Raw genomic sequence first — 112,896 nt, forward strand, 5'->3', positions numbered from 1 at the left:
CCCGACCACACGACCCAGCCACGTGACCCATCCCGTAATTCCGGGTCTCGTCAGCCACTTTCGATACGGGAGAGGACTTCATCGGCCTTCAGGCCTCGGTCGACCCCGTGCGGCACCACCTGCCTGCCGGGTCGAGGTCCAGGCGCTCATCGTCGAGGTAGACCTCCGCCTTGTCGGGCTCGAAGGGGACCAGGTCGTCGACCCGCCCGACCTCGGTGTAAGCCCTCGTGGTAGAACCATGCTGCCTTCCTGGACTCGCCGCTGTCGTAGTAGCCGGTCAGCGCTTTGTGGGGGCAGAACGTCTGGCCCCCTACCGGCGTCAGTACCTTCTCCTGGATGTCCTCACGCGGCACGTACCACCGCGGTGCGCACGCGGACTCGTAGAGCACCGCCGACCGCGTGATCCGCGCGATCACCGTGTCCCCGAATGGGGCCGGCCGGCCACAGACCTGAAACCGTGACCCGCGACGTCCGGGGCTAGGTTGCCGCCGCGAAAGCGTCGACGCCCGTGAGGTCGGCCGACAGCGCCCACAGGCGCGCGGCCTGCTCGGGGTCGGTCGCATGTGCGTGCACGCCGCCTTCCGAGCTGTCGCCGGCTGGCTCGGCTATGTCGCAGTCCTCGCAGTACACGCCGCCCATGCCTGCCAGCTGGGGGGAGGTCGCCGCCCATACCTGCGTCGCCGCGCCCTGCGCGGGCGTCTTGAAGGTGGGATCGGTCGGGTTGCCGGTCTCGTCGATCCAGCCCGCGTCGACCATCTCCGCCTTCGCGAGGTGGCGCTGCAGCGGGGTGAGGATGCTGCCCGGATGCAGCGCGAACGCTCTGACTCCGGCGTCGCGGCAGAGCGCATCGAGCTGCATGGCGAACAACACGTTCGCCGTCTTCGCCTGTCCGTACGCCTGCCATCTGTCGTAGCCACGCTCGAACTGCACATCGTCCCAGCGCACGCCGGTGATGCCGTGGGCGCCGGACGACACGGCGACCACGCGGGCGCCACCGCGGGCGATCGCCGGCCAGAGATGGTTGATCAGCGCGTAGTGACCGAGGTGGTTGGTGGCGAACTGCGCCTCCCACCCCGGGCCGACCCGCGTCTCGGGGCAGGCCATGACCCCAGCGTTGTTGATCACGATGTCGACCTTGCGACCCGAGGCCAGGAACCGCTCGGCGAAACCGCGGACGCTTTCGAGGTCGGACAAGTCGAGGTCGTCGGTCTCGACGCCGGCGATGCCCTCGACCGCCTCCTGGGCGGCCGCCCGTCGCCGGGCGGGGACCACGACGCGCGCCCCGGCACCCGCCAGGGCGCGGGTTGTCTCCAGACCAAGTCCCGAGTAGCCACCGGTGACGATCGCGGTGCTGCCGGACAGGTCGATCCCGCGCAGGACGTCGTCCACGGTGCTCCGGGCGCCGAAGCCCGATCCGATCTTGTGCTGAGGTGTCGTCATGACGGAGACGCTAGATGCTGGACCGCGCTCTAGGTGTACTGACCCGTGAGGTTGGGGACGCGGCTGGCGGGTGGTTGGCCCTTGAGCGCGGTGTGTCCGCGGTGGTGATTGTAGGTGTGCAGCCAGGCGGGGTAGGCCTCGCGTCGTTCGCTCTCGGTGCGGTAGAGCTTTGCGTAGGCCCATTCGTCGAGGAGAGTGCGGTTGAACCGCTCCACCTTCCCGTTGGTCTGGGGCCTGTAGGGCCGAGTGCGCTTGTGTGAAATGCCTTGTTCGGCAAGGGAGTTGCGCCAAAGGTGTGACCTGTAGCAGGACCCGTTGTCAGTGAGAACCCGCTGGACGGTGATGCCGGCAGCGGTGAAGAAGGTCTGGGCTCGCTGCCAGAATCCGACGGCGGTTTCCTTCTTCTCGTCGGTGAGGATCTCGCTGTAGGCGAGTCGGGAGTGGTCGTCGACGGCGTTGTGCAGGAAGCTCATGCCGGCGTTCGCCCGGTTCTTTCGGCCCTCGGCCCGGCCGAGGACCTTGTGGCCGCCGCCGTCGGGGATGTTGCCGAGTTTCTTGATGTCGACGTGCACGAGGTCGCCGGGAGCGACGTGTTCGTAGCGGCGGATCACCCGGCCGGTGGCGCGGTCCAGGTGGGCCAGGCGGGCGAGGCCGTACCGGGTGAGAACACGGTGCACGGTCGCGGGATTCAGCCGTAGCAGGTAGGCGATACGGGCCGGTCCCCAGCGGCGCAGAAGCCGGACTTTGATGATCCGCCGCTCGGTGCGGGTCGGGGTCCGACGCGGGCTGTGGTGCGGCCGTGAGGAGAGGTCGGCCATACCGGCCTCGCCGAGCTCGCGGTAACGGGCGGCCCACCGCTGGGCCGTCGTGGGCGAGACCTGGAAGCGTTCGGCGGCCCGCCGCAGCGGCCAGCCGTCCTCGACGACGCAGCGGGCCAGACGCAGACGTCCGGTCTCGGTCAAGGGTGCATTACGGTGGGGCATGAGGGCCTTCTGATCGTTCGGTGGAGATGTCGCAATCCACACCGAACCCGGAAGGCCCTCACTCGTTCAAGATCCCCAAGCCGTGGGATCCGTCACCAACCTCCGTGGTCAGAACATCTAGGGCAAGGGCCCGTGACGGCGAACGTCCGGGTCCAGCCGTTGCGTCTGTGCTGGATCACCACAATCACCGGCGGTGGCTATCCCGGTACCGAACCATTCAAGTACGGGCAGGGCCAATTGAGATGACGTCCGACTGGGCCTGTCCGGAGTCGTGATCACGCGGCGGGGAAAGGGATTGGACGGGACCGTGACGCCGCCCGAGGAGGTGAGACCCATGAACGCTGTATCGACGTGGGTGCCCCCCTTCCCGTCACGGCCGGCGATTGACGTAGGTGTCGCCGGGAGTGCCTCGACAACAAGGCACTCCCGAAAGGCAACACCTATGCACTCTCTTCAATTCACTGCCAAGTCGTCGTCGAACAGCATGATCGAACGCGACTTCATCGTGGGCGACGTCCCCGGTGTGCTCTGGTCGCCGGCCTCCGGCGCCGATCAGGCACCCCTGGTGCTGATGGGCCACGGTGGGGGCAACCACAAGAAGCATCTGGCGATGGCGGGCCGGGCACAGCGCCTCGTGACCGGCTGCGGCTTCCATGTCGCCGTCATCGACGCGCCCGGTCACGGCGACCGGCCGCGCACCGCGCACGACGAGCAGGAGATTGCCGAGCTGCGCAAGGCGCAGGCGGCGGGCGAGCCGGAAGGGCCGATCGTCGTCCGTTACAACGCCCGCCTGGCGGAGCTCGCCGTGCCCGAGTGGCAGGCGACCCTGGACGCCCTTCAGGAACTTCCAGAGATCGGCACCGATGGCCCGGTGGGCTACGTCGGCATCGGCATGGGCACCGCGATCGGGGTGCCGCTGGTGGCGACCGAGCCCAGGATCACGGCCGCGGTCTTCGGCCTGATGTGGCCCGATGCCCTGATCGAGAAGGCGAAGCAGATCACCATCCCCATCGAGTTCGCCATGCAGTGGGACAACGAGCGCATCCCGCGCGAGGCCAGCCTCGCGCTGTTCGACGCCTTCGCCTCGAAGGAGAAGACGTTGCACGCCAACGCGGGCAAGCACTTCGACTTCCCCAGGTTCGAGGCCGACAGCGCGGTCCGGTTCCTCGCCCGGCACTTCGGCCGAGCGGTCACCTCGCCGGCCTGACGTGCGCGGTTGCGGCGCCCGGCTTGCCGGCCGGGCGCCGTAACCGCGGCCCCGGGGCTGGCACGCCGCCCCACGCAAGGGGTTCCTGGCCAAGCTGACCGGCACCCGCGAGATCGTCCTCGACGCCTCCGCCGTTCTCTTCGCAGGCGGCTACCACGTCGACGTCGTCTTCCTCCAGCAGCTGACCAGTAAGGACGGATCCGTCCAGCACAGCGGCGACAATCTGGTGGGCGGCACCGGGCAGGACGACGAGTCGATCCTCGTCGACCTCCAGCGCGTGCCGGCGCAGGTGGACCAGATCGTCTTCACGGTGAACTCCTTCACCGGCCAGACCTTCGAGGAAGTCCAGAATGCGTACTGCCGTCTCATCGACGAGACCACCGGGCAGGAACTCGCCCGCTACACCCTTACCGGCGGCGGTCACCACACCGCGCAAGTCATGGCCAAGGTCTACCGATCCGGAGGCGGCCGGCAGTTGGCAGTCCTGGGCGAACTCGCCGCAGGACGCACCTGCCAGGACCTGCTTCCCGCCATCACTCGTCACCTGTGACCCGCGCGACGCTGTCACCGGTTCGGGCTTGCGCGGCTCGAGGCTGGTGATTACGGTGCCTCAGATGTTTCACAGCGACGCCACCCCCACATTTTTTGTAAGACGGCAGATGCTCAGCGTGGGTTCCATATGTTGTACGCGGGATCGCTCATGAGCGAAACGATGCGGCCCACACAGCAGCCGTCGAAGTCACTGCGTCCCCAGCGGCAGGCCCCGGCAAAGGGCGTGGACAGCGGGCGGGCCCCAGGGAAGGCGCCCGCCACACCACGCACGTCGGCGAAGAAGCGGGACGCGTTCTTCGACAACGCCAAGTACCTGGCGATCGTGCTGGTGGCGATGGGCCACGCGTGGGAGCCGCTGCGCGGGGACAGCCGGGCCGCGGCCGCGCTGTACATCACCGTCTACACCTTCCACATGCCGGCGTTCATCGTCATCTCCGGCTACTTCTCGCGTAGCTTCGACGCGAGCCCCGGCCGGATCAAACGCCTGGTGACCGGCGTCGCCGTTCCGTACGTGGTCTTCGAGGTCGCGTACACATTCTTCAAGCGGTGGACGGGCGGCGACCCGTCGTATCCGATCAGCCTGCTGGACCCCTGGTATTTGACCTGGTTCCTGGCTGCGCTCGTCATCTGGCGGCTCACGACCCCGCTGTGGAAGGTCGTGCGCTGGCCGCTGCCGCTGGCGCTCGCCATCGCGGTGCTCGCGTCGGTCTCGCCCGACATCGGTGACGACCTCGACCTGCAGCGCGTCCTGCAATTCCTGCCCTTCTTCGTACTCGGTCTCTGCCTGCAGCCGGCCCACTTCCAGCTGGTACGCCGCCGCGAGGTCCGCCTTCTGGCCGTCCCCGTCTTCGCCGGCGCCCTGGCCGTCGCGTACTGGGCGGCCCCGCAGATGAACGCGGCCTGGTACTACCGCCGCGACAGCGCCCAGGAACTGGCTGCGCCGGGCTGGACCGGCGCCGTCATGACGCTCGCCCTGTTCGGATGCTCGGTGATTCTGGTCGCCTGCTTCTTCGCCTGGGTACCCCGGCGCGAAGTGTGGTTCACCGCTCTCGGCGCCGGGACGCTGTACGGCTATCTGCTCCACGGCTTCCTCGCCAAGGGCTCCCGCTTCTGGCACTGGTACGACCAGGACTGGCTCCACCAGCCGTTCGGCCAGATCACCGCCACCCTCATCGCCGCAACGGTCATCACTGCACTGTGCACCCCGCCCGTGCAGCGGATCTTCCGTCCCGCGATGGAACCCAAGTTGGAGTGGGCCTTCAAACGGAACGCTACCGAGGTCCGGCGAACGAGGTGAGTGGTCCGGCGCGGCTACCGGTGGTCCACTTCGAACGCATCACCGCGGACACACCGGCGGGCCGCCAGGCCGTTCTCGTACGAGAGCACCGAGAGCGAGTGGTGGGGCAGCTGGAGTACCAGGTCTGCCACCCGTGCCGGCTCGGCTACATAGACCGCATCTCCATCGTTGGCTGCCGGCAGGGGCACGGTCTGGGACGTGAAGCACTGCATACCGCCCTGGCGCCGTGCCCAGACTATGCCTGGTCCACGTCCCGACAGTCCTCGGCGGGACGAAAGTTCTTCCTGGCCATGGCTGAGGAGACGGACATACCCTTCCCACCGCGTGCGGTGCGCTGCCCACACATGGTGTCCGCGACCTCACCAAGGGGCGCGGAACATTGATCCGGCTACACCCGTTGACCGACACACAGTGATACATGAGGAGTCAACGCTTTGTCCGCCAGACCGACGGACCCTCCGGGGCACAGTCCCCGACCATCCCGCCAGATTTCACCTGAGCACGGCACGCGGCGGGGTGGTGTTCGATGAGTGCCGCACTTGGCCTTCTGGCCGTCTTCATCCTGACCGCCGGCACCGGCTATTTCGTCGCGCAGGAATTCGCGTACGTCTCCGCCGACCGGCTCGCCCTCGCACGCGAAGCCGCGGCCGGCGACAAGAAGGCCGCCCGCGCCCTGAAGGTGCTGGAGCGGTTGTCCTTCATGTTGTCCGGCGCGCAGCTGGGCATCACCGTGACCGGCCTGGTCGTCGGCTTCATCGCCGAACCGTCCGTGTCCGCACTGCTCAATCCCGCCCTGACCGGCATCGGCATCCCGGACGGTGCCGTCACCGGAATCTCCGTGGTCCTCGCCTTCGTGTTGGCCACCGTCGTGCAGATGGTGCTGGGTGAGCTGGCGCCGAAGAACCTCGCGATCGCCGTGCCGGAGCGACTGGCCAAGTCCCTGGCCGCCTCCACGCTCGCGTATCTCAAGGTCGTCGGACCGGTCGTGCGGATTTTCGACGGCGCCGCCAACAAGCTGCTGCGCAAGGTTGGCATCGAGCCGGTCGAGGAGCTGCACCACGGCGCCACCCTGGAGGAGCTCGGCCACCTCATCGGCGAGTCCCATGAACAGGGTGAGCTGCCCAAGGACACCGCCGCGCTTCTCGACCACGCCCTGGAGTGCCTGCTATGGAGTGCTCCTTGTTACCGGACTTACTCGCGTCGAAGCGTTCGCCGTCCCCCGCGATCTCGCAGGTGCTGCGGCCGTCTTCTACGGCCTGAGCTGTCTCGGGCTCGCCGCTCCGTACATGCGTGCCGCGCTCAAGGGACCTGTACCGTCCGCGGATTCCATCCTCCTGGCTGCTCTCGGCGTGGTTCTCCTGATCTCCGCAACGGCATTCCGCCGTCACTGCCACGCAGTACGCGGCGAGGCCCTCCTGCACTCCGTGTCGCCCCGACGGCACAAGGCGATGCAACCCAACCGGGGTGCAGCACACGATCCCTGTCCTGAGCGCACCCACGCGCCTGCGGACAACCAGTCGATGAAAGGAACGTCATGCGTATCGCCATTGTCGGAGCCGGCGGGGTGGGCGGGTACTTCGGTACCCGGCTCGCCGCCGCCGGCAACGAAGTGACCTTCGTTGCCCGAGGCCGCCACCTCGAGGCGATCCGCCGCGACGGACTCGAAATCCGCAGCCCACTGGGCGCGTTCCGGGCTCCCGCCAACTCCGCCGTGGCGAGCATTTCCGAACTGGGGCCCGTCGACCTCGTCATTGTCGCCGTCAAACTGTGGGACACCGACGATGTTGCCGCGCAGCTGCGACCGGCTGTCGACCGCGGAGCACGCGTCCTTTCCCTGCAGAACGGCGTGCACAAGGACATGATCCTGCGCCGTCATCTGCCCGACGAGGCAGTCCTGGGCGGAGCCTGCTACATCTCGGCCTTCATCCAGGAACCCGGGGTCATCACCCACAACGGCACCCTGCAGAAAGTGGTGTTCGGCGACTACCAGCAGGAGCAGACTCCGCTGGCACGGGCGTTTCTCGACGCATGCCACGCCGCAGGGATCGAGGCCGAGATCAGCAGCGACATCGAGAGACTCATCTGGGAGAAGTTCGTCTTTCTGGTCGGTCTCTCGGCCACCACGACGGCCATCCGGCAGCCCATCGGTGCCGTCCGCGCCCATCCGCGCTCCCGCGCCCTGTTGCGCGATCTGATGGCCGAGGTCATCGCCGTCGGCCAGGCGTCAGGCGTCCAGCTGGACGAGAAGTTCGCCGATGACCGACTCGCGTTCTGCGACACACTTCCAGCCGGCATGACCTCGTCCATGCACAACGACCTCGAGCACGGAAACCGCCTGGAACTGCCCTGGCTCAGCGGCGGTGTGGCCGAGCTCGCCACTCGCATGGGAATCTCCGTGCCGCGCAATCAGGCCGTGGCGGACATTCTGGCTCCCTACGAACTCGGCGGGCCCGCCATGGACTGAAATCCGCGCAGCACGGGCCGACCAGAATCGGTACGAGTGGGTCCGTGAAGGTGCCAGGCGCCGGGAGGGGACCGTCGCCCTCCCGACCCGGCGCCTGGGGCGTGCGGGTCTTGTCTGCCCGGGGCAGTGGCAACCCGGGAACCGGTGAGAGGACGTCCCGTGCGTGACGCGGGCCTGGTTACGCTGCGCAAAGACGGGACGAAGCGGTTCTGGCGGGCGGACCGGGAGGTGCTTGCACCGGTGGCCGACTACCTCCCGAGCACGTGGAGCTCCAAGCTCGACACCCTGACCGGCTGACCGATGAGGTCGGACGGAGCGAGAACACCTCATCACGCCACCCGCGACCCCCACGGACACCGCCACACTGGGGCGCCGCGTCGCGGCCCGCCCGGGGAGCATCTTCAGCCTGTTCACCGACTGAGAGAAGTGACACCGAGAGAAGTGGCTGTCCTCGATGGGGGGCGATGGCGTGTTCTCCGCCGACCCGGGTGCTCGTATCGCACCCGGGGCAGTCACCTGTCCGATCGAGCCCGCACATGCCCGAGTCTGTTTACATCGTCGAACTATGGGCGTAACGTGACCGCGAATCCACACACTCGGGCATGGAACGGATCCAAAACAACATGTATGCACCGGAGCGGCAGCAGGCGATCCTCCGCCTTGCCCGCGAGAGCGGCCGGGTCGATGTGCTGTCCCTGGCCGAGGAGTTCCAGGTCACTGCTGAGACCGTGCGGCGTGATCTGAAGGCGCTGGATCGGGCCGGGCTGCTGCGGCGCGTCCATGGCGGTGCGATTCCGGCCGGGCGGCTCGACTTCGAGCCCGATCTCGCCGAGCGCGATGCAGTGGCCATTGATGAGAAGGAGCGCATCGCGGCCGCCGGGCTCGGCGAGCTCCCCACCGACGGCAGCGTGATCATCGATGCGGGCAGCACGGCCGTCCGGCTGGCTGCGGCCATCCCGCTCGACGCCCACCTCACCGTGGTCACCCATGCGCTGCCGGTCGCCGCACGGCTCGCCGACCACCCTGGCATCGCGCTGCATCTCGTCGGCGGCCGTGTCCGGCACCGTACCCGAGCAGCAGTCGATGCCTGGGCGTTGAACGCCTACAGCGAGATCAACGCCGATGTCGTCTTCCTCGCCACCAACGGTTTCTCACCGAAGGGAGGTCTGACCACGCCGGACCTGGCCGAGGCTGCTGTCAAGCGCGCCATGATCTCTGCCGCCCGGAGGGTCGTGCTCCTGGCCGACTCCGCCAAGTTCGGCCAGGAATACTTCGCGCGCTTCGGTGATCTCGCGCAGGTCGATGTGCTCATCACCGACACCGGACTCGGCTCGGACGACGCCCTTGCCATCGAGGGCCAGGGCACGGAAGTAGTACGCGCATGATCCTCACCGTCACCCCCAATCCCAGCCTGGACCGTACGTACGAGCTTCCCGGGCTGACCCGCGGAGCCGTGCTGCGGGCCACCCACGACCGAGTCGACCCCGGCGGCAAGGGCATCAACGTCTCACGCGCGGTTGCGGCAGCCGGCCACCGTACGATCGCTGTCGCACCGCTCGGCGGGCCTGAGGGCGCACTGCTCGCCCGGCTGCTCGGCGAGCACGGCATCGAGGCGGCCGGAGTGCCGATCGTCGGCAGCACGCGTATCAACGTCACACTGGTCGAACCCGATGGAACACTGACCAAGGTCAACGCGGTAGGCCCGGAGATCACTGTGGCCGAGGCAGAGGCCCTGCTGGATGCCGTAAGAACCCGGTCGGCGACCACGGACTGGATCGTCTGCTGTGGCAGTCTGCCGCGTGGGCTGTCCCCGCAGTGGTACGCCGAGTTGGTGGCACGCAGCCACCGTGCCGGGGCCCGGATCGCCCTCGACACCTCCGGCGCGGCGCTGATCGCGGCGCTGCGGGAGCGCCCCGATGTGATCAAGCCGAACGCGGAGGAGCTCGCCGAGGCCGTCGGTCGCCCACTGGAGACGGTGGGCGACGCCGTGAAAGCGGCGGAGGAGCTCCGCGAGCGCGGTGCCCGGTCCGTTCTGGCCAGCCTGGGGGCCGACGGACAGCTGCTGGTCGACGGTACGGGTACGTACTTCGGCAGCGCCCGGGTGGACGCAGTCCGCAGCAATGTCGGAGCGGGCGACGCCTCCCTCGCAGGCTTTCTCACTGCGGGTGGACGAGGCCCGGCTGCGCTCGCCGCGGCGGTCGCCCACGGCACGGCGGCCGTGCAGCTGCCGGGCAGCGTCATGCCGACCCCCGCAGAACTCGACCTGTCGGCGGTCACCACGACCACCGACATCGCCCTGGATCGACCCCTGACGGGACCGGCTTCATGACTGTCGTGCATCCGCTATCCAGCCCGCACCGCCCCGAGTCCCCCCGAGCCGCCCGCAGGACGGTTCACGAGCAAGGAGCCCCGCGTTGAGTGAACTGATCACCGCGGCACTGGTCGATCTCGATCTGTCTGCCGAGACGAAGTACGACGCCGCACGATCGCTCGCCGAGCGGATGGTCACCGAGGGCCGCGTCAGCGACCTCGACGGCTTCCTCGCCGACGTCGCCGCCCGTGAGGCACAGATGCCGACGGGTCTGGAAGGCGGCATCGGCATCCCGCACTGCCGCAGCGAGCATGTCACCGCGCCCACGCTCGCCTTCGGCCGCAGCGAGCGGGGCATCGACTTCGGTGCGGCGGACGGTCCCGCGGATCTGATCTTCCTGATAGCGGCGCCGTCCGGGGCCGACGACGACCACCTCACCATCCTTTCTGCCCTGGCACGACGGCTGATGGACCCCGACTTCACGAGCGCACTGCGCGCGGAGCGCGCCCCGAGCGTGGCCGCGGCCCTGATCCGCGGCGAGGAGGCCACGTCGGTCGCCTCCACTTCGGACGCCTCGCCCCCGGAGGGTGCAGCAGCGAACGGCCCTGCCGCGGACAGCACCGCACCGGCCGACAAACCCTTCCGGATCGTCGCCGTCACGTCATGTCCGACCGGCATCGCGCACACCTACATGGCCGCCGAGTCGCTGGCAGCCGCGGCCCGCGCCGAAGGCGTGGTGCTCGACGTCGAGACGCAGGGCTCTGCGGGGTTCGAAAGGCTGGATCCAGGGCTCATCGCCGCTGCCGACGCGATCATCTGGGCGCATGACGTCGAGGTACGCGAGAAGGCACGGTTCGACGGCAAGCCCATCGTCGACACCGGGGTCAAGGCAGGGATCAACCGTCCCGCCGCGCTGATCGCCGAAGCCAAGCGGAAGGCGGAGCGCGGCGAGAACAGCACCGTCACGGGTGGCGCCGCTCAGCAGGACGACGGGGTCACGAACGGCGGTGGCAACGCACACTTCGGGATCCGGTTGCGGACCTACCTGATGTCCGGCGTCAGTTACATGGTGCCGTTCGTCGCTGCAGGGGGCCTCCTCATCGCGCTGTCGTTCGCCATCGGCGGCTACGAAATCGCCAGTGCCAAATCCGTCGCGGACCACTTCGTCTGGGGAGAGGCCGACAGCTGGGCCGCTCTGCTCAACCAGATCGGCACCGCCGCATTCGCCTTCCTGGTGCCGGTACTGGCCGGTTATATCGCGTACGGCATGGCGGACCGGCCCGCGCTCGTCCCTGGGTTCGTCGGCGGTGCCATCGCCCTCACCATCAACGCGGGCTTCCTTGGCGGCCTCGCGGCAGGTCTGCTGGCCGGTGCGGTGGTGATGGCGATCCAACGGGTGAAGGTCCATCCCACGCTGCGCGGCATCATGCCGGTGCTGGTGATTCCCCTGATCGCCTCGGTGGTCGTCGGTTTCCTGATGTTCATCGTTGTCGGCAAGCCGATCGCTTCGCTCCAACGGGCCCTGACTGACGGCCTCAACGGGCTCTCCGGCTCGAACGCGATCATTCTCGGCATCGTCCTCGGCCTGATGATGTGCTTCGACATGGGCGGACCGCTCAACAAGGTGGCTTACGCCTTCGCGGTCGGCGGGCTGGCCGACCCGACGCCCGGCAGCCTCAAGGTGATGGCCGCAGTGATGGCGGCCGGCATGGTGCCGCCGCTGGCCATGGCACTCGCAACCACCGTGCGCGGCAGGCTGTTCACCAAGACCGAGCGGGAGAACGGCAGGGCGGCCTGGGTCCTGGGCGCATCCTTCATCAGTGAGGGCGCGATCCCGTTCGCGGCGGCCGACCCTCTCCGGGTGATCCCGTCGGTGATGGCCGGCGGCGCGGTGACCGGTGCGCTGTCGATGGCCTTCGGCTGCACACTGCGCGCCCCGCACGGTGGCATCTTCGTGGTACCACTCATCGGCGATCCGTTCCTCTACCTGTTGGCCATCGCGGCCGGTACGGCCGTCGCGACCGCACTCGTTGTCCTCCTCAAGGGGATGCACAGGACCGCGGAGGCGCCGGCTCCGGCGATCGAAGAGCCCAAGATCTCCGTCGCCGCCTGACGGTCTGCCCCGTAACTCCGTTCCTCCCATTACCAAACAGGAGAGTTCACCATGCATCAGCGCACTGTCGCCGTGGGTTCCCGCAGCGGTCTGCACGCACGCCCGGCCTCGTTGCTCGTCCAGGCAGCGACTCGGCAGCCGGTCAAGGTGACAATCAGCCGGGACGGTCAGAGCGGGGTCGACGCCCGGAGTCTGCTCTCCGTGCTCGCCCTCGCGGCCCAGTACGGCGACTCAGTGGTGCTGGCCGCGGAGGGCGACGGCGCGGAAGCCGCGGTCGAGGAGCTGGCTACGCTCCTCGCCCGCGACCTTGATGCCACGCCGTAACGTCAGTGGCTCCCGCCGTCCACCGGGCGCGCAACGGCTCAGGGGACGGCGGGCGTTCGAGCGGGACTCGCGACGGAGTCCTCGCAGCTCATTTGCTGTGGCCCAGCACCGTATTGATCGCAACACCTGTGGTGTGAGACATGTCAGCTGTTTGCCGGGGGTAGTGGTACCGGCGCCCGACCGGTGGCCGGACGCCGATAGACGTCAGGTCAGGCCGGTGACGTGACGGCCCGGCCGAGATGCCGGGCGAAGAACCGGACCGCATTGTCGGCCTCGAACCTGGGAAGCTCCTTGTGCCTGCCCGCGTTGGCGTACAACGTCTTTTCCTTCGAGGCGAAGGCGTCGAACAACGCGAGAGGTCATCACGTCCGACCTCCTTTTCTGCCGACCGATCATGGTTCCGACGCCCCGAAGGCGCTGCGGGACGGGTTCAAGGAACGCGTGGCTGCCGAGCACCGGACGCCGCCCGAGGCGCTCATCAAGGCGATACACGACAGAGCCAACACGAAACGTCGCGAGCGCCTGCCGTCGGCCGATGGCTCCGCCCCGGAGTGACCAGCTCAGCGCACCCGTCCGCGAGGTTTCAGGGGCATCTGCGTGAGTCTGGGAGCGGGCAACGGAGCACCGTCGTTGCACTTCACCTCGCCAGAGCGAGTGTCTTCATCAAGTCCGAACGAGTGTGGGCGACAAGCTCGTTGGACCGCCCCACGATGTTCCACCATATCTCAGGGCTTCCTCCACTTCCATCGGGTCAAAGTCCAGAAGGCCCGCGGCGGCTTCCTCCGGCGTGAGCGGATCGTTTGGGCGCCGGTGAGCACGGCTACCGCATTCCGGACCTCGCGGCGCGGACGGCGCCGGCCTTCGCCGCCACGACGGAGCCGGGGATTGTCGACGAATTCCTTCGCGACTCCTGAACGCCTCGCGCTCGTACCGGCCCGGGTTCCGGCGGCCGTTGCCCACCTCGCGCGCACGCGACAGATCATGCACGTTCGAGGCGGCCGAAAATCGATTGATCACCCCGCATGCTGTGCCTTCCGTACGGAAGACGGTCATGCCCGAATCGGAAGTGACCGGCCGACCGGACGGTCTGACTGCAACTTTGCATAACTCGCTTTATGTGGAGCTCGCTTGAGAGAATTCCGGCGGAGTTTCGGGCGAAGGTCAGCGGTACGATCCCCGTCACGGTGACCACGGCCGCAGGCACGAGCAACCCGCTCAACTTCTATTACATCGGCGCGCCGTTCAAGGCCTCGCTGAGTGCTGCTTCGGGGCCCTCCGCCGACGGCAACACCGTCACCATCAGCGGCACCGGTCTCGCAACCGCATCGTCCGTCGCCTTCGGAGGCAACAACGCAACCGCGACCATCACCTCCGACAGCCTGCTGAGCGTCACCGTTCCTGCCGGCACCATCGGTTCGGTCGGCGTGAGGCCGACGTCAGGTTCGACTTCCGGCGGTACCGCGGTCACGATCACCGGAACCGACCTGCCCACCACCGAGTCGGTCACCTTCGACGGCGTGATCGCGCCGTTCTCGGTGATCAACAGCACCACGGTGTCAGTGTTCACACCGCCCGGCAGCGCGGGCGCGGTCGATGTCGTCCTCATCGCAACCGGCGGGAGCGCCACCGCAGCCGCCGGGTTCACCTACGTGGCGGACCCCGGTATCTGATCGACTCGCTCTTCCCGGCACGTGTCGGGCGAGCAGGCGGCCCGGGCACCCCGGAAGGCGCCCGGGCTGTCACCGTGCCCCACCCCTATGGTCGCATCCGTCCACCGCTGCGAACAGGCACCATGACGACACCTGCCCTGACGGGCCTTTCTCCCAATCAAGGACCCACCGCGGGCGGCACCACGGTGACACTCACCGGGACCAACCTCGGCGACGTGACAACAGTCCGCTTCGGCACCACAGCCACCGCGTTCACGATCGTGTCTCCCACTCAGATCACCGCCACCGCCCCTCCCGGATCCGAGGGATCCGTCCAGGTCACCGCCATCAGCCCGGGCGGCACCAGCGGAGGGGTTGCCTACTACTACGTCGCGCTGCCGACCTTGACAGCCGTGTCTCCCGGTCAAGGACCGATGGCGGGCGGCACCGCTGTGACACTCACCGGAACCAACCTCAGCCAAGCGACGACAGTCCGCTTCGGCACCGTAACGGCTGCGTTCTCGGTCCTGTCCACCACGCAGATCAACTCCGTCACCCCATCGGCCCCTGCCGGATCCCCGGGACCTGCTCAAGTCACCGTCACCAGCCCCGGCGGTACCAGCGGAGGGGTTGCCTACTACTACGTCGCGCTGCCGACCCTGACAGCCGTGTCTCCTGGTCAAGGACCCACCGCAGGCGGCACCGCTGTGACACTCACCGGAACCAACCTGCTCAACGCCACGACTGTCCGTTTCGGTGCCACGGCAGCAGCATTTTCGGTCGTGTCGGCCACACAGATCACTGCCACCTCCCCTCCCGGATCCACGGGGTTCGCCCAGATCACGGTCATCACCCCAGGCGGCACCGGCGGAGGGGTGGCCTTCCAATACGTCGCGCTGCCCACGCTGACGGACCTGTCTCCCGATCAAGGACCACCCACGGGCGGCACCACGGTGACACTCACCGGAACCAACCTCGGCGACGTGACAGCTCTCCGCTTCGGTACCACAGCAGCTGCGTTCACGATCGTGTCCGCTACGCAGATCACCGCCACCGCCCCCACCGGATCGGCTGGAGCCGTCCAGGTCACCGTCACCAGCCCCGGCGGCACCAGCGCGGGACTGACCTACACCCGGATCGCGCTCCCCGGTATCTGAGCGGCCGTCGGCGCCTGCTGAGTCCCGGGACAGGACCGCGAGGGGACGCGTTGAAGACGGCGGCGTCAGAGCAGCGGTGGCCGGGTGGCCTCCCGGCTGCGTCCCCTCGGATACGGGCGCACCGCGCTGCAGGTGCAGACGGACGAGGCTTTCGGGCTGGTGACTGAACATCGCGCCGGCCCGAGAGCCTCGTCCGTCAGGCACTACCGACCACCACCTGCTCGGTGGCGAACGTGAGGAAGCTCAGCCAGTACGAGCCGCACCGCCATACAGCGCGCAAACCGCGTAGACGGTCACGAAGATGCCGCCGTCTTGGGCATCGGCGTTGACGAATTGCCATCCGCTGGAAGGCCCTCCCACTCAGGCTTCCGTTTCACGCAGAGCTGTCCCACCGGTCGCTGGCCGGTATCCGGTGCACCACTTCCTGATGCACACCGACCAGGACACGGTGGTGGAGCGCATCGAGACCGACACGAAACCGGAAAGCGTCACTGCCCACCGGTGGCGCCTTGACCATCTCGCCGACAGTCGGCAGTCCCTGTCCTGGCTCCGCGGGGCAGCGGGACGCTTCCACGGGGAACCAGAAGTCAGCCGCCGCGCTTCAGGCGTACGACGACGGGGGCGCCGAAGGGGTCGCCGGACTGGTTGACCTGGACGTGTCCGGCGCCCAGCCACTCGTCGGTGCCGGGCACCCGATGGATCTCCTTGAGCCACAGCGACTGGTTCGACCCCTTGCGGGCACCGGTCGACAGGGGCAGGCGGTGGCGCTTGATCTTCACGCACCGGCCGTCATCGGTCAGGTACCAGTTGCCGTCGAGGAACAGGCCCTCATCGTCCTGATCCACCGGGGTACGCAGAGCGCACCCACCGGGTGCGGGCTCCTGTTCGACCCACTTGGAGCCGTCCCAGCGCAGCCGGATGAACTCGTCCGCGGGTTCGTTCTCGACCTCGCCGTGGTTGAAGGAGTTGTTGCCGTACGCGCGCACCTCACCGCTGTCCAGCGCGAAGACCTGGCCGAGCCCGGCGCTGGGCTCCGGCGGGAGCGGCTCCTGGAAGCGGGCCTGTGGAGTCTCCACCGACTTCCAGGACGTGCCGTCCCAGTGCATCGAGACGGGCTGGCTGTACCGCTCGCCGTAACCCAGCTCGGTGCCCGGCCCGGTCGAGCGGCTGCCGACCGCCCAGACGTCGTCCGGTCCCACCACCGCGAGGTCGGAGGTGCCGTACGGCAGCCGGGTCGTGTTCCAGCGGGTGCCGTCCCACCTCGCCCAGCGGGTCACGCCGGCGCCCACTTCATAGGTCTGGGGCCGCAGCCACAGGACTTCCTCGCCGACCTCTTCGAGCACGGGCGGGTAGTCGGTGGTGCCGAGAGCTTCGGGAACGGGCTCGCGCTTCCACTGCGTACCGTCGTAGTGCAGCAGGTGAGCGTTGGCCTCGCCGTTGTTCTCGGTCCCGACCGCCCAGATGTCGTCCTCGGACAGAACGGCGACATCGGTGAGGTCTCCGCTGAAGTCCGCGATGTGCTCGAACTCCCAAGTGAGGGAGTTCGCCGGGGCCTTTGGCGGGGCGTCCTTGCCGCCGGTGTCTGCCGTGTCGGCGGAGCCCGTGGTCCGGGAGCCCGTCGGCTCGTCGTCCGTGCCGCACCCCGCAGCCGTGAGCACTGTGGCCAGCACGGCGACGGCCACTATGCCTCTCTGCGTGATTCCCGAAGCTCTGCGCATGATCACACCCCCCTTGTTGCTCCTCCTCGGAGCGGTTTTCAGCGAGCGGGCAGCCTACCCGTGGTCAGCGGCCCCCTTTTGGGGCACGGACGCTGACCGGATCGATCGTGCACCGCGACCGGTCCAGCGCACCGCGGGCGCCGAGCTCGTCGAGCATGACGCGGTGGAGCCGGTCCCGGACCCGGTCCCGGCTCCACCGAGAGAAGCGCCGGTGGACGGGTTGCACCTCGCGGCAACTCCCACCGGTCTTCGGGCCGTACTGACAGACGGGCCGACGCCTGCCATAGGAAACGACCTCTTCAGGGATCTGCCAGGCGCTCTTCAGGTTTCCCGGGGTCCTTCGGCGTGTGCCGCCACGGTTCGCGGCAGGGCCGTCGGTGAACCGCGGCCGGCCTTCGGACGGGTTCGGTGGCCGTCACTGGCTGCTGAGGTACCTGCCGTATGCGAGCGCGCTCGACGGGGAGGGCAGACCCAGCTTGGCGGGTGTGAAGGCGAAGGAGCCGTTGACGCTCGCCCGAGGCAGCAGCCACACGCCGCCCGAGCCGGCGTTCTCACCCGGGGAGCCGACCGCCACGTCCGCCCTGCCGTCGTGGTTGTAGTCGCCGGTCGCGACGGCGGCACCAAAGGCGTCGGCAGCTTCCGCGACGCCCGGCACGCGCGGAGTGTCCTGCTGGAACCCGACCGAGTGGCCCTCGCCCCACGCGTCGACGAGGCCGGTCGGGCCGCCGAACAGGAGGGTTGCGGCGCCCGCGCCCGAGCGGGTGCCGATCGCCTCACCGGGGGCGCCGGCTATCAGGTCGTCCCGGCCGTCGCTGTTGATGTCGGCGACGGCGAGAGCGGCGCCGAAGCGGTCACCGGCCTCCGCGATGCCCGCCACGCCGACCGTGTCCTGGTTGAGGGTCTGCCGTCGGAACCCGAAGCTGCCGGGTGTGGCGTTGCCGTAGTGGACGTGGATGCCGCCGCCCTTGGCGATCTCCTCGGGGCCGCACGGGTCGTCCACGTTCTCGTCGGCGATCTCCCGGCACTCGCCGAGGGCCAGGTCGTCGTGGCCGTCGCCGTCGAAGTCGCCTGCGGCGAGGGCGGAGACTCCGGCGTTGTCGGTGTTCCAGGTGTTGGCCATGGACTGCTCGGTTGCGTCCCAGGCCCACAGGCGTACGTGCGACTGGGTGAACGGGGTGTTCGTCCAGTACCCGACGGCCAGGTCCGCTGTGCCGTCCTCGGTGAAGTCGCCGCTGGTGAGGATGGGGGCGCGGCCGCCCATCGGGGCGGTGAGAACGGTGGTGTAGATGCCGTCGGCGGTGCGCAGGACGACCTTGTCCTTGCCACCGATCACGATGTCCCTGCTGCCGTCGCCGGTCAGGTCGGCCGAGGCGACCGCCAGGCCGAAGGCCGCCGATGCGGACGGGCCGTTGAGGACCACGGAGCCCGGGCCCGGACCGCCCTTGGCGCCGCCCACCGCGGTGACCGAGCCGGCGTCCGTGCCGCGGCCGGTGACGTCCTCGCCGGGGGCGCCGACGAGGAGTTCCGCGACGCCGTCCCCGCTGGTGTCCACCAGTGCCACGGAGGCGCCGAAGCGGTCGCCCGTCTCGGGGGTGCCGGGGACCTCGGCGGTGGCCTGGCTGATGCGGATGCTGCCGTGGGCGCCGATTCCCTTCGGGCCGCCCCAGACGATGTTGACGTAGCCGGCTCTCGCCTTGCCGCCGACCGCGCCGTTCGGTACTCCGACGGCGAGGTCCGCGTACCCGTCGGCGTTGAAGTCGCTGGCGGTCTGCGGGGGAGCGGCGGCCGAGGCCGGGAGGGTCAGCCCGGCGGTGGCCGCAGCGACGACGGTGGCTGCTGTGGCGTACATCCGTATCCGTGTGCGCACGGGGGCTCCAAGAGTGTCCGAGGTGTGGAATTCACCTGTGGGACATCCGGAGGGCGCCGAGGGTTGTGCTGGTGCGGGACATTACGTGCCTGGCGCAGGTCGTGCTCGGGCGGTCGGCCGATGTCCGGGCCCCTGCCTCTTCGTTCGGCCCGCCAGGTGGTGAGCGTGGGCCCGATCCGTTCCCAGCGTGCACCGGAGAGGGTGCTGGGATTCGGGCGGTGTCGCGTCATGTCTCGGCAGTACCGTCGAGCTGGCTGCGTTCCCAGGGCGCAAACGAGGTCGAGCGGGGGCGCCTTGGGATCAGACAGGAGCAAACTGACTCACTGACCAGCTTGGGCTTGACGAATCTGATTCCACAGAAGGATCAAAATGTTCAAGCGCCAGATGTTCGGCGCGCAGGCTTTCAACGACTCCGCAAGTGGACTCTCCTCGCCCCGCAATCGATGCCCGTCAGTACCGGACTGGGTACGGACATTAGGATCGGGACGTGACGATCAAGTACGAGTGGCGGGGTGACTTCGACAATGCGTCTCTCAACGCGCTGCACGCCGACGGCTTCGGTACCCCGGTCGCTCAGACCGACTGGCGAGCACGACTTGAGGACCACAGCCTCGGCTGGGTCTGCGCGTGGGAAGACGGCGCTCTGAGTGGCTTCGTCAACGTTGTCTGGGACGGCGGAGCTCACGCCTTCATCCTGGATACGGTGGTCGCCCGGCATCGCCGGTCGCGAGGGATTGGCGCCGCGCTTGTCGCAGTTGCGGCCAAGGAAGCCCGTGCCGCGAAGTGCGAGTGGCTTCACGTCGACTTCGAGGAACATCTGCGTTCGTTCTATTTCGATGCCTGTGGCTTCAGGGAGACACCGGCCGGTCTGATCGCCCTCTGACGCCATGGGCCCACTCCAGTGCCTGTCCGCATCGAGCCGGACGTCAGCTCGGACTTGTCCGGGCGATCACAGTGGAGGTTGGTCGGGGCAGTCAGGCATCATGCCGCGGTGAGTATCGTGGTCAAGTTCTTCGTGGCACCGGATGACACGTCAGCGGCTCTGGCGCTTCACGCCGGGCCCGTACGCGCATTCGAGTCCCGCTCGTTCGGCAACTTCGATCCTGAGTTGGCCGTGGTCGAGTGGGAATGCCTCCTTGCCGACAGCAGCTTCGAGGAACTTGTCCAAGCCGGCGAGCCACGTATCGTCGCTGGTCAGGATGATGGCGGGTGCGTCGTGTTCGCGATCTCGCCTCGTCTGCTCACCGCCCTCGCCGGGGCCGAGCGGTCCCGGTTGCGTGAAGTCGCCGCATCGTGGGTCAAACAGCGTTCGGAGGACGGCGAGGTAATCGAGGCTGAGATCGCCGATGAGATCGTGAGTGAACTGGCTGCCCTCGTCAGGAGTGCCAGAGGCCAGAGCCAAGGCGTCTACTGCTGGGTCGCGTAGTGATCACGAGCGTCCGCGCTGAATTGTCGTTCACCGCAATCCTGCACGCGCCTTCGGCGGCGGATGTAACCCCGGCCCTCGTCACTGTCCCACCCTCCAGTCGATGCACTCGCGCAACAGGTCGGCGTGCCCGCAGTGACGGGCATACTCCTCGATCCTGTGCACCATCAGCTCCCGGATTGTGATCTTGTCCTTACCCACACGCTCGCCCAGATCCGGGTGTTCGGCCAGCGCGGCGTCAGTCGCCGCCTGCTCACGCTCCAGATCGGAGTACGCGGCGTCGACCAGGGCCTGCTCAGCGACAGCTCCATCGAAGTCCGCGTCACGCCGGCCGTACAGCTTCGGCAGCGGATCACCGTCGCTGATCCAGTTGCGCCAGTCCCGTTCCACCTCGACGAGGTGCCGAAGCAGGCCGAGCAGCGACATCGTCGACGGGCGAACCGACCGACGGGCCAGTTGCTCGGCATCCGGATGTGCGCGGTCGTGTCATCAGTGATCGCCAGTCAAGGTACGGGAGTTCGACCGGCGATCACTTCCGTCGGTGTCGAATTCTGCACCAAGGGCCTACGTGTCGGCCCCGTAGGTCCCGTACTTCGGAAGCCCCGTCGATTCGAAGGTGTGCACCGAGAGGCCGCCCGGTGTCGTCTGATGGCTGACGAGCCGCAGGCCGGCCGGTGCTCCGCCGTCCGGGAACAGGCGTCGGCCCTGGCCCACCACGACCGGGGCGATGACGAGCCGCAATGTGTCGATCAGCCCGGCGGCCAGCAGGGACTGGGCCAGCTGAGCGCTGCCGTGGATCTGCAGTTCCCGGCCGGGCTGCCGCTTCAACTCGGCGACCTGGGTGGGGATGTCGCCGGACAGGATCGTGGTCGGGTTCCACTCGGCATTGGTCAAGCTGTGGGAGACCACGTACTTCGGCAGGCCGTTCAAGATGCCGGCGAAGGGATGGTCGGTCATCTTCGGCCAGTCCCGTGCGAAGTTCTGGTAGGTACGGCGGCCGAACAGGAATGCGTCCGCCTCGCCAAGCCAGGTGCCGACGAGCCGGTCGAACTCCTCGTCCAGGTGCGGCACGAACCAGCCACCCCGCGTGAACCCGTCGCTGGTGTCCTCGTCCGGGGACCCCGGCCCCTGGGAGACACCGTCGAGCGTCAGGAACTCCTGTACAACCAGCTTCATCGCGCACCGCTCTCTCTTCGACCTCGAGGCCGATTCAGCCGCTTCGACGGGGAGACGCGACCGTCTCCACTCCTTGGACGCCGTGGCGCACAGAAACTCATCGGTCCGAACGCTGATGACCGTGGGGGCCTGCACGAGCCCGCGCGGCTCCGTAGACAGACTCGCAGGTCGGATGACTGGCGAGAGCGCATGTGGCCTGCCCATCAGCCAGACGAGGGATGCGGGCCGGTAGACGCGGGTGTGGAGGACGCCACGATCGTTGCCGCGTCCCGTGGGCTGGAGAAATGCAGCAGCGTGGATTTCATCCGCGTCCTGTGTCTTGTCGTCTTGGCCCTTGACCTCGGCGCCGGTTCTGATGATCATCGGCCTCACCAGGCAGCTGCACGACCAATTCCGCCGCATCGTCGGAGGCGTCCGCGGCCACGCCGAACCGCTGGAAAGCAGCCTGCCGCGTCACATGCAGCATCTCGCCGCTCGCTGACCAGCTCAGGCCCGCGGTTGCGGACCTGGTGTACGAGGGCACGCTGGATGTCGTTGACGACGATGACCGGTGGTTTCGGTCTGCGAGGATGTGCCGCATGGACGTACGGAGCAGGAACCATGTGACGGTGACCGGGCGGTCCGGGGCGCCGGTGGTGATGCTGGCGCACGGGTTCGGGTGCGACCAGAACATGTGGCGCCTGGTAGTGCCGGCATTGGAGCGAGATTTCACCGTGGTTCTCTTCGACCACGTGGGCGCGGGGCGTTCGGACCTGTCGGCGTGGAGCCAGGAGCGCTATGCGACGCTCGACGGGTACGTCGACGATGTGCTGGAGATTTGCCACGAGTTGGCGCTCGGGCCGGTGATCTTCGTGGGGCATTCGGTGAGCGCAATGATGGGCGTGCTGGCCGCCGCGCGAGAGCCGGAGACGTTCGCCGGGCTGGTGCTGCTCGCCCCGTCACCGTGCTTCATCGACGATCCGGCCACTGGCTACCGGGGCGGGTTCAGTGCCGCGGACATCACTGAGCTGCTGGAATCGCTGGAGGCGAACTATCTGGGATGGTCGGGTGCGATGGCGCCGGTCATCATGGGCAACCCGGACCGGCCGGAGCTGGGGGAGGAGCTGACCAACAGTTTCTGCCGTACCGATCCGGACATCGCACGCATCTTTGCCCGGGTGACGTTCCTGTCCGACAACCGCGCGGACCTTGCCCAGGTGGGTGTTCCCACGCTGGTCGCTCAGTGCTCCAGTGACGCAATCGCGCCGCCGGAGGTGGGCGCGTTCGTCCACGCGCAGATACCCGGCAGCCGGCTCGTCACGTTGAACGCGACAGGGCACTGTCCCCAGCTTGCCGCGCCGGAGGAGACCGCTGCGGCGATCGCCGCGTTCGTGGGAGCCGTCAGGTGATGGGCAAGACCGGCGATGAGGAAGAGGGCCGGGGCCGGGAAGGGGACAGGAGGCCGGTTGGCGGGGAGGCGCAATTCTCCGCGCTGCTGGAGGACAGTGTCGAGGATCTGTACGAGCATGCCCCGTGCGGCTACCTGTCCACCCTGCTGGACGGCCAGATCGCCAAGGTCAACACCACATTGCTGGACTGGCTCGGCTACGAGCGTGGTGACCTGGTGGGTCGCAAGCACTTCTCCGACCTGCTGAGCGTCGGTGGGCGGCTCTATCACGAGACGCATTACGCGCCGCTGCTGCGCATGCAGGGTGAGATCAGCGGCATCGCCCTGGAGCTCAGGGCCGCCGACGGCTCCCGTCTTCCGGTCCTGGTCACCTCGACGGTCAAGACGGGCAGCGACGGGCAGCCGTTGCTGATCCGCACCACCGTCTTCGACGCCCGTGACCGCCGCGCTTACGAAACCGAGCTGCTGCGCGCCCGCCAGGAAGCCGAGCGGGAACGCGAACACCTCAAGCGCCTGAACGCCACCCTGCAGAAAACTCTGCTGCCGCCGGCCCTGGCGAACGTGCCCGGCTTGAACGTCGCCGCGCACTATCACATCGCTTCCGCCGATGAGGTCGGCGGCGACTTCTACGATCTCTTCCCGCTGGCCGCCGGCACCTGGGGGTTGTTCCTGGGCGACGTGTGCGGCAAAGGTGCCGCCGCCGCGGCCGTCACCTCCCTCGCCCGCTACACGCTGCGTGCCGCCGCCGTCTACGACCCGGACCCCGCAGCCGTGCTCGGCAACCTCAACACTGTCTTGAACCACGAGTACAGCGGGACTGACCCCCGGTTCTGCACCGTGATCTTCGGTCTGCTCACCCCCTACGGCGACCAGGGCGGTTTCCGCGTCACCCTGGCCAGCGGCGGACACCCCTCAGCCCTGCTGATGCGTGCCGACGGAACCGCCGACTACCTGCCCACCCCCGGCGGCCAGCTCATCGGCGTCCTGCCCGACGCTCACATCGCCACCACCACCGTCCGCCTGAACCCCGGCGACACCCTTCTGCTGCACACCGACGGCCTCACCGAAGCCCACACCGCGAGCACCGGAGCTACCGACCGCTACGGCGACGAGGCCCTCCTCGACTTCGCCCGCACCCTCGCACCCACCACCGCCACGGACACGATCGTCGCGATCCGCGACCTGCTCGACACCTTCGGCACCGGCGTGGACGACGACACCGCCGTCCTGGCCATCAACGTGCCCCGACCGACCAGTGAAGAGCAGCAGTGACCCAGCGACTGACCCTCCACACCCGCGCCACTCCCGCCGGACCTGTCATGGAACTGGTCGGGGAACTGGACCGACACACCGCCTCCGACGTCCGCACCGCGCTACTGGAGTTCGACCTACGAGCGGGGCAACAGCTCGTCCTCGATCTCGGACGCCTCACCTTCTGCGACTCCACCGGGATCACTGTCCTGCTGGCCGCCCGCAACCACGCCCTGGCCGCGAACGCGGCCATCGTCCTGGCGGCGGTCCCCGACCGCGTCAGCCGCATCTTCCGCATCGTGGGCCTGGAACAGGTTTTCCCCACGCACACCACCGCCCAGGCCGCCGAAGCCGCCTGGCGGCCGACACCGAGCTGACTCCGCACACCCAACGGCCCCCTCCCAGCCCAGGAACGACGAGACCCGCTGAGCAACCGCCGTACCTGCTGCGCGACGCCAAAGCCCGGACCAAAGACTGCCTGAGGCCCCCTCAAAGTCGCTGGAGAAGCGCACATGCAGCTCGGGGAGGACGAAGGAACGGCGCCGTGAGCGTAAGGGTTCGGCCAGTCGAAGCCTGAGCTCGGAGATGCGGAGGCCACGCGGATGCAGGTCAGGTAGCGGGTCGGCGGCTCCGTCGTGCTGTGGTGATTCGCGTCAGGCCGCGGAGCGGGGAAGGTCAATGGAACGGCTTTCCTCTATGACTCGGTAGCCGGCGCTCGTGTACAGGTTCATTGCCACCTCGTTACCGCCCCACACGGTGAACATCAGCGTCGAGTCGCCGGCTGCGAGCGTTGCCTGTTCGCCGGCTGTCATCGCGGCCCGACCGTACCCTTTGCCGCGGTGCTGCTCCTGGATGTGCAGCGAGTAGCCGTAGGTGACCCCCGGGAGGTATCCGTGCTTCAACCAGCCGGTGCCGATCTGCTCGCCCGCCGCCTCGAGCATCAGGAACGTGTTGTCGGGCGTCGCCAGGCCCTCGGGAATCAGGTTCGCGAAGTCGCGGTCGGACTTGCGCACGGCCTCCTCGGGGCTAAGGGCACCCGCCCGGACGATGTCGCCGACGTAGGCGACCTTCTCGGAGGCGAGCCACTCGGGATATTCGGCCTGTGTCATCGACCGTGCGGTGACGCCATCGAGTGATTCCGGCGGGGAACTGACGCGCCGCGCCCTTAGCTGGCCGCGGACGGAGTAACCGTCGAACAGCTCGCCGGCGGGCTCGGTGAGCCGTATGTCCACCCGGTGTGCGCCGCGCTCCGCACACCATCCCTCGGCCCAGTCTCGGGCGGCCTGCTCGTGCCCCCGGCCGGTGTGGAGCGCGTCGACGCGGAGGTCGCCGATACGGCCCGCGAGCGCGCCGTTGTCGTCAGCCACGACCACGGCGACGTACCCCACTCGGGTCCCGGCATCCGTTATCTTGGCGACGGTCCAGTCGTCGACGCCGGCGCGTACCTCATCGAGCATGCGCTCCGCCGCGGCCGCACCGAGCCCGGCCGCCGTGTACGAGGCGCGTAGCCGCCGCTCGAAGTCCTTCTGCCACTCAGTGTTGTTGCCAAGGATGCTGAATTCTGTCACTTGATCACACTAGCCACGTTGTCATGAACCTGTGCGGGTGATCTCGCGTCGATACGCTTCTGGGACTCGCGTAGTTCCCACAGTGATACCCGCAACTGGCTGACCCTTCGCCTCGACCGTCGGCCGTTCGGATCCGTCGATATCAAGCCGGGTGGACCCAACGTGGCTCCTGACCGGCCAAGATGAGCGCATGCCCAGCGAACCCCTGCAGATCCCCCTCGATCAACTCCGGCGTGCCTTCGAGCTGGCGCTGCGGCACATCGAAGCTTCAGCCGGCAGTACGGTGACACTCGAACACGACTACTTCTGGTCCGTTCCGGGAGATGAACTGTACGACGTCCACAACGAGCCGACAGCGATCACGATCGGGCAGCTCTCGGAGTCGTGGCAGCACCTTGAGGGCCTGCTCGCCCACGAGGACCGAGCCGTGGGCCACCACCTGGTCTGGCTTGCCGACGTCATGCGGGCGATCGGCCAGGACACTGCCTGCTGGCCACTACGACAGCATGTGACTGAGCGCTAAATTTGGCATCTCTGATGCCTCGCAGAAGTGGTGAGACGCCCCGGCCGCTCTCTCTCACGGGACAGTCGCGTGGGACGTTCTGGCGGAAAATTCGAATGCTTCGGTGGGCAGGACCGCGTTATGGTCATCCGCATGAACGTCACCGGCCCCAGCATCATCCCGACCGCGCGAGCGACCAGCTCGCCGGTTGCCGCCGCCTGACCTTCCCCTCCCCCGGCGACCGGAAACGGTCCGTCGGTAGTGCCGTGGCGCCCCTGGCCCCGGCCGGACGACTGAACGGTCCCGTTCTCCGGTGCCTCCCCGCTGTGACGCGAAGGAGTCACCCCATGAAGACAGAACAGCTGGTCAGTACGTTCATCGAGTACTTCGAAGAGCGCGCCCATCGCCGGATCGTCGGCTCGACGCTGCTGCCACCGCCCGGCGACCCCGTACTGTTCACCACCTCCGGCATGCACCCGCTCACTCCATACCTGGAGGGCCGCTCCCATCCGCTGGGCAGGCGGCTGGTCAACGTGCAGCGGTGTCTGCGCACCACGGACCTGGAGGAGGTCGGCGACACCACTCACCTGACAGTCTTCGAGATGCTCGGTACCTGGTCGCTGGGCGACTACGAAGGCCCGCTCAGTCTCGACTGGGGATACGGGTTGCTCACCGAGGGACTGGGTATCGATCCTGGCCTGCTGCATGCCACCGTCCATGCCGGTGACAGTCAGACCGGGCCCGACACCGCTTCCCTTCAGCTGTGGCAGGACCGCGGCGTCCCCGTTGAACTCACCGTGGAGGACAACTGGTGGTCCAACGGACCTGTCGGACCGTGTGGTCCTGACTCGGAGATCTTCCTGTGGAGCGGTGACTGCCCACCCCAGTCAACCCCCACCCGCGACGACCGCTGGGTGGAGGTGTGGAACCACGTGATGATGACCCACCGCCGGCTCGACGACGGTTCCTTCGTGCCTCTACCCCAGCGCAATGTCGACACCGGACTCGGCCTGGAGCGGCTGTCCTCACTGCTCCAGGGCAAGCCGTCCGTGTTCGAGTGCGACGTCTTCGACCCTTGGCGCCGCCTCGTGCCGCCCCTGTGGCCCCTGGAGGAGCCCTCACTGCGTCTGGTCTGCGACCACCTGCGCTCGGCCATCGTGGTGCTCGGCGACGGCGTGCGCCCGGCCAACACCGGACGGGGCTACGTGCTGCGCCGCCTGGTACGGCGGGTGCTGACCGTGCTCTGGCGGGACGAGCCCTCACGTGGTGTCGAAGACCTGCCGGAAGAACTGGTCCAGCACACCCTGGACCACTTCCGGCAGGACATGCGCCCAGGCGACGTACTACGGATGTTGCTCGAGGAGGAGCGCCGGTTCCGTCGGCTCCTGGAGCGCGGTCGGCAGGTGCTTGCCCGACCCCGGTTCCAAGGCCGGCTGACCGAGGAGGACTTCCACTACCTCCACGACACCCATGGTCTGCCACGTGAGCTGGTCACGAGCCTGCGGCAGGAGTGAGGCCTGCGGGGGCGACGCGCTTCGCCGGGTGGGCAACGACGACCTTACGGCCGTGCCTTCGCATCCGAGATCGTGGTCGGCGCCGACGACCACCGCAGGGTCGTGCGCCGTGCCGTCGCCCCCCGGCCACGCGGACGCCTCGTTCGCCGGGTACGTCATGTGGCTCGGCCTGGTCGAGGAAGCCGTCATCGCAGGACGATACCGCTGGCCGCGCGGCGTCGACAAATGGCCCTTCGCCCCGGGGCCTGCCAGATCGGCTTCGCCTGATATGACGCCAGCCGCAACGACCTCCGGCGCGAGGCGGGCTGCGTCGTCGTCGACGACGTCATCCGTCATACCCTCGCCGCCACCGACGTACCGGACGTCACACTCCGCGAACTCGCCGCCAGAGCAGGCGACTGGTGGCAGCATGCCTGGCGCCACGTCATCGTGGACTGTCTCGAACGGCGCGCTGTGCTCGGCACCCCGATTGCCGAGCACGTTCCCGACCGGCTCGTCAACCGATGCCTCGCCTTCGTCGGTGACGCCGCACACGTGCCTACCTTCGATGACCGGCTCCGGCTGCAGCATGTCTCTGGAGGACGCCGAGGCCATCGCTGGTGCTGGCGCGTCCGGTGTCCCCGAGCTGGAGATGGAGCGGGCACTCGAGCGGTACGACCGCATGCGACCGATCAGAGTCCGTTGATCCGTTCCCCAACTGGAAGATACGGATTGGGAATTGGCCAATCCGTATCTGCCGATCGGTGAGTTCAGCCTGTGCCCCGCACGGCTCCGACAGCAGTTCGAGGGCGTGATCTGGCGGGTCAGCGGGGCAGGGAGGACGGCGGCGGCCGTCGTGGTGACGGGCGCGGATCTTCTGGGCCTCGCGGGTCACCAGAGGCCGTGGTGGACCAGACCCAGAGCCAGGGCGGCCGCCGCGGTGGAGAGGAACACGATGCCGCCTACGATGTCGCGGGAGCCCACCCGCAGGTGGGCGATGATTGCGCCGATGAAGTACAGCACGAGGCCGGAGGCGGCCAGGGTCCCCAGGAGCGGCACGGCGAACCCGGCCAGCAGCCCCACGGTGCCCGCTGCCAGCAGCATGCCCAGCACCGGTACCCACTTGCGGGGGATGCCCTTCATGTCCGCCTGGGTCTTGGGGTATTCGTGGCCGATCAGGTAGGTGACGGCGGCGGCACCGTTGAAGACCGCGCCGATGATGGTGACCGTGACGTAGGCGGCGAACACGATTTCTCCGTTTCTGTGCGGAATTGCATTGCTGGGCACTCCGTCGCGGGATGCCGTTCTCCTGATGACGAGCCAGCGACTCGATTTGTGACATCAGTTGGCAGCCGGGCGTGCCAGTGGTCTCGAACGCCATCCAGGAGGGCGCGCAGGCCCTCAGCGTGCTCCGTGCGGCGGCAGAGGATGCAGTCGACGGCACGCCGGAGGAGAGGCGGTACTTCTTGGAGCACGGTCAGTACGAGATGACCGCCTGGCCTGCTGGGGGTGCGCGCGACAACCGGCGAAACCCGCCCGAGCCAGCGCGGGGAGAGATGTGGGCATGGAGACGCTGGTGGAAGAGGCTGTCATTGATTACGGCGCTCAGTCACATCCCCTGCGGCTGAGCACGCTGGTTGGCCTTACGTTCCTGGGACGGGACGGTCGAGCCCTTCGTGCGGTTGGGCCGCCCAGGGGTGCTGGGTGCGGCTTTCACCTGGCTGCCATCCGTGGCTGCCGTGGCTTGGCCGCCCGGCGCCCCACGAGGACGAGGCCGCCACATTGTTCACGAGCAGCAGCATGCTGTGGTTTGCACCTGGCGGGCAGACGCTTGACGTGGCGGGACTGAGCGTCCGCCCTGTTGGCAAGAAGTGCGGCTGGTTCGCGCGTGCTGGACCGTGCCGTGCATGGGGCCGGTCACGGCCCGGACAGGCCGAGCAGGTCTGCCGCATTGGTGTCGAGGATCATCGAGACCTCCTCCGGGGCGAGCCCTGAGTTAACGATGTAGTCCACGGCCCGCAGGAAGACCTCTCCGTCCTCGTACGGAAAATCCGTGCCGAGTACGAGGCGGTCTGCCCCGAATGATGCCGCGGCGGCGACGAGCGCCGGCGAATGCACGTGGCTGACCGTGTCGTACCACAGGCGGCCGACGGCGATCGATGGCAGCTCGGGCGTCTCAGGGGACTCGAACGCCGGATGGTCGTCAAGCCGGCGCGGCAGCAAAGGCAGCGCCCCGCCAAGGTGCGTAGGCCAGGATGCGCATAGCGTGACAGGCGAAGCGCTGGTCGTTCGCTCCGTGATTCCGAGGGTGGCTTGCCCACGGTGTCGGCGCCCTGGCCGGAGCCGAACGAACCCGCCCGCCGGTTGGTCGTTCTCCCGGCCCCGGTGCGCCGCGGATATGCCGGGGTGGGCCAGGAAATCCCTGGCCCACCCCGGCCTTGCGCTTGAGGGGCTCGTGTCAGAGGCGAGGGGCGTCGTAATATTCACCGACCGCTTCGTGATAGCCCGGGTCGCCGAGGTGCTTGTCCTTGTCGAACTCGGGTGAGTCCTTGATCTCTGCCTTGGTACGCGAGACGTGGATCTTCTTCTCCGAGGCGTCGATGAGGGTGATGGTTCCGGCAGGCAGCAGTACGTGCTTACCGAAGATCCAGACGCCGGTGTCGACCACGATGCAGGAGGAGCCAACCTCATCGGAGTGCTTGTCGACCTTGCCGATGCTTCCGTCGGTCGCCTCGACCTTGTAACCGGTCAGGTTCGTGCCGACGGTGTAGCCCGTGGTCGGCTGGTATCCCCAGATGTCGCTCATGCGTAGCTCCTTCATTGCGTGCAGGTTGAGAGAAATCTGTAATTCGCCGTCGATCAGACGCGGCGCTTCCCTCTCGAACATTCGCGTGCCCACCCTCGGAGATCTCACACGGTCGGATCCACCCGCCCACAGGCATCCCTTGCCGTGGCGGCAGCTGGCCAGTCCTTCGTCGCTGGTCAGCGCCTCGCGCTCCGTCGGTGCGGATCCCAGGAATTGGTTGGGGACGCTGGGGCGGAGGTCTGCGAGTCGGGGGTTCCGTACTGCTTCTGTGCTCAGTCACAACAAGTGGCTACCTGCGCCGAAGCGGGATCCGCTGCACGATCCCGGACAATGCCGATCACGTCCAGCTTCACGCCGGTGCAGATGGTGCTGAACCAACGCGGCCTCCACGTCTACTGACGGCTCGCTGTCTCCTGCCCCGCAACCGGTGAAACCTGTCCGGGGCCGGCCGCGTCGCAAGGGCAAGACAGCCTGCCACACCGTTCTTTCAGGAGGTCGAAATGCGTATAACGGCATCGCGCTCCATCAACCTGCTTGCTGTGGCGGCCTTGTTCGCCGTATGTCTGGGGACTGTCTCCGGTTGCGGTAGCGAGAAGGAAGCCGACAGCCGCGCGGATGTGGCGACAGACCGTGCCCGGCAGGTCGCCGCAGCCTGGGACGGTTCAACCGCAGCTGCCGCGTGGCGTGCTGGCTACTACCCCATGGGGGAGACGGTGCAGCTGCCGCGGGGCGGCCTGCGCAGCCAGGCCGATAAGCAGGCCTACGAAGACCAAAGTTTCGTTCTGCGAGGCAAGTTGCCCGACACCTGGCCGAAGGACGGCCAGGTGACTTGGGCCGGGAGTGGATCGGTCACACGGTCGCTGGTGGGGGCGGATAGGTCGTACAAGACCCTGGCTGGTGCCCGCGTCAACGGAAAATCACACCTGACTGTGACCGGGGCGAAGCTGGGTGAGATGAGCGTGGCCACCAGCCGTGGGCCGGCGACGGTCCCAGCCTGGTTCTTCACCTTGGATGGCTATGCCTCCCCCCTCAAGCGGGCCGCTGCCGTCCCGTCGAAACTTCCCCGGCCGCCTATCAGGCCGGCCCGTGGCATCCCCGGTTATCCGGTCAACCGGCCGGTCCAGATTGCCGCAGACGGGCGATCGGTGACCGTGGTCGCCCTGCATGGTGTCTGCGACGACGGCCCCGTGGTGGATGTGCTGGAGACACGCGGCAGCGTAGTGCTGTCTGCCTCTGTCAAGTACCTGAAGGACGACGGCGACTGCACCAAGCAGGCGAGGATGCAGCAGGTAACGGTGAAGCTGGAACGACCCGTGGGCGACCGCGTTCTGCTCGACGCGCCCACCGGCCAGCCGGTCCGCTACAAGGGACCGCACGGGACCTCGGCGACTTGGAGCTGAGTTTGTCCACTCCTGTTCCCCTCCCTCGCCGACTGGCTTGACGAACGCCACCGCTGCTGGCCGGCCGCGATCAACCCTCGCCCTTCGAGGAGTTGAAGCAGCGGCGGCGGGTTGTCTCGAGCAGTGGCGCGGGCGGCCGTGCGAACCGACGAACTCGCCATCGCCTACCAGGCCGCGCTCCACCTCGCAGCCGTCCTCATCCGGACTCGGCGGCTGAGCAATACGGGATCCCCGAAAGGCTCGTCAGGCCAACGCATGGATAACGAGCGGTTCTGCTCTTCGTCAAAGGTGTCGGCCAGGACCTGGGCCTCCTGGCGGTTCCCTTCGAAGAGCCCCCGCTGGTCGGCGTGCACGACCAGGACGTCGTGACTGTCGATCACCTCCGAAATGCCGCGGGTCTCGATAGTGTCCGACCACGCGTTGAGGTTCCGGCATTGCTTGTCGCGGGGAGCCTCCAGGCTCCTTCCCGGGACGCCGGGGCGGGCCCCTCGCAGGATGATCTTTCCGTCCTGCGAGGGGCCCGACCACGTTCGCGGCTCCTTCGGGTCACTGAGCGGTTCTTTTTGAGGCGCTTTCGATCAGGTGGGTGACGGCACCGGGGTTGGTGAGCTGAGCGCCGTGCGGCGCGTCGATCTCCACCGTGTGTGCGTGAGCGCGGTCGGCCATGAAGCGTTCTGCGGCGGTCGGGATGGCGTGGTCGTTCTTGGCGACGAGGTACCAGGACGGGATGGTCTTCCAGGCCGGCGCGCCGGAGGGCTCGCCCAGGGCCTGGGCGGCGATCGGTCGCTGCGTGGCGGCGAGTGCGGCGGCGTCACGCGTCGTGCCATGGCCGCTCAGGAAGACATCGCTGAACTTGTTGGGCTTCAGGTAGAGGTCGACACCGGGCGAGCCGTCGGCCTGGGCGAAGGGAACGGAGCTGAGGGCGGTGGGGACCGGGGCAGCGGGGTCGTCCGTGAGGTGGCTACCGGGGAACCTCGCGCTCAGGGCGCCGATGTTCTCGCCCTGGTCGGGGGCGAAGGCGGCGATGTAGACCAGGGACTTGACGTTGGGGTTGTCGGTGGCTGCGTTGGTGATGACCGCCCCGCCATAGGAGTGGCCGACCAGAATGATGGGGCCGCTGATGCTCTTGAGGTAGGCGGCGAGGTAGGAGGAGTCGGCGGACAGGCTGCGCAGCGGGTTCGCCGGGGCCACGACCGGATAGCCGTCCTTCTGCAAGCGCTTGACCACGCTGCTCCAGCCAGAGGCGTCCGCCCAGGCACCGTGCACCAGCACCACGGTCGGCTTGGGCGCGTCCGAGGCTACGGGGACGGCGGAAGCGGTGGGGAGAAATACTGCGGTCAATCCGAGGCCGGCGGCGGTCAGGGCGGCGGAGATCAGCAAGCGGGGGCGGGACATCGGAAACTCCAGGGGGTGAGGTCGGCGCTGGGCGCCGGAAGGGGGGAGAGGGGGTGTGTCAGGTGTGGGCCTGACGGCGGTCGGCGGCCCAGGAGAGTGCGTAGTCGGCGACCTCCTCCCAGCCGTCCTGCCCCACGGTGTAGTGGGAGCGGTCGGGGAACTCCCGGTAATCGGTGATGGCAGTGGACCTGCGGTAGAGGCGGGCATTCGCCTTGTTCACCTTGGGCGGGACGACGTGGTCGGCTCCTCCGGCGATGAACAGCAGCGGCGCGCGGTTGCTGTTGCGGAAGTCGACTCGGCTGATCGCGCGGGGGTTGAAGTTGGCGAAGGCGCCCTGGAAGAGGACACGTGCCGAACCCGGAATGTGGTGCCGGTCGTAGACCGCCTGTGATGCGGCGCTGTCCAGGGTGTTGGTAAAGGCATAGTGGAACTGGCGCGGGGTCAGTCCCACCGCCTTGTTCTTGTTGGCGGGGTTGCGCAGCAGTGGCCAGGCAGATCTCAGCGTGGACAGCGGCAGCGGCAGCACGCCCTTGACCGGGGCGGAATCGATGGCCACGCCCGCGCAGCCCAGTCCCCGGTCGAGCAGTATCTGCACGATCGCGCCGCCGAAGGAATGGCCCATGAGGATCGGGGGCTCGTCCAGGCGGAGGATGAACCGCTCGTAGTGCTCGACGATCTCGCCCAGCCCGATACCCGCAATCGTGGACGGGTCTCGCCGGAGCTTCTCGACGTCGCCTCCCACTCCTGGCCAGCCCGGGGCGAAGACATGGTGGCCCGAGGCGGTATAGCGGTCGATCCACTGCTCCCAACTGCGCGGAGTCATCCACAAACCGTGGATGAGGACAACGGTGCCGGTCTGCGGCTTGGCTTGAGGGGTCACGGTTCCTCATACGGGATAGAACGTTCTGTCTCTCTGGACGCTAAGGGGGTCTCGGTCAATCTGTCAACAGGGAGAAGGAACGTTCTGGCCTCGTGGATGAATGTCACGTGCCGGCGCTCGGGTCGTGCCCGCCGGGGGCGTGAACCGAGGGCGCGCAGACGCGACGACGACTACGAAGCGTGGATCCGCGCGCAGGTCAGCAGGCGGCGGTCATCAGAGCCTCGGTGCCGCGGGCCAGCGTGTGACGGGCCGCCTCGGGGTCGCCGAGGTAGCCGGCGACCATGGCGCCGTCGCGCAGGGCGACCATGACGTCGGCTGCCTGCTCGGGCTCCGGATGACCGTCGGCCCCGAACGCCTCGATGAGGGCCTGGCGGAACCACGCCCGATGAGTAAGGACGGCCTGATGAACCGGGCTGTCCGGGGCGGGGTACTCCGCGGCCGCGTTGATGAAGGGGCAGCCGCGGAACCCCGGGCTGCACACTTCCTGGCCGATCCCGTCCACGAGCAGCATGAGGAGATCGCGGGGCTCGGCGGCCTGCCGGGCGCCAGCTGCGAGGCTTGCCCGGATGGTCTCGTCCCTGGCGGACAGGTACGCGGTGACCAGGTCCTCCTTGCCCGGGAAATGGCGGTAGAACGTAGCACGGGTGACCTGCGCCTCCGCGATCACCCGGTCGACACCCACCGCGCGGATGCCTTCGATGTAGAACAGCCGCTCTGCCGTGGCCAGGAGGCGATCACGTGCCTCGGACGGCCGCGTAGGCCCATTCATGGCAGATCGCGTCGCAGACATGCCTCAAGCATATAGAACGGTTCGTCCACCACCTGAGGCGTTGGCGCAGATGGTTCATGCGCGGCAATGCGGCGGCGGCGGCCCTCGCGATCCGAGGCGCAAAAACCCGCAGGGTCGCGCCCACCACGACGGGCGGAGCGCCGTGGCGACCAGATCGCCGGGCCTGCTTCGGTAGTCGAGGGCGTGAGCTGCCCCCGGTTCGCCCGATCCCTGTCAGGTGGTCTTGATCTGGCCTCCATCAATGACGAATTCGGCACCGGTGATGTTGCCGGCACGCGGAGAGGCCAGGAAGACAACAAGGTCGGCCACCTCCTGGGGTTCGGTGATCCGTCCGGTGGAGATTCCTATCTGCTGGGGCACGACCTCGTCCAAGGCCTCCTTCGCCGTCCCGCCCGTGCCGGCCGCGACGGTATCGGCGAAGGCGCCGGGGGCTGTCCAGAACGGGGTACGTACGGGGCCGGGAGCGACGGCGTTGACGCGGACACCGCGAGGGGCGAACTCCTCCGACAAAGCCTTGGTGAGATTGCTCAGGGCGGCTTTGGCTGCCGAGTAGTCCACCACCATGGGGAAGGGCAGTCGGGCGTTGATGGAGCTGATGTTGACGATCGCCCCTTCGCCGTGAGCCAGCAAGTGCGGCAACGACGCGCGGCTGGCGCGCACCGCACTCAAGAACGTCATATTGAGCGCACGTTCCCATGCTGCGTCATCGACATCGAGAAAGCTTGAGCGTGGGCTGGTGGCGCCAACGTTGTTGACCAGCACGTCGATCCTGCCGTGCCGGGCAGCCGCCTCCTGGATCAGCGCGGCCGCAGCATCGGCATCGGCCAGATCGACCGGATGAAAGGCGACGTCGAACCGCTCGCGCAAGGCAGCCAGTTCAGGTGTTTCCGTGCGGCTGCCAACAACGACGCGCGCGCCCTCACGGCCGAATGCCTCGGCGACGGCCAGGCCGATGCCCTTGCTGCCTCCAGTGACGACGGCGACCTTTTCCGTGAGGTTCAGCTCCACAGGATTCTCCTCCGCGGCATACATTCAGCACGACAAAGCAACCCAAACCGGGCGCTTTGAGTGAGTATCGGGCCTAGGTTCGGCACAGGTGCCCATCGCCACGCGGCGGCCGCTGAGGACTGCTGCGCATCAGCGCCCGAGCCAGGGACTTCCCGTGCCGAGCACCTCGCCCGGCACGCCGCCGAGCCCCGGGCAGCCGAGTGCGGCGAGACCGAGATGCGCTTCGGGTACGGGCCGCCGGACCCGGCGGGTTCGAGACCGCCGGCGGCAACCGACAGCACCCTGGACTGGACCGCATCGTGCGTGACACCGCCTGGCTGCCTTCATGCGCCAGGACCGGAGTCGTCCGCTCGCCGGGATGTGTGACTCCGCTCGATGCCCGCAGGCCACCCGCCACCCCTGCCACCGGCCCGTCCGGGCGCCGGCCGCCGCCGGCAGCAAGGTCTTCATCGGCAAGATCGGCCGGTCCGAGAAAGCCGAGAAGGCGCGACTCACAGCCGAGGCCGAGCGGGCCGACCACGTCGTCGCCGCAGTCAGCGTTTGACCAGGCAGAAGGGATGCCCAGCCGGATCAGTGAGGACCCGCGCCTTGGCCTCATCATGAGGCTGGTGATCCGGCTTGCCCGCGCCCAGCTCCAGCAGCTGGGCCTCGGCCTCGTCCAGGTCGTCCCCGACGTTGAAGCAGATGTGAAGTTGCTGGGGAACGGTTTGGTCGGGCCAGCTCGGAGCTCGGTAGTCGTCGACCCTTTGAAAGCCGAGGAGAAGTCCGTCCTCACGGTTGAGACCGGCGAAGTCGGCGTCGGACTTCGGGTGAGGTTCGAGGCCGGTGGCCTGCTGATAGAACGCCGCCAGAGCCAGCGGGTCAGGGCAATCCAGTGTTATTGCGCCCAACTTCATCTGCAGAGGCATGGCATCTCCGGGCCGATCGGTGGATGTTCCCGATGCCACCCTAGAGGACCCTAGAGGCGCCCTTCCGCCTGCCGTCCTGCAGGCTGTGGGCGACCGCAGCGGTCCTCCTCGAGGACCCAAAGCACGCCTCAACGCGACACCATCTGCTGGATCGCGGAGGCACATCACCCGAGGTGGTTCCGCCGGAACGAGACACGACCTGTGAGGGACACAGTGTCTGCGGTGCACCAGCGGCCACATTGCCGGGTTGTGCTCCAGCCCCGCATATCGGGCGGCCGAATGATGGGCTTTCAGCCAAGCCGTTTGGAGGGCCAGGGCGCAACGCGATGGCGTGTGCACGGCAGAGCCCTGCTCCGAACTGACCGGGATTGCAGGCCGGTCGGCCCTCTTCGTGCGAGTGTGTTTTCGAAGCCCTGGCGGTCTAACCTCGGCTGATGACCTTGGAATGGGAACGGGTAGTTGTTCACTCGGTAGATCCGGTGGCCTTGGGGCAGTGGTGGGCCGAGGCTCTTGGGTGGGTCGTGGTCCACTCCTCTGATGAGGAGTTCGAGATCCGCCCGGAACCGGATCGCCTGCCGGGCTTGGACTTCGTCCGGCTTGACGAGAGCAAGAAGGTCAAGAGCCGACTGCATCTCGATTTCAGGCCTGATGACCAGGACGCCGAGGTGGCTCGTCTGGTGGCGCATGGCGCAGAGCGTGTTGATATTGGCCAGGGTGATCAATTGTGGGTTGTATTGGCCGACCCCGAAGGTAACGAGTTCTGTGTCCTTGGCCAACGGCGTCAGTAACTGAGCGTTCGGTGCGTTTCGCTCTGAGCTCCGTAGTCACCTTGGTAGTCGCAGTTCGTCGAGCTTGGTCGCGCCGCGGTGACCAGAACGAGTCGTCCGAGCCGGAAGGTGATGGCTCGTCTCATGTCATGGTGCGGGGCCTGCAGACCTGGTGAGCGTGGTCGTGCGCTCTCTGCCGCCGCAGCCTGCTCGTTGCGCTCGCGCAGCACCACGGTCGCGGGTGAGATGACTCGTCGGCTTGATCATGGCGTGAGGCCTGTGTAAATCGCGGGCCCCACGGTCACTCCGCGCCCCGCGCCAGTTGGTCACTGAGCCCTTCAGGCGGCCACCTCGAACGGGATGGCGGGACAGAGCGCGCGAAGTGGCTGTGACCGCGTTTTCGTACGTCGGTCACAGGCTCGTGACGAGGTCGTCGAGCGGGGCGGGGACCTGTCCGGGGTCGAGGGATTCCACCAGGAGACGGCCATAGCGGATCTTGCGGCCCTTCTTCGTGCCGAGGAAGCGTCGCAACTGCTGCTGCCGAGGCCGACCGCGCTGTGCAGGCTGGCGCAGGAAGGTCCGCCAGGCCCGCAGGTCGCCCTCGGCCCGGATGATCTCCTCGACCCGCGCCGTGCCCAGCGCGCGGATGAGTTCCTCCTCCAGGTCCGCCACGCACACGAAGAAACCCCGGTGCGGCGCCCGGGCCCGCTGCAGGCCGCGGTCGTAGAAGCGTTGCTCGCCCTCGTCGCACAGTCCCCTCAGACGCAGGCCAAGACCGGGTGGCCCGAGAAGACCGGCGTAGCGGCCGATACTCATCGCCCCGCCCATCGGCACGACGCACACCCCTTCGGCGGTCAGGTCCCGGCCACGCCGTGCGGCCAGCGCCTCGACGGCCGCGAGGTCGCTCGGTCCTTCCAGCAGCACCGCCGTTCGCAGCCCCAGTTGCACAGCCAGGTCACTCGCCGGTTCGCCGGCGCCGCCGACCGCCCAGCGGCTGACAGCGTCCCGAAATGCCTGCATGTCCGCCATGGAGCGAGTCTGCACTTCCACCGACCTGCAAGACACTGAATATTCGACTGGGGGGCGGGACAGGTCGGTAGGTCTCGGGTATTTGCGTGCGCGTCGAGCGGCTCTGCCGCATCATCCGTGGGTGATCGATATGCAGCCCGTCCTTGAGGTTTGTGCTCCTGGGGCTTTCGGCCTGTGGCCGGTTGCCGAGGTCGAGCCTTACGGTTTCCTTCCACTCGGCGGAGCGCTCGTCCCGGCCGAGGTCGGCGCCGCTGTGATGGTCATTGCTGCCTGCAATGACATCGATCCCGGTGACGACCGCCCGCCGCGCCCAGCCGACCCGCTGGAGGGCTTCCTGCACGGCCTGGGCCGGCTTCGGGCACGATCCCTCACCGATCGCCGAACGTATCGGCGACACCGTCCGTCCGACCGCCGAAGCAGACGAGAGCCTACTGATCGAGTTGCCCGTCGCCGAGCTCCGCCGACTACTTGAAGGCGCGGAACGTGATCTGACCGACTTCCTTCACCTTGCCGCGGCCTGGACTGTCAGGTACTTGCCTGATCGGGCGCTCGACGTTTCCAGCGCGCTTGCCCGAACCTTGGACTTGTCCATCTCAATGGTTTGTATCGAGCCGTAGGTGGTCGGGGGGCGGGCAGGGGAGCAGGCTGGAGGTACCGATGGCCCGGGCGGCCGGGCCGGGAAGCGAGGCTCCCGATGAGTAGGCTCGAAGAACAGGTCAACGTCGATGTGCCGGCGCAGGAGGTCTGGGCGCAGCTGCACCGCATCGATGAATACCCGATGTTCATGGAGGGTGTGAAGAGTGCCGCTGCGCAGGGCGGCAGCCGAGCCCATCTCGACGTGCGGATCGGGGACGACGAGCGGGCTTTCGAGACTCGCATCGCCGATCGCGGCAAGGGCCAGGTGATGGACTGGACGGTGGACAGCCCGGAGCTGAAACTCGCCTTCGCCGTGAACCCGCTGGACGACAAGCACACCCAGCTGCAAGTCCGGCTGGAGTATGACCCGGACACCGTGCGGGCGACTTTCGGCGGCCCGAAGGGATTTGCCCAGGTCCATGCGATCGAGGAGACAGTCCGGACCGACCTGGAGAAGTTCAAGGACCTGCTGGAGCGCCAGCACTGATCCCGACGTGCTGGTCGTGCGCGGGTAGGGACCTGACAGCGTCCGGCACGGCCGTCAAGGGCAGGTTGCCGAGGAGCACGCCCGCGTCTTGCGGGTGCGTGGTGCGGTAGGCCGGGGCCTTCCTTCGCCTGCAGGGTGACACGGCGGCGCGGGGGCTCGCCGCTGGTGCGCAGCGCCGGCCCCCGAACGCGCCGGTCCGGGGTGCGCTGGAGGGTCTCGAGGGTCACCCCGTGGCAAGCGGGGTGCGCAGCTCGGGGTCTACCTGCGGGTGGGCGGGATGGCTGGACCGTTCGGCGAGTCGATCGCCGAACGGTTCGCAGTACTGGCCGACCTTCGCGCGGAGGGGCTGATCCGGCATCTGGGTGTGAGTAATGTCGACGCCGTCCAGTTCGCCGAGGCCCGCGCGATCGCACCCGTCACGGCGGTACAGAACCAGTACACCGGTGACATGGGACTGCTCGCGAAATGCGAGGAAGCGGGTATCGCGTACGTGCCGTACTTCCCGCTCGGCGGTGGCGGCAGCCCACTCGACGCCGAACGGCTCGGCAAGGTCGCAGCCCGCCTGGGCGCGACCATCGCGCAGGTCGCGATCGCCTCGCTGCTCGCGACCTCGCCGTCGGTGCTGGCGATTCCGGGCACCGGTTCTCTCGATCACCTGGAGGAGAACCTCGCGGCGAACGATCTCGGTCTCAGTGACGAGGACCTCTCTGACCTGCGAGGCTAACGGGTCGGCCACGTCCCACCGGCCTGAGGCCGACGCGCCCTGCGGCCGACTGGTTCGCCCGGGATTGGACCGCTGGGGCTTCGATATCGGCCGGCCGATCCGCTGGGCGGCTCATGCCTTCGCCCCTGGGGGCACATACGCAGGAGCAGGTCGGCCACGGTGATCATTACCAACAGCATGAGGCTGGTGAAGACCACAAACGACGAGCGGTAGCCGGCGACCAAGGAATCGTGCACCGCGCCGGTGAACGCCGCAGCCACGGTGGCCGGGACTGCCGGCCCGACGGCTGCGCCGATCCGTGGGGTGCCCTGTCCAGGTCGCGCGGGCTGCAGCAGGGGTTCGACGGGCTTCTGCTGATCCGCGGCACCCACGTCATGCTATCTGGCGTATTGTCCGGTTATGGGTGATGTGTGGTGGGGTTGGTGCGGTGCCCACCTGCCGAGATCGAGTCCTGGCCGTCATCACTGCGGGGCGGTGCATCGGCAGGAGGCGGGGCGTGCCCGACGCCGGTGGCGAGTGAGGGTGCCGGTCATGGCTGCAGCAGGAGCGGATCTACAGGGGCAGGCTGTGACGCGGAGTGCGGGGGAGGGGCTCGACCGGGGAGGGGCTTCGTCTTGTTGCAGCGCCTCGGTGGCGGAGGTCCCGGAGCTGTCCGGGCAGCTGGTGCGTCTCGCGGCGGTGGCTGACCAGTGGGCCGGGGCGAGCTGGGCGCAGATCGGGGCGGGTCATGGCATCAGTGCCGAGGCGGCGCGTAGGCGGTCTGGGTTTCGTGCCCAGGCAATGGTGACGGTGCGCGGCAGGGGGTGGTGAGAGCGGTGCATCGGGACGATGCGCGGCCTGTGGCGAGCGCGGGACCTCTCACCGGGCTCTTTGGCCGTCTGGTGCGGGAGACCGACGCGTCGGTGGGCATGCTCTACGTCCTGCCGCCGGGGGAACGGGGCCTTCAGCTCGCGGCGCTGTCCGGCTTGTCCCGCCGGATTGCCGCTCCCTGGGTGCGGGTGGGGATGGACGATCCGGCGCCGGTGGCGGAGGCCGTACGCGAACGGCGTCTGGTGTGGGTGAACAGCTCGACAGAGCTGGCCCGGCGCTTTCCCCGGATCGGGCTCGTGGCGCCGTACGACATCCTCCTGGCGGCCGCGCCCCTCACGCGGGAGGCCTCCGTGTGGGGCGCTGTCTGCCTGGTATGGCCGGTCTGGCATCCGCCGCAGCTGGATGCCGGTGAGCGCGAGAGGATTACTGATTTCTGCCGCCGGGCGGGCCGGCTGCTGGACCAGGCGGCCAGCCGCGGTCACCCGTTGTTGTCCGGTGCCGAGCCGCTGGTGCTGACGCCGGCCCGCTTGCGCACCCCGGATCCGGCCGAAGCGATGGCCGCGTACGACTTCGCCGAACGTCTCCCGACCGGATACTGCTCGCTGGACCTGGACGGCAAGATCACCTTCCTCAACAGTGCCGCTGCCGACCTCCTGGGTGCCGGGACCGCCGACTTGCTGGGTGCCCGCCCTTGGGAGCGGCTGCGGTGGCTGGGCGATCCCATCTTCGAGGACTGCTACCGGACCGCGGTGATCAGCCGAAGGCCCACCACGTTCACCGCGTTGCGGCCACCGGACCGATGGCTGTCTTTCCAGCTGCAGCCCGGAGCCACCGGGATCAGTGTCCGGATCACACCAGCCGCAGAGGCGGAAGCCAAACACGCCAAGGCGGAACCGGGACCTACGCCGGGCCCGATGGGGGCATCGACTCTTTATCACCTGATGCATCTGGCGGCGTCCTTGACCGAGGCCGTAGGCGTCCAAGATGTCGTTGACCAGGTCGCCGACCAACTTGTCCCTGCCTTCGAAGCCCGAGGGCTGGCCTTGATGACGGCCGAGGACGGCCGTCTGCACATCGTTGGATACCGCGGGTACAGTGCCGAGTTCATGGCTCGCCTCGACGGTCAGCCTGTGACGTCTCGTACCCCGGCCGCGCGGGCCCTGACCACGGCGACTGCGAGCTTCTTCACCAGCTTCACCGATTTCCAGCGCGCCTACCCCGATGCTCCCCGCTACGGCGACCGGGACGCCTGGGCCTTCCTCCCCTTGATTGCCTCCGGCCGACCCGTCGGGCTGCTGGTCCTGTCCTACGACCGCCCTCGTTCGTTCCCTCCGGCTGAACGTACGGTCCTCACCTCGCTGGCCGGACTCATCGCACAAGCCCTGGACCGCGCCCGCCTCTACGACGCCAAGCACCAGCTCGCCCGTGCACTGCAGATCGGTCTGCTTCCTCAGGAACTGCCCCGAGTCCCCGGCCTTGACGTCGCCGTTCGCTACCTGCCCGCCGGTCACGGCGCGGACATCGGCGGCGACTTCTACGACGTCATCCGCTGCGGTCCCGCATGTGCCGCTGTCGCCATCGGCGACGTCCAGGGCCATAACGTCCAGGCCGCGGCTCTCATGGGACAAGTCCGCACTGTCGTCCACGCCCACGCCGCCACCCACACCTCCCCCAGCAAGGTCCTTGCTCGCATCAACCGCCTCTTGGCAGACCTCAACCCGGACCTCTTCACCAGCTGCCTGTACGCCCATCTCGACCTGGCCCGCCACAGTGCCTGCCTGGTCACTGCCGGACACCCGCCACCTCTGCTCCGCCACCCCGACAGACACACCGAGATCCTGCGCATGCCTCCTGGGCTCCTGCTCGGCGTCACCTCAGAAGGCGACTTCCCAGTTACCGAGATCCCCCTGCCGCCGGGAACCGTCCTGGTCCTGTACACCGACGGACTCGTCGAAGTCCCCGGATACGACATCGACCACATCACCGCCGATCTCGCGTGCCACCTCGACGAAGCCGACGACCAGAGCGCGGACGACCTCGCCGACGCCCTGCTGGACCTCGCCATGCAGACCGTCCCCGGCACCGACGACATCGCCCTTCTTCTGATCCGCGTCACGCAGTGACAGTCGGAGCTGCATCCAGCCACCGATTCGGGCCGAGCATCTTGGGGAGATCCCGCCAGGTCGAGCAGGTGCGGTATGTCAATGCGATGGTTTCGAGAGCCCGTTGCTGTCGGAGCACCGTCGCCCACGAACCTGATGGCCGGCATCAACGGATCGATCCGGTCGCCCATCGCATCAGTGATCAGCAGCTGCTGAACCAGTTCGTAAACTCCCGCCTCACCTGCGCCGATTCGGGATACGATCCCGATCTCGAACGAATCCCGGGGGGGACAATGACCACCGAAGTGCCGCCACCACCGCTGGAATGCCCGGCGTACGCACCATGCCGCCCGCGCCTGCAGCACTGCCCGCCGAGCGGCAGGTGGACCCCGCAATCGCAGGTCTCGTAGGCCTGGTCGTAGGGGGCAGGCAGCGTCGGGGCTGCCTGGGCCATCATGGCCGGTACTGGCGACGACCAACCGGCCACGTTCTCACTCACCGGCGCATTCGCCCTCGCTGACGGAGTCGTTCGCACCGACGACACCGGCTGCAAGGGAACCCGGAGCTACGACGACAGCGCCGAGGTGTCGACGATCACGTATTTCCCCGGCCGGTTGGTCACGTAATTCCCCAGCTTGTCGGTGGTGAAGTGTCGGGTGCGAGGGGCCATCGTCGACTGGTTGGTGGCCTCTGGCAGACTCCGCAAAATGGGAATTTTCAAGCGGGCCAAGAAAGCGGAGAGTGCTGGTCAGGCCGGAGAGAGAGCCGACTTGAGCACGTTGCTGCTGCAGGGTGAGGACATGATCGACCAGCTGGGTCGTGCGCACATGTCTTGGGGGCTGGGATCTGCGGATCGCTGGGATCTCGATCAGACGACCGGCATCATCACCTGGACGTTCCCCGATAAGACGGCGACGGCACCGGCGCAGATCCTCGGCAGCTTCAGCCACACCTCGGGCTCATGGCTGTGGTCCTGGGCCAACACGAGCATCCTCCCCGAGATGAGCCGCGACGCTGGCATCTTCCGGGACTGGGCGGAAGCTCACGGGCATCCCCACCTCGCCCAGCCGAAGATCGAAGTTGATGAGAAGGCTGCTTCGTCACTCGTGGCCTTGGCCGTTCGGGTCACCAAAGCGATCGGCTATTACAAGGGCCCGGGGAACAACTCCGCCGTGATCATCACGTTCGGTCCGGTCACTCTGACCGCCGCAGACGGCAGTGTTTCCACCTTCAACATCAATATCAACTAGCCTGGCCATGCCCGACGCCTGGGCTCTTCAGGGCCCAGGCGCGACCCGCTGACTCTGCGGCCTGTCCTCTTATGAGGGTGCCGTTCCGTTTTTGTCGCCGGGGTTTCGCGGCCGCTTGTTGGGGCGGTAGCTGGGGCCGTTCATGATGATCTGGTGGCTGGCGTTGATCAGCCGGTCCAGGAGCGACTCGGCGACAACCGGGTTGGGAAAGAGCGGATACCAGTCGCTGGGAGCCCTGTTGCTGGTGATGATCAAGGATCGGCCTTGCCGCTCGGAGACGAGTTCGTAGAGGTCATCGGCCTGGGAAGCGGACAGCTGGCGCATCGCGAAGTCGTCGAGGATGAGCACGTCGGGACGGATGAGGTCGCGCATGCGCTTGTCCCAGGTGCGGTCCGCGTGGCCGCCCGCGAGTTCGCCCAGGATCCGGCTGGTCTTGGCGAAGCGGACGTTGGCGCCCTGCCGGATGGCTTGGTGACCGAGAGCTTGCGCGACGTGTGTCTTCCCGACGCCGACGGGTCCGAACAAAATTACGGACTCGCCGGAGTGGAGCCAGCGCAAGGCCGCGAGGTCACGGATCTGGGCGGCGGGCAGCTTCGGAGAAGCGTGGAAGTCGAAGCCCTCCAAGGTGACTTGTTGCTCGAACCTGGCCCGGCGCAGGCGCCGTTCGAGGGCGACGGTTTCACGGCGGGTGATCTCGTCCTGGCAGAGGACCTGGAGGAAGTCCAGGTGGCCGAGTTCGCCGCCCTGGGCCTGAGTGAGACGGGCGTCGAGCGTCTCGAGCATCCCCGAAAGTCGCAGAGTCTTGAGCGACTCGCGCAGGGCGGTGGTCATCACGCTCATCGGGTGGCCTCCTCGGCATCGCCGTGGCCCTGGTCGTCGTGAAGTTCGACTGGCCTCTGGGCGGGGATGTCGGCGGCAAACAGTCCCTCGGGTCCGTGCAGGAAGGCCGCGGCCCCTGCGTCGCCGGTGTCCGGCTCGGGGTCGGTCTCGGTGCCGGCGACCAGGATCCCCTTGACCGTGCGGTAGGACGGGTCCCCGACGGCGGTCGCCTTCCTGCAGGCGGCCTCCAGCCGTGTGTCGCCGTACTTCTTCCGCAGGCCGAGGACCCCTTGGGCGGCCCGGAGCCGGTAGAGCGCGTTGACCTCCAACAGCTGGTCGATCACCTCCCGGCAGGAATCGCCGACCTGCGAGGCTTGGCCGCGGCACCAGATCGGCGTCCGCATCTGGAAAGCGATCTTCTCGGGCGGGTAGTCGCCTCTGTCGGTGCGTTTCCCCTGCTCCAGGGCGGCGTGCGTCTTGACCAGCTCGCCCTCGTGGAAGATCTGCACCATCGTGGCGGTGGAGCGGACGTCGACGCGCCGCCCGACGAGCTTCCAGGGTACCGAATACAAGGTGCGGCCAACCTTGACGTGAATGTCCGGACCGACCGCGGCCTTCGACCATCTGGCCAGCACGAACGGCTCGGGCGGCAGCGGCAGCAGGGCTTCGGCTTCCACCGCCTCGAAGACCGCCAGCGGTTTCGCCCCGCCCAGCGGCCGGCACTGCCGCTGACCAGCTACGTTCCTACTCCAGAGGAGGGCCTCGGCCTGCATGTGCTCCAGCGAGGTGAACTGGCGCCCGCTCCAGAACGAATCACGAACATAGGGCATCGGCCGCTCCACTCTGGGCTTGTCTTTTGGATGAATAGCCCTCGCTGGATCGACCAACGCGCCGTAATACGTGGCGAGTTCGGCGTACGACTTGTTGATTTGCGGGTCGTAGAGGTCGGGCTTGTCCACTCCGGTCTTGAGGTTGTCCGGCACCAGACGCCGCGGGACGCCGCCGAAGAAGCGGAAGGCTTCCACGTGCGAGACGGTCCACGAGTGCTGATCCATGTTCAGCACGGGGCGTACGAACATGTGCCGCGAGGTGGGCAGCACCAACACAAACGCCCAAATCCGGTGCCGCTTACCGGTAGTTGGGTTGAACCACTGCCCCAGGAAGCCGTAGTCGATCTGGGCCTCCGAGCCCGGCTCGACGTCGTCTCGTAGCACCGTGACCTTGGCGCGGGCCGTCTCGTCGGGCAGGTTCTCGGTTGCCCAGCGACGGAACGTCGACAGCGACACCTTCAACTTGCCTTCGTCCCACAGCCGTTGACGGATCGTGGTGACTGTCGTGGTCCTCAGCAGGTCCTTGACGTACTCGCGGTGCGGCTCGATCTCTCCCCACCTGACTTGGTTCAGCTTCCGGCTGGCGAGCTCCGGGAACCAGCTCTTGAGCAGCTTGGCCCAGTCTGTCTCGCTCATCGGCGGCCCGCCCGGGGTGATCCCGGCCGCCTCCGCCGGCGCCAAGTACTTTCGGATCGTCTTGCGGTCCACCCCCAGCGAGGCGGACACCTGACTCTTGGACCGGCCCGCGTACCAGTGCACGTAGATCTCGACGATATCGACCACGGTGAATGTTCTCCTTGCCATCCGGTGTGCCCGTTGACCTCTCGGCTCGCAGGTCAAGGGACCGCGACGACTCCGAGAGGACAGGACCCTCAACCCGGACACCGGCATGCCCATGGGGAACCCGACCGATTCGCAAGGAAGATCCAACAGCAGCTCAAACCACCCGATACGGGGAACATCAGGCTGGTTCGAGCATGGTCAGCGGCACCGTCACTGGTCAGCGCCCCAGTGGGGAACCGTGACCGCGAGGGTGGGGAATTACCTGACGCTGATCATGCAGATCGCGGGGAAAATTCTGACCGCTCACACCGAGGGAACCTGCGTCACCGTCCACGACGCCGCTGGGGGAGTAGCGACCACCGGCAACCTTGGCTCCTCCAAGTATGCGGAGGGGTGCTGCATCTTCAAGGTCGCCGTCGACGACGTCCCGAAGGGCGAGAAGCTCTATCAGGTCGAGGTGGCGCACCGGGGGAAGGCCCAGCTCGGCGGTATGGAAGCCGAGGACGGCAAGCTCGCCACCACGCTCGCCCAGACCTCACCGCACGACTGGGTCCCGGACCTCATGGCCCAGGGACCCAACCGCGGCCGCCGCCATCTGCCGCGCTGCCGCTGACGAGAGGATGACCCCATGAGTTGGCACACCGAGCCCTGCGGCGAGAGCGGTTGCATCTGCTACTGCTTGAGGGCCGCCCACTCGTGCGGCTGCGACTGCGGCCACGGTGGCGAGTGCGACTGCCGCGACTGCCTCGAAGAGGACGAGTAACCCATCACCGTATGGCAGGGCCCCGGACCTCGTGGTCCGGGGCCTGCGGAATTGGTCGCGTTCACACTCGTACTCAGAGTGAGAACACGATGGTGGCACGCCGCTTTCGTGTCAGCGTCAAGTTCCTGACCGACCTGTGCTACCTGCCTGACTGGACATCTCCGACAGTGGACGAGGAGATGGGATCGCGGTGTGCGAAATCCCCTGGCGGAATGCCGGGATGGTGTTCGCTGCGCGCCTCGGGGACGGCGGGCGCGGGACCAAGGGTGATCCGGGAGACGATGCGGTAGCGGTCGCCGCGGTAGAGCGAGTGGACGTATTCGACGGGGCGCCCTCTGGTGTCGGTGGTGAGCCGCTCGAAGAGCAGTGCGGGGGAGAGTTCGGGCACACCGAGCAGAGCGGCCTCTGCCTGCGTGACGACCGTGGGCTCGATGGCTTGGACCGCCTCATGGACATGCACCTGGTGATGATCCCTCAGGTGCTCGTAGAGGTCGCCGGCCTCCAGTTCCTGCTCCGACAGATCGGGTACGAGCTCTGCCGGGATATGCAGATGCTCGATGGCAATGGGGGTGCCACGCCACCTCTGGCGCGGAGCGATGCTCGATGTGGCCCGTCACTTCCAGCCGGTCTCCTTCGTACGCCGCTACGTGGACCTGCTGGCCTTCCACAAGCTCAACGTCCTGCAGCTGCACCTCACCGACGACCAGGGCTGGCGAATGCCGGTCTCTGCCTACCCTGAACTCACCGAGATCGGTGGCCACCGGGCCCAGTCGATGGTCGGCCCCTCGGGCAGCGGGGTGTACGACGGGACGCCGCACGGCGGCAGTTACACCCGACGTGAGCTCAGCGAACTCGTCGCGTACGCCGCCTCGCGGGGCGTCACGATCGTGCCCGAGATCGGGATGCCCGGACATGCCCGCGCGGCCATCGCCGCCTATCCCGAGCTGGGCAACCGCCCCGAACGGCGCCTGGGTGTATGGACCGAATGGGGCGTGTGCGACACCACCCTCGGCGTCCACGACCTGGTCCTGGACTTCTGCCGCACCGTCCTCGAAGAGGTCATGGACGTCTTCCCCGCATCACATATCCATGTCGGCGGCGACGAGTGCCCCACCGTCGAGTGGGCGGCCTCCGCGGACGCACACCGCAGGGTTGAGGACGAGGGACTGGCGGGCCCCGAGGCACTGCACGGCTGGTTCATGGGCCGCATCGGGAATTTCTTACGGGCCACGGCCGGCGCCCCATGGGCTGGGCCGAGACCGGCACCGAACTGCCGCCCGAGTTCACCGTGACGACCTGGCGCGACCCGTCCCACGGCCTTGCCGCGGCTCGGCGCGGCCAGCAGGTCGTGATGGCCCACTACCGCTCCACCTACCTCGACTACGCCCAGTCCGAACCACCCGCCCAGCCCGGCGCCGTCGTCGACCTGAAGTCCGTGCACACCTACCGCCCCGCCCCGGCCGACTGGGAGGACGAGGCCGCAGCACAGGTGCTCGGTACGCAAGCCCAGTTGTGGACCGAGTTCGCCACCACCCCCGCCCACCTCGAATACCTCAGCTTCCCCCGGCTGTGCGCCCTGGCCGACCGCGCCTGGTCGGACGAGCCCGGCTGGGCGGACTTCCTCGCCCGGATGCGGCTGCACGAAAGCCGCCTGGACGCGCTCGGCGTCCGGTACCGCCCCCTGTAGGTCCCGCGCGAGAACCCCCGCAACCCCCCATGAAGGAGAACACCGTAGTGACAACAAGAGCGAAGAGCCGGATGCACACCGTCTTGGCAGCCGCCACGGCGTTAGGGTGCGTATCGAGTCGTGATCAATCTGCGGGATTCGCCCTCGCGGCGGTGCCTGGACCGGTAGATGTTCTTGCATGACGCGAGTGCAACTGGCGGACACGGATTGGGAGTTCATCGAGCCGTACCTGCCCATCGGCGAGTACGGCCCGTATCCCGAGCGGCTTCGGCAGCAGTTCGAGGGCGTGATCTGGCGGTTCAAGACGGGCGGGCAGTGGCGGGAGATGCCGAAGGAGTTCGGTGCCTGGTCGACCGTCCACAACCGCTTCCGGCAGTGGCGTGACGCGGGGGTCTTCGAGGCCCTGCTGGAGGGCCTGATCGCGGAAGCCGCGAAGCGGGGCGAGGTAGACCTGTCCCTGGTCAGCGTCGACTCCACCACCGCGCGGGCTCACCACGACGCTGCCGGGATGCATCTGGAACAGGACGTCGTCGCCGCGCTGGAGAAGGCCGCCGCCGAGGAGGAGAAGGCCAGATCAAAGGGGGCGGCCTCGAAGAACAAACCGGGCCGGACACAGAATCCGATCCCGAGCGGGAAGAGCGACGACGCATCCGGCGTCGCCGAAAACTCCGACTGAAGGCCGCCCTCCTCGGACGCTCCAGAGGTGGGCAGACCAGCAAGGTCCACCTTGCCGCCGACCGCAAGTGCCGCCCGCTGGCGTTCGTCCTGACCGCGGGACAGGCCGCCGACAGCCCGCAGTTCATCCCCGTGCTGGGGAAGATACGGGTCCGCGGGCCCGTCGGCCGCCCCCGCACCCGGCCGGACGCGGTCGCCGGGGACAAGGCCTACTCGTCCCGCGGTAACCGGGCCCACCTGCGGAAACGCCACATCAAGGCAGTCATCCCGGAGAAGAAGGACCAGGCCGCCAATCGGACGAAGAAGGGCAGCAGGGGCGGCCGGCCCGTCAGTCACGACGCGGACCTCTACAAAGAGCGGAACACCGTCGAACGCCTGATCAACAAGCTCAAGGCCTGGCGAGGCATCGCCACCCGCTACGACAAGACACCGGACAGCTACCTCGCCGGCCTCCACCTGCGCGCCTCGATGATCTGGATCAAAGACCTCACCCGGACCACCCATTGATCACGACTCGATACGCGCCCTAGTACTGCAACGGTGTTTGCCGTGACTGGTGGCCAGCTTCGTCGTTGGTCTGGTTATGGGTGGGGACCTTGCTGATGTCAGGTTGTGGGCCGGGGAACTGAGTGCCGTGCACGAGCGGTTCGTGCACCGGTTCAACCGGCAGGAGCCGCGGGATTCGGCGCTTGCGTATATGCGAGGGCTGATTGCTCCGCTGGAGCGGAAGAACGGCTGGACGCTCGCGGAAGAAGCGGGGCACACGGGTCCTGACCGCATTCACCGGCTATTGAACCGGATCGAGTGGGAGGCGGACGAGGTTCTGGACGACGTGCGCGACTACGTCGTGGAACATCTCGGAGATCGGGACGCTGTCCTGATCGTGGATGACACCGGCTTCCTCAAGAAGGGGACCCGCTCGGCCGGCGTGCAACGGCAGTACTCCGGCACCGCCGGACGCACCGAGAACAGCCAGATCGGCGTCTTCCTCGCCTACGCCACCGCCCGCGGACGCACGCTGATCGACCGCCGCTTGTATCTGCCCACGTCCTGGACCGACGACCGTGAGCGATGCCGGCAAGCCGGCATCGACGACAGCATCGCCTTCGAGACGAAGGTGGCCATGGCCAAGGCGATGGTCCGCCGGGCGATCAGCAACAAGATCCCGTTCGGATGGGTGACGGCGGACGCCGGGTACGGCTACAGCAAGAGCTGGCGCTCTGAGCTGGAACAGGCCGATGTCTTCCATGTCATGGCCACCACCCGGCACGACACCGTCGTCACCCGCTGGGCCATGGACCATCCCGTTCGTGATCTGTTCCCCGGCCTGCCACGGCAGAAGTGGAAACGCCGTTCGTGCGGCGCGGGGGCGCATGGCCCGCGGGTCTATGACTGGGCTCGCGTCGAGGTCCGGCCCTGGCATCGCGAAGACCGCCGGCACTGGGTCATCGCCCGCCGCAGTGTCAGCCGGCCTGAGGAGATCTCCCACTACATCGCCTATTGTCCCGCCGGGACCACGCTGGACCAGCTGATCTCAATAGCAGGCAGCCGGTGGGCTGTTGAGGAGTGCTTCCAGACCGCGAAGCAGGAGTGCGGCCTGGACGACTACCAAGTCCGCCGCTATCCCGGCTGGCATCGCCACGTGACGCTGTCCATGGCCGTCCATGCCTGCCTGACTGTCCTGCGGGCCCGCGAACTCGATACGGAGAAAGCAGAAACGGATCCTCCCAGCTCATCCACCTCAGCCTCGCCGAGATCAGACGCCTGATCACTCGCCTCACCCACCGGCAGCCCCCGCCTGTCGACCACATCCTGCACTGGTCGACATGGCGACGCAGACGACAACACCAAGCCCGCGTCAGCCACCACAAACGACGAGGACACAGCCCATAACACCTGCCCACCAGTCAGAACAAACACCGTTGCAGTACTAGGTCTCGGCTGCGCAGGACTGCTCGCGCTGCCGTCGACTGCCAGCGCAGCAGGAGCCCACACGGTCCAATACAAGACCGGCGCATCGGGCGCCACGGCTGACCAGAGCGAGCCCTGGCTGAAGGTCATCAACTCCGGCAACAGTTCCCTGCAGCTCAGCCAGGTCAAGGTCCGCTACTACTTCAGGGCGGACTCGGCGGACGGCACGTACAGGTTCGCATGTTCCTGGGCGGTCAAGGGCTGTGCCAACGTCACAGGAACCTTCGGAACCCTCGCCCATCCGACCGCCACCGCCGATCGCTACCTCGAGGTCGGCTTCACCTCGGGGGCAGGATCCCTCGCGCCGGGCGCCGACAGCGGAGACCTGCAGCTGCGCTTCTACCAGTCCAACTGGCAGAGTGTGAAGCAGAGCGACGACTACTCCTTCGGAGCCGCACAGAACTCGTACGGAGACTGGAACAAGGTCACCGCCCAGGTCGGCTCAAGCCTCGAGTGGGGCACTGCCCCCGAAGGCAACGACCCAGGCGGCCCCACCGACCCGCCCACCGACCCCCCGGGCGACGGCGCCACGCTCTTCGACGACTTCAACTACACCAGCCACAGCGACGCAAAGCTCTCGGAGCACGGCTGGAACGTACGCTCCAACTCAGGCGGCCCCGGCGTCCCCGGCGCGACATGGTCGCCGCAGAACGTCACCTTCTCCACCGAGAGCGGCAATTCCCTCATGAACCTGGAGACCTCGTCGTCCGGGACCGGCGAGTCCACCAAGCAGACCGAAGTCCTCACAAAGTCGATGAAGTTCAAGTACGGCACCTACGCGGCCCGGGTGAAGTTCAGCGACGCGCCGAAGTCGGGACCCGACGGCGACCACCTCGTCCGGACCTTCTTCACCATCAACGACCTCAAGGCGCCAATGGCCGACGACTACTCGGAGTACGACTTCGAGTATCTGCCCAACGGCGGCTGGGGTGAGACGGGCAATATCCTCTACACAACATCCTGGGAGACGTACAACCCTGATCCCTGGCAAGCCGTCAACCAGCACCACCGCGCGCGCGTACGACGAGGGTGTCGACTACGTCCTGCACGTCAAGGACCAGGTCCTCACCCCCGCCCAGGTGGCCGCCAGGATCAACGCCTACCGGCAGGCAGGCACCACCTTCGAGGACACCGTTCCGGCGAGCTGACCGGTGCAGGAGCGGGCGTACAGAACGGGCGCCCGCTCCTGCAGCCACGTCAGCAGTCCGGGCAGAGCCATATCCGTGACTCCACCACCGTCGCGGACGACGACTGGACAATCGTCACCACGTACCTTCTACCTGGTGGCCGCAAACCGCGTAAACCTCACAGGTCGGGAAACTGGGCAACCCAGTTCTTGACCGGTCACGGAGGCAGCGATGAGTTTTCCCGGCCCGGCAAGTCTCACCACCGTTGTCGACAACACAGGAGGAGCACGTGGCTCAGCTACTGAGAGTCCAGAACTTCAACGTCTCGAGTGACGGGATCGGTGCCGGTGAGGACCAGTCCCTCGAGAGGCCGTTCGGTCATGTCGAGCCCGAGAAACTGTTCGCCTGGGCCGGTGCCACGGCGAGCTGGCCCATGCGCACCGACCCCGGGGGGAGCCGGGGCCTGGACGACTACCTCACGCGGGATTACGCGCGCAACATCGGTGCCGAGATCATGGGCCGCAACAAGTTCGGGCCCCAGCGCGGGCCCTGGCACGACCATGAGTGGCAGGGCTGGTGGGGTGACGAGCCCCCGTTCCGTACCCCGGTATTCGTCCTGACCCACCACAAGCGTCCTTCGTTCACGCTTTCCGACACCACGTTCCACTTCGTCGACGGCGACCCTGCCACGGTCCTCGAGCAGGCCCGGGAGGCGGCGCAGGGCAAGGACGTCAGACTCGGCGGCGGGGGCACCACCATCAGAGAGTTTCTCGACGCCGACCTCGTCGACACCATGCATGTGGCGGTCTCGCCGGTGAAGCTCGGGTCCGGAGTACGACTCTGGGAGTCCCCCGATGAGCTGCTCGACCGGTTCCACCTGGAGGTCGTTCCCAGCCCGAGCGGGGTGAAGCACCACCTGTTCTGGCGAAAGTGACCGGTCCTCAGGGCTGGCCCCGACCGGCTGTTTTGCCTCCCGGGGCTGCCCTGAGGCGGGCCGTCGAGTCGCGCCACGGGCGGTCAGCCGGGCGCCTTCGACGCCAGGGCGGTAATAGAAGCTCTCGATGTTGCAGTGCGCGTCGAAGGCGATCCACCGGTCGGTCTCCACCCTGGCACGGTTGTCCCTGCAGGTGGGTCTGCGGCACGAACGCTTCCACCGGGGCCATGCCCGAGGCCGCGAGGATCTCCGGCTTCCGGTCGGAGACGTAGCGCCGCACCGTCCGGCAGGACACATCGGCAGCGTGCTCCATGACGAGCCGGTGGAAAAAGAGCGGGGGCGCCGAGCGGACACCGGGCCTTCCGGCCGCCTTGCCAGTCGGCCGTGTCAGACGTTGCTCGCTGATCTGGCCTGATCGATCGACCGGACAGCATCTAGTCGGGCGTGCCAGAGACGAGCCGCAGAGTGAGGCGGTCCGCGCCCCACGCTGCCGCCTTGGCAGGGCTCCGGGGCTGTGAAACGCTCGTTTTATGGCATATCTGTCCCGCGTCTGCACATCGATCTCGAACGGGTGAGCCCGGCTGCTTGCGGGAGTCCCCTTGGACCCAGGCTCCCGTTCGGGAGTAAGGAACAGCCATGACGACGACCGAGCACGCTCACGACCGCGACGACCACAGTGACCCGACCTTGTACCGCACTCCGGCGGACGCCGTGGCCGCGCCCCCGGAGAAGCTCGCCTATGTCGTCGGTTTCGACCCGACCGCCCAGCGCGCGGACGCGCTGTTCACCGTCGGCACCGACCCCGAATCCCCCGCATACGGCCGCGTGACCTCCCACGCCGACCTGCCCGGCCTGGGCAACGAACTGCACCACTTCGGCTGGAACGCCTGCTCGAGCGCGCTGGCGCATGCCGGTCATCATCACGCTGCGCGGCGCTACCTCATCGTCCCGGGACTGCGCTCCTCCCGGCTGCACGTCTTCGACACCAGCCCCGATCCCGCCCGCCCGCGCCTGGTCAAAGTGGTCGAGCCCGAGGAATTGGCAGCCAAGGCCGGATACTCGCGTCCGCACACACTTCACTGCGGCCCTGACGGAGTGTTCCTGTCCTGCCTGGGCGGCGCGGACGGTGCGGACGGGCCTGGCGGCGTCGCGCTTCTCGACCACGAAAGCTTCGAAGTGCTGCGAGCCTGGGAGAGCGACCGCGGACCGCAGCGGTTCGCCTACGACGTCTGGTGGCATCTGCGCCAGAACATCGCCGTGACCAGCGAGTGGGGGACCCCATCGATGATCGAGGACGGCCTTGTTCCCGAACTGCTGCTGGGTCGCCAGTACGGCCACTCGCTGCACTTCTGGGAGCTGGACTCCGGTCGGCACCTGCAGCGTGTCGATCTGGGGGATGAGAACCAGATGGTGCTGGAGCTGCGTCCCGCGCACGACCCCGAGGCAGCGTGGGGGTTCGCAAACACCGTGGTCAACGTGGAGGACCTGTCGGCGTCGGTGTGGCTGTGGAACCGGGCGGGCGAGGACTTCGTGGTCCGTAAGGTGATCACCATCCCTGCCGAGCCCGCGCAAACGGAGGACCTGCCCCCGGCGCTGCAGCCGTTCGGCGCCGTGCCCCCATTGATCACCGACATTGATCTGTCGGTGGACGACCAGTGGCTGTATGTATCCGCTTGGGGAACCGGGGAGCTGCTCCAGTACGACGTGAGCGACCCGTTCCATCCGAGGCAGACCGCGTCCATGCGTCTCGGCGGCATCGTCGGCCGACAGCCGCATCCCGCGGAGCCGGACATTCCGCTGACCGGTGGAGCGCAGATGGTCGAACTCAGCCGCGACGGGCGGCGTGTCTACCTGACGAACTCCTTGTACTCCGCCTGGGACGCGCAGTTCTATCCGGCGGGAATCGACCCGTGGATGGTCAAACTCGATGCCGACACCTCGCACGGCGGACTCTCCGTCGACAGCCGATTCTTCCCGCACGGCCCGGACTTCCTGGGCTTGCGCGTGCACCAGACGCGCCTGCAAGGCGGCGACGCCTCCTCGGATTCGTACTGCTACCGCCGCTGACCGCTTGCGCTCCGCGACTGCCCGATCATGGAACTGCGCAATGAGTTCCGAGATATGAGACTTGACTCTCACAATATGTGAGAGGAAACTCTCACGTTATGGATTCTGGTAATCGTCTGGGCGATATCGAGATCACTGATCCGCAGGCGATGCGGGCGCTGGCGCACCCGGTGCGGCTGGCGATCCTCGAACGCCTTCAGCGGCACGGGCCGGCGACGGCGACGCAACTCGCGCCTGATGTGGGGGCAACCCCGTCGGTGACCAGCTGGCATCTGCGGCATCTGGCGGGCTTCGGCCTGGTCCGCGACGCCGAGCCCGGCCCGGACCGTCGCCAGCGGCGGTGGGAGGCGGTGGCGCGCGGCTTCCGGTTCGAGGTGCCGGAGGACCCGGACGACGAGGAGGGCAGGTCGGCCGCGCGGGTCCTGTCCCGGGAGATGTTCCTGCGCTCGGGAGACCTGCCGAACCGGTGGGCTGCCGAGGTCGAGCCCAAGCTCGAACCGGCGTGGGGGCGGCTTGCGGGTCTGGCCAACACCCGCGTCGTCGTCTCCGCTGACGAACTCGCCGCCATCGAGGACGCGATCGAACGCGTCCTCGCGCCCTACGTGACGCGTGACGAGGCCGCGTGCCCGGCCGACGGCCGTGGTGTTCGGCTGCTGCGTTACGTCCTGCCCGAGGGCGCCGAGGATCACACCGGCGGGACGTCATGAGCGCCACGGACCAGGCATTACCCGTATCGCTGTGGCGTGATCAGCGGTTCCGCCGTTTCTGGGCCGGCCAGTCGATCTCGCAGTTCGGCGACCGGATCACCGAACTGGCCCTGCCACTGATTGCGGTGGGGGCGCTGCACGCTTCGGCGAACGAGGTGGCATGGCTGACCGCGCTCATCTGGACCCCGAACCTGCTCGCGATCGTCCTGGGTGCCTGGGTGGACGACCGTGTCCACAAGCGGTGCCTGATGGTTCTCGCCGACCTGGTGCGCGCCGCAGTACTGCTCTCCCTCCCCGCTGCCTATCTGCTGGGGGCGGTGACGCTGAGTCAGTTGTATGCCGTGGCGTTACTGACCGGCGCCGCAGGGGTGCTGTTCAACACCGCCTATCCGCCTTTCTTCGCCCACCTGGTGCCCCGGTCGTCCTACGTCGACGCGAACAGCAAGCTCAGTGCCAGCCGGTCAGCGTCATACGTCGCCGGACCGGCGATCGGTGGTGCTCTGGTCCAGGCGTTGACCGCTCCCGTCGCGGTCGTCGTCGACGCCCTGACGTTCCTGGCCTCCGCGATTCTGGTCGGTCGGGTCTCGATCGACGAACCGCCGGCCGAGCCTGACCGAGCGACACCCCCGCTGCTGCGGCGTGCCAGGGAGGGACTGGCGTTCGTCGTCCGTCACCCGGTGCTGCAGGCGAGCCTCGGGTGCGCGGCGACCGTCAACTTCTTCACCTTTGTCGCGGGCAGTGGACTGATCGTGCTGTTCGCCAACCGGAACCTCGGGCTGACCGCTGGAGTCATCGGCATGGCGTTCGGGATCGGCGCCACCGGCTCGCTCCTTGGTGCGGTGATCGCCCCGAAGGTCTCGCGCAGGCTCGGCGTGGGCCGCAGCATCGTCGTGGGCGCTGTGTTGTTCCCGGCGCCGATCGCCATCGCCGCTGCTGCGGGCGGCCCCCTCTGGGCTCGCGCCGGAGCCTTGGCCCTGGCCGAATTCCTCTCCGGCGTCGGCGTCATGCTCTTCGACGTCAACCTCAACTCCCTTCAGGCAGACGTGATCCCCGATGGCATGCGCAGTCGCGTCGCCGGCGCGTACAGCACGATCAATTACGGCATACGCCCTGTGGGCGCCGTCCTCGGCGGCCTCCTCGCCACCCTCATCGGCCTCCGGGCCACCCTCCTCATCGCTGCCGTCGGTGGAGCGCTGTCGCTGCTCTGGCTGCTGCCCTCGCCGATACCACGCATCCACTCCCTGACTCCCGACAATCCGGTAGCTCCAGACAGCGACACGGACTCGGACGCGCGACCATTGCCTTCCTGACCCGCCGCGGAACCATCCGGGTCGGAGTGGAGACCTCCCGAACCCGACGGCCGGCACGTACGTGCCGGGCCGCGGTCGCCCGGTTCAGCTGAGTGTTTTGTGGAGGGCGTCGAGGCCGTCGCGGTAGATCCCGGTGAACAGGGTGACTACCTCGTCCTCGCCCGTCCCTTGGGGGGTGAACCGTCCGGACCACTGCACCTCGGCTACGTCTTTCCGACCGGGCACTTCATGCACGCGCAGGGTGGAGATGTAGCCGACGACCGGGAAGGGCGCTTCGAGGATGGCGTAGCTGTAGTGACGTTCCGTTTCGTTGAAATCCACGAGGCGCTCAACGATGGCCTCTCCATCCGGGTTGGCGAGCCTGCGGACGCGGCCGCCCTCCAGAGCAGTGCTCTCGGGGATGTAGGGGAGCCAGTCGGGCAGCGAATCGAAGCCGCCGATCAGCTGCCACACGCGCTCGGGGGAGGCCGGTACGACCCGGCTTACTGATGTCGATGTCATGATCTTTCTCCAGAACTCGTTTGTTCTTCGGGAACGGTGGTTGCGTAAGAACTCAGGCGTTGCCCGGGAGCGGCGCCTGGGGGCTGACCAGGCCGGCCTTGCGGAGTTCGGCCCAGAAGTCGGCCGGGACGTTCTCGTGCAGCGCGGAGAGGTCTTCGGCGATGCGGCTGGGCTTGGTGGCGCCGGGGATGACGGCGGCGGTGACCGGGTGGGCGAGGGCGAACTGCAGGGCTGCGGCCTTGATGCTCACGTCGTGCCGGTCGGCGATGTCCTTGATCCGCCGGACCTTTTCGATGATCTCCGGGGGTGCGTCCTGGTACTCGAAGTGGGTGCCGCCGGCCAGGATGCCGGAGCTGTAGGGGCCGCCGACGACCATGTCGGCTCCGTGCTCGGCGGCCATGGGCAGCAGCCGCTGAAGGGCGTGTTCGTGGTCCAGCAGTGAGTAGCGACCGGCGAGGAGGAACCCGTCGGGCTGCGGCTCATCCAGGGCAAGGGTCAGCTCGATGGGCTCGGTCCGGTTGACGCCCAGCCCCCACGCCTTGATGACGCCCTCATCCCGCAGCCGGGACAGCACGCGGAAGGCTCCGGTGCGGGCCTCCTCGAACTTCTGCAGCCACAGGTCGCCGTGGAAGTCCTGGGCGACGTCGTGCACCCAGACGATGTCGAACCGGTCCACGCCCAAGCGCTTCAGGCTTCCCTCGATCGAACGCTCGGTGGCCTCGGCGGTCCACTCGTGCACGATCTTGTTGGGGCTCCCGTGCTCGAACAGGCCGCCCTTCTCGCCGAAGTCACGAGAACCCGTCTCGAGCTCGTCCAGGATCACGCGGCCCACCTTCGTGGACAGGACGTACTGGTCCCGGTCCTTTCCGGCGAGAGCAGCACCGAGGCGTGTCTCGGACAGACCCGCGCCGTAGAACGGGGCCGTGTCGAAGTAGCGGATGCCCTGGTCCCATGCGGCCTGGACAGTCGCGGCGGCCTCCTCATCCGGGATGGCGCGGAACATATTGCCCAAGGGCGCAGTGCCGAAACCAATACGGTCGGGAAGGAGAGATGTGATGCTCATGGCAGGTCCTTGTACAGAGGGGAAGCCGGAATTCCGGCCCTTCAGCCGGTCCGTCGTTGTTTCCTCTTCGACATTAAGATGGGGATATCAGACTGTCCAAGACTTCCTTGGGCACACTTGAGTCCCTTGAGGTCTTACATGCTTGACCTGCGGCAACTTCGCTACTTCATCGCCGTGGCCGACACCGAACACGTCGGCCGCGCCGCAGAACAGCTCCACATCTCGCAGTCCCCGCTCAGCCGACAGATCGCCCAGCTCGAGAAGAAGCTCGGCCTCACCCTGTTCGAGCGCGCCCAGCAGCGCATCCGGCTGACCCGTGACGGTGCAGTGTTCTTGAGCGAGGCCAGAGCGCTCCTGCGCCACGCCGACCGCCTGGAGAACCTCGGCCGCCGGCTGGGCCGCGGGGAAGAGGGAGGCTTGTGCATCGGCTACGCGCCCGACGCCATGCACACGGGTGTGCTTCCCGGTGCGCTGCGCCGCCTGCAGGAGGAGCGTCCCGGTATTCACGTCGCTCTGTACAACATGGCCGCCTCGGAGCAGTTCGAAGGGCTGCGCCAGCGCAGCCTCGACATCGCCCTGGTACGGGAACCACCAGACAGCGACGATCCTGTGCTGCGGGCAGCGCCCCTGCTGGAGGACCCCTTGCTGCTCGTCCTTCCGGCCGGCCATCCGCTGGCCGCACAGGACGCGGTCACGGCTCAGGACCTGGACAGTCAGCCATGGATCGCCATCGAGGAAGAGGGCGATCCGGGATGGCGGGACGCGTTCGTCGCTTCATGTGTTGCCTCCGGCTTTACCCCCGACATCCGGCTCGACGCTCCGGAGCCTCTGACAGCGCTGGGCCTTGTCGCCTCCGGCCTTGGCCTGGCTCTGGTGCAGAAGAGCATGGTGCGAGGTGTGACGGATGCTGTGGTGGTACGTGAACTGCCCTGGCACGAGGCGTCCGTTCACCTGTGGGCCGTCTGGCACGACATCGACCTGCGCCCGGTTGTCTCCTCGTTCCGCGAGACGGTGCTGTCGCACGAGACGCGGAGCGAGGAACCGGTGGCTGGCTCTGCGACGTGAGGACGGCGACCTGTGCCCGGTGGGTGTCTGTGCTGCTCGGGCGTGCCCTTCGGATCATCTGATCGTGGGTTTGGGCATGGCCTTAACCGACCTGCAATGGGCTCGGATTGAGCCTTTGCTTCCCGACCGGATGCCGAAGCGGGGTGGACGGTGGCGTGATCACCGGTAGGTGATCGACGCGATCGCGTTCAAGCACCGCACCGGTCGCCCGCGGACGGTCCTGCCCGAGAAGTTCGGCTCGTGGAAAGGTGTCCACAACCGCCTGCGCAAATGGGCCGCCGACGGCACCTGGGAGAAGGCCTTCACCACCTTGCTCGCCCGTGCCGACAGCGACAGTGATCTCAACTGGATCGTCGCGGGGCTCCGGGCGGCCAAGTCATTTGAGCCATCAGACGGCGACAAGCTCATAGCCATACCCGGAACCCCTGGTCCCGACGATCCTACGAATGACCGCCTCAGACCCACGCCTTGGAAGGTAGGACCTAGCTCAACCGGACGGCGTGACCGAGGACCACACGCCCATCCACTGTTCGGCGCCCCACGCCTCGTACCGTTGCACTTCGGTGAACCCCAGCCTGGCCGCGAGGCGCATCGAGCGGTCGTTGGCGGTCTGGGTGCAGAGCACCACCGGCTCGCCGGGGAGTACGTCGGCGAACCAGTCGAGTGCCGCCGCGCACGCCTCGGCGGCGTACCCGCGTCCCCATGCCTCCGGTAGGAACAGGTAGCCGAGTTCGACCTCCCCGGCATCCGGACGGACATGACTCCGACGCTCCGCGTCACGCCGGTTGAGCTCGATGGTGCCGATCATCGCTCCGTCGAGATCGATCACGAAAAGGCCAAGGCGCCGCCCGGGCACCTCAGGCACCGCGCGCTCGAGCTCATCACGCGGTCGAGGGCCACCGAGGTAGGTGCGCACCTCAGGCGAGGCGAACAGCTCGATGAACGCCGCACGGTCCCGGGCCTCGGACTCGCGGAGCACGAGTCGTTCGGTCCTTATCGGGGCAGGCGGCCAGGCGACGGGTCCGAGTCCAGTCATGGCGGGCAACCTATCGCACGAACGTGAGAGTGATCCGAGAGAGATGGCCTAGGCGCCGCATTTGGCGTGCTGGGACTTCGAAGCGCTGCTGTGCTCCCTTGCGGTGTCCTGGACCGCCCCCGGCTCAACCGTCGGGGCCGTTCCGGCGGCTGTGAGGGCGAGTGGTATATCAGCCCAAGGAGCCCAAGCCGGCGCCGCGGAGTATCCCCGATCAGGCGTTCAACGACCTGTTCGCGACCTTGTCTTGCAGCAGGGATCGGGCTCTGGCCGCGTTCTGCATCTCGACCGGCGCTCGAGCGTCGGAGTTGCTCGGTGTCCGTCAGGGTCTGGTCGTTCCGGAGGAGCAGGAGATCCGATACCTGGTCCCGAAGGGGCCGGACGAGGATTTGTGGTGGACGCTGCGCCGGCCGTCTCGGCCGCTGACTTACGACGCGGCTCGGATGGTGTTCGGGTCAAAGCCCGGAGGGACCAGCGGACCCGGACCCAACTACCGCTGCTATGGCGAGCCGTCGAGCAGCAGCGCAAGGACGCTGAACAGCGGGGATGAGGCCGCGTTTCTCCTCGGTACGCCGGACGTCCGCCTGTCCGCCGGCCGATCGAACTCGCGTGAGACGCGGCGGTGAAAGACCCGAGCCGCCCAGGCGTCGATTCTCGCACGCTCTTCTGCCGGTGAGGGGACGTCAGGACGATGCCGGGCACTACCCGCCGGGTCAGCGTACTAACGGCATGGGCTGTATAGGTAAAGCCAGATCTCTCGACCCTCATCGTCGATCTCGGGCTCACTGGACTCCCGAATGTAGTGGGCATCGACACTGTCAGGATCGTCATCCCACGGCTCAAGGTCCCACTCATCGCCGAGAGTCGGCCGCATACGCCACAACCTGGCCAAGGACGAGCCCGTGGAGACGACGTAAGCCCCCGCCTCTATGATGGACCGATGGCGTCGATCAAGCAGATCCAAGTCACCTTCGACTGCGCAAAACCTGAGCGCGTCGCTCGTTTCTGGTGCGAGGTGTTGGGGTACGTCGTACCGCCGCCACCGGAGGGGTTTGCTACTTGGGACGATTTCGATCGCGCACTGCCGCCTGAGCATCAGGGTTCAGCGTTCGCATGCATTGACCCCTCAGGTGTGGGCCCGCGACTGTTCTTCCAGCGCGTTCCCGAAGGCAAGGTCGTCAAGAATCGGCTGCATCTTGACGTACGGGTCGGTATCGGGCTCGTGAGTGAAGAGCGCCTGGCCGTACTTGAGGCCGAATGCGCACGACTGGTCGCCCTCGGCGCGGTACGCGTGCGACTACTGCCTGCCGATGGCCACAACGAGTCGTGCCTCGTGATGCAGGATGTCGAGGGCAACGAGTTCTGTCTCGACTGAGTGGCCGCGAACGTGGCACCTTCGCGAGTCGAGTGGAGCGTCGGTGGTGTGGGCGCGAGAAGGGTTAGTCGTCGGCTGCGACGAGCAGAGTGAGTGTGGCTGTGGAACGGTCGATAAGGACCAGTTCGAGGTAGTCGATATGATGGGGCCATAGTCGTGGAACGCGTCTTCGGGGAGCTGCCCCATCACGTATCGGCTGGTCGCTGTGCGGATCGGGGTGTAGATCTCCTGCCGCACGCGTGATTCGAGTTGCTCCGGAACGTCGCTGTGCTGGCTGACCCACGAGCGGAGTGGTGGGCTGCGCCCGCAACGCTCCGAGGTAATCACACACTCGCCCGTGCCGGACCCTGGAGGTGCGGGTGAGACCGGTACCCCTGGTACTCGCCGGATGCCCCAGATTCCCCCTCAGCCGGTGGGTGGATTCTTGCCCCTTGACCACTCGGTGAGCGCACGAGCCCAACCGCATCGTGGTGTCGGTCGGCGTCGGCGAGTCCGACAGCCACGAGAGGCAGTGCATCTTGAGCATCGCCCTCGGGAAGGCTGCGGACGACCACCAGTGTCATGTGGGGTGTGTCGCCGTCGGCCCCGGTTGATCGCAGGATGTGGCTCAGTAGGTATGGCAGCCTGATCCCGTCCTCGCGGAAAGTCTGATCACGGAGTTCTTCCGGCCCTGCTCAACGCTGCCCGAGGTTTGTCCGGCCAGCCTTACGCCTTTTCCACGGGGGTGGCCGGCCGTGTCGCGTAGCGATTGCGCATCGCGTCGCTGGCTGCGGGGCCGGCGGTGAACACGTAGGCGCCGCTGTCGTCGAGTCGGCGGCCGGTCTTGGCGTCAACGACGACGGGCTCGACTTCCTCACCGCTGTGCGCATCGATGAGGATCATGCTGCGCTCCGTCGGCGTGAGGCGGGAGTTGCCCCACGCGGCCAGGGTGACGATCACCGGGCGCAGGGAGTGCCCGAGTTCGGTCAGGACGTACTCGTGCCGGACGGGACTGGTCTGGTATGGGCGGCGCTCCAGCAGACCGTCCGTGACGAGGGTCTTCAGCCGGGTGGTGAGCATGCTGGAGGAGATGCCCAGGTTCTCCTGGAACTGGTCGAAGCGGGTGTAGCCGTCGAAGGCGTCGTGAAGGATCAGCAGCGTCCACCACTCGCCGACGTGTTCCACCGTCGTCGACAGCGGGCACTCCCGGTCCTCCAGTCTGATCCGGCTTGCCACGGCGACCATCCCCTCGGTTACTGCTAAAGTCGAAGTTAGTAGCTTCCATTTTAGCAGTAACCGAGGGGGCGGTGTCTCGTGTGCCCGCACCCGGAAACGGAACGTACCGTGACCACATCCATCAGCGATTCCCTCGAAGACCGGCGGGCTCTGGTCACCGGCGGCACCAAGGGCACCGGGGCCGCCATCGCTCGACGCCTCACCCAGGCCGGTGCGACCGTGATCGTCACAGCCCGCAGCCGCCCCCATGACGTCGAGGAGAAGACCTTTATCGCCGCCGACCTGTCCACCGCCGAAGGCGCCGCCCACGTGGCCGCCGAGGTGGACGCCCGCGTGGGTGGCGTCGACATCCTGGTCAATGCCCTCGGCGGCTCCGAGGCGCCGGCCGGCGGGTTCGCGGCGCTCGGCGAGGACGACTGGGCAAGGGAGCTGAACACGAACCTGCTGGCCGCCGTCCGCCTGGACCGCGCTCTGCTCCCGCACATGATCACCAAGGGCAAGGGCGCGATCGTGCACGTCACCTCGATCCAGCGCCGCATGCCGTTGTGGAACGGAACCCTGGCCTACGCCGCCGCCAAAGCCGCCCTGACCACCTACAGCAAAGGTCTGGCCAACGAGCTAGCCTCCCGCGGCATCCGCGTCAACACCGTCTCACCCGGCTTCGTCCAGACGTCGGCTGCCGACGACCTCGTTTCCCGGATCGCCTACGACGCCGGCATAACCCAGGAAGCGGCGCTGGCCCGCCTCATGGACTCCCTGGGAGGTATCCCGCTCGGCCGTCCCAATCAGCCTGAGGAAGTCGCCGAGCTCGTCGCCTTCCTCGTCTCCGACCGCGCCTCGGCCATCGTCGGCGCCGAACACGTCATCGACGGCGGCACCACCCCCACCGTCTGAACCAGCCACCACCATGAGGAGTGTCGTGCACGACAACCACCCCCGGACCATCACGCCGGACGCCTTGCCCGAAGTGATCACCCGGTATCTCGAAGCGCACCACGCCCACGACACCGCCACCGCAGTCACGGCGTTCACCGGCGACGCCACAGTGATCGACGACGGCAACACCTACCAGGGCACCGCCGCGATCGAGCGGTGGCTGGGCCGATCCGCCACCGAATTCACCTATACCGCCCACCTCACCGGCGCCCAACAGACGGACACGACCCACTACACCGCCACGCACCACCTCGAAGGCAACTTCCCCGGCGGCACCATCGATCTGCGCTATCAGTTCACGCTCCACGACGACCTCATCGAACACCTCGCCATCGAACCCTGAGTCCGCTCCCACACCACCTGTTGCCGCCTTCGGGAGAAGCCCCGCTCATCCTGGACCGATCCGTCGCAGCCGGCCCCCGACCAAGGGGCAGCCCTTCAGTTCGGCATCCACCCGCAGATCAGAACGTGCACGCCTGAGGAATCAAGGCGAGCAACTCGGCGGCCATCCTCAGCACAGGGTGTCAGCGAGAGGAGTGCCGGTTCGTGTGCTGCGATTCGACATGCGTGCAGCTGGGTTTGGGCGCGGGGGCGGAACTTGGGTCCCTTGGCGCAGCGCCAGGCCCACCGACTGGACGGCTCACCTGCAAGCGCGGCGGACACCAACCTCCATGGCCGGACGGGCTGACTACTGAGGCCGGCTAGGCTCAGCGAACGCCGGTTTCCTTCGCTGTCCCTCAGGGGTGAAAGTGAAGGACTGGCGGAACGGGCCTTCGCTGTAGCGCACGGCGAGAAGGAGCACTTGCTCATGCCCGGGCGGCCACGATTCGCCGCCTGGTGCACTGCCGTTCCACAGGTGGAAGGTCACCGTCGGATGTCCCGGGTCGACGGAGCGTCAGGTTCAGCTGGTCGGCAAGGTGGTTGCGTATCTCTTCCGAGGGCGCAAGCAAGCTGGGCGGGATCACCTCCACAGTTTCTCTCATTGCGGGCAGGCTGCCGCCCGTATCCATGCGGCCCCTCGGTGACGTCCTCGACTCCGGGGCGGGCAGCGACGCTCAACTCACCGTTGCGGCCGACCTCCTGCAGTCCGCCGCACGCGGAGACCACCCGCCGAGCTCACCGAGCCGCTCCGAGCGCTGGTTGCGAGCCTGCCCTGACCTCGTCCGAACGGCTTCGCAGGTCTCGTGGCCTGCTAGCACACATTCGAGCTGGAGTCGGTATTCGCTGTGGAATCGAAGGCGTCACCGCGCCCCTGCGTCTTAGAATGCATGGGTCGAATCGGTGATCAACTGGCAAATCCGGATGCCGCAAGGGCAGCTGACGTGCCAGCATGCAAGGGCGCGATGGCCGGACACGGCTGGGCTGAAGAGTTTCGCCTGTACGGCCCGGGAGAGAGAACGCATCGTGCAAGACCTTCCACCACCTGACGCGTCTTGCCGCGGACACCGCATCCGAAGGGGCAGCAGGCTCTCTCCCCGTCGGCGCTGTCAGGTCGGCGTTTCTGCGGCCAGCTCCTTCTTCCTTTGCCGATAGGCCCGCATGGACGCCTGGGAGCCGCATTTCGGACCGCAGTAGACGCCAGAGCTGTTCCGCGTCCGGTCGAAAAAGCAGAAGTGACATGGCTGGTTCCGGCACGCCCGCACCCTGTCCCACAAGCCCGCCTGGGCGAGTTCGGTAACGCTCGCCAGTACGGTGCCGAACAGCCCGGGGACGTCGGTCTGCGTGGTCTCCAAAGACGCCCCCGAGGCGGTGACGACCGTTACCAGTGGATGCCGGGACGCGACACGGCGCAGGTGCTCCTCCGCCTGAGCGAGTACCTCGGGTGTGATGTCCTTGTCGCCTGAATGAGCGAGCAGCACGGTGATCAAGGCGTCGCGCAGTGCGCGTGCACCGGCTGCGTCGGCCTCTGTGACGCGGGTGGTCTGCGAGCCCAAGGCGTTTTCCAGCAGCCATGCGTGCATGACCTCGGCGCTTGCGAAGCGCTCTGCCAACCGGTGGGGGCCTGCGGTGTGCGTGTTGACGAATTGCAGGACGACATCAGCCGCCGACGGTTGGGTCAGCGGGCTCTGCTCGCTTTTGCGCGCGACCATTGTCGGCCTCCTTGATCGAAGGAAGGCTAGACCATCCAGCGTTACCTCCGAAACCATTACGGTGGCAATTTTCTTCCCGCGAGGGACATCTCCCCCGAGCGCGGAGCGGAGCCCGGAGTTGTTCGCCGGGTAACCCGGCGATGCCACGCTGCCGTACCGGGGCGGTGAAGAAGTTGCGCGGAGCTCGCGAGGGGTACCCGGTGAAGGCGTGGGTGATTGTGGCGCAGTGCCGTTGCGGACTGGCGAGGGCCGCCTTCCGGTCGATCGAGGCGCCGCTTTCGTCGGTGCACAGCACGACGGTCTGATGCGCCCCGGCGGGCGCCCGGCCGCGATGTCGGCGGAGGTGGTCATGCCGCCCGCAGCCATGCAGCTTGCGCAGGAGCCTTCAGGTTCTGAGCGTGGCCTGACCGAGCGCACTGGTCGTGACGTGGGCGATGCTGGCGACCCTGCTGACCTTCGGACAGCCTGTTCCAGCGGCTGCGGTGCGGAATCCGCACGGTGCCGCCAGCACCTTGACAGCCCTTGTCGACCCGGCAGGGCACGTACGCCCGACTGTGTCAGGGCGTCAATGGCGCCATCGGTGCGGATGGCACGGGCGGCATGCACCGCGCCGCGCGTCGCGGGTCGGAGCCACCGCGGGTTTCGGAGTGGATCGGTGAGGACCTGGACGGTGGTGCCGTGCCTTTTGTGCCTGCCGGAGTCTCTCCGCACTACCCGATGCGTTGCTGCTGCACCTGGTTCGAGCCGGTCACTAGGGATATTGCATGTTGCGAGCTAACTGCCTATGGTCATAACCAGCGTCGGCCCCTCGCATCCGGGCGGCCACGAGCTGGTCGGCAAACAGTCACACCGGGGCGGTGGCGCGTAATCGGGTGCGCGCAAGGGGCGCCGCCGGCGGTGGGCGGCGCCCCTTGCGGATATGTCAGCCGACCTTGAGGGTCAGGGCTGCGGTGTGCAGCTTCCCGCCGGTCTGGAACTGAAGGAACAGCCGCCAGTTTCCGGAGGTCGGCAGTTCCGCGTTGAAGGACAGTTCCGGCCCGCCGTGGTCACCTTTGACCTCGGTGGTCGGGTGGAGGTGGGCGAACGCGATGTCGCCCTCGTGGAAGGCGGTCAGGTGTGCGTAGGTGTCGAGGTAGGGCTGGAGGTCGGTGACCGGCTTGCCGTCCTTGGTGACAGTCACGGTCATCGGGTGCGCCATGCCGGCCATCGGCTCGCCTTTGACGGTCACGGTGTACCCGTCGACCTCGGCGGACTTGGCGGCGGCAGGCAGCGCGGTCTTGGTCTCGCTGCCAGGGACGGTGACCGTGCGGGAGAGAACGAACGCCGTGCCCTTGCCGGCCCCGCTGTCGGGGGTGAAGGAGGTGAACATCCGCCAGGAACCGGACGCGAGAGAAGACAGGTTCGCCCTCCAGGTGCCGTCGTTGGTCATGGTCGGGTGGATGTGCTGGAAGCCGGTCAGGTCGGAGCGGATGGCGTAGAAGTGCATCCGCTCGGTCTGGTCGACGGCGAAGTCCGTAACCGGCTTGCCGTCCGGGCCGGTGACCGTGAACCGGTAGGCGGCCGCCTCGCCCGCCGCCAGGGTCGCGCCCTCGCCAGTGAGGCGGTAGCCGTCCTTGGTGTCGGACAGGCCGTTCCCGGCGGCCATGTGGTCCATGCCGGGCATGTCTCCCATCGAGGGCGACGCCTTCGCGGACGCTGACGGCTTGGCGCCGTGGTCCATCCCCGGCATAGAGGAGGCGGAGGAGTCGTTGTTGGAGGAGCCGCAGGCGGCGAGGGTCAGTGCCAGGGCGGCGGCGGTGCAGGCCGCAGCGAGGGGACCACGGCGCACCGTGGGACGGGAAGAAGTGGACATGGGTGGTCTTTCCGGGTGGGCGCACCACGCCGGGCGGGCGCGCGGAGATGAGCAGGACACGTCGCCAGGGGCCCGGTAGAACATCCGGGGTCCGGCACTGGGCCTGTCAGGTCCGCGCGATACACACCGTCAGCAGCAGACTTCGCCCGCCCGGTAGGGGTGGTCCGCGCCGCCCCGTCCGGCCGAGGGCCAGCGGCCGGCCCACGAGGAAGGTGGCAGCCAGCACCGCGACGACGGCCAGCAGGCCGCCCGTCGGCAGCGGGATCCGGTCGCGGGCGGGAGTCGAGACGCACATCGCCCCGTCCATCTCCGACGCGCCGGATGCCTGCTGAGCGCCGGCCTGCGTCATCACCGGTGATGACGCAGGCGTCACAAACGCGCGAGCCGCGGACGCCATCACGGGCGTGTCATGGCCTGCGGGCATCGGGGCGGCGGACATTGCGCCGTGGCAGCCTTCGGCGGCAGTCGCCGGGGCGCCATGCATGAGGAACAGGCCGAGCAGGACCGCGCACAGCGCCAGCAGTCGGGCGATGCCCCGCCTGCGCTTCTGTCCGGTGCCCGCCACTGCCTGGTCCTTCCTCATGCCGTCGAGCGCGCCCGTGGGGGCGCGGTGCCGACGATACCCCAGCCCGGTACCCGGCGCGGGTCGTATCAAGCTGCTGTGGCCCGGACCGGATTCCGTTCGGGCATCATCCCGCGTGGTGGGCCAGGGCGGCATGCGGGTCGCCGCTGAGGGTGGTGTGGTCGGTGTGCACGGTGGCGGCGGTCAGCCGGGGTACGGCGTGGATCAGGGCATGCTCGGCTGCCACGGCCAGGCTGTGCGCCTCCACGACGGTGAGTTGGGGGTCGACGACGATGTCGGCCTCGGCCCGTAGGGCGTGGCCGATCCACCGCATGCGGACCTGCCCGACGTCGCGGACGCCGTCCACGGCGCGCAGCGCGTTTTCGGCGGTGTCGACCAGGGCGGGGTCGACGGCGTCCATGAGTCGGCGGAAGACCTCCTTGGCGGCGTCCTTGAGGACCATGAGGATGGCGAGGGTGATCAGCAGGCCGACGATCGGGTCCGCGAGCTGCCAGCCGATCGCGGCGCCGCCGGCGCCGAGCAGCACGGCCAGCGAGGTGAAGCCGTCGGTGCGGGCGTGCAGGCCGTCGGCGACCAGGGCGGCGGATCCGATTTTACGGCCGGTACGGATGCGGTAGCGGGCGACCCATTCATTGCCGATGAAGCCGATGACCGCTCCGGCGGCCACCCAGGAAAGGTGGGTGATGTCCTGAGGGTTCAGGAGGCGGTCGATGGCGGTGTAGGCGGCCAGGGCAGAGGAGGCGGTGATGGTGAGCAGGATGGCGATGCCGGCCAGGTCCTCGGAGCGGCCGAAGCCATAGGTGAAGCGGCGGGTCGCTGCCCGTCGACCGAGGATGAAGGCGATGCCCAGCGGCACGGCGGTCAGTGCGTCGGCGGCGTTGTGGACCGTGTCCCCGAGCAGCGCCACCGATCCTGAGAGGGCGAAGATCAAGGCCTGGAGCACGGTGGTGACACCGAGTACGGCCAGCGAGATCCACAGCGTCCGCATGCCCTCGGCGGAGGACTCCATCGCCGAGTCGACCTTGGCCGTCGCCTCGTGGCTGTGGGGTGTGATCCGGGGTTTGATCCGCGACCACCGGCCCGAACCGTGATGCCCGTGGTCGTGCGCAGTTCCGTGATCACCGTGGTCATGGCTGTGGCTAATGGCCGGGCCATGCCCATGGTTGTGATTGCCGTGCGGCGCGTGGCCCTCCTGACCGTTCCGGTGACTGCCCGGGCTGTGGTCATGGCGGTGAGGCTGGGAGGTCGGGCTCGGCTCGCTCATGGCAGTACACACCTTCCGGATCAGGGCTCGCCATAGCGGACCCGTTGGACACCGGCCGCTCACTCCACCATTGTGTGCGTATGAGTGCACGCATGCACCTATCGGGTGCGCATGGCCCCCAAGCGCGCAACGAGGGCGAGCGGTTCACCGTGGCCGCGGAGGTCTTGGGCCTCCTGGCCGACCGCACTCGCCTGGCCCTCCTGGAGCACCTTGCCGAGGAGGAGGCGGATGTGACGACGCTCGCAGAGGCGTGCGGGGTGGCGAGGCCGTCGGCGAGCCAGCACCTGGCCCGGCTGCGTCTGGCCGGGCTGGTTACTACCCGCAAGGAAGGACGTCGGGTGATCTACGCGCTGCGGCACGGACACCTCAAGCGCCTGGTCGACGAGGCCCTCGGTGTCGCCGACCACCAGCTCGGCAACCTCCCGCCCCACGACTGACCCGCCTTCGGCTGATCAGAGCGTCAGTGCCATCAAGATCTTGTCGCGGTCGTCGCCTGGGCCGGCCGCAGCGCGCCGGGCCGCCGGTCGATCTCCTTCCAGCCGAGCCGACCGTAGAAGTTCTAAAGGCCCACGCCCGCGCGTGCGGCCAGGCGCGGCTGCTGCAGACCCCCAGCAATCACTACGGGCCGAATGGAGGACGCCTCGTCCACTCGGGCGACACCGTGTCGACGGGGATCGGTGACAACGGTCAAGGTCCGCTGTCGCGGGAGTGCGCCACGAAGTGCCACGTAATCGAGTGGAGGTGGAAGGCCGACACCTCCGGGCCGTCGCAGCGGTCCGGTGAAGCTGGGGGCAGCCTGATCCGGGGAACGCCGGGGAGGGTGGCAAGCGGCCCCGACAACGGCGGGACGTGCCGGGACTACCGGACGGTGCGGGTCCGTCTAGCGAGGTCAGAAGGTGTAGCGAGAGCGAACCAGTGGTTGAAGTTCCGTAAGCAGCGGGCCGGCTCAAACCTGATGGATACGGGCCGGTATGCAGCGCGTGACCTGCTCGTCCTCGGACGGGTGGATCAACTCCGAAGCCGGACTTCCTGTTCCGGTGGGGAGGCCACGTTGTAAGCCTGCGGCGTAGGCGTGGCGATGCTGTCGGAGTAGAGCTGGGCACCTCCCTGACCGATCGATTGTGTGGTGAACGTGGGAACCATCCGCGGTCGCCCGAGCCACCGGACAGCCAGTCTGGTGGTGGGCAGGTCCGTTGCCGACTGATGGCGGTGGGTGGGGCGGAGGCCCCGTAGTAGTCGCGGGAGTAACGACCCGTCGTGGAGACCGGGAAAGCCGGTCGCAGGGCCAAGGGGCCAGCAAGTCAGTGGCTGAAGTTCTGGAATGTCGGGAGGGTCGCCGGTGAATACCGACGAGCTGGAGCGCGCCTTGTATGAGGCGGAGCGCCGGGTACTGAAGATCCAGACCAAGCTGCACCGTTGGGCTCGTGATGATCCTCATCGCAGGTTCGATGACCTGTTCAATCTCGTTGCCGATTCCGGCTTCCTGTTGGTGGCCTGGGATCGGGTGCGGGGCAACAAGGGTGCACGCACGGCCGGGGTGGACGGACGCACGGCGTCGTCCATCGCGCTGTGGGTCGGAGTCGAGGAGTTCCTCGACGTGTTGCGGTCGCAGATCAAGGACCGCAGTTTCCAGCCCATGCCGTTGCGGGAACGGATGATCCCCAAGGCAGGCGGCAAGCTCCGCCGACTGGGGATCGCGACGATCACCGACCGGGTGGTGCAGGCATCCTTGAAGCTGGTGCTGGAGCCGATCTTCGAGGCGGATTTCCTCCCGTGCTCCTACGGGTTCCGCCCGAATCGCCGGGCTCATGACGCGGTGGCCGAGGTGCGCTTGCTCACGTCCAAGAAGTACGAGTGGATCGTGGAAGGCGACATCAAAGCCTGCTTCGACGAGATCTCACACACCGCTCTCATGGAGCGGGTGCGGGCACGCGTCGGGGACAAACGCGTTCTGGCCCTGGTGAAGGCGTTCCTCAAGGCGGGCATCCTCGGTGAGGACGGCCTGCTGCGGGAAAACGACACCGGCACCCCGCAGGGCAATGCCACTTAGATAAGCGGTCTGGTAATCGGTCGTCCACATATGCACAGGGACACGCCCGGGGTGTTTGTGGATGGTCAACTGATCCGGTTGCCGCACTTCCTTCCTGCCGGTGAACCGGTTATGTTCCTCGCTCATGGGCGGGGTGCGGGATAACGTGGTGCCGGTTTCTGGTGTGCGCTTGACCGACCGGGTGGGTGTCGGGGTTCTGACACGTTTGGTTCATCGGGACCTGGTCGATGAGGTACTCGCGGAGACGGGCCGTACAGAGAAACGGTCACGTTTGCTGCCGGCGCGTGTCGTCGTCTATTACGTGATGGCTCTGTGTCTGTTCTTCGGCGAGTCGTACGAGGAAGTGATGCGTCTTCTCGTCAACGGCCTACGTTTTCTGGGGACATGGCGGAAGGACTGGACGATTCCCACGACGGGTGCGATTTCCCAGGCGCGCCGGCGTCTGGGTTCGGAGCCGCTGCGGGTGCTGTTCGAGCGGGTGGCATTGCCCTGCGCGCAGCGGGGCACGCAGGGAGCGTGGATGGGTCGGTGGCGTCTGATGGCCATTGACGGGTTCGTCCTGGATATTCCTGACACCCCAGCAAATGATGGGGAGTTCGGCCGGTCCGGGGGCACACGAAGTCCCGCACCTTTCCCCCAGGTGAAGATCGTGGGGCTGGGTGAATGCGGGACTCATGCTGTGGTGGCGGCCCGGCTGGGTCCCTGGCGCGTGGACGAAGGCGTTCTCGCCGGGGAACTCGTCGCCGATTTCGAACCAGGCATGCTGGTTACCGCCGACCGGGGATTTTACGCATATCGTCTGTGGGAAGCGGCCGCGGCAACCGGTGCTGATTTGCTGTGGCGCATGCCCGACGGCCCTCATCTGCCGGTAGTCCGGCCGCTGAAGGACGGATCCTATGAGTCGTTCCTGCTTGACCCGAAGGTCCGTCGGCGGCGCGCAGTCCAGCGTCACCGCGGGTCGGACAACATAGAGGAGCCGTCCGGGATTCCGGTCCGTGTCGTCGAATACGAAGTGACGAACCGCGAAGGTAGAGGAGAGATCTTCTGCCTGATCACCACCGTTATGGACCCGGACGAGGCTGGTGCCGCTGAACTCGCCGCTGCCTATGCCGAACGGTGGGAGTTCGAGTCCAGCCTTGACGAGATCAAGACCCACCAACGCGGCCGCGGCGGTGTATTGCGCTCGAAAACACCGGACATGGTCGAGCAGGAGATCTGGGCACTGCTCCTGACCCACTACGCGGTCCGGCACCTGATGTGTGAGGCAGCCGAACAGGCCGACATCGACCCGGACCGCCTATCGTTCATGCGGTCACTTCGTATCATCCGCCGCCAGATCACAGGCCAGGCGGGTTTTCCCCCTGACCGCCTCGCGAAGGCCCTTGAAGTCGCCCGCACGGAAATAATAGAAAGGCCCAACCCCCGTCGGAGACACCGCACCAGCCCACGAGCCGTAAAGCGTGTCCACGTCCACGCCTACAGAAAGAAGCAGCCCACCGAAACCATCATCCACCACCCCGACCCACCCCACATCAAAATCCTCGCCGTTTCCTAACTAAGTGGCATTGCCCCGCAGGGTTCGATCCTTTCGCCGTTGCTCAGCAACGTCGCGCTCTCGGTCCTGGACGAGCACATCGCCCAGGCGTCGGGAGGCGCCGGAACTGACCTCAACGAGCGCCGCAGGCGGCGACGCCGAGGTCTGCCCAACTACCGGCTGGTCCGGTACGCGGACGACTGTGCGCCACGAACACAACGGGAGGTTTCGGTGTAGACGAAAGCTTCCGACGTGATGCTGCACTGGTGATGGAGGCAGGCCCTCCGAGACCGCCCACGCAGGGGGAGGTCTCAAACCGCCGCAGGTTGCTCCGGTGAATGAGCCGGGGTGATGAGCACTGCGGAAAAGGCGCACGAGATGCGTCAGGTGTGAGCCGAGAAGGCGAACGCGAGTGAACCACTGATGAAGTGTCGAAAGCGTATGAACGGTTACCGAAACCGGGGTCCAGTTGTTGCCCCGGGATGAATCTGGCGGGTTCCTGTACTCCTGGCCAGGTGGTGCCCGGCATAAAGGTGGCGCGAGCTCGGTTCAGGCGCTGGTGTGGAACGTGGGAACCCCTCGCCACGATGCTGTCACCGGTCAGGTTGAGGCCGGTAGGCGACAAGGGAGAACCCCAAGCAGCTGAAACTGTGAGGGGCGGAGTACCGATGCGTGGCAGGGGGACGGATCGCCTCGTAGTAGTGATGAAGCCTCTGTAATGGAGGTGGAGCGAAGGGGGCGAGTTGTCCAGATCTTGTTTGGTGGTCAACCGGAGTGCCCGGGAGGAGCCAGGTGAACGGATCAAGGCCGCAGGCCGAGGTCAAGTCGTTTTACATCTCAAAGTTGATGGTGTGGGAGGCATTTCAGCGAGTCAAGGCCAACAAGGGTGCGCCCGGAGCGGACGGTGTGACGATCGAGCAGTACGAGCAGAACCTTTCGAAGAATCTGTTCAAGCTGTGGAATCGGATGTCGTCCGGTTCGTATTTCCCTCCCGCGGTGAAGGCCGTGGAGATCCCCAAGGCAGGTGGGAAAGGTATCCGCGTGCTCGGGGTGCCCACTGTGGACGACCGGATTGCCCAGACGGTGGCCGCGATGTACCTGGAGCGTCGGGTGGAGCCTGTGTTCCATCCGGACTCCTATGGCTACCGGCCCAGGCGGTCGGCGTTGGACGCCGTGGAGCAGTGCCGAAAGCGCTGTTGGCGGAGTGACTGGGTGGTCGATCTCGACATCCGGGCGTTCTTCGACAGCGTGGACCATGAGCTGATGCTCAGGGCGGTCGAGCGGCATATCGACGAGGACGGGAAATGGGTCCTGCTCTACGTCAAGCGGTGGCTGGTCGCGCCGTTGGCGAAGGCGGACGGATCGGTGCAGCAACGGGATCGCGGGACTCCCCAGGGCAATGCCACTTAGTTAGGAAACGGCGAGGATTTTGATGTGGGGTGGGTCGGGGTGGTGGATGATGGTTTCGGTGGGCTGCTTCTTTCTGTAGGCGTGGACGTGGACACGCTTTACGGCTCGTGGGCTGGTGCGGTGTCTCCGACGGGGGTTGGGCCTTTCTATTATTTCCGTGCGGGCGACTTCAAGGGCCTTCGCGAGGCGGTCAGGGGGAAAAACCCGCCTGGCCTGTGATCTGGCGGCGGATGATACGAAGTGACCGCATGAACGATAGGCGGTCCGGGTCGATGTCGGCCTGTTCGGCTGCCTCACACATCAGGTGCCGGACCGCGTAGTGGGTCAGGAGCAGTGCCCAGATCTCCTGCTCGACCATGTCCGGTGTTTTCGAGCGCAATACACCGCCGCGGCCGCGTTGGTGGGTCTTGATCTCGTCAAGGCTGGACTCGAACTCCCACCGTTCGGCATAGGCAGCGGCGAGTTCAGCGGCACCAGCCTCGTCCGGGTCCATAACGGTGGTGATCAGGCAGAAGATCTCTCCTCTACCTTCGCGGTTCGTCACTTCGTATTCGACGACACGGACCGGAATCCCGGACGGCTCCTCTATGTTGTCCGACCCGCGGTGACGCTGGACTGCGCGCCGCCGACGGACCTTCGGGTCAAGCAGGAACGACTCATAGGATCCGTCCTTCAGCGGCCGGACTACCGGCAGATGAGGGCCGTCGGGCATGCGCCACAGCAAATCAGCACCGGTTGCCGCGGCCGCTTCCCACAGACGATATGCGTAAAATCCCCGGTCGGCGGTAACCAGCATGCCTGGTTCGAAATCGGCGACGAGTTCCCCGGCGAGAACGCCTTCGTCCACGCGCCAGGGACCCAGCCGGGCCGCCACCACAGCATGAGTCCCGCATTCACCCAGCCCCACGATCTTCACCTGGGGGAAAGGTGCGGGACTTCGTGTGCCCCCGGACCGGCCGAACTCCCCATCATTTGCTGGGGTGTCAGGAATATCCAGGACGAACCCGTCAATGGCCATCAGACGCCACCGACCCATCCACGCTCCCTGCGTGCCCCGCTGCGCGCAGGGCAATGCCACCCGCTCGAACAGCACCCGCAGCGGCTCCGAACCCAGACGCCGGCGCGCCTGGGAAATCGCACCCGTCGTGGGAATCGTCCAGTCCTTCCGCCATGTCCCCAGAAAACGTAGGCCGTTGACGAGAAGACGCATCACTTCCTCGTACGACTCGCCGAAGAACAGACACAGAGCCATCACGTAATAGACGACGACACGCGCCGGCAGCAAACGTGACCGTTTCTCTGTACGGCCCGTCTCCGCGAGTACCTCATCGACCAGGTCCCGATGAACCAAACGTGTCAGAACCCCGACACCCACCCGGTCGGTCAAGCGCACACCAGAAACCGGCACCACGTTATCCCGCACCCCGCCCATGAGCGAGGAACATAACCGGTTCACCGGCAGGAAGGAAGTGCGGCAACCGGATCAGTTGACCATCCACAAACACCCCGGGCGTGTCCCTGTGCATATGTGGACGACCGATTACCAGACCGCTTATCTAAGTGGCATTGCTCCCCAGGGATCGGCGGTTTCCCCTGTACTGGCGAATCTGTATCTCCACTACGCGTTCGATGTGTGGTTGGCTCGGGAGTTCCCGAAAGTCACCTTCGAACGGTACTGCGATGATGCGGTGATTCACTGCGGCAGCGAGGGGCAGGCCCGCCGTGTGCGGGACGCTCTCGAGCAGCGATTGGCGCAGGTCGGTCTGGAGTTGCATCCGGACAAGACTCGCATCGTCTATTGCAAGGACGCTGACCGGCGGGGCTCGTATGAGCACACGGCGTTCACGTTCCTTGGATACACGTTCCGGCCCAGGCTGGCCAAGAACCGGTATGGGAAGCACTTTGTGAGCTTCCTGCCGGCGGTCAGTAAGGAGGTGATCAAGGCGATGGGCAAGGTGATGCGTTCCTGGCACATCGCCCAACGCAGTGACAAGTCGCTGATGGATCTTGCGCGGATGTTCAACAGCATCGTGCAGGGGTGGATCAACTATTACGGGCGATTCTACAAGTCTATGTTGTATCCCCTCCTCCGGCGTATCAACAGAATGTTGGTGGGCTGGGCTTGCCAGAAGTACAAACGACTGCGCCGCCGGGAGAAACGCGCGGGAGAACTATTGGCGGGCGCAGCCCGCCGGTATCCCAATATGTTCGCCCACTGGCGGTTCGGCCTCAAGCCTGATGGCTGGGCAATGGGAGCCGTGTGAGCTGAGAGGCTCCCGCACGGTTCTGCGAGCGGCGGCGGGTGAGATTCCCGCCGCCGACTCTCCGGTGCCTGATGGTTCACGGCACCAAGGCAGACGCCGAAACGCTACGCGAAGAGATCGCGGAAGTTCTCACCACGATGGGCCTGCGCCTGTCGCCGGAGAAGACTCTGATCACCCACATCGAGCAGGGCCTGGACTTCCTCGGATGGCACATCCAGCGCCACCGAAAACCAGGCACCAACCGGTACTACGTCTACACCTATCCGGCCAAGAAGGCCCTGCGGGCCATCATGGCCAAGGTCAAGACACTGTGCCGGGAGGTCGGCACAAACCAGCCGTTCGACGCCCTGCTCGCCCGGATCAACCCGGCGGTGCGGGGCTGGTGCGCCTACTTCCGGCCCGGGGTGTCCTTCGCGACCTTCTCCTACCTGCGCCACTACATGTGGCACACGGTTTGGAGATGGGTACAGCGCAAGCACCCCAAGACCGGCTGGAAGAAGATCCGCCGCCATTACGGCGGTCGCGGATCTTGGTGGGCCAGCGAGAACAGGGAGCTGTTCAACCCCATCACGGTAGGCACCACTCGCTACCGCTACCGGGGCGCGGCTATCCCTACTCCCTGGCCGACCGAGGGATGAAGACAACCACCACGACGCCCCCGGGGCTTGTGGAGAGCCGGGTGCGGTGCCAAGTCGCATGCCTGGTTCGGGAAGCGGCTCCGGGGAAACGGGCCGGTCGAAAGACCGGAACCGCGCCCCGGGCCGACTTCACCGCCTGCCGCATGCGGGTTGTGACGACTCGTCCGCGCTCAGGCGAGCTGCGCCTGGGCAGTGTCCGACGGGTCCTGTGATTGGGGTGCGCTTGTGTCGTTCCGGCCCGTGGGGTGGATGCAGGTCATCCGAATTCGCCTCTGACGCACGTAGGCTGCCCACACTGACTATTCGTCATGAAAGGACTGAATATGGCCTCTCGTCTGAACCCGTACATCAGCTTCTCTGGTGACGCGAAACAAGCCATGGAGTTCTACAAGGAGGTCTTCGGCGGCAACCTGGCCGTTCACACCTATGGCGGCTTCGGCTCCGAGGCGCCCCCCGGATACGCCGACAAGATCATGCACGGCATGCTCGAGACCGACAGGGGATTCACGCTGATGGGCGCCGACAATCCGCCCGGGACGGAACACAAACCCGGGAACAACATCGCGGTGAGCCTGAGCGGCGACGACGCGGACGAACTGCGCGGCTACTGGGACAAGCTGTCCGACGGCGGCACAGTGTCCGTCCCCCTGGAGAAGCAGATGTGGGGTGACGTGTTCGGCATGTGCGCGGACAAGTTCGGTATCACGTGGATGGTCAACGTCCAGGGGCATTGCGTGATTGGGATTGGTCCGGTTCGCCGGTCTCGTGAGTGACGTGGCGTCATGTCCGTTGTGGGGCAAGGGGCCCGGGAGAGCAGAGCAGGCACGGTGCTGGTGATCATGTGGTTGTCGAGACCCATGAGAACCGAGCGAGACCGTGCCTGCCCGAACATCATCGCCCATCCCTTCCGCACTGGAGAAACTGGGTTCCCCGACTGATCCCCTCACCTCAAGCGATGTCGCTGACCTGCGGCGTTTCCTGATCCTGGTCGCCGATCCCCGCGATGCGCGAGGACTGCGGTATCCGGCCCTCGCGTTGCTGTGCGCAGCCGTCTCGGCGGTGCTGACCGGGGCTCGCTCGCTCATCGCGATCAGCGAGTGGATCACGGATGCCCCGCAGCATGTGCTGGGCGTCCTCGGCTTCGCTGCCGATCCACTTACCGGTCTGCGGCCGGTGCCGCACGCCGCAACCGTGCGCCGCCTGCTGCAGCGTGTGGACGGTGACGCGCTGGACGCGGCGATCAGCGCGTATCTGCAGGCCAGAACGCCGCCCCCGGTCGAGCCGGAGGCGGAGAAAGGGCCGGTGCGACGGGTGATCGCGGTCGACGGCAAGGTGGTCCGCGGATCGCGAACCGCAACGGCCGCGGCGATCCAGCTGCTGGCGGCGATGGACCACCACGGCGTGGTCCTGGCCCAGCGGCAGGTCGCTTCCAAGAGCAACGAGATCCCCTCCTTCGCGCCGTTGCTGGACGGTCTCGAGCTGGAGAACACGGTGGTGACCGCCGACGCACTGCACACCCAGCACGACCACGGGGCCTATCTGACCAGTCGCGGCGCGCACTACGTGGCCGTCGTGAAGAAGAACCATCCGGGCCTGTACGCCCAGGTCAGGAAGCTGCCCTGGCGAGACATCCCGCTCGGGCACCGCACTCGCGACCACGCCCACCACCGCGACGAGATCCGCCGGCTCAAGGTCGCCGCGTTCAGCCACCTCGACTACCCCGGCGCCCGCCAGGCGATCCAAGTCGTACGGTGGCGACGCGACTTGAGCACCGGGAAGCTGACCATCGAGCGCGTCTACCTGATCACCAGCCTGAGCGCCTTCGACGCCACCTGCACCGAGCTCGCCACCTGGATCAGAGGCCACTGGGGAATCGAGAACCTCCTGCACCACGTGCGGGACCGCACGTTCCGCGAGGACGACTCCAAGGTCCGCACCGGCACCCTGCCTCGCGCCATGGCCTCCCTGCGCAACCTCGCCATCAGCGTCTTCCGCCAGGACGGCCAGACCAACATCGCCGCCGCCCTCCGCCACACCGGCCGCGACTACCACCGGCCCCTACGAACCCTCGGTCTCACGTGACGAACCCAGACAGATCTCGATCATGCAATGACCCTGGGTCAACGTCAGCGAACAGCAGACCTGATCCGGTGTCGACGCGTCGGCGCCCCCATGGGTCGCCGACGCGTCTCCGTGTCCACCTCCGGCCGGGGCGCATTCGGCGAGTCCGTCCCCCGACCCATTGGGCGGGTTCTGGTTGTGTTGTCCGGAGAGGTTGGTGACGCGGCTGGCTGGGGTCTGACCACCGATTCCGGCGTGTCGCGCACCGGGCTTTGCCGCAGCGGCATGGCGGCACCGGAGATCGCAGCGTCTTTGGTAGGCGAGTGCGCCGTACAACTTGGGCAAGTCATCGGGGCTGTTGGCCAATCCGAGTTCCGCCTCATAGTTCCGGCGCTGGAAGATGCCGCCCCTGGGGGACTGCTCAGCGAGATCCACTTCTGGACCCTGTTCATCGGCTTCCACACCACCTTCCTCCATCGGTGATCTCGTTGGCGTACTTGGTTCCCTCTCTTTGAGCGCTGGCCATCTCGTCTCTGTGGGTAGGCGGGCGGCTGGGTTCGGAGACGGGTACTGGCGCCGTCAGTCAGGCGCCGTCGTTGTCAGTGGGCCGTTCGGCCCATGCGGAGGCGATCGTCTCCGGGGCGGTGGAGGGGGGCAGGCCCGCGAGCGCCTGCAGCTGGCTGGGTCGGTAGGGGGTTGGGCCGTGCCACTCCACGAGCATCACGGTGGCGTCGTCGTTGAGGCGGCCGCCGTGGTGATCCAGGTGGTGCCCGATCAGCCGGCGCAGGGTTTCCGGGACGGGGAGGTCGTCGGCGTGGTGACGAATGAGGAAGTCGGTCAGGCCGTTGAGGCCGAATTCCTGACCTTCTCGGTTGCGCGCTTCGGTGATGCCGTCGGTGTAGAGCAGCAGGCGGTCCCTGGGTTCCAGCTGGACGCGGCGTAGGGTGCCGGGCCGGTCCAGCCCGGTTCCCATGGGGGGAGCGGGCGGGCAGGACAGGTGCACGAGGGTCCGCTTGCCGCGGATGACGACCGGGGGGTGGTGGCCGTAGTTCGTCCAGGTCAGTACGCCGGTGGCCAGGTGAAGGTCGGCCAAGATGCCCGTGACGTAGCGGCTGCCCGCAAATTGCTCGGTCAGGGCCTCACCGACGCCTTCCGCTGTCTGCAGAAGGTCAGAGCCCTGGCGGCGGTGATTGCGAGCGGCCGCCAACGCGAGGTTCGCGGTCAATCCGGCGGCGGTGTCGTGTCCCATGGCGTCGAAGACAGACAGATGCACGGTCTCCCCGGTCAGGGCGTAGTCGAAGGCATCTCCGCTGACTTGGTAGGCCGGTTCCATAATCGCACTGATCAAGACACGGTCGGTGGCGAAAGTTCGCGGCGGCATCAGCTGCCATTCCATCTCGGCGGATACTTCCATCCTCCGGCGGCGGACCAACTGGGAGTACGAGTCGCTCGTGTCACGCTTGCTCACCAGAAGGAGGGCGACCAATCCGGCGAGCCTGTTCAGATCCTCATCTGCCTCGACCTGTGCGCCCGGCACGCCGACCCGGAGCACCCCCAGACGCTCGGTGCCGTCCAGCAGCGGGACCCACCACTGGCCCTTCGCAGAAGTCGAGGCCGGAAAGGCCTTCCCCAGTTGGAAGGCCCGCCCCGCCACGGTCCCTTCAACGGACAAGTCAGCCGGTACGTCGGCGCAACCGGGGCCGACGTCAACGTTGCCGGCCAGCAGGTACAGCCGAACCTGTTGCAGATCTGCCAGATAGATCAGCACCTGAGGCCAGCCCACCCCGGCAGCGTGCGACGCCACCGTGCCGGGCAGCTGCTCCAAAGTCATGAGATGACTCGCAGCGATCAGCTCCGTCAGCACCCGTGCACGCGCCGCTTCCGCGCTGTTCATCGACGAATACCCTTCTCAACGGCAGAGAGTGCCGCGCTACTGGCGGCGCCACACTGACTGGGGCGCCGTCACTCCGGTCAACAGGAGAACGAGGGATCCAGTTTCTTGAAAGAGCCGTGACCATCTCCGTCCTAGTCGGTCGACCCAGTGAACAGCAGGTTCGTAACCGCACGGCATCGTTTGCGGTCCAGGGGCCAGGGGAGTGGCAGATCAGCAGAAGATTCTTTGAGTGCTCGTGCAAGCGTGCCTTCCCGTCATCCCCGGCGGCGTAGAGACGCGAGTCATGCTCCAGTCATCCCTCTTCGGCCAACCCGAGCGGCTGGCAATACGGCATGGCGCGCGACGGCTTTTGTCATAGTTTGTGACGATGATACTGCCCGGTCGTCAGCTCACAGGGGACGAACGCGCCGCCCTGGCCGCCCGCCTCCACGTCCCCACCGAGGCCGTCTTCGCCCTCACCTTCACCGTCCAGATCTGCGACGCTGAACCGCTCACCGGCGGGAATTCGTGGACCTCGCCGCCCGCACCGGCGGCCCTCCGGCCACCGCACGCTGGGACACCGGAGCCGTCCTCGCCACCGTCGCCCACCTCGCCGGCCTCCTCGACCGCGTCCTCGCCCAGCTCCCCTTCGGCTACGCCCTGCTGCTGTGCGGCCGCGCAGAACTCGTCCGAGCCGTATGACCTGCCCAGACCGTCATCGGCTGATCGCCGCGCCGGCAACGCGAAGCTCGTCCAGGCCCTCGACCATCGTCACCTTCAGTGGCTGGACGCACTGGAACCCTCTCCGCCGACGCCACCAGCGCCTGGGTGCCCCTCGCCGCGCTCACCCGGTGCAGACGCGTCAGCTCCCCGGCGCGGCCCAAGTGTCGGCCGGGCGCCGGGCGACTCCAGCCAGTGGCCGGGCCCGCCGTGACCGCCGCAGCCCGGCGATCGCTTCTGTCCTGCGATGGTGCGAGGGCCGCCAGGTCGCGGCAAGGACCGATGCCCGCAGCAGTTCGCCTCTTCACGTTCTCCAACCAAGTATCAGACTTGCTGTCGCAGCCACGAGTCGAGAGCCGCATAGTCGCTATCGGCCAGACCATGGCGGGGATCGACACGATGGAGCAGGGCGTGTCCCTGGTGGTGGGCAGCAACCCAGGCCCGATCGATGTCGGTGACCTCGTCGTCGACCCAGGCGAATGGGCGCCCCGCAGCCCATTCGACAAGTGCACGGGTCTTCCAGTGCAGTCCGTTCCGCTCGTCCTGGTCATCGATGTCGGACGGCTCCGGCCAGACCACCACTGCCAACTGCGGCAGACCGATGCGGGGGGCGATGCACTCGTTTGCGTCAGCCATCCATGTCGTCGCCCAGACCACCTCGCACGGGAGCGCCGCCAGTCGGGGTCCGTGCTCCGGATTGATCCTGGTCAGGAGCGGATTCGCGACGGCGCCCAGCGGTTCAGGACCCGTCGCATAGGTCGGATACGGCTGGGACGCCGCGCCGAATGGGATGAGTGGTCCATCGACATCGAGAAACAGCAGCGAACGCCGCACAGAGCCGGTCACGGGAGAACGATATGCCCACCCTCCTGACCTGCGAAGAGGTACTTGCGTGGAACTTGTGAGACCGTCCTACGCGCGCGGGGGCCGGTATCGCAATGAGCAGTGGCACCGCACGGGGCCGGGGGCACGGTGGGGACATGAGCACGCCCGTCACCGTCCACCGGCTCAGCGCCGACGGCGGCCGCCGCTACTTCGTCCGCAGCGTCTGCGAGACCCACATTCTCGGCATCGCCTACAACGACCTCGACGTCGTCGAGTTGCTGCCCCGTGCCGGAGATCGAATGTCCCCTGTTCGGCCCCAGCAGTGCGCTGGCCGCGGCTGTGTCATGTGCTCGGGCGAGCCGGATGCGGGTGTTGGAAGGTCCGGGCCGGCCGGTGTGCAGCCGGTCGGCGGACAGTCGCGCGGGCCCGCGCCTTTCCCAGGTGGTCGTTTGGTCATGGACAATTCGGTCGGGCACAAACGGCTGCGATGAGGCCGCACCGACCGAACCCGGGGTTCCATGTCTGAGGCAACTTCTGCCGGCTTCCCGCGTACCGGAGGTTTCCACGACTAGCCTCCGCAGCATGTTGTGTATCGCCGACGCCCGCACCGGCCGCCTCGTGGAGATTCCCTCCGCGCGTCGCCACCTCCTGCGCATCTGCGTCCATCTGCCGGTCATCGACAACGGGATCGGCGCGGTGCACCTGCGTGTGCTGCTGCTCGGCGACGTACTGGCGCGCACCGCTGAGCTGCACGGCCTGCAGGCCCTGACGGTACTCACCGCGCCGGACCTGCCGCAGGAGCAAGTTCAGGCGCTCGACCGGGTCATGGCCGTACTCGGCATCCACCCGCCCGCCACCGTCCGCGCTCACGATCCGAGTGAGACACCGAGCGCTGCTGCCGACGTGCACGTGCTCACGCACGGTGCCGACCAGCAGGACAGCGTCGGCGGGGTACGGATCGACGTGGGCCAGGTCGGCACAGCGTCCCCGGACGAGGGCTGCCCGGGCTCGCCGGACGCAGCCGTCCCGGAGGGAACCGATCCGCTGGCTGTCAGGATGCTGTTGCTCGGCCATGCCTACCGCACACCCGTCATGGTCACCGGTGCCGCGCTCGTCGAGGCCCGGCGGACGCTGCGGCACTGGCGGCAACTGGTGGCCGATTGGGCGCAGGAGCCATCCAGGCCGATCCCTGCCGACCTGCTGCGACAGGCTCATGCCGCGCTCGCCGACAACCTTGGCGTCCCCGCCGTCCTGGACATGCTGCGCAGCGTGGAGAAGGACGCGAACGTGCCGGCCGGTGCCAAGTTCGAGACGTTCGCCCATCTCGATCGCGTCCTCGGGCTGGACCTCGCGCGCGAGGTCGGCCACCAGCACCAGGAGACACGATGACCTCGGGCGACTCCCGACGCCTGGTCGTGCTGCGACACGCCAAATCCGCCTGGCCCGACGACGTGGCCGACCACGAGCGGCCTCTCGCCCCGCGCGGCCGTCGTGACGCCCCGGCGGCCGGCCGCTGGCTGCGCGAGGCCGACTGCGTTCCCGACCTCGTCGTGTGCTCCACCGCCGGCCGTACCCGCCAGACATGGGACCTCGTCTCGGACGAGCTCGACGCCACCACGCCGGTGACCCACGACGCACGCCTCTACCAGGCGAGCGCCGGGGAGTTGCTCGGCGTCGTCCGGGACATCCCGGTGCAGGTACGGACGCTGATGCTGGTCGGGCACAACCCCGGCGTGCAGGACCTGGTCCTGATGCTCGCCGGTGAGGCGGACGGCTACGCCCTGGAGCAGACGCGTACGAAGTTCCCTACGTCCGCGATCGCCGTGCTGTACCTGCTCGGCCCCTGGTCGGACCTGGAACCGGGTGCTGCCCGGCTGACCGAGATGGTCGTGCCCCGCGGCGCGAAGCCATGACGGGCGCCCCGATCATGGGGTGACCTGTCTCAGCGAGCGTGGGTCTCTTTCATCCGTTCGTGACGGTGGTCGCGGCGACGGGTTGACCGAGACGTACCGTCGAACGCGCCCGGAAACCGAACTGCGCCAGGTTCGCAGGGCGGCCGGCCAACGCGTGCCGGCGAGGTCCCGAGGTTGTTCCAGGTAGTGCCCTGGCCGGCGGCGTCGCTGGTTTCCGCGCAGATCGCCAGCTCCCGCAGATGTGCCGATTGCGTCCTACGAGGGCGGTGATGCGGCCGCTGGGCAAGGTGAACTCGCAGTCTCACAGGTCCAGTCGCCCCGCGTCCGGTACCGGAATCCGAGTCCCGTGGCGCGCAGCGTGGCCGGCGCGTCAGGCCTGGCCAGGCGTCCTCCTTTCCGCTCCCGGTTGCCCGCGGCATGCGTGTCTTCGTCATTGTCGTAGGCGTCCAGGGCCACTGTGCAGAACTCAGCTCCTCACGCTCCGAGGCATATACACACCACGTATACATGGCATGTATACGCGGCATGTATAGTCCTGCGCATGTCCATAGGTCACACCCTCCTGGGACTCCTGGAGTCCGGTCCGCGCCATGGTTGCGACATGGAGCGGGCCCTCGACGAGAAGTTCGGTCACGGCCGGCCTCCGCGCTGCGGTCAGGGCTACTCGACGATGTCCCGCCGGCTGAAGAACGGTCTCGGCGTCGTCGACGGCGCCGAGGCGGGCGGCGGCCCCGAGCGGCAGCGTTACGCGATCACCCACGCCCGCATCACCGACGTACAGCAGTGGCTCGCCACGCCGGAGAAGCCCGAGCCGTACTTTCGGTCGACCATCCACCGTGGCGCCGCCGACGTCCTCGACACCCGGTGTGCGGAGCACCTGCGCAGCATGCGCGCCCGCGCCGAGCACAAGCGCGGGGGCGAGCTGGCCGACCAGCTCACCTGCGACCACGCCCTGTTCCATCTGGATGCCGAGCTGAGCCGGCTGGAACTCACCGCGGCCCGCCGCGACGGGCTCCGCGAGGAGATGGACCGATGACCGCTCCCACCGGCTCCCGGCTCGGTGCCGAGGGGCTGCGCAAGGCCTACGGCTCGCCCCTCGCCCGCGACGGCGGCGACTTCTCCATCCACCCCGGCAAGGTCATGGTGGGCGCCCACGAGGCACAGGTCCGATCCGACCGCGAGGTTGTCGTATGCGACGGCCGATTCCGGGACAGTGGGCGCGTCGCATGAGTCTGCGCCATGGAACAGGATTGCAGGTCCAGGACCGCAGTCAGTCGAGTGGGTCCATCGACCCGAGTCGACCGCAGGGAGGGCAGATGCGCCTGGCCGCAATAGACGGGCTCCGTCTGGTGGCAGCGCTGATGGTGGCTGGATATCACTATCTGGGGACGCCCACCCCGCACTTCTGGGGAGAGATCGAGCTCAGGGATTTTGCCCCGTTCCTGCATGAGATCAGCCGCTACGGCTGGCTCGGCGTCGAGTTCTTCTTCATCATCAGCGGATTCGTCATCTGCATGAGCTGCTGGGGGCGGACTTCCGCACAGTTCACCGTCTCCCGCATCTCACGGCTCTTCCCGGCCTACTGGTGCACGGTTCTCCTGGTTGTCGTGCTCGTCCTGGCCGCACGGATGGGTCATTGGCCTGCCGCCACGCGCATCGACCCTCGTACGGTCCTGGGAAACCTGACGATGGTTCCGGGGCCATTGGGGCTTGAACTGGTCAGCAAAGTCAGCTGGACACTCTGGGTGGAAGCTCGCTTCTACCTGCTGATGGCCGTGCTGCTCATCTCCGGGCTGTCATATCGGCGGATGGTGGCTTTCTGCGGAGCCTGGCTCCTGGCCGGTGTCATCGCCCTTGAAGTTCACTCGCCACTGCTCAACGAATTCGTACTGAGCCGATACACCGGCCTCTTCGTCGCCGGGATCGTGCTCCACCTCATGCGCAGGTTCGGACAGAACCTCCTGTTGTGGCTTCTGCTGGGTTTCGCCTGGTGCTACGAACTCACTGTGCTCGAATTCCGGGTGGTCGACCATGTCACCACGTCCAGCAGCGAGGGCCGGCCCTCCTGGGCCGTGTGCGCGACCATACTCACACTCTGTCTCGGGCTGCTGGCGCTGGCCGGTGTCGGACCGTTGGCTGGACTGCAATGGCGTTGGCTGGTCACCGCCGGGGGCCTCACCTACCCCTTCTACCTCGTCCACCAAAGCATCGGAATTCCCTTGGCCAAGGGCTTGATCAAGGCCGTTCCGGGGCTGGGACTTTTGCCTTCGATGGCGGTGTCCGTCATCTGCATGCTGGGTCTGGCCGCGCTCATCTACAAAGGGGTGGAGCATCGGTTCGGACGCCTGCTGAGGCATCGCCTGACACTTGACGTGCACCTGCAAGACCTCGCTCCCGGGCAGGCTTTCAGCCCACGCGGTAGCGCGAGGTGAGACCACTCAGAAGCGATCCGCTCACCGCTCAGCAGGCTTGCTCAGTCGTAAACGGTCCCTGTTCGGGCGGTCCCGCAGTGGTCGGCGCATAGCGGCAGGGCCTCTTGGTAGCTCGGGGGCGCACCTGCCCAAGGACTTCCCGCCGTTCAAACGGTGCATGCCTCATCATCGCGACCCAGCTCGTACAGGACGGCTGGGAGATTCACGAAGGCGCTTTCAAATCCGAGAGAAGGCCCCGCTGTCTGCCGATCGGAGGGCGATGTGTCGCGTCAGGCGGTGGTTGCCCGGCATGCCCATCCCGTCGCTTCTGCGCAATTCAGCTGCATCCCTCTCTCCATGGCCACCACGGAACACACGGGCTGAAGAACAACCTCAGCGCCGTGAAGGTCGTCAATCACCAATTACAGCAACAACGCGATCCAGGGAAAGGTCTCCCATGCACCTCAATGCGCGAATACGACGGCCTCGAATACTCATCGCCGTCGCAACAGCCGTGGCCGCCGTTCTGGCAGTCGCGCTGATTCTGGCCCTGACGGTCACGACCTACGATCACACTTCGCCGCGAGCCGCCCGCGGCAAGGCATCGGGATCGGTGGCCGCGAACGTCGACTGCCGCAAGGCGAAGTGTGTGGCCCTCACCTTCGACGGCGGTCCCAGCCTGACGACCCCCAGGCTGCTGGACATCCTGAAGCAGGAGGATTTGCACGCGACCTTCTTCGTGCAGGGCAAGGGCCACATCGCGAAGTACCCCGAGATCCTGCGTCGCATCTCGGAAGAGGGGCACGAAATCGGCAATCACACGTGGAATCATGAGGACTTGACGGACATCGACGTGGACGACGCCCGTCAGGAGCTGACCCGGACACAAGGCGCCATCGAGAAGATCACCGGTACCAGGCCCATCCTGATGCGTCCGCCGGAGGGCCGCACCAACCGCACGGTGGCCAAGGTCTGCCAGGACTTGGGGCTGGCGCAGGTGCTGTGGAGTGTCACGGCCAAGGACTACGAGACGACCGACTCGGCCCTGATCACCAAGCGGGTGCTCGACCAGACTCACCGCGACGGCATCATCCTGCTGCACGACCTGCACAAAGGGACCGTGCCTGCCGTCCCAGGAATCATCAAGGCGCTCAAGCAGCGCGGCTACACCATCGTCACGGTGTCGCAACTGCTCGCCCCTGCCAAGCCCCAGCCGGGGATGGTCTACCGGCCCTGAACAACCGCAACAGATCCGCGCCCCTGGCGCGATGTACACGGCCCGGGGCTGAACGCCTACTTGGCCAGACGGGCCAACTAATAAGGGTTGTCCCGTAATCCCGGTCGGGCGGGCCGACGACGACAGTTGCCTCGCTGCGTTGTCGGAACACCCGAATACGCCCAGTATGAGGACGCCTATGAGGACGCCCCTTCGCCTTGCGATGCACCGCATCTGACGCCGCGCGCTGATCCACCAGGGAGTAAGGGGTAGCCCTTGGAGTGCTCCTTACCGTGTTAGCGGGTTGATTCCGGTCCTTCGTACGATCGGGAGACCCAGGGGCCTGGGTGTGGCTAGGAGCGCTCATGCCGTGGTTGTGGCTTTGACTGATTGGCCGCCCAGTGCCCCGCGACGACACGGCCACTCATTGGGATAAGCGAACAGAGATCGCTTCGTAAGGACACGTCGGCGTGGTCGTCTGCAGGGACCAGTCAACCGATCGACGAGGGAGGCTCGGGTGCCCGAGCTCTGGGCGGGAACGGATGCCGGCAAAGCCTCGCATCACTGCACGGTGATCGACACGGACGGGACGAAGATGCTCTCGCGTCGGGTGCCCAACAACGAGCCCGAGCTCCTGGAGCTGATAAGCGACGTTCTCGCACTGGCCGAGGACAGCCCGGTGACCTGGGCCGTCGACCTGAACGCCGGCGGGGGCGCGTTGCTGATCGCTTTGCTGGTCGGCCATGGTCAGCGGCTGCTCTACATTCCTGGCCGGACCGTCCACCATGCCTCCCGCGGATACCGTGGGGACGGCAAGACTGATGCGAAGGATGCTTACGTCATCGCGGATCAGGCGCGGATGCGCCGGGACCTGCAGCCTCTGCAGGAGTGGGACGAGATCGCGGTGGACTTGAAGATCCTCACCGCCCGGCGCTACGACCTCGCCGCAGATCGCACCCGCGCCATCAACCGGATGCGGGCACAACTGCTGGAGTACTTTCCCGCCTTGGAGCGGGCCTTCGATTACGCCGCCTCCAAGGCGGCGCTTGTCCTGCTGACCGGCTACCAAACGCCTGCTGGCCTGCGCCGGCTCGGCCCGAGTCGGCTCGCTGCCTGGTTGAAGAACCGCAAAGTCCGTGGCGCCCAGGCGGTCGCCGATGCAGCTATTGCTGCGGCGCAGGCCCAGCACACCGTCGTTGTTGGGGAGAGCATTGCGGCTGCCGTGGTGGACACCCTGGCCCGGGCGGTGCTGACGTTGGACGAAGAAATCGCGGGCATCGACGCGCAGATCGCAGCCCGATTCCGTGAGCACCGCGACGCGGAGCTCATCCTCAGCATGCCCGGCATGGGGCCCTTGCTGGGGGCGGAGTTCATCGCCTGCACCGGCGGAGACATGGACGCCTTCGGCAGCTCAGGCCGACTCGCCGGCGTCGCCGGACTCGCACCAGTCCCACGGGACTCCGGTCGCATCAGCGGCAACATGCGCCGACCACACCGCTACCACCGCCGGCTCCTGCGCGTCTTCTACCTCTCCGCCCAGATCGCCGCCCGCTTCTGCCCCACTTCCAAGACCTTCTACGACCGCAAACGAGCCGAGGGCAAGACCCACAAACAGGCAATTCTCGCCTTGGCCCGCCGCCGCCTCGACGTTCTGTGGGCCCTCATCCGCGACCAACGCCACTGGACAGTACAGCCGCCTCAACCCCAACCAGCCGCCGCATGACGATCACGTGCTTGTCAGCGCAAGCCGAGCCAACACCCGTCGGAGTCGTTTCTGAGCGCCTGCCGTAGGTTCCCGGCCATGGACACGAACACACAGCCAGATGCGATTGAGCTGATCCGGCTGGCCGACCTCACCCAGAGCATCAGCGTTCGTCTGCGTTCGACCGAGCCCACCCTCGAAACTCCGGCAGTCCGGCACTACGACGCGGAGGCCGTCGTCACCAGCGGCTTCGTGAACGGAACTGTCTACCTCGGGTTCGACTCCGAGGACCTCTCAGACTGGGGCCAGCTTCTCGACGCCATCGAAGAAGCCGAACAGGAGGCCGACCTCGACGAGCCGTTCACGGCGGACTGGCCCCAATCAGGCCGCACCGCCTACCTCCGATTCATCGCCGAAGACCCCTACGTGGTCGAAGTCCACGACGGCACCAGCACCCAGATTGTCGTCTCCGTGCCGCTCGACATGGGCGAAGAGTGGATAGCCGAATCCAGGGAGCGTCTGGCGGCGGCCCGAGCCGCTCTTGGCGTTGGCGCAGAGGATCTCTTTGGCGCACGTCCCTGACCGCGATCTCGCCCTCTCGCACCACACTCCTACTGCTTGACAACGACGATTGGGAATCAGTCACAGAGATGTCGCTGAGCACTTCAGCCGGCACTTGAGCAGCCCCGGAGGCTGCCCGCCACGCCGACAATAAAATCTGTCTTGACAAATTTTTTTGTCGGTTGGATTCTGGAGTGGTGCTGGACGTAGCTGTGATCGAAGAACCCGCCGCGGCCGAGGCGTCCCTGGACCCGATACGGTCCCGGATCCTTGCCGCCCTGGCCGAGCCCGGCTCGGCCGCCATGTTGGCCGTCCGCCTGGGGCTGCCCCGGCAGAAGGTCAACTACCACCTGAAGGAGCTGGAGCGTCACGGGCTGGTCGAGCTCGCCGAGGAACGACGCAAGGGCAACGTCACCGAGCGGGTGTACCGCGCGACCGCCGCCTCCTACGTGATCTCCCCCAGCGCTCTGGCCGCCGTCAGCCCGGACCCCTCCCGCTCTCCCGACCAGCTCTCCGCCCGCTGGCTGCTGGCGCTGGGTGCCCGTCTGGTGCAGGAGGTCGGGACGCTGCTGAGCGGTGCCGCCCGAGCCCGGCGGCGGGTCGCCACTTTCGGCATCGACGCCGAGGTGCGATTCGCCTCCGCGGCCGACCGGATGGCCTTCGCCGACGAGCTGGCCCAGTCGGTGGCGGCCCTCGTCGGCCGCTACCACGACGAGTCCGCACCGGGAGGCCGGACCCACCGCGTGATCGTCGGGCTCCACCAGATCCCCGCGCCGCAGCCCGGCCCTCCGGGGAGCACGGCCGGCCCGCGGCAGGAGGCCGGGGGAACGAACCAGACCGAATCCGAAGCAGGACAGGAAGACCGACCATGACGCACCCGTTCGAGATTGAACTGGAGACGACCCTGCCGGCGAGCCCGGAACAGGTCTGGGAGGCGATCGCGACAGGACCGGGGATCGACTCCTGGTTCATGGGCCGCAACGAAGTCGAGGCGCGCGAGGGCGGCGTCGCCGCCATGGACACCGGGGGCCACCGGGAAGAGGCGGTGATCACCGCCTATGAGCCCGGCAAGCGCTTCGCGACCCGCACGTCCACCGGCGAGGACGGCCGGTTCATGGCCTTCGAGTACCTGATCGAGGGACGGGGGCGCGGCAGCACCGTGCTCCGCGTCGTCCACAGCGGCCTGCTCGGTGACGACTGGCAGGACGAGTACGACGCCCTGCGCCGCGGCTGGCCCTTCCACCTCCACACGCTCCGCGAGTACCTGGCGCACTTCCCGGGAGGCGCCGGGGTCCCCGTCTTCGCCGTGGCACCGGCGGGCGGGAAGTCGCCGCAGGAGGTCCGGGCGGTACTCGTTCGCGGGCTGTCACTGCCGACCCCGGTCGACGTGGGTGCGCGGGTGCACGCCGAGCCGGCCGGTCTGGCGCCGCTGGACGGCGAAGTGGTCTGGGCGGACGAGGAGCGTACCGAGGTCCGTACCGCCGACGGGATCTACACCTTCCACCACGGCTCCGGCGTGGCGCTGATGTTCCATCACCTGTTCGGGCCGGACACGGAGCGGGCTGAGGCAGCCTGGCAGCAGTGGCTGACCGGACTCCTCGCCTGATATCCGCATGCCGGACCCGGGGACCGGGCCGCCCGTTCGGCGGGAGCGCAGATCCCGACAGCGACGGAACAGCCGCAAACAATCGAAGATCGACACGAGACAGCAAGGAAGACTCATGCGTACCCTGATCAGCACCGCCTTCATCTCGCTCGACGGCGTCGTGGAGGCCCCGGGTGGCGAGCCCGGTTACCGTAACTCCGGATGGACCTTCAAGGACGTCGAGTTCGTCCCCGATGCATTTGAGATCAAGGGGCGGGAGCAGAAGGAAGCCACCGCGATCCTGATGGGCCGGGTCAGCTACGAGGCGTTCAGCCCGGTGTGGCCGGGTATGGAGGAGTTCGCCGACTACAAGGCGATGCCGAAGTACGTCGTCTCCACCACCCTCACCGACGACGACCTGGTCGCGAACTGGGGTGAGACCACGATCCTGCGCTCAGTCGATGAGGTCGCCGCCCTCAAGGAGACCGAGGGCGGCCCGATCATCGTCCACGGCAGCGCCTCGCTGAACCACAGCCTCTCGGACGCAGGCCTGATCGACCGCTACCACCTGGTCGTCTATCCGCTGCTGCTCGGCGCGGGCAAGCGGTTGTTCAGCACTACGGACAAGGACGCGCAGAAGCTGAAGCTGGTCGAACACGAGGCGTACCCCAACGGCCTCCAGAAGAACGTCCTCGACGTCATCCGCTGACCAAGCCCTGGCACCCGGTCCCGCCGCCACCTCCTCTCACTTGGCCATTCGGTCGTCCCGCTCCGAGGTAGACACCGCCCCAAGGCGCGCGGGCCGACCGGTTGCCCTAGTACTCGAGCCGGACTTCTCCATTACCGCTGGTCAACGGCTTGAGTGTGGGGACTGTAGCGGGGTGGGTTTGGCTGCGGGGCGGTCTTGGCGGACCGTCCCGCGAACGGGTGGCCGCGCCGCATGTAGTGGCAGCGGTCCGAGCAGTCCATAGGCGTGATCAATGATGTGCCCACGAGTGCCTGGGACCATGAACTCGAGAATCTGTTCCTGCGGGCCGGAGCCTGCTTCGCCCGGGTAGAACCACGACGCCGGATGCGGGATTACGTGCGCGGGCTGCTGGGCCCGGTAGGCCGCAAGAACGGCTGGCAGCTTGCTGAGTACGCCGGCCATGCCACCCCGGACGGACTCCAGCACTTGCTGTCCCACAGCCGCTGGGACGCCGACCGTCTCCGCGATGACCTGCAGTCCTATGCAGCAGAGCAACTCGGCACATCAGAGGGTGTGTTGATCATCGACGACACCGGCTTCGTCAAGAAGGGCACCACCTCGGCCGGGGTGCAACGGCAATATTCCGGGACCGCGGGCCGGACCGAGAACTGCCAGATCGGTGTCTTCGCCGCCTACGCCACCACACGCGGGCACGCCCTGGTCGACCGCGAGCTCTATCTGCCCAAATCCTGGGCCGAAGACCGGGAGCGCTGCCGAGCGGCCAGGATCCCCGACGAGCGTGACTTCACCACCAAGAACGACCTCGCCCGCGCCATGATCCTGCGGGCCCTTCACTCCCCGCTCGCCTTCTCCTGGGTCACCGCAGATTCCGCCTAAGGCCAGGACTCCCGCTTCCGCCGTTTCCTGGAAGACGCCGGTCTGTCCTACGTCGTCGCGGTCCCCAAGTCGCAGCAGGTCCACGGCCCCCGCATCGATCACCTCATCGGCCAGGCCCCGCCCGAGGCATGTCGACGCCTGTCCTGCGGCAACGGCGCCAAGGGACCAAGGCTCTACGACTGGGCGGCGGCCCGGCTGCCCGCCGTCTGGGAGTTCGACGGCCACGAGCCCACTCGGCAACGCTGGATGCTCGCCCGCCGCAGCATCACCAGGCCCGACGAGGTGGCCTACTACCTGGCCAGTGCCCCGCTGGACGCCACCGTCGCCTACCTGGCTCGCATCGCGGGCTGCCGCTGGAAGATCGAGGAATGCTTCCAGAGTGCGAAGAACGAATGCGGCCTGGACCAGTACGAAGTCCGCCGCTACGTCGGCTGGTACCGGCACATCACACTCGTCATGCTCGCGCACATCTTCCTCGCGGCGATGGCCGTTCAGGAACGCGAAAAAGGGGTGACGCGGCCGACACACCCGACCTCGTGGACCTCACCCGGCAGAAATCCGTCGTCTGCTGGCAGTTGAACCCCGCCGCCCTGCACGACGCGATCACGCAATGGGCTGGTCGCACTGGAGACGCCGCCATCAAGCACGCGCCCGACACTGTCACTACATGCGGCGCGGCCACCCGTTCGCGGGACGGTCTGCCAAGACCGCCCCGCAGCCAAACCCACCCCGCTACAGTCCCCACACTCAAGCCGTTGACCAGCGGTAATGGAGAAGTCCTGCTGGAGTACTAGCTAGCTCAGCGTCTTCAGCGCGGCCGCGTCGTACGGCTTCAGCTCGTCGACCCGGCCCGCCAGGACCTTCGCCGCCCACTCCGGGTCCTGGAGCAGGGCGCGGCCGACGGCGACCAGGTCGAACTCGTCGCGCTCCAAGCGGTCGAGCAGGTTGTCGATGCTGCCGACCTCGGCGCCCTCGCCCGCGAACGCGCGGATGAAGTCGCCGTCGAGGCCGACCGAGCCGACGGTGATGGTGGGCCTGCCGGTGAGCTTCTTGGTCCAGCCCGCCAGGTTCAGGTCCGAGTCCTCGAACTCCGGGAGCCAGTAGCGGCGGGTGGAGGCGTGGAAGGCGTCGACGCCGGCCGCGGCAAGCGGGGTCAGGATCGCCTCCAGCTCCTCCGGGGTCTGGGCGAGCCTCGCGTCGTAGGCTTCCTGCTTCCACTGCGAGTAGCGGAAGATCACCGGGAAGTCGGGCGAGACGGTCTCGCGGACCGCGGCCACGATCTCGGCCGCGAACTTCGTGCGGGCCACGGGGTCGCCGCCGTAGGCATCGGTACGGCGGTTCGTCCCCGCCCACAGGAACTGGTCGAGGAGGTAGCCGTGGGCGCCGTGCAGTTCGACGCCGTCGAAGCCGATGCGCTCGGCGGCTGCGGCAGCGTCGACGAATGCGCCGATGACGTCGTCCAAATCACGCCGGGTCATCGCCCTGCCGGTGCCCTCGGTGCCGTCCACGCGGATGCCGGAAGGGCCGACGGCGGGGGCGTCGGCGTAAGGCGCATCGCCCTGCTTGCGCACCATGCCGATGTGCCACAGCTGCGGGACGATCGTGCCGCCCGCCGCGTGGACGGCCTCGGCGACCTTCGCCCATCCCGCCAGCTGCTCCTCACCGTGGAACCGCGGCACACGGTCACTCTGCCCGGCCGACTCGTGGCCGACGTAGGTCCCTTCGGTGACGATCAGGCCCACACCTGCGGCGGCGCGACGGGCGTAGTACGACCGCACGTCCTCACCGGGCACGCCGCCCGGGGAGAACATGCGCGTCATCGGCGCCATCACGATGCGGTTCGGGACAGTCAGGCCGTTCAGCGCGACGGGCCGGGACAGGATCTCGGTCGCGCGGGGGGCCGAAGTCGCAGTGACGGTCACGGCGGTGCTCCTCGTAGTACTTGACGACTTTGATGGTTGATAACTTCAAGCAACGAGAAGACGGTAAATATAAATATTTGAGATTGTCAAGTTTCCTGGGTAAAGTGACTCCCATGACAGGAACTGCCCGCGTCGACACGGCCCGGCTCATGGAGCTGCTCTCGGTGTGCCTCGGCGCCTATCACGGCGACTTCACAGTCGCGGCAGCGAGCGAGAATCTCACCGCGAGCCAGGGCAAGGCGCTGACCGTGCTGCGCCGGGGCCCCGCCGCGATGCGCGCCCTGGCCCACACCCTGACCTGCGACGCCTCCAACATGACCGGGATCGTCGACAGGCTGGAGAAGCGTGGCCTGGTGCGCCGCGAGCCCAGCCCCTCCGATCGGCGCATCAAAAGCGTCGTCCTCACAGCCGAGGGTGAGCGCGTCGCCGACGCGATTCGCGCGAAGATGCGCACTACGCAGGAGGGCCTGGACAGGCTCAGCGACCAGGAGCGGGACTCCTTGCACACCCTGCTGGAACGAGTTTTCATCTCCCAGCCCGCCGCCTGAACCGGATGTGTCGGCCGACTCTGTTGAGAGTCCCCGCGCTGCAGCTGAGCCAGGGGTACGCGTAACCGTCGGTGCCTGTCCGTGCCTCGGTCGCCGACGCGTGGGTGGGGCTGAGCGAGAACGCCGGCCACTCGCCACCTTCCTCCTTCACCGCCGACGAGCCCCGTCAGCCGGCGCCGTCGACGAAGGCGCGTCAGTGGTGGTGACCCTGGCGGCCGAGGGTCACCACGCGGGTCGCGCCGGGGCGGGTCCACTGCGGCACCGGCCGGCTGGTCGGGCCCCAGGTGGCGACGCCGTCGGCGTCCGAGCGCCAGTACCAGCAGGCCTGGCGGCCCTCGGACGGGTGCCCCTCGTGGACATCACCGATCACGGGCCGGCCCTCGGGGTTGTCCTCCCACGCCTCGCCCCGGCCGTAGGGCGTCATGTCGAGCAAGCCGAGGGACCCGTTGACCGGCTCGTTGCCACGGCCCGTCGTGGAGTAGGTGAGGAACACGCGGTCGCCGTCGCGCAGGAAACAGACGATGTGCCCCATTCCTCCGCCGACCGGCGCCTCCACGCCCCGCACCGAGTACCAGGGCTGGGTGTAACCCATGAACTCGACGTAGGAAGCCACCTCGTCCCACGGGCCCGAGGTCAGGACGGCGAACGAGACGCCCCGGGCGTTGAGGTAGACGGCGTCCTTCACGTGCCAGGCAGTGGTGGTGCAGCCCTCGCACTGCCCCTGGTGCGGCGCGCCGTCGTACCACATGTGCTTGTAGACCACGAGCTCGTCGCGACCCTGGAACAGGTCGAGGAACGGGACCGGCCCGTCAATGCCGGTGACCTCGACCGCGCCGTCGAGCTCGACCATCGGCAGCCGCCGCCGGGCCGCGGCGATCGTGTCGCCCTCACGGGTGTGCGCCTTCTCGCGGACCAGCAGCTCCTCGCGCGCCGCCTGCCAGGTGGCCAGGTCGACGACTGGCGGCTTGCCGGGGAGGTTGCTGCTCGCGTTGCCGGGCTCGGTCGTCATGGTGTCCTCCGTGGTGTCTCGTGCCGGGCAGCGTCGTACGACGTCTGACGACGCTCACCAGAACAGACTCGCGACCCGGCCGGAACTCATCGCGGCAGGGGCGTCCTCGGCCGAGCCTGCACGGACCACGTCGGGCTGACAAGTTCACAGACGCGCCAAGGAGCCCTCCGGCCCTCCGAAGCCATGTCTGTAGGTCGGGGGCCGGCTGTCACCGGCATCGCGCTGAACGTGATGCCCAACCGCGCAGACGAACATCTTTGAGTACCTGGCGGGCCGTGAGCCGGCCCGATGTGGCGTTGTTGCCTGCGCCGGGCCATGTCGCCGCTCCGGTCAGGTACAGGCCGGGGACCGCCGTGCGGTAGCCGCTGTACCCAGACATCGGCCGAAAGAAGAAGTTCTGGGAGAGGTGGTGGCTGCCGGCGACACTGTCACCGCCGACAAGGTTCGGATTGGCCGATTCAAGGTCCTGAGGGGTGTATGCGGCGGCGCGGACAATCCGTGACCGGCTACCAGGCGCGTAGTGCTCCAACTTGATCAATACCCGGTCGGTCATCGGCTCGACCGCTTCAGGCCAGCTGGTGTGCCGGATGGTCCCTGCCGCATCTCCGCGGACAGCTGAGGGCATCGTACGGATCTGTATCCACACAACGTGGCGGCCTGCCGGGGCCCGAGTCGGGTCAACCGCGGAAGTTTGTCCCACGATGAGCAGCGGCTCCGTCGGCAGGAGCCCGGCCTGGGACTCTGTATAGGTGCGTGCCAGATCATCGACGTACGGTGCCACGTGCACGTACCCGAAGCCGGCAAGCTCGCTTCCCGCCGCCCAAGGCAATGGTCCGTCAAGTGCAAGGTGCAGCATCATGGTGCCGGGGCCGTACAGGTATCCGCGTGATTCTCGCAGCACCTGTGCAGGCACCTGCTCGGATTCCAGTAGTCGCTGATACAGGGCTGGGGCCCGACGTTCGCAATCACGGCGCGACGAGATGTCAGCGTGTTGCCGTCGGCGCAGTGCACACCAACAGCCCGGCGATTTGAGCACAGGACGCGGTCCACCTCCGCACTGGTGTGGACCTCGCCGCCGAGCTCCGCCAGTACCGCAGCGAGCGCTTGAGGCAGTCTCTGCGCGCCCCCTTCGACGACGGACATGCCGTTTTCCATGTCGGCGAACATTTCCAGGAGCGGGAACATCGCGCCGCCGGCCACGTCCGGCCCGAAGTCCAGGTGCATGCCCCAGCAGGCCGCCATGGCCCGCGCCTCCCGGGTGGTGAACCAGGTCCTGCCCATCTCCCTGGTACTCATCAACAGCGTGTGGGTGAGTTCCCTCGCACCACGCAGGCCATGGTGACGCAGCAGGTTCAGAACCTGCCGAACTGCCGCGCTCGATGGCACGGCACTTCCGTAAAGGCCGAACAGGTGCGGCGCGAATTGCTTGTACTGCTGATAGAGGCCGGCGAAACCTTCGGCATCCCCGGAGTTGTGTTTCGCCAACTGCCCGATGGTGCGCTCGTAGTCGGAATGGACACGCACGCTCAACCCGTCCGGGAAGACGTTGGCATAGGGGTGGTCGGTGGTCTGGAAGCTCAGTCCATGGCGTGACAGGGCGGAACCGAAATCGGCGTACGTCTGGGATCCGAGGAAGAGGTTCTGGTTGGTGGAGTACAGGTCGTGCATGAACCCCGGCAATGTGACCTCACCGCTCGCGATGGCACGACCCACAGTGGCGTTACGTTCCAGCACCGCCACCGACCACCCCGCCCGGGCCGGGTACAAGGCCGCCACGAGACCGTTATGGCCGCCGCCGATCACGACCGCATCGTATGAGCCTGCTGCGGTCATCTCTTGGGTCCCCTGCCGCTGGGCCTCATGCTGAGGAGGGGACCGAACCCGCCAGTGCCCGTATCCGTGACACGAACACGGCCAGCCGCGGTCGAGACGCTATGACGCGGAAACGCCGCCCGTTCCCGGAAGGGATGAGCATCTCGGCACCGAGGACGAAGACCGCCCGAGGGCTGGAAGCAGCCGGGATATCCACCTGGGCCCAGCCCATCTCGGCAGATGCCCTTGCGACCAGGACCTTTGCCCCTTCCCTGGAGCACATAGGCATGTCTCCCGATCGGTTGCGTTGCTACTCCCGGCTCCGGAATATCCCTTTTCCCAGGCTCCTCCCGTCCCGACGGAACGCAACACCCGAGGCTCGGAATCCGGCAGCGCCGGACGATGGTGGATGGCCCGGGCGCCGCGAGGGCGGATGCGACATTGGGCGGGCCGACCGTAGCTGTCCGGCTCGGGCGGCCCGGTCCCGGATCATGGTCGTTGCTCTCTGGTGCGGGCCGGTTTCGCCGTGTAGCGTTGTTGCCAGATGTCGTGGTTCGCAGTTCCTGCCCGCGCCCTGGCGTGGGCGTTTTGCTGTGCAGTGCGAGACCAGGGCGATCACCTCCGGGTCCGCGCGGTGCGGATCCGATATCGACTGGAAGGCACGAGCATGGCCAGCGGAACCGTCAAGTGGTTCAACTCGGAAAAGGGTTTCGGCTTCATCGCCCAGGACGGCGGTGGGCCGGACGTCTTCGCGCACTACTCCAACATCAATGCGAACGGCTTCCGTGAGCTCCAGGAAGGCCAGGCCGTGACCTTCGACGTCACCCAGGGCCAGAAGGGCCCGCAGGCGGAGAACATCACGGTCGCCTGACCAGCGACTGAGCATCACGAGGCTCCCGGAGCGCAGACTCCGGGAGCCTCGTGGGGAGTCCGACACCACCTACGCCTCACCGGCTGTCAGTGGGCGTGCTTGAGTGCCATATCGGCGTCGACAAGGCCGCCTTCCACGCTGCTCCAGAACCGGGTGTGTGGACACGATGATGCTGAGTTCGAGGGTGGGAGCTTTGAGGCGGGCGATCGGCTGAGTGCGCGTCCTCACGCGCACCCTGCGACCGGCATGGCAAGGCGTGGCCTTGACGTACGTACTCCCCGAACCTCCGCCTCGACGCAGGTGGCCCTGGTCAAGCAACACGTCTCTGCCTCGAACGTTGCCACTGGCTGTGGGTCGTTCATTGTCGAGGCCCCCGTTTCGTATGAAAGAGCTTCGGCGACGGCATGCAACTCCTCGCAGCCGGAACGCCCAGCGGGACCTGCCAATGAGTCGCTGAGCCCCGCCGACTCGGATGCGCACTCGCCAACTGAGGCAAGGAGCACTCCATGTGACGGGTGGGCACTTGAGGTGGCGAGGTGCGTGCCCCGGTGGTTGCTGCCGAGCGCCATCGAGGCCTTGAGCGGAAGCCGACGTGGGCGGCGCGACCCGTCGAGGTGACCGGCCGAGCGACGCCCGGTGTTAGAGACGGACGGTCATCTCCACGGCCACGTCGTCACCTGCCGAGAGACCCTGTGGCTTGCGTACAGCCTTCCTGAGTGGCAGCAGATAGCCGCCGTTTTTGGGGAAGAGCGACGTCGTGAAAGTGACCTCGCCGATGCGGGCCTCGACAGGGATCACGCCCCAGCCGTACGTCGCCATGACAGCCACCTCGCGGATGTCGGCGGACTGTTCCTCGGGAACGGTGGCGAAGTAGAACGGTGAAGGCCCACGCCATTCGATCACGTGTCCGGTGAACACGACTCTCATCAGGTCGGTCCGTTCATCAGGAGGGCCAGATCCTGGTCAGCGTACATGCAGCCACCTGGAGTTACTTATGACGGATGCTCCGGCAACGCCCAATCCGCCGAGTGAAGTGCTCCGCACCTTGTCGGCGGGTTGATTCCGGTCCTTCGTACGATCGGGAGACCCAGGGGTCTGGGTCTGGCTGAAAGTGCTCACGCCGGTTGGCCGGGCCAGCGCGCCACTGCGCCGGGGCCTGATGGCTGTGCAGGGACGCCCGTCTTCCCAGTTCAGCGGGCACCTCTCTGGGCCAGGCCCGCGCAGCCCGTCATCGTCCGGTAGATCGGGCCTCAAGGGGTGCGGCATGGCCCGCGTCACTATCATGGATGGACGGGGAGAGGCCAGGGATGGGCTGGTGCCGATGAGCGTACCCAACGTTTCCGAGGGCCTCGGCGCACGATTGGGAGACCCGCTGCAGGGGCCGTACACGGCCACCGCGTTTGTGGACGGCAGGGGGAGGATCTCCCTGTGGAGCATGGAGGCGGAGGCGCTGCTCGGATATTCGGCGGACGAGGTCTGTGGCACGCTCGCGGCGGATCTGCTGACCGCCCCCGAGGGCCGGGAAGCGGCGCTGGCCGCGCGTGAGCGGCATGCGGATGGGCAGGGCTGGGACGGCGTGGTGGCCTTGAAGCACCACGACGGGCGTGCAGTGCGCATCGCGCTACGCGTGCGCCCGGTGCACTGCCGGGAGGGCCAGGCCGGCTGGTCGCTCAGCGCCTCCGACGCCCGGCAGGTGGGGCAGGAGGAGGTCGATCGGGCGATCCTTCAGGCGTTGTTCAGCCAGTCCCCGATCCGGATCATCGTCGTGGACAGCGAGCTGCGGTACCGATGGGTGAACGCTGCGATGGAGCGCGGGAGCGCTGTCCCCGCGGCGCGCCTCATCGGCCGGCGCATCGGTGAAGTCACACCGTGGGTAAACGTCGAGGGCATCGAGGAGGTCCTGCGCCGGGTGCGGGACACCGGCGAGCCTGTTCTCGACTTCCAGGTGCGCGGCCAGGGTCCATCGGACCCGGACCGCGAGCACGTGTGGTCCGGTTCCTCCTTCCGGCTGACCGACCCGGCCGGCCGTGTTCTGGGGATGTGCCAGATCTGCGTCGATGTCACCGAGGGCTACTGGGCCCAGCGGCGATTGGCCCTGCTGACCGAGGCCGGGACGCGCATCGGCACCACCCTGGACGTGGTGCGCACCGCGCAGGAACTGGCGGATGCAGCCGTTCCCGAGCTCGCGGACTTCGTCCTTGTCGACCTGCTGGAGGCGACGGTGCGGGGCGAGGAACCGGCTCCCGGGCCGGTGGGCGGACAGGTATTGCTCCGCAGGTCGGGCATCAGCTCGATCCACGAGGACGCCTCAGAGGCCCTGTACGCGGTAGGGGAGGCGGTGGCCTTCCACCTGGGCTGAACCGCCCCGGGTTCGGTAGAGAGCTCAGATAGCGGTTGTGACCTGGGGTTTCGTGGTCGCGAGGTAGTAGTTGTTCTCGTACTCGACGGGCGGGACGTGGCCTATTTCACCGTGGAGGCGCCGGTGGCAGTACCAGTCGACCCATTCGGCGGTGGCCAGCTCGACCTGGGAGAGCGTCTTCCAGGGCCGTTGCGGCTTGATCAACTCGGTTTTGTAGAGACCGATGGTCGATTCCATCAGGGCGTTGTCCAGTGCGTCCCCGACGGAACCGATGCTCGCCGCGAGACCGGCGGCATCCAGGTGCTCGGCGAGACGGAAACTCGTGTATTGCGACCCGGCATCGGAGTGATGGATCAACTCGCCGTGCGTATACGGGTGTTGGTCGCGGTCGCGTTGCCACAGTGCCATCTCCAGCGCGTCCAGGACGAGCTGGGTCTCCTTCGATGTGGAGGCGGACCAGCCCACGATGCGACGTGAAAAGGTATCCACGACGAAGGCGACGTAGACGACGCCCGCCCAGGTCGCCACGTGGGTGAAGTCCGCGACCCAGGTGCGGTTGGGCGCCTCGGCGACGAAGTCGCGCTCGACGCGGTCCGGTGCCCGCTCGGCCTTCTCGTCCGGGATCGTGGTGATGACCCTCTTGCCGCGCACCGCGCCGGCGATGTTCAGCTCGCGCATCAGCCGCTCGACCGCGCAGCGGGCCACCGGGATGTCCTGGCGGTTCAGCTCGCGCCAGATCTTCCTCGCCCCGTAGACGCGGTAGTTGGACGCGTAGATCTCCTTGATCTTCTCTTTCAGCCCGGCGTCGCGCACGGTCCTCGCGGACGGCTCGGCCAGCCGCTTGTGGTGGGCGTAGTAGGTGGAAGGGGCGATCTTGCAATCGTGCTCGGTGAGCACGCGGCAGATCGGCTCGACACCGCCGAAGCGGGCCCGGTGCTCGTCGATGAACGCTACGAGCGTGTGTGTGGCCGGTCGAGCTCGGCCGCGAAGAAACTTGCCGCGGCTTTCAAGATGTCGTTCGCGCGGCGGAGTTCGGCGTTCTCCTTCTTCAGGGCCTTCATCGCCGCGGACTCCTCCGACGTCGTGCCGGGCCGCCGACCGGAGTCGATCTCGTCCTGCTTGACCCAGTTCCGCAGGGTCTCGGCCGAGCCGATGCCGAGTTTCTGGGCGACCGTCTTCAGCGCGGCCGACTCGTTCGGGTAATCACCGCGGACCTCGGCGACCATGCGGACCGCTCGTTTGCGCAGCTCAAGGGGATAGGAGGAGGGGCGTGCCATGACTCAATCCTTACATGGAATCGAGTCTCTATTCGAACCGGGGCGGTTCAGGCACCCCCCAGGTGCGGTGCCTGACCACCGGGCAGTCGGTTCTGGTGCGGCGACTGGAGACCGACGAGTGGTACGCCTCCGACCCGCAAACCGCCGAGAAGGCCCGCGAGGTGGGGGCCCATTCGCTCATGGTTGTGCCGCTGCGGGCCCGCGGGATCACCCTGGGGGTGGCCGTCTTCGGCCGCAACCGGGAATCTCAGCCATACGACGAGGGGGACATGGCCCTGGCCGAGGACTTCTCGTCCCGTGCCGCAGTGTGCGTGGACAACGCCCGCCGCTACACCCGGGAGCACAACACCGCCCTGACCCTGCAGCGCAGCCTGCTGCCGCACGAGGTGCCCGACTACCCCGCCGTCGAGACCGCCCACCGGTATCTGCCCGCCGCCGCCCACGCCGGAGCCGGCGGGGACTGGTTCGACGTCCTGCCGCTGTCCGGAGCCCGCGTGGCCCTTGTCGTCGGGGACGTCACCGGCCACGGCCTGCACGCCGCGGCCGTCATGGGACGGCTGCGCACCGCCGTGCACACCCTGGCCGACCTGGACCTGGACCCCGACGAGATCCTCACCCAGCTCGACGACCTCGTCATCCGCCTTACCCAGGAGGACCCCGACTGTGAGGGCGCCACCTGTCTGTACGCCGTCTACGACCCCATCTCCCGCGTCTGCACTTTCGCCCGCGCAGGCCATCCTCCACCCGCTCTGGTGCAGCCCGACGGTGCAGTGGAGTTCTGCGAGGACATCCCGCCCGGCCCGCCCCTGGGCCTGGGCGGCCTGCCCTTCGAAACTGCCGAGCGCGAGCTCGCCGAGGGCACGCTCCTCGCGCTGTACACAGACGGACTCATCGAGGCCGCCGAACAGGATGCCGAAATCGGGCTCGAGCGGCTGGCACGCACCGTGGCCGACCCCAGCCGGTCGCTGGAGCAGCTGTGCGAGTCCGTGGAGACCTCCGTGGTGCCGGAGCGCCGATCCGACGACGCGGCCCTGCTCCTGGCCCGCACCCGTGCCCTCGCGGCAGACCGGGTCGCCTCCTGGGAGCTGCCGGCCGACCCGGCCCAGGTGGCCCAGGCCCGCGATCTCACCACGCGTCAGCTTGCCGACTGGGACGCGGAACCGCTCGCCTTCACCACCGAACTCATCGTCAGCGAACTGGTCACCAACGCCATCCGGTACGCCCGCGGCCCCATCGCGCTGCGCCTCATCCGCGCCGAAGGCCTCATCTGTGAGGTTTCCGACGGCAGCCTCAGTGCTCCCCACCTGCGGCGGGCGCGCGTCCACGACGAGGGCGGCCGCGGCCTCTTCCTGGTGGCTCAGCTCGCCTCCCGTTGGGGCACCCGCTACGGCCGCGACGGCAAGACCATCTGGGCCGAACAGCCTCTTTCTCCTCTCGAAGTATCGAGTGGGCTGTGAGAGGACGTTCATGTTACTGACATGCAGAAGGCCTATCCGAGGACCTGTCCGGGCTGAAGAGCATCCCTCTGGGCCGCGCCGCCGACGCATCCGAGCGAAACTTCCTGGTCTCGGTCGGCCACCTGTGTGTTGTTCAGTGGCCGATGCTGTCCAGTTCGGCCACATCATCGTCGGAGAGGGAGAGCCCGGCGCCTGCGATGTTCTCGCGCAGGTGGGCGGTGGACGAGGTACCGGGGATGAGCAGGATGTTCGGCGAGCGCTGCATCAGCCAGGCGAGCGCTACCGACATCGGCGTCGCCTCCAGGCGGCTCGCGACCTGCGAGAGGGCCTCGGACTGTAGCGGCGTGAAGCCTCCCAGGGGGAAGAACGGCACGTAGGCGATGCAGTCGGCGGCGAGGTGGTCCACGAGGTCGTCGTCGTGGCGGTGGGCGAGGTTGTACATGTTCTGTACGCAGACGATCGGGGCGATGCCGCGTGCCTCGGCGACCTGCTCCGAGGTGACATTGCTGACGCCGAGGTGGCGGATGAGACCCTCTCGCTGGAGGTCGACGAGCGTCTCGAATGCTTCGGTGATCGAGCCGGGCTGGGGGCCCTCAGCGTCGCCCATGCGCATGTTGACCAGGTCGAGGGTCTCGACGCCGAGGGATCCGAGGTTCTCGTGGACCTGCTTGCGCAGGTCTTCAGGGCGCCGGGCCGCGGGCCAGCCGCCCTGTGCGTCGCGGGTCGCGCCCACCTTGGTGGCGATGAACAGCGAGTCCGGGTAGGGGTGCAGCGCTTCGCGGATCAGCTCATTCGTGATGCGCGGTCCGTAGGCGTCGCTGGTGTCGATGTGGGTGATCCCGAGGCTGACTGCCTCGCGTAGGACGGCCAGGGCGCCGTCGTGGTCGGCGGGCGGCCCCATGACCCACGGGCCGGCGAGCTGCATCGCGCCGTAGCCGAACCGGGTGACGGTCGAGTCACCCAGCGTCCAGGTTCCGCCCGGAAGAGGTGTGGAGGACGTGTTCATTGCAGTGCCTTTCGCTTCTTGCCAGGGGTGGTGTCCCCGGCCCGCTTGGACCAGTGTCGGAGGCATACTTCCTTTCGGGAAGTAGGCACCCAAAAGTGTGTAACTAACCCAGAGGGTGAGAGGCGAGATCAGTGACGACGACGAAGGCCGACAAGAAGGCCCAGGCCAAGGCGGAGTACAACGCGTTCCTGGCGGTGTGTCCCAGCCGTCAGCTCCTCGACCGGATCTCAGACAAGTGGGTCGTCCTGATCCTGTGCGCACTGGGCGGTGACGCGTCCGAACAGCCCGGCGCATCGCACGCCCCGAAGGCGATGCGCTACTCCGAGCTCGCCCGGCTACTGGCCGGCGTCAGCCAGAAGATGCTGACCCAAACCCTACGAGCCCTCGAACGCGACGGCTTGCTCATCCGCACCGTGACACCCACGGTCCCCGTCACCGTCACCTACGAGCTGACTGACCTCGGCCTCTCACTCCACCACCTGACACGCGGGCTCAGACAGTGGGCGCAGACCCACATGGACCAAGTATTCGCCAACCGCGAGAAGCACGACGCACGAGCTTCCTAGCGCGGATCGAGCCGCCATTTCCGGACCGGACGCCGCGACCGGGCCTGCGGCCGGAACAACGAGCGGCTGATCCAACCGAAACCGCCCAGCTGGGCGTTGCCGGAGCCGGCGAAGCTGCCAGGCCGGCCGGCGGGCATCCGCAGTGGTGGCCGCCCGCTTCCATCGTGCAGTTGAGGTACTCCACAACGCCGCCGTCGGACGCTTTCACCGGGACACGGCCCGGACGCCGCAAGGATGCGGCCGGTGCGCGCGCCGATTCGTAGCTCTCCGGCACACGCGACCCGGGCCCGGATCCTGGCGGGAGATTGCGCTGGGCGGCTTTCCACGTGTCCCAGTTTGCCGTGGACGGCAGATTCACCTTCTGCTGCGCGCCGCCGTCCACGGAGAGGGTCAAGGTACGGGTCTGGGTCTGACCGTCGCGTCGAGGGAATTGGCGTACCGCAGATCGAACTGGTAAACGCCTGCGCTACTGACATCGATGTCAGCGGACACCGAGCTTCCGGCGCTCTCGAATCCGGCGGCGAAGCCGGTCCCGGTGTATCCCCTGTGATCGGACGCCACGGAGACCCCGCCGGCCCACAGGTTCTCGGCCTCGCACAAGGACCCGAGCGCACAGCTCAGGTGCTGCCAGGGGGTGGCGGTCACCGGAGTGCCGCCGGCCGCCAGTTGCACCGAGAGATTCCGCGCGTCGAACTGCCCCGAGCCGACCTTGTACCGCAGGGTCATGGCGCTCGTCGTGATGGAGAGCCAGCCGCCGGACGTCTTGGCGGTGTACGCGGCCGGGGTGAACCCGTCGCGGCCGATTGCGTTGAACGTCGGGTCGTCGGTGATTTTCCTGTCGCCCGCGTACTCGGTGCGTATCAGCGTCGGCGAGAGGATCTCGAAACGCGCATCGCCGGCCGAGACGGTCGGTATCCGGTGATTCTGTGCTCCGCCTGCCGATGCGGGACCGACGCCGGCCACCATCGTCATGGCGGCCACGGTGCTCAGGACGGCGGCAAGACTGATCTGCCCTCGAAGGGATCGCGACCGTCGCCTCGTTGGTAACGGCCTCGTGTGCGACTCCGTATCTCACGTCGGCCGGTCGGCTCGTCCACGCCGCGCCGGTCGTTCTTCCATCGTTGGAAATCATTCAAGTCGCATGACAGCACGCTCGCAGCGTGATGTCTATGAGGAGGATTCGCAACGTTGAACGGCGCCTGGACGAAGAGGCTGCAGTCACACGAGACCGAGCGATGGGTCAGCCGCAGTGTGCTGGAAGCGCTATGCCGTGGCGCAGGCAGGCGGCGAGTCCGAGGATCAGTCAGCGTGGGTCGGGCTGACCGACCTTGGTGGGACGAGTGGTGGCCGTCTGGATGACGCAGTCCTCGTTGTCATCGCCACCCACATCGACCGGCTGCGCTCCCGTGATCCTCATGGGCCGGTGTGGTGGCGCTTCGGTTGCAGCCAGTGGCAGCAGATCACCGACGCTCTCACCAGCATGGGAAAGGAAGACGCGTGCGAGGTGCGCAAGGAGCGGCGCCGTCAGGAGCGCGAGGCCGCCCGTGCTCTGAGGCCGCAGGGGCGCGAGGAACCGGCCCGGCTGGGCGGGGCCCTGTGGTCCTGGGGCGGCCGGGGGTGTGGCGGTCAGGAATGCGGGCGCCGGCGGGTTCCCGGTCTGTTCGTAATCGGAGTGGGGAGCTCTGAGCTGCTGGGGTTCCGATGGGTCTTGTGGGGTACGCGGCGCTTACAGCTTGTTCGATGAAGTGGAGGCGTCATGGCGGAGAAAGCGGAGGGACAGCAGACCTGTAAGGCGTGTGGCACGCCTGCGGGGGAGGGGGAGTTGTGTGAGCACTGTGGGAAGGTGCTGGAGTTGTCGGATCGGCGTGGAGTGGTTGAGGACGAGGGGGCCGCTGAGCGGCGTGTTTTTGAAGGAAGGGACGGCTAGGCGGTGCAAGTGCCGGCCAAGGCACGTGTGCTGACTGGCTGTCACTCCGGAGAGTGACCACAGCCCCTCATCAGGCCGGATGCACCCTGTATGGCAGGGGCGTCCGTGTAAGGAGTTCCTGTGACCACCTATGTCATCACTGTTCCCGGTACGTTCGTCCACGGCGTCACCGATGCCTCACGCACCGCTATGGAACGCAGGCTGCGCCCTCGGGATCCGAAGAACACCGACCTGGGGGAGAGTGAGGAGTTGAACCTTCTGACGGTCGGTGAGGGAAGTACGTTTTCCGTCAGGATCGAAGTCGAGGCCGACAGTCGGGCGGGCGCCGAGGCGGAGGCAGTACGTCTGGTTTCCAGCGCGCTCAGGGATAGCGGCTTCTCACAGGACGATGCCCCACTGGGGCCGGTCGCCGTGACGGGCATCGACCGCGAATTCTGACCACAGGCACCCGGGGTTGATGGTCTGCGGGGTCTTGTCGGCGGTATTTCGGCTGTGCGATGTCAGCCACGCGTGTGGCCGAGCGATGTAGTCGGCCCGTCCGGCCAACAGCTCGTTTCGGAATGTCGTTCGACAGAGATGTCGGAAGCCCACGTGGAACAACCGTTTCGAGCATGGACGGGGGTGAGGCAGTATGGGGCGGGCTTCGGCTGCGGGAGGGCCGCACGCGCCAACAGCGCGTGACCTTGTGATCGATCACATCGATGCTCTCAACGCCGTTGGTGAGGCCATGAGGGTGGCGATCGCCCCGTTTGAACAGCCAGCGGGACGTGCTCGGCCCGGTCCGTTCGCACCGGATCAGCCGGAACGGTGAGATCGGCACCTACTCCCTACCGGGTCGACGGAGCAGGCTGCAGCTTCACCAGCCACAACGGCACGGAGATTGACGTGGACTTCGCGGCCGACGGGACGGAGATCTTCGACCTCTGGCGGCTGCGCTGCTATGGGCGGAGTTGGCCTCAGCCTCATAACCCCACGTATGGACCTGCGGTCCGCAGTGGAGTCGCTGAAGCCCCTGCTGGCCGACGTACGCCCGGGGTGGTTCAGCGTGACCGAAGCCAAGGCTTCAGCATGAGACCGGCGTGTCGGGTGGCTGTCGGCGGCCCTGACGAGCAGAGTCCGCGGGGTGTCCGATGAGCTTGTGTCCGATGACCTCTGGGAGCGCATAGCCCCGCTGCTGCCGAAGCCACCCGAGCGAGGTGCCGGCGCGCTGGTCGGCTCCGGGTGCCTCACCGCGTGGCGCCGGCCGGAATCGTCTACGCCCTCCGCAAGGGTGTTGCCCGGAGAGACGTCCGTCCGGGGCGGCCACCGACGACACCACTTCGCGCCTGGCCCCGGGCAACCGGACACTCAACTGCCCACCGGGACCCGGCCCGTCACACCACCCCTACCCCTGTGACGGATAGCATCACATGTCCCTGCCCCCCACCCATGCCCCATGGAGTCCCCCATGAACCGCACCCCTGGCCTCCCCCTCTCCCGCCGCGGCCTCATACGCACTGGCGCCGGCGCCTCGCTTGCCGCGCTCGGGCTCGGCGTCGGTGCGCAGACCGCCTCCGCCGCGGTGGCCACCACCAAGCGGTTCGATCTCACGCAGCCGTCGTACGACCTGTTCCGGTCCAAGGACACGCACGGTGCGCGGGTCCAGCAGAGCTTCGCCTTCGACTGGGTGAACAAGTTCCTGTTCGTGGCAACCAAGCGGACTGACAGCGCCGAGTCCGCCGGTGACCTGTGCATCAACAAGATGGACTTCGACGGGAACTACATCTCGTACATGCACCTCAATGGCTTCGGCCACGGCGTCGCCTTCGCCGCGCTGCCGAGCGGTTCCGGCACCGACCTGTGGATCGAGTGCGCCGCGAACGGCAACGGGTACGGCACCGCGCTCACCCCCATCCGTTACACCGCCAACACCACCCTGGGCTCGCCGGCTGCCTCGGCCGCCTACCGGCCGATCTCCGGGGCCACCGAGTACACCTGCTCCGTCGACCCGGTCTACCAGCGCATGATCGTGCGCTACAACACCAGCGCCGGCAAGCGCATCGCCGTGTACCCCCTCTCCGCCTTCCAGACGGGCAGCTTCGGGTCGCCGCTGGTCGACTTCCAGCAGCCGACGATCTCCGGCACTCCGCAGGGCTACACCCTCTACGGCTCGTACATGTACTACCTGACGGGTGACGCGTACCCCGGCGACGGCACCCCCACCGGCGACGGCAACTCCTACGTCACCAGCATCGACATCAACACGGGCACCGTGGAGCAGGGCCCCG

The 112,896-nt window shown here is 67.3% G+C and carries 102 protein-coding genes and 17 pseudogenes (2 of these 119 running past the window's edge); 76 read left to right on the top strand and 43 right to left on the bottom strand.

Annotation, left to right across the window (positions count from 1 at the left end; genetic code table 11):
* A protein-coding gene (locus tag OHA03_RS32785; protein ID WP_267007310.1) for an ankyrin repeat domain-containing protein crosses the window boundary here: on the top strand, window positions 1-26 show its 3' end. It extends 406 nt beyond the left edge of the window; 26 of the gene's 432 nt are visible here — the last part of the coding sequence; the start codon falls outside the window, past its left edge; the stop codon is at window positions 24-26.
* Window positions 27-146: 120 nt separating this feature from the next.
* On the opposite strand, the gene OHA03_RS32790 is transcribed toward OHA03_RS32785, so the two are convergent.
* From OHA03_RS32790 to OHA03_RS32800, 3 genes are read right to left on the bottom strand one after another with little or no spacing between them, the layout of a single operon-like run.
* The gene (locus tag OHA03_RS32790; RefSeq protein ID WP_267007311.1) at window positions 147-563 is read right to left on the bottom strand and encodes a DUF427 domain-containing protein; all 417 of its coding nucleotides are present in this window, start codon (window positions 561-563) and stop codon (window positions 147-149) included.
* On the bottom strand, window positions 478-1,440 hold the full coding sequence (locus OHA03_RS32795; protein ID WP_267007312.1) for an SDR family NAD(P)-dependent oxidoreductase: 963 nt from the start codon (window positions 1,438-1,440) through the stop codon (window positions 478-480). Before OHA03_RS32795 ends, OHA03_RS32790 begins: the two co-directional genes overlap by 86 nt.
* A gap of 29 nt (window positions 1,441-1,469) precedes the next feature.
* Window positions 1,470-2,423, bottom strand: a complete 954-nt coding sequence (locus OHA03_RS32800) for an IS481 family transposase (RefSeq protein WP_267004077.1) — start codon at window positions 2,421-2,423, stop codon at window positions 1,470-1,472.
* A 442-nt stretch (window positions 2,424-2,865) separates the two neighbouring features.
* On the opposite strand from OHA03_RS32800, the gene OHA03_RS32805 reads away from it, so the two are divergent.
* The 3 genes and pseudogenes from OHA03_RS32805 (at window position 2,866) to OHA03_RS32815 (ending at window position 5,479) form a co-directional block, all read left to right on the top strand.
* Window positions 2,866-3,630: an alpha/beta hydrolase gene (locus OHA03_RS32805; protein ID WP_267007313.1), complete on the top strand. Its 765-nt coding sequence runs from the start codon at window positions 2,866-2,868 to the stop codon at window positions 3,628-3,630.
* A gap of 55 nt (window positions 3,631-3,685) precedes the next feature.
* Window positions 3,686-4,180: pseudogene (locus OHA03_RS32810) on the top strand (TerD family protein); the annotation flags it as partial.
* A 150-nt stretch (window positions 4,181-4,330) separates the two neighbouring features.
* Window positions 4,331-5,479, top strand: coding sequence for an acyltransferase family protein (locus OHA03_RS32815; protein ID WP_267007314.1), 1,149 nt, complete (start codon window positions 4,331-4,333; stop codon window positions 5,477-5,479).
* Between the two features lie 14 nt (window positions 5,480-5,493).
* Here OHA03_RS32815 and OHA03_RS32820 read toward each other — a convergent pair whose 3' ends face one another.
* Window positions 5,494-5,667, bottom strand: a complete 174-nt coding sequence (locus OHA03_RS32820; protein ID WP_267007315.1) for a hypothetical protein — start codon at window positions 5,665-5,667, stop codon at window positions 5,494-5,496.
* A 338-nt stretch (window positions 5,668-6,005) separates the two neighbouring features.
* On the opposite strand from OHA03_RS32820, the pseudogene OHA03_RS32825 reads away from it, so the two are divergent.
* The 7 genes and pseudogenes from OHA03_RS32825 to OHA03_RS32855 form a co-directional block, all read left to right on the top strand.
* Window positions 6,006-6,638, top strand: a pseudogene (locus OHA03_RS32825) (CNNM domain-containing protein); the annotation flags it as partial.
* A 375-nt stretch (window positions 6,639-7,013) separates the two neighbouring features.
* Window positions 7,014-7,943, top strand: coding sequence for a ketopantoate reductase family protein (locus tag OHA03_RS32830; protein WP_267007316.1), 930 nt, complete (start codon window positions 7,014-7,016; stop codon window positions 7,941-7,943).
* A 159-nt stretch (window positions 7,944-8,102) separates the two neighbouring features.
* A complete protein-coding gene (locus tag OHA03_RS32835) occupies window positions 8,103-8,240 on the top strand; it encodes a hypothetical protein (RefSeq protein ID WP_267007317.1) in 138 nt (45 codons plus the stop codon).
* A 326-nt stretch (window positions 8,241-8,566) separates the two neighbouring features.
* Window positions 8,567-9,328 (top strand): DeoR/GlpR family DNA-binding transcription regulator, encoded by a 762-nt coding sequence (locus tag OHA03_RS32840; RefSeq protein WP_267008250.1) that lies wholly within the window; start codon window positions 8,567-8,569, stop codon window positions 9,326-9,328.
* Window positions 9,325-10,272, top strand: coding sequence for a 1-phosphofructokinase (pfkB, locus tag OHA03_RS32845; protein ID WP_267007318.1), 948 nt, complete (start codon window positions 9,325-9,327; stop codon window positions 10,270-10,272). Before OHA03_RS32840 ends, pfkB begins: the two co-directional genes overlap by 4 nt.
* 85 nt (window positions 10,273-10,357) lie before the next feature.
* Window positions 10,358-12,367, top strand: a complete 2,010-nt coding sequence (locus tag OHA03_RS32850) for a fructose-specific PTS transporter subunit EIIC (RefSeq protein WP_267007319.1) — start codon at window positions 10,358-10,360, stop codon at window positions 12,365-12,367.
* 51 nt (window positions 12,368-12,418) lie between these two features.
* Window positions 12,419-12,691 (top strand): HPr family phosphocarrier protein, encoded by a 273-nt coding sequence (locus tag OHA03_RS32855; RefSeq protein WP_267007320.1) that lies wholly within the window; start codon window positions 12,419-12,421, stop codon window positions 12,689-12,691.
* A 209-nt stretch (window positions 12,692-12,900) separates the two neighbouring features.
* Here OHA03_RS32855 and OHA03_RS32860 read toward each other — a convergent pair.
* Window positions 12,901-13,047 (bottom strand): annotated as a pseudogene (locus tag OHA03_RS32860) (alpha/beta hydrolase); the annotation flags it as partial.
* Here OHA03_RS32860 and OHA03_RS32865 point away from each other — a divergent pair.
* The 3 genes from OHA03_RS32865 to OHA03_RS32875 all read left to right on the top strand — a co-directional run bounded on the left by OHA03_RS32865 (window position 12,998) and on the right by OHA03_RS32875 (window position 15,497).
* Window positions 12,998-13,246, top strand: a complete 249-nt coding sequence (locus OHA03_RS32865; RefSeq protein WP_267007321.1) for a hypothetical protein — start codon at window positions 12,998-13,000, stop codon at window positions 13,244-13,246. The pseudogene OHA03_RS32860 and the gene OHA03_RS32865 overlap by 50 nt on opposite strands.
* 629 nt (window positions 13,247-13,875) lie before the next feature.
* Entirely contained in the window at window positions 13,876-14,361 is a 486-nt protein-coding gene (locus OHA03_RS32870) for an IPT/TIG domain-containing protein (protein WP_323181286.1), read from the top strand.
* A 122-nt stretch (window positions 14,362-14,483) separates the two neighbouring features.
* Window positions 14,484-15,497 carry an IPT/TIG domain-containing protein gene (locus OHA03_RS32875; RefSeq protein WP_267007322.1) on the top strand — a complete coding sequence of 338 codons (1,014 nt, stop codon included), beginning with the start codon at window positions 14,484-14,486 and terminating at the stop codon, window positions 15,495-15,497.
* Window positions 15,498-16,084: 587 nt separating this feature from the next.
* Here OHA03_RS32875 and OHA03_RS32880 read toward each other — a convergent pair.
* From OHA03_RS32880 to OHA03_RS32895, 4 genes and pseudogenes are all read right to left on the bottom strand, one after another.
* Complete coding sequence (locus OHA03_RS32880; RefSeq protein ID WP_267007323.1) at window positions 16,085-17,215, bottom strand: hypothetical protein; 1,131 nt, start codon at window positions 17,213-17,215, stop codon at window positions 16,085-16,087.
* Between the two features lie 73 nt (window positions 17,216-17,288).
* A pseudogene (locus OHA03_RS32885) lies at window positions 17,289-17,426 on the bottom strand (IS5/IS1182 family transposase); the annotation flags it as partial.
* Window positions 17,427-17,630: 204 nt separating this feature from the next.
* Entirely contained in the window at window positions 17,631-19,082 is a 1,452-nt protein-coding gene (locus OHA03_RS32890; RefSeq protein WP_267007324.1) for an FG-GAP repeat protein, read from the bottom strand.
* 92 nt (window positions 19,083-19,174) lie between these two features.
* Window positions 19,175-19,312 (bottom strand): annotated as a pseudogene (locus OHA03_RS32895) (IS5/IS1182 family transposase); the annotation flags it as partial.
* Window positions 19,313-19,569: 257 nt separating this feature from the next.
* On the opposite strand from OHA03_RS32895, the gene OHA03_RS32900 reads away from it, so the two are divergent.
* The gene (locus OHA03_RS32900; RefSeq protein ID WP_267007325.1) at window positions 19,570-19,965 is read left to right on the top strand and encodes a GNAT family N-acetyltransferase; all 396 of its coding nucleotides are present in this window, start codon (window positions 19,570-19,572) and stop codon (window positions 19,963-19,965) included.
* Window positions 19,966-20,073: 108 nt separating this feature from the next.
* Complete coding sequence (locus OHA03_RS32905; RefSeq protein ID WP_267007326.1) at window positions 20,074-20,508, top strand: hypothetical protein; 435 nt, start codon at window positions 20,074-20,076, stop codon at window positions 20,506-20,508.
* Window positions 20,509-20,589: 81 nt separating this feature from the next.
* Here the strand turns inward: OHA03_RS32905 and OHA03_RS32910 are convergent.
* Both OHA03_RS32910 and OHA03_RS32915 read right to left on the bottom strand, forming a co-directional pair.
* Window positions 20,590-20,976, bottom strand: a pseudogene (locus OHA03_RS32910) (DUF664 domain-containing protein); the annotation flags it as partial.
* A gap of 96 nt (window positions 20,977-21,072) precedes the next feature.
* Window positions 21,073-21,684 carry a dihydrofolate reductase family protein gene (locus OHA03_RS32915; protein ID WP_267007327.1) on the bottom strand — a complete coding sequence of 204 codons (612 nt, stop codon included), beginning with the start codon at window positions 21,682-21,684 and terminating at the stop codon, window positions 21,073-21,075.
* A 334-nt stretch (window positions 21,685-22,018) separates the two neighbouring features.
* Here OHA03_RS32915 and OHA03_RS32920 point away from each other — a divergent pair, with 334 nt between their 5' ends.
* From OHA03_RS32920 to OHA03_RS32935, 4 genes are all read left to right on the top strand, one after another.
* Entirely contained in the window at window positions 22,019-22,165 is a 147-nt protein-coding gene (locus OHA03_RS32920) for a hypothetical protein (RefSeq protein ID WP_267007328.1), read from the top strand.
* A gap of 97 nt (window positions 22,166-22,262) precedes the next feature.
* Window positions 22,263-23,072 (top strand): alpha/beta fold hydrolase, encoded by an 810-nt coding sequence (locus OHA03_RS32925; protein ID WP_267007329.1) that lies wholly within the window; start codon window positions 22,263-22,265, stop codon window positions 23,070-23,072.
* The gene (locus OHA03_RS32930; protein ID WP_267008251.1) at window positions 23,072-24,343 is read left to right on the top strand and encodes a PP2C family protein-serine/threonine phosphatase; all 1,272 of its coding nucleotides are present in this window, start codon (window positions 23,072-23,074) and stop codon (window positions 24,341-24,343) included. Before OHA03_RS32925 ends, OHA03_RS32930 begins: the two co-directional genes overlap by 1 nt.
* Window positions 24,340-24,699 (top strand): STAS domain-containing protein, encoded by a 360-nt coding sequence (locus tag OHA03_RS32935; RefSeq protein WP_267007330.1) that lies wholly within the window; start codon window positions 24,340-24,342, stop codon window positions 24,697-24,699. Before OHA03_RS32930 ends, OHA03_RS32935 begins: the two co-directional genes overlap by 4 nt.
* Window positions 24,700-24,975: 276 nt before the next feature.
* Here the strand turns inward: OHA03_RS32935 and OHA03_RS32940 are convergent, their stop codons facing one another.
* Complete coding sequence (locus OHA03_RS32940; protein ID WP_267007331.1) at window positions 24,976-25,890, bottom strand: N-acetyltransferase; 915 nt, start codon at window positions 25,888-25,890, stop codon at window positions 24,976-24,978.
* Window positions 25,891-26,080: 190 nt separating this feature from the next.
* On the opposite strand from OHA03_RS32940, the gene OHA03_RS32945 reads away from it, so the two are divergent.
* Complete coding sequence (locus tag OHA03_RS32945; RefSeq protein ID WP_267007332.1) at window positions 26,081-26,413, top strand: hypothetical protein; 333 nt, start codon at window positions 26,081-26,083, stop codon at window positions 26,411-26,413.
* A 326-nt stretch (window positions 26,414-26,739) separates the two neighbouring features.
* Window positions 26,740-27,906 (top strand): alanine--tRNA ligase-related protein, encoded by a 1,167-nt coding sequence (locus OHA03_RS32950; RefSeq protein WP_267007333.1) that lies wholly within the window; start codon window positions 26,740-26,742, stop codon window positions 27,904-27,906.
* Between the two features lie 870 nt (window positions 27,907-28,776).
* On the opposite strand, the gene OHA03_RS32955 is transcribed toward OHA03_RS32950, so the two are convergent.
* Window positions 28,777-29,133, bottom strand: a complete 357-nt coding sequence (locus tag OHA03_RS32955) for a DoxX family protein (RefSeq protein WP_267007334.1) — start codon at window positions 29,131-29,133, stop codon at window positions 28,777-28,779.
* Between the two features lie 158 nt (window positions 29,134-29,291).
* Here OHA03_RS32955 and OHA03_RS32960 point away from each other — a divergent pair, with 158 nt between their 5' ends.
* Complete coding sequence (locus OHA03_RS32960; protein WP_267008252.1) at window positions 29,292-29,513, top strand: ALF repeat-containing protein; 222 nt, start codon at window positions 29,292-29,294, stop codon at window positions 29,511-29,513.
* A 289-nt stretch (window positions 29,514-29,802) separates the two neighbouring features.
* On the opposite strand, the gene OHA03_RS32965 is transcribed toward OHA03_RS32960, so the two are convergent.
* Entirely contained in the window at window positions 29,803-30,372 is a 570-nt protein-coding gene (locus OHA03_RS32965) for an amidohydrolase family protein (protein WP_267007335.1), read from the bottom strand.
* Complete coding sequence (locus OHA03_RS32970) at window positions 30,344-30,691, bottom strand: PRC-barrel domain containing protein (protein ID WP_267007336.1); 348 nt, start codon at window positions 30,689-30,691, stop codon at window positions 30,344-30,346. Before OHA03_RS32970 ends, OHA03_RS32965 begins: the two co-directional genes overlap by 29 nt.
* A gap of 500 nt (window positions 30,692-31,191) precedes the next feature.
* On the opposite strand from OHA03_RS32970, the gene OHA03_RS32975 reads away from it, so the two are divergent.
* A complete protein-coding gene (locus OHA03_RS32975; RefSeq protein WP_267007337.1) occupies window positions 31,192-32,091 on the top strand; it encodes a hypothetical protein in 900 nt (299 codons plus the stop codon).
* Between the two features lie 546 nt (window positions 32,092-32,637).
* Here OHA03_RS32975 and OHA03_RS32980 read toward each other — a convergent pair.
* The 4 genes from OHA03_RS32980 to OHA03_RS32995 form a co-directional block, all read right to left on the bottom strand.
* Window positions 32,638-33,486 carry an alpha/beta fold hydrolase gene (locus OHA03_RS32980; RefSeq protein ID WP_267007338.1) on the bottom strand — a complete coding sequence of 283 codons (849 nt, stop codon included), beginning with the start codon at window positions 33,484-33,486 and terminating at the stop codon, window positions 32,638-32,640.
* 58 nt (window positions 33,487-33,544) lie between these two features.
* The gene (locus tag OHA03_RS32985; protein WP_267007339.1) at window positions 33,545-34,366 is read right to left on the bottom strand and encodes an alpha/beta hydrolase; all 822 of its coding nucleotides are present in this window, start codon (window positions 34,364-34,366) and stop codon (window positions 33,545-33,547) included.
* A 196-nt stretch (window positions 34,367-34,562) separates the two neighbouring features.
* Window positions 34,563-35,156 carry a TetR/AcrR family transcriptional regulator gene (locus OHA03_RS32990; protein WP_267007340.1) on the bottom strand — a complete coding sequence of 198 codons (594 nt, stop codon included), beginning with the start codon at window positions 35,154-35,156 and terminating at the stop codon, window positions 34,563-34,565.
* Between the two features lie 213 nt (window positions 35,157-35,369).
* On the bottom strand, window positions 35,370-36,164 hold the full coding sequence (locus tag OHA03_RS32995) for an oxidoreductase (protein ID WP_267007341.1): 795 nt from the start codon (window positions 36,162-36,164) through the stop codon (window positions 35,370-35,372).
* A 358-nt stretch (window positions 36,165-36,522) separates the two neighbouring features.
* Here OHA03_RS32995 and OHA03_RS33000 point away from each other — a divergent pair, with 358 nt between their 5' ends.
* Window positions 36,523-36,708: a hypothetical protein gene (locus OHA03_RS33000; RefSeq protein ID WP_267007342.1), complete on the top strand. Its 186-nt coding sequence runs from the start codon at window positions 36,523-36,525 to the stop codon at window positions 36,706-36,708.
* On the opposite strand, the gene OHA03_RS33005 is transcribed toward OHA03_RS33000, so the two are convergent.
* Window positions 36,698-37,072: a VOC family protein gene (locus OHA03_RS33005; RefSeq protein WP_267007343.1), complete on the bottom strand. Its 375-nt coding sequence runs from the start codon at window positions 37,070-37,072 to the stop codon at window positions 36,698-36,700. The two genes, OHA03_RS33000 and OHA03_RS33005, sit on opposite strands and share 11 nt — an antisense overlap.
* Before the next feature lie 434 nt (window positions 37,073-37,506).
* Here OHA03_RS33005 and OHA03_RS33010 point away from each other — a divergent pair, with 434 nt between their 5' ends.
* Window positions 37,507-37,860 carry a VOC family protein gene (locus OHA03_RS33010; protein WP_267007344.1) on the top strand — a complete coding sequence of 118 codons (354 nt, stop codon included), beginning with the start codon at window positions 37,507-37,509 and terminating at the stop codon, window positions 37,858-37,860.
* Between the two features lie 390 nt (window positions 37,861-38,250).
* Here the strand turns inward: OHA03_RS33010 and OHA03_RS33015 are convergent, their stop codons facing one another.
* Window positions 38,251-38,868 carry a TOPRIM nucleotidyl transferase/hydrolase domain-containing protein gene (locus OHA03_RS33015; RefSeq protein ID WP_267007345.1) on the bottom strand — a complete coding sequence of 206 codons (618 nt, stop codon included), beginning with the start codon at window positions 38,866-38,868 and terminating at the stop codon, window positions 38,251-38,253.
* A gap of 275 nt (window positions 38,869-39,143) precedes the next feature.
* Between OHA03_RS33015 and OHA03_RS33020 the strand changes: the two genes are divergently transcribed.
* The 4 genes and pseudogenes from OHA03_RS33020 (at window position 39,144) to OHA03_RS33035 (ending at window position 43,648) form a co-directional block, all read left to right on the top strand.
* Complete coding sequence (locus OHA03_RS33020) at window positions 39,144-39,485, top strand: hypothetical protein (protein ID WP_323181288.1); 342 nt, start codon at window positions 39,144-39,146, stop codon at window positions 39,483-39,485.
* 77 nt (window positions 39,486-39,562) lie between these two features.
* Window positions 39,563-39,991 (top strand): SRPBCC family protein, encoded by a 429-nt coding sequence (locus tag OHA03_RS33025; RefSeq protein ID WP_267007346.1) that lies wholly within the window; start codon window positions 39,563-39,565, stop codon window positions 39,989-39,991.
* A gap of 256 nt (window positions 39,992-40,247) precedes the next feature.
* A pseudogene (locus OHA03_RS33030) lies at window positions 40,248-40,715 on the top strand (aldo/keto reductase); the annotation flags it as partial.
* 839 nt (window positions 40,716-41,554) lie between these two features.
* The gene (locus tag OHA03_RS33035; RefSeq protein ID WP_267007347.1) at window positions 41,555-43,648 is read left to right on the top strand and encodes a SpoIIE family protein phosphatase; all 2,094 of its coding nucleotides are present in this window, start codon (window positions 41,555-41,557) and stop codon (window positions 43,646-43,648) included.
* 544 nt (window positions 43,649-44,192) lie between these two features.
* Here OHA03_RS33035 and OHA03_RS33040 read toward each other — a convergent pair.
* Window positions 44,193-44,333 carry a hypothetical protein gene (locus tag OHA03_RS33040; RefSeq protein WP_267007348.1) on the bottom strand — a complete coding sequence of 47 codons (141 nt, stop codon included), beginning with the start codon at window positions 44,331-44,333 and terminating at the stop codon, window positions 44,193-44,195.
* 1 nt (window position 44,334) lies between these two features.
* Here OHA03_RS33040 and OHA03_RS33045 point away from each other — a divergent pair, with 1 nt between their 5' ends.
* Complete coding sequence (locus tag OHA03_RS33045) at window positions 44,335-44,877, top strand: DUF6882 domain-containing protein (protein WP_267007349.1); 543 nt, start codon at window positions 44,335-44,337, stop codon at window positions 44,875-44,877.
* 69 nt (window positions 44,878-44,946) lie between these two features.
* On the opposite strand, the gene istB is transcribed toward OHA03_RS33045, so the two are convergent.
* Together istB and istA are read right to left on the bottom strand one after the other, a co-directional pair.
* Window positions 44,947-45,717: an IS21-like element helper ATPase IstB gene (gene istB, locus OHA03_RS33050; RefSeq protein WP_267007350.1), complete on the bottom strand. Its 771-nt coding sequence runs from the start codon at window positions 45,715-45,717 to the stop codon at window positions 44,947-44,949.
* Window positions 45,714-47,309: an IS21 family transposase gene (gene istA, locus OHA03_RS33055; RefSeq protein WP_267007351.1), complete on the bottom strand. Its 1,596-nt coding sequence runs from the start codon at window positions 47,307-47,309 to the stop codon at window positions 45,714-45,716. The genes istB and istA overlap by 4 nt, the downstream gene beginning before the upstream one ends.
* A gap of 238 nt (window positions 47,310-47,547) precedes the next feature.
* Between istA and OHA03_RS33060 the strand changes: the two genes are divergently transcribed.
* Window positions 47,548-47,922, top strand: coding sequence for a hypothetical protein (locus tag OHA03_RS33060; protein ID WP_267007352.1), 375 nt, complete (start codon window positions 47,548-47,550; stop codon window positions 47,920-47,922).
* Window positions 47,923-48,211: 289 nt separating this feature from the next.
* On the opposite strand, the pseudogene OHA03_RS33065 reads toward OHA03_RS33060, so the two are convergent.
* A pseudogene (locus tag OHA03_RS33065) lies at window positions 48,212-48,646 on the bottom strand (GntR family transcriptional regulator); the annotation flags it as partial.
* Here OHA03_RS33065 and OHA03_RS33070 point away from each other — a divergent pair.
* From OHA03_RS33070 to OHA03_RS33105, 8 genes and pseudogenes are all read left to right on the top strand, one after another.
* Window positions 48,642-49,883 (top strand): annotated as a pseudogene (locus OHA03_RS33070) (beta-N-acetylhexosaminidase); the annotation flags it as partial. The pseudogenes OHA03_RS33065 and OHA03_RS33070 overlap by 5 nt on opposite strands.
* Before the next feature lie 54 nt (window positions 49,884-49,937).
* Window positions 49,938-50,941: pseudogene (locus OHA03_RS33075) on the top strand (IS5 family transposase).
* A gap of 76 nt (window positions 50,942-51,017) precedes the next feature.
* The gene (locus OHA03_RS33080) at window positions 51,018-52,202 is read left to right on the top strand and encodes an IS701 family transposase (RefSeq protein WP_267007353.1); all 1,185 of its coding nucleotides are present in this window, start codon (window positions 51,018-51,020) and stop codon (window positions 52,200-52,202) included.
* Window positions 52,203-52,385: 183 nt separating this feature from the next.
* Window positions 52,386-53,553 (top strand): annotated as a pseudogene (locus tag OHA03_RS33085) (cellulose binding domain-containing protein).
* A gap of 268 nt (window positions 53,554-53,821) precedes the next feature.
* Window positions 53,822-54,466, top strand: a complete 645-nt coding sequence (locus OHA03_RS33090; protein WP_267007354.1) for a dihydrofolate reductase family protein — start codon at window positions 53,822-53,824, stop codon at window positions 54,464-54,466.
* Window positions 54,467-55,102: 636 nt separating this feature from the next.
* A complete protein-coding gene (locus OHA03_RS33095) occupies window positions 55,103-56,533 on the top strand; it encodes a selenium-binding protein SBP56-related protein (RefSeq protein WP_267007355.1) in 1,431 nt (476 codons plus the stop codon).
* 98 nt (window positions 56,534-56,631) lie between these two features.
* Window positions 56,632-57,240 (top strand): helix-turn-helix transcriptional regulator, encoded by a 609-nt coding sequence (locus OHA03_RS33100; protein WP_267007356.1) that lies wholly within the window; start codon window positions 56,632-56,634, stop codon window positions 57,238-57,240.
* Window positions 57,237-58,550, top strand: a complete 1,314-nt coding sequence (locus OHA03_RS33105; protein WP_267007357.1) for an MFS transporter — start codon at window positions 57,237-57,239, stop codon at window positions 58,548-58,550. The genes OHA03_RS33100 and OHA03_RS33105 overlap by 4 nt, the downstream gene beginning before the upstream one ends.
* Window positions 58,551-58,634: 84 nt before the next feature.
* Here OHA03_RS33105 and OHA03_RS33110 read toward each other — a convergent pair whose 3' ends face one another.
* Together OHA03_RS33110 and OHA03_RS33115 are read right to left on the bottom strand one after the other, a co-directional pair.
* A complete protein-coding gene (locus tag OHA03_RS33110) occupies window positions 58,635-59,051 on the bottom strand; it encodes an SRPBCC family protein (RefSeq protein WP_267007358.1) in 417 nt (138 codons plus the stop codon).
* A 52-nt stretch (window positions 59,052-59,103) separates the two neighbouring features.
* On the bottom strand, window positions 59,104-60,114 hold the full coding sequence (locus OHA03_RS33115; protein WP_267007359.1) for an aldo/keto reductase: 1,011 nt from the start codon (window positions 60,112-60,114) through the stop codon (window positions 59,104-59,106).
* Between the two features lie 138 nt (window positions 60,115-60,252).
* Here OHA03_RS33115 and OHA03_RS33120 point away from each other — a divergent pair, with 138 nt between their 5' ends.
* Window positions 60,253-61,179, top strand: coding sequence for a LysR substrate-binding domain-containing protein (locus tag OHA03_RS33120; RefSeq protein ID WP_267007360.1), 927 nt, complete (start codon window positions 60,253-60,255; stop codon window positions 61,177-61,179).
* A gap of 169 nt (window positions 61,180-61,348) precedes the next feature.
* Window positions 61,349-61,468: pseudogene (locus OHA03_RS48070) on the top strand (transposase); the annotation flags it as partial.
* A gap of 198 nt (window positions 61,469-61,666) precedes the next feature.
* On the opposite strand, the gene OHA03_RS33125 reads toward OHA03_RS48070, so the two are convergent.
* On the bottom strand, window positions 61,667-62,215 hold the full coding sequence (locus OHA03_RS33125; RefSeq protein WP_267007361.1) for a GNAT family N-acetyltransferase: 549 nt from the start codon (window positions 62,213-62,215) through the stop codon (window positions 61,667-61,669).
* Window positions 62,216-63,152: 937 nt separating this feature from the next.
* Between OHA03_RS33125 and OHA03_RS33130 the strand changes: the two genes are divergently transcribed.
* The gene (locus OHA03_RS33130; RefSeq protein ID WP_267007362.1) at window positions 63,153-63,587 is read left to right on the top strand and encodes a VOC family protein; all 435 of its coding nucleotides are present in this window, start codon (window positions 63,153-63,155) and stop codon (window positions 63,585-63,587) included.
* A 705-nt stretch (window positions 63,588-64,292) separates the two neighbouring features.
* Here the strand turns inward: OHA03_RS33130 and OHA03_RS33135 are convergent.
* Window positions 64,293-64,811 carry a helix-turn-helix domain-containing protein gene (locus OHA03_RS33135; RefSeq protein ID WP_267007363.1) on the bottom strand — a complete coding sequence of 173 codons (519 nt, stop codon included), beginning with the start codon at window positions 64,809-64,811 and terminating at the stop codon, window positions 64,293-64,295.
* 99 nt (window positions 64,812-64,910) lie between these two features.
* Here OHA03_RS33135 and OHA03_RS33140 point away from each other — a divergent pair, with 99 nt between their 5' ends.
* Window positions 64,911-65,696, top strand: coding sequence for an SDR family oxidoreductase (locus OHA03_RS33140; protein WP_267007364.1), 786 nt, complete (start codon window positions 64,911-64,913; stop codon window positions 65,694-65,696).
* A gap of 25 nt (window positions 65,697-65,721) precedes the next feature.
* Window positions 65,722-66,081, top strand: a complete 360-nt coding sequence (locus OHA03_RS33145; RefSeq protein WP_267007365.1) for a nuclear transport factor 2 family protein — start codon at window positions 65,722-65,724, stop codon at window positions 66,079-66,081.
* 1,144 nt (window positions 66,082-67,225) lie between these two features.
* Here OHA03_RS33145 and OHA03_RS33150 read toward each other — a convergent pair.
* The 4 genes from OHA03_RS33150 to OHA03_RS33165 all read right to left on the bottom strand — a co-directional run bounded on the left by OHA03_RS33150 (window position 67,226) and on the right by OHA03_RS33165 (window position 71,527).
* The gene (locus OHA03_RS33150) at window positions 67,226-67,828 is read right to left on the bottom strand and encodes a CGNR zinc finger domain-containing protein (protein WP_267007366.1); all 603 of its coding nucleotides are present in this window, start codon (window positions 67,826-67,828) and stop codon (window positions 67,226-67,228) included.
* A gap of 922 nt (window positions 67,829-68,750) precedes the next feature.
* Window positions 68,751-69,680: a hypothetical protein gene (locus tag OHA03_RS33155; RefSeq protein WP_267007367.1), complete on the bottom strand. Its 930-nt coding sequence runs from the start codon at window positions 69,678-69,680 to the stop codon at window positions 68,751-68,753.
* A 106-nt stretch (window positions 69,681-69,786) separates the two neighbouring features.
* A complete protein-coding gene (locus OHA03_RS33160) occupies window positions 69,787-70,263 on the bottom strand; it encodes a hypothetical protein (RefSeq protein WP_267007368.1) in 477 nt (158 codons plus the stop codon).
* 106 nt (window positions 70,264-70,369) lie between these two features.
* Window positions 70,370-71,527: a cation diffusion facilitator family transporter gene (locus OHA03_RS33165; protein WP_267007369.1), complete on the bottom strand. Its 1,158-nt coding sequence runs from the start codon at window positions 71,525-71,527 to the stop codon at window positions 70,370-70,372.
* Between the two features lie 80 nt (window positions 71,528-71,607).
* Between OHA03_RS33165 and OHA03_RS33170 the strand changes: the two genes are divergently transcribed.
* From OHA03_RS33170 to OHA03_RS33190, 5 genes and pseudogenes are all read left to right on the top strand, one after another.
* Window positions 71,608-71,964, top strand: a complete 357-nt coding sequence (locus OHA03_RS33170) for a helix-turn-helix transcriptional regulator (RefSeq protein WP_267007370.1) — start codon at window positions 71,608-71,610, stop codon at window positions 71,962-71,964.
* Between the two features lie 902 nt (window positions 71,965-72,866).
* Window positions 72,867-73,577 (top strand): reverse transcriptase domain-containing protein, encoded by a 711-nt coding sequence (locus OHA03_RS33175; protein WP_323181290.1) that lies wholly within the window; start codon window positions 72,867-72,869, stop codon window positions 73,575-73,577.
* A 124-nt stretch (window positions 73,578-73,701) separates the two neighbouring features.
* Window positions 73,702-74,940 (top strand): annotated as a pseudogene (locus OHA03_RS33180) (IS4 family transposase); the annotation flags it as partial.
* A 231-nt stretch (window positions 74,941-75,171) separates the two neighbouring features.
* Entirely contained in the window at window positions 75,172-75,348 is a 177-nt protein-coding gene (locus OHA03_RS33185; protein WP_267007371.1) for a hypothetical protein, read from the top strand.
* Window positions 75,349-76,017: 669 nt separating this feature from the next.
* On the top strand, window positions 76,018-76,521 hold the full coding sequence (locus OHA03_RS33190; RefSeq protein WP_323181291.1) for a reverse transcriptase domain-containing protein: 504 nt from the start codon (window positions 76,018-76,020) through the stop codon (window positions 76,519-76,521).
* A 190-nt stretch (window positions 76,522-76,711) separates the two neighbouring features.
* Here the strand turns inward: OHA03_RS33190 and OHA03_RS33195 are convergent, their stop codons facing one another.
* Window positions 76,712-77,953 (bottom strand): IS4 family transposase, encoded by a 1,242-nt coding sequence (locus OHA03_RS33195; protein ID WP_267003062.1) that lies wholly within the window; start codon window positions 77,951-77,953, stop codon window positions 76,712-76,714.
* Here OHA03_RS33195 and OHA03_RS33200 point away from each other — a divergent pair.
* The 5 genes from OHA03_RS33200 (at window position 77,952) to OHA03_RS33220 (ending at window position 81,967) form a co-directional block, all read left to right on the top strand.
* A complete protein-coding gene (locus OHA03_RS33200; RefSeq protein WP_267007372.1) occupies window positions 77,952-78,785 on the top strand; it encodes a reverse transcriptase domain-containing protein in 834 nt (277 codons plus the stop codon). The genes OHA03_RS33195 and OHA03_RS33200 overlap by 2 nt on opposite strands.
* A 71-nt stretch (window positions 78,786-78,856) precedes the next feature.
* Complete coding sequence (locus OHA03_RS33205) at window positions 78,857-79,423, top strand: group II intron maturase-specific domain-containing protein (RefSeq protein ID WP_267007373.1); 567 nt, start codon at window positions 78,857-78,859, stop codon at window positions 79,421-79,423.
* A 323-nt stretch (window positions 79,424-79,746) separates the two neighbouring features.
* Window positions 79,747-80,196 carry a VOC family protein gene (locus tag OHA03_RS33210; RefSeq protein WP_267007374.1) on the top strand — a complete coding sequence of 150 codons (450 nt, stop codon included), beginning with the start codon at window positions 79,747-79,749 and terminating at the stop codon, window positions 80,194-80,196.
* A gap of 103 nt (window positions 80,197-80,299) precedes the next feature.
* The gene (locus tag OHA03_RS33215) at window positions 80,300-81,505 is read left to right on the top strand and encodes an ISAs1 family transposase (protein ID WP_267007269.1); all 1,206 of its coding nucleotides are present in this window, start codon (window positions 80,300-80,302) and stop codon (window positions 81,503-81,505) included.
* Window positions 81,506-81,682: 177 nt separating this feature from the next.
* Window positions 81,683-81,967 carry a hypothetical protein gene (locus tag OHA03_RS33220; RefSeq protein ID WP_267007375.1) on the top strand — a complete coding sequence of 95 codons (285 nt, stop codon included), beginning with the start codon at window positions 81,683-81,685 and terminating at the stop codon, window positions 81,965-81,967.
* A 100-nt stretch (window positions 81,968-82,067) separates the two neighbouring features.
* Here OHA03_RS33220 and OHA03_RS33225 read toward each other — a convergent pair whose 3' ends face one another.
* The gene (locus tag OHA03_RS33225; protein ID WP_267007376.1) at window positions 82,068-83,378 is read right to left on the bottom strand and encodes a PP2C family protein-serine/threonine phosphatase; all 1,311 of its coding nucleotides are present in this window, start codon (window positions 83,376-83,378) and stop codon (window positions 82,068-82,070) included.
* A gap of 379 nt (window positions 83,379-83,757) precedes the next feature.
* Here OHA03_RS33225 and OHA03_RS33230 point away from each other — a divergent pair.
* Window positions 83,758-84,059: pseudogene (locus OHA03_RS33230) on the top strand (DUF2267 domain-containing protein); the annotation flags it as partial.
* A 342-nt stretch (window positions 84,060-84,401) separates the two neighbouring features.
* Here OHA03_RS33230 and OHA03_RS33235 read toward each other — a convergent pair.
* Entirely contained in the window at window positions 84,402-84,923 is a 522-nt protein-coding gene (locus OHA03_RS33235; protein ID WP_267007377.1) for an HAD domain-containing protein, read from the bottom strand.
* A gap of 134 nt (window positions 84,924-85,057) precedes the next feature.
* Here OHA03_RS33235 and OHA03_RS33240 point away from each other — a divergent pair, with 134 nt between their 5' ends.
* From OHA03_RS33240 to OHA03_RS33300, 13 genes and pseudogenes are all read left to right on the top strand, one after another.
* Window positions 85,058-85,393 (top strand): hypothetical protein, encoded by a 336-nt coding sequence (locus tag OHA03_RS33240; protein ID WP_267007378.1) that lies wholly within the window; start codon window positions 85,058-85,060, stop codon window positions 85,391-85,393.
* Window positions 85,394-85,484: 91 nt separating this feature from the next.
* Window positions 85,485-86,291, top strand: coding sequence for a hypothetical protein (locus tag OHA03_RS33245; protein WP_267007379.1), 807 nt, complete (start codon window positions 85,485-85,487; stop codon window positions 86,289-86,291).
* The gene (locus OHA03_RS33250) at window positions 86,288-86,815 is read left to right on the top strand and encodes a histidine phosphatase family protein (RefSeq protein WP_267007380.1); all 528 of its coding nucleotides are present in this window, start codon (window positions 86,288-86,290) and stop codon (window positions 86,813-86,815) included. The genes OHA03_RS33245 and OHA03_RS33250 overlap by 4 nt, the downstream gene beginning before the upstream one ends.
* Window positions 86,816-87,356: 541 nt before the next feature.
* Entirely contained in the window at window positions 87,357-87,851 is a 495-nt protein-coding gene (locus OHA03_RS33255) for a PadR family transcriptional regulator (RefSeq protein ID WP_267007381.1), read from the top strand.
* Window positions 87,848-87,958: pseudogene (locus OHA03_RS33260) on the top strand (ABC transporter ATP-binding protein); the annotation flags it as partial. The gene OHA03_RS33255 and the pseudogene OHA03_RS33260, both read left to right, overlap by 4 nt.
* 173 nt (window positions 87,959-88,131) lie before the next feature.
* On the top strand, window positions 88,132-89,247 hold the full coding sequence (locus OHA03_RS33265) for an acyltransferase (protein ID WP_267007382.1): 1,116 nt from the start codon (window positions 88,132-88,134) through the stop codon (window positions 89,245-89,247).
* Between the two features lie 436 nt (window positions 89,248-89,683).
* Window positions 89,684-90,463, top strand: coding sequence for a polysaccharide deacetylase family protein (locus OHA03_RS33270; RefSeq protein ID WP_267007383.1), 780 nt, complete (start codon window positions 89,684-89,686; stop codon window positions 90,461-90,463).
* A 496-nt stretch (window positions 90,464-90,959) separates the two neighbouring features.
* Window positions 90,960-92,165 carry an IS110 family transposase gene (locus tag OHA03_RS33275; protein WP_267007384.1) on the top strand — a complete coding sequence of 402 codons (1,206 nt, stop codon included), beginning with the start codon at window positions 90,960-90,962 and terminating at the stop codon, window positions 92,163-92,165.
* A 78-nt stretch (window positions 92,166-92,243) separates the two neighbouring features.
* Entirely contained in the window at window positions 92,244-92,726 is a 483-nt protein-coding gene (locus OHA03_RS33280; RefSeq protein ID WP_267007385.1) for a DUF5959 family protein, read from the top strand.
* Window positions 92,727-92,902: 176 nt separating this feature from the next.
* Complete coding sequence (locus OHA03_RS33285; protein ID WP_267007386.1) at window positions 92,903-93,577, top strand: helix-turn-helix domain-containing protein; 675 nt, start codon at window positions 92,903-92,905, stop codon at window positions 93,575-93,577.
* Window positions 93,574-94,311: an SRPBCC domain-containing protein gene (locus tag OHA03_RS33290; protein WP_267007387.1), complete on the top strand. Its 738-nt coding sequence runs from the start codon at window positions 93,574-93,576 to the stop codon at window positions 94,309-94,311. Before OHA03_RS33285 ends, OHA03_RS33290 begins: the two co-directional genes overlap by 4 nt.
* A gap of 115 nt (window positions 94,312-94,426) precedes the next feature.
* A complete protein-coding gene (locus tag OHA03_RS33295) occupies window positions 94,427-94,999 on the top strand; it encodes a dihydrofolate reductase family protein (protein WP_267007388.1) in 573 nt (190 codons plus the stop codon).
* 276 nt (window positions 95,000-95,275) lie between these two features.
* Window positions 95,276-96,454: pseudogene (locus tag OHA03_RS33300) on the top strand (IS701 family transposase).
* A gap of 215 nt (window positions 96,455-96,669) precedes the next feature.
* Here OHA03_RS33300 and OHA03_RS33305 read toward each other — a convergent pair.
* Window positions 96,670-97,797, bottom strand: coding sequence for an NADH:flavin oxidoreductase (locus OHA03_RS33305; RefSeq protein ID WP_267007389.1), 1,128 nt, complete (start codon window positions 97,795-97,797; stop codon window positions 96,670-96,672).
* A gap of 113 nt (window positions 97,798-97,910) precedes the next feature.
* Here OHA03_RS33305 and OHA03_RS33310 point away from each other — a divergent pair, with 113 nt between their 5' ends.
* Entirely contained in the window at window positions 97,911-98,345 is a 435-nt protein-coding gene (locus OHA03_RS33310; RefSeq protein WP_267007390.1) for a MarR family winged helix-turn-helix transcriptional regulator, read from the top strand.
* Between the two features lie 193 nt (window positions 98,346-98,538).
* Here OHA03_RS33310 and OHA03_RS33315 read toward each other — a convergent pair whose 3' ends face one another.
* Together OHA03_RS33315 and OHA03_RS33320 are read right to left on the bottom strand one after the other, a co-directional pair.
* Complete coding sequence (locus OHA03_RS33315; RefSeq protein WP_267007391.1) at window positions 98,539-99,354, bottom strand: DUF899 domain-containing protein; 816 nt, start codon at window positions 99,352-99,354, stop codon at window positions 98,539-98,541.
* An 855-nt stretch (window positions 99,355-100,209) separates the two neighbouring features.
* Window positions 100,210-101,187: an NAD(P)/FAD-dependent oxidoreductase gene (locus tag OHA03_RS33320; protein ID WP_267007392.1), complete on the bottom strand. Its 978-nt coding sequence runs from the start codon at window positions 101,185-101,187 to the stop codon at window positions 100,210-100,212.
* A gap of 646 nt (window positions 101,188-101,833) precedes the next feature.
* Here OHA03_RS33320 and OHA03_RS33325 point away from each other — a divergent pair.
* Entirely contained in the window at window positions 101,834-102,037 is a 204-nt protein-coding gene (locus OHA03_RS33325) for a cold-shock protein (RefSeq protein WP_267007393.1), read from the top strand.
* Between the two features lie 639 nt (window positions 102,038-102,676).
* Here OHA03_RS33325 and OHA03_RS33330 read toward each other — a convergent pair.
* Window positions 102,677-102,964 carry a DUF1905 domain-containing protein gene (locus OHA03_RS33330; RefSeq protein WP_267007394.1) on the bottom strand — a complete coding sequence of 96 codons (288 nt, stop codon included), beginning with the start codon at window positions 102,962-102,964 and terminating at the stop codon, window positions 102,677-102,679.
* A gap of 394 nt (window positions 102,965-103,358) precedes the next feature.
* On the opposite strand from OHA03_RS33330, the gene OHA03_RS33335 reads away from it, so the two are divergent.
* Window positions 103,359-104,396: a PAS domain-containing protein gene (locus tag OHA03_RS33335; protein ID WP_267007395.1), complete on the top strand. Its 1,038-nt coding sequence runs from the start codon at window positions 103,359-103,361 to the stop codon at window positions 104,394-104,396.
* Window positions 104,397-104,420: 24 nt separating this feature from the next.
* Here the strand turns inward: OHA03_RS33335 and OHA03_RS33340 are convergent.
* Window positions 104,421-105,673, bottom strand: a protein-coding gene (locus tag OHA03_RS33340) for an IS3 family transposase (RefSeq protein WP_267007396.1) whose coding sequence is annotated in 2 segments (ribosomal slippage) — window positions 104,421-105,394 and window positions 105,394-105,673 — 1,254 coding nt in all. Because the reading frame shifts where the segments join, the coding sequence is not laid out codon by codon here.
* Between the two features lie 53 nt (window positions 105,674-105,726).
* On the opposite strand from OHA03_RS33340, the pseudogene OHA03_RS33345 reads away from it, so the two are divergent.
* Window positions 105,727-107,130 (top strand): annotated as a pseudogene (locus OHA03_RS33345) (SpoIIE family protein phosphatase); the annotation flags it as partial.
* Between the two features lie 133 nt (window positions 107,131-107,263).
* On the opposite strand, the gene OHA03_RS33350 reads toward OHA03_RS33345, so the two are convergent.
* Entirely contained in the window at window positions 107,264-108,136 is an 873-nt protein-coding gene (locus tag OHA03_RS33350) for an aldo/keto reductase family oxidoreductase (protein ID WP_267007397.1), read from the bottom strand.
* 131 nt (window positions 108,137-108,267) lie between these two features.
* Here OHA03_RS33350 and OHA03_RS33355 point away from each other — a divergent pair, with 131 nt between their 5' ends.
* Window positions 108,268-108,702 carry a helix-turn-helix domain-containing protein gene (locus OHA03_RS33355; RefSeq protein ID WP_267007398.1) on the top strand — a complete coding sequence of 145 codons (435 nt, stop codon included), beginning with the start codon at window positions 108,268-108,270 and terminating at the stop codon, window positions 108,700-108,702.
* A 390-nt stretch (window positions 108,703-109,092) separates the two neighbouring features.
* On the opposite strand, the gene OHA03_RS33360 is transcribed toward OHA03_RS33355, so the two are convergent.
* On the bottom strand, window positions 109,093-109,674 hold the full coding sequence (locus tag OHA03_RS33360) for a hypothetical protein (RefSeq protein ID WP_267007399.1): 582 nt from the start codon (window positions 109,672-109,674) through the stop codon (window positions 109,093-109,095).
* A gap of 1,075 nt (window positions 109,675-110,749) precedes the next feature.
* On the opposite strand from OHA03_RS33360, the gene OHA03_RS33365 reads away from it, so the two are divergent.
* Window positions 110,750-111,067: a hypothetical protein gene (locus OHA03_RS33365; RefSeq protein ID WP_267007400.1), complete on the top strand. Its 318-nt coding sequence runs from the start codon at window positions 110,750-110,752 to the stop codon at window positions 111,065-111,067.
* Between the two features lie 1,009 nt (window positions 111,068-112,076).
* Window positions 112,077-112,896: the 5' portion of a teichoic acid biosynthesis protein C gene (locus OHA03_RS33370; RefSeq protein ID WP_267007401.1), read on the top strand. It continues 158 nt past the right edge of the window; 820 of the gene's 978 nt are visible here — the first part of the coding sequence; its start codon is at window positions 112,077-112,079; its stop codon lies beyond the right edge, outside the window.

The sequence above is a fragment of the Streptomyces sp. NBC_00154 genome, assembly GCF_026342835.1.
GTDB lineage: Bacteria > Actinomycetota > Actinomycetes > Streptomycetales > Streptomycetaceae > Streptomyces.

What these genes read in the sequence shown, in the direction of transcription:
- OHA03_RS33325 (WP_267007393.1), top strand. Translation starts at nt 101,834, where the DNA reads ATGGCCAGCGGAACCGTCAAGTGGTTCAACTCGGAAAAGGGTTTCGGC.
- OHA03_RS32980 (WP_267007338.1), bottom strand. Translation starts at nt 33,486, where the DNA reads ATGTCCCGCCCCCGCTTGCTGATCTCCGCCGCCCTGACCGCCGCCGGC.
- OHA03_RS33115 (WP_267007359.1), bottom strand. Translation starts at nt 60,114, where the DNA reads ATGAGCATCACATCTCTCCTTCCCGACCGTATTGGTTTCGGCACTGCG.
- OHA03_RS33360 (WP_267007399.1), bottom strand. Translation starts at nt 109,674, where the DNA reads ATGACGATGGTGGCCGGCGTCGGTCCCGCATCGGCAGGCGGAGCACAG.
- OHA03_RS32805 (WP_267007313.1), top strand. Translation starts at nt 2,866, where the DNA reads ATGCACTCTCTTCAATTCACTGCCAAGTCGTCGTCGAACAGCATGATC.
- OHA03_RS32970 (WP_267007336.1), bottom strand. Translation starts at nt 30,691, where the DNA reads ATGAGCGACATCTGGGGATACCAGCCGACCACGGGCTACACCGTCGGC.
- OHA03_RS32855 (WP_267007320.1), top strand. Translation starts at nt 12,419, where the DNA reads ATGCATCAGCGCACTGTCGCCGTGGGTTCCCGCAGCGGTCTGCACGCA.
- OHA03_RS33080 (WP_267007353.1), top strand. Translation starts at nt 51,018, where the DNA reads ATGGGTGGGGACCTTGCTGATGTCAGGTTGTGGGCCGGGGAACTGAGT.
- OHA03_RS33165 (WP_267007369.1), bottom strand. Translation starts at nt 71,527, where the DNA reads ATGAGCGAGCCGAGCCCGACCTCCCAGCCTCACCGCCATGACCACAGC.
- OHA03_RS33120 (WP_267007360.1), top strand. Translation starts at nt 60,253, where the DNA reads ATGCTTGACCTGCGGCAACTTCGCTACTTCATCGCCGTGGCCGACACC.
- OHA03_RS33250 (WP_267007380.1), top strand. Translation starts at nt 86,288, where the DNA reads ATGACCTCGGGCGACTCCCGACGCCTGGTCGTGCTGCGACACGCCAAA.
- OHA03_RS33330 (WP_267007394.1), bottom strand. Translation starts at nt 102,964, where the DNA reads ATGAGAGTCGTGTTCACCGGACACGTGATCGAATGGCGTGGGCCTTCA.
- OHA03_RS32990 (WP_267007340.1), bottom strand. Translation starts at nt 35,156, where the DNA reads ATGTCTGCGACGCGATCTGCCATGAATGGGCCTACGCGGCCGTCCGAG.
- OHA03_RS32800 (WP_267004077.1), bottom strand. Translation starts at nt 2,423, where the DNA reads ATGCCCCACCGTAATGCACCCTTGACCGAGACCGGACGTCTGCGTCTG.
- OHA03_RS33045 (WP_267007349.1), top strand. Translation starts at nt 44,335, where the DNA reads ATGGGAATTTTCAAGCGGGCCAAGAAAGCGGAGAGTGCTGGTCAGGCC.
- pfkB (WP_267007318.1), top strand. Translation starts at nt 9,325, where the DNA reads ATGATCCTCACCGTCACCCCCAATCCCAGCCTGGACCGTACGTACGAG.
- OHA03_RS33110 (WP_267007358.1), bottom strand. Translation starts at nt 59,051, where the DNA reads ATGACATCGACATCAGTAAGCCGGGTCGTACCGGCCTCCCCCGAGCGC.
- OHA03_RS33270 (WP_267007383.1), top strand. Translation starts at nt 89,684, where the DNA reads ATGCACCTCAATGCGCGAATACGACGGCCTCGAATACTCATCGCCGTC.
- OHA03_RS32975 (WP_267007337.1), top strand. Translation starts at nt 31,192, where the DNA reads ATGCGTATAACGGCATCGCGCTCCATCAACCTGCTTGCTGTGGCGGCC.
- OHA03_RS32790 (WP_267007311.1), bottom strand. Translation starts at nt 563, where the DNA reads ATGCGACCGACCCCGAGCAGGCCGCGCGCCTGTGGGCGCTGTCGGCCG.
- OHA03_RS33200 (WP_267007372.1), top strand. Translation starts at nt 77,952, where the DNA reads ATGAGCGAGGAACATAACCGGTTCACCGGCAGGAAGGAAGTGCGGCAA.
- OHA03_RS33125 (WP_267007361.1), bottom strand. Translation starts at nt 62,215, where the DNA reads ATGACTGGACTCGGACCCGTCGCCTGGCCGCCTGCCCCGATAAGGACC.
- OHA03_RS32945 (WP_267007332.1), top strand. Translation starts at nt 26,081, where the DNA reads ATGCCCAGCGAACCCCTGCAGATCCCCCTCGATCAACTCCGGCGTGCC.
- OHA03_RS33000 (WP_267007342.1), top strand. Translation starts at nt 36,523, where the DNA reads ATGTGTGACTCCGCTCGATGCCCGCAGGCCACCCGCCACCCCTGCCAC.
- OHA03_RS33245 (WP_267007379.1), top strand. Translation starts at nt 85,485, where the DNA reads ATGTTGTGTATCGCCGACGCCCGCACCGGCCGCCTCGTGGAGATTCCC.
- OHA03_RS33025 (WP_267007346.1), top strand. Translation starts at nt 39,563, where the DNA reads ATGAGTAGGCTCGAAGAACAGGTCAACGTCGATGTGCCGGCGCAGGAG.
- istB (WP_267007350.1), bottom strand. Translation starts at nt 45,717, where the DNA reads ATGAGCGTGATGACCACCGCCCTGCGCGAGTCGCTCAAGACTCTGCGA.
- OHA03_RS33280 (WP_267007385.1), top strand. Translation starts at nt 92,244, where the DNA reads ATGGACACGAACACACAGCCAGATGCGATTGAGCTGATCCGGCTGGCC.
- OHA03_RS33255 (WP_267007381.1), top strand. Translation starts at nt 87,357, where the DNA reads ATGTCCATAGGTCACACCCTCCTGGGACTCCTGGAGTCCGGTCCGCGC.
- OHA03_RS32875 (WP_267007322.1), top strand. Translation starts at nt 14,484, where the DNA reads ATGACGACACCTGCCCTGACGGGCCTTTCTCCCAATCAAGGACCCACC.
- OHA03_RS33265 (WP_267007382.1), top strand. Translation starts at nt 88,132, where the DNA reads ATGCGCCTGGCCGCAATAGACGGGCTCCGTCTGGTGGCAGCGCTGATG.
- OHA03_RS33005 (WP_267007343.1), bottom strand. Translation starts at nt 37,072, where the DNA reads ATGCCTCTGCAGATGAAGTTGGGCGCAATAACACTGGATTGCCCTGAC.
- OHA03_RS33310 (WP_267007390.1), top strand. Translation starts at nt 97,911, where the DNA reads ATGACAGGAACTGCCCGCGTCGACACGGCCCGGCTCATGGAGCTGCTC.
- OHA03_RS33225 (WP_267007376.1), bottom strand. Translation starts at nt 83,378, where the DNA reads ATGAACAGCGCGGAAGCGGCGCGTGCACGGGTGCTGACGGAGCTGATC.
- OHA03_RS32925 (WP_267007329.1), top strand. Translation starts at nt 22,263, where the DNA reads ATGGACGTACGGAGCAGGAACCATGTGACGGTGACCGGGCGGTCCGGG.
- OHA03_RS32795 (WP_267007312.1), bottom strand. Translation starts at nt 1,440, where the DNA reads ATGACGACACCTCAGCACAAGATCGGATCGGGCTTCGGCGCCCGGAGC.
- OHA03_RS32830 (WP_267007316.1), top strand. Translation starts at nt 7,014, where the DNA reads ATGCGTATCGCCATTGTCGGAGCCGGCGGGGTGGGCGGGTACTTCGGT.
- OHA03_RS33350 (WP_267007397.1), bottom strand. Translation starts at nt 108,136, where the DNA reads ATGAACACGTCCTCCACACCTCTTCCGGGCGGAACCTGGACGCTGGGT.
- OHA03_RS33150 (WP_267007366.1), bottom strand. Translation starts at nt 67,828, where the DNA reads ATGGTCGCGCGCAAAAGCGAGCAGAGCCCGCTGACCCAACCGTCGGCG.
- OHA03_RS33135 (WP_267007363.1), bottom strand. Translation starts at nt 64,811, where the DNA reads ATGGTCGCCGTGGCAAGCCGGATCAGACTGGAGGACCGGGAGTGCCCG.
- OHA03_RS33205 (WP_267007373.1), top strand. Translation starts at nt 78,857, where the DNA reads ATGGTTCACGGCACCAAGGCAGACGCCGAAACGCTACGCGAAGAGATC.
- OHA03_RS32950 (WP_267007333.1), top strand. Translation starts at nt 26,740, where the DNA reads ATGAAGACAGAACAGCTGGTCAGTACGTTCATCGAGTACTTCGAAGAG.
- OHA03_RS33160 (WP_267007368.1), bottom strand. Translation starts at nt 70,263, where the DNA reads ATGAGGAAGGACCAGGCAGTGGCGGGCACCGGACAGAAGCGCAGGCGG.
- OHA03_RS33210 (WP_267007374.1), top strand. Translation starts at nt 79,747, where the DNA reads ATGGCCTCTCGTCTGAACCCGTACATCAGCTTCTCTGGTGACGCGAAA.
- OHA03_RS33020 (WP_323181288.1), top strand. Translation starts at nt 39,144, where the DNA reads ATGACATCGATCCCGGTGACGACCGCCCGCCGCGCCCAGCCGACCCGC.
- OHA03_RS32815 (WP_267007314.1), top strand. Translation starts at nt 4,331, where the DNA reads ATGAGCGAAACGATGCGGCCCACACAGCAGCCGTCGAAGTCACTGCGT.
- OHA03_RS33195 (WP_267003062.1), bottom strand. Translation starts at nt 77,953, where the DNA reads ATGGGCGGGGTGCGGGATAACGTGGTGCCGGTTTCTGGTGTGCGCTTG.
- OHA03_RS33295 (WP_267007388.1), top strand. Translation starts at nt 94,427, where the DNA reads ATGCGTACCCTGATCAGCACCGCCTTCATCTCGCTCGACGGCGTCGTG.
- OHA03_RS32840 (WP_267008250.1), top strand. Translation starts at nt 8,567, where the DNA reads ATGTATGCACCGGAGCGGCAGCAGGCGATCCTCCGCCTTGCCCGCGAG.
- OHA03_RS33315 (WP_267007391.1), bottom strand. Translation starts at nt 99,354, where the DNA reads ATGACGACCGAGCCCGGCAACGCGAGCAGCAACCTCCCCGGCAAGCCG.
- OHA03_RS33100 (WP_267007356.1), top strand. Translation starts at nt 56,632, where the DNA reads ATGGATTCTGGTAATCGTCTGGGCGATATCGAGATCACTGATCCGCAG.
- OHA03_RS33130 (WP_267007362.1), top strand. Translation starts at nt 63,153, where the DNA reads ATGGCGTCGATCAAGCAGATCCAAGTCACCTTCGACTGCGCAAAACCT.
- OHA03_RS33290 (WP_267007387.1), top strand. Translation starts at nt 93,574, where the DNA reads ATGACGCACCCGTTCGAGATTGAACTGGAGACGACCCTGCCGGCGAGC.
- OHA03_RS33335 (WP_267007395.1), top strand. Translation starts at nt 103,359, where the DNA reads ATGAGCGTACCCAACGTTTCCGAGGGCCTCGGCGCACGATTGGGAGAC.
- OHA03_RS33155 (WP_267007367.1), bottom strand. Translation starts at nt 69,680, where the DNA reads ATGTCCACTTCTTCCCGTCCCACGGTGCGCCGTGGTCCCCTCGCTGCG.
- OHA03_RS32880 (WP_267007323.1), bottom strand. Translation starts at nt 17,215, where the DNA reads ATGCGCAGAGCTTCGGGAATCACGCAGAGAGGCATAGTGGCCGTCGCC.
- OHA03_RS33010 (WP_267007344.1), top strand. Translation starts at nt 37,507, where the DNA reads ATGACCTTGGAATGGGAACGGGTAGTTGTTCACTCGGTAGATCCGGTG.
- OHA03_RS33105 (WP_267007357.1), top strand. Translation starts at nt 57,237, where the DNA reads ATGAGCGCCACGGACCAGGCATTACCCGTATCGCTGTGGCGTGATCAG.
- OHA03_RS32930 (WP_267008251.1), top strand. Translation starts at nt 23,072, where the DNA reads ATGGGCAAGACCGGCGATGAGGAAGAGGGCCGGGGCCGGGAAGGGGAC.
- OHA03_RS33320 (WP_267007392.1), bottom strand. Translation starts at nt 101,187, where the DNA reads ATGACCGCAGCAGGCTCATACGATGCGGTCGTGATCGGCGGCGGCCAT.
- OHA03_RS32915 (WP_267007327.1), bottom strand. Translation starts at nt 21,684, where the DNA reads ATGAAGCTGGTTGTACAGGAGTTCCTGACGCTCGACGGTGTCTCCCAG.
- OHA03_RS33240 (WP_267007378.1), top strand. Translation starts at nt 85,058, where the DNA reads ATGAGCACGCCCGTCACCGTCCACCGGCTCAGCGCCGACGGCGGCCGC.
- OHA03_RS33095 (WP_267007355.1), top strand. Translation starts at nt 55,103, where the DNA reads ATGACGACGACCGAGCACGCTCACGACCGCGACGACCACAGTGACCCG.
- OHA03_RS33015 (WP_267007345.1), bottom strand. Translation starts at nt 38,868, where the DNA reads ATGGCGGACATGCAGGCATTTCGGGACGCTGTCAGCCGCTGGGCGGTC.
- OHA03_RS33170 (WP_267007370.1), top strand. Translation starts at nt 71,608, where the DNA reads ATGAGTGCACGCATGCACCTATCGGGTGCGCATGGCCCCCAAGCGCGC.